The 113,262-nt window shown below is 72.4% G+C and carries 96 protein-coding genes and 1 riboswitch (1 of these 97 cut by a window edge); of the genes, 46 read left to right on the top strand and 50 right to left on the bottom strand.

The features are described from left to right. Positions 1-125: 125 nt before the first annotated feature. The 5 genes from gcvP (at position 126) to JOD49_RS11005 (ending at position 5,975) form a co-directional block, all read left to right on the top strand. Complete coding sequence (gcvP, locus tag JOD49_RS11025; protein ID WP_372441281.1) at positions 126-3,026, top strand: aminomethyl-transferring glycine dehydrogenase; 2,901 nt, start codon at positions 126-128, stop codon at positions 3,024-3,026. A 125-nt stretch (positions 3,027-3,151) separates the two neighbouring features. Then, complete coding sequence (gcvT, locus tag JOD49_RS11020) at positions 3,152-4,327, top strand: glycine cleavage system aminomethyltransferase GcvT (protein WP_205307230.1); 1,176 nt, start codon at positions 3,152-3,154, stop codon at positions 4,325-4,327. A gap of 61 nt (positions 4,328-4,388) precedes the next feature. After that, positions 4,389-4,760: a glycine cleavage system protein GcvH gene (gcvH, locus tag JOD49_RS11015; RefSeq protein ID WP_205307229.1), complete on the top strand. Its 372-nt coding sequence runs from the start codon at positions 4,389-4,391 to the stop codon at positions 4,758-4,760. A gap of 380 nt (positions 4,761-5,140) precedes the next feature. Next, positions 5,141-5,383, top strand: a complete 243-nt coding sequence (locus tag JOD49_RS11010; protein WP_138826958.1) for a LuxR C-terminal-related transcriptional regulator — start codon at positions 5,141-5,143, stop codon at positions 5,381-5,383. A gap of 163 nt (positions 5,384-5,546) precedes the next feature. Further along, complete coding sequence (locus JOD49_RS11005; RefSeq protein ID WP_205307228.1) at positions 5,547-5,975, top strand: (deoxy)nucleoside triphosphate pyrophosphohydrolase; 429 nt, start codon at positions 5,547-5,549, stop codon at positions 5,973-5,975. Here JOD49_RS11005 and JOD49_RS11000 read toward each other — a convergent pair. Further along, complete coding sequence (locus JOD49_RS11000) at positions 5,944-6,528, bottom strand: P-loop NTPase family protein (protein WP_307822498.1); 585 nt, start codon at positions 6,526-6,528, stop codon at positions 5,944-5,946. The genes JOD49_RS11005 and JOD49_RS11000 overlap by 32 nt on opposite strands. A gap of 186 nt (positions 6,529-6,714) precedes the next feature. On the opposite strand from JOD49_RS11000, the gene JOD49_RS10995 reads away from it, so the two are divergent. Continuing rightward, on the top strand, positions 6,715-7,137 hold the full coding sequence (locus JOD49_RS10995) for a hypothetical protein (RefSeq protein WP_205307227.1): 423 nt from the start codon (positions 6,715-6,717) through the stop codon (positions 7,135-7,137). A 79-nt stretch (positions 7,138-7,216) separates the two neighbouring features. Here the strand turns inward: JOD49_RS10995 and JOD49_RS10990 are convergent, their stop codons facing one another. After that, positions 7,217-8,356, bottom strand: a complete 1,140-nt coding sequence (locus JOD49_RS10990) for a PrsW family glutamic-type intramembrane protease (protein ID WP_205307226.1) — start codon at positions 8,354-8,356, stop codon at positions 7,217-7,219. A gap of 292 nt (positions 8,357-8,648) precedes the next feature. Here JOD49_RS10990 and JOD49_RS10985 point away from each other — a divergent pair, with 292 nt between their 5' ends. From JOD49_RS10985 to JOD49_RS10960, 6 genes are all read left to right on the top strand, one after another. After that, the gene (locus JOD49_RS10985) at positions 8,649-9,968 is read left to right on the top strand and encodes a sensor histidine kinase (protein WP_205307225.1); all 1,320 of its coding nucleotides are present in this window, start codon (positions 8,649-8,651) and stop codon (positions 9,966-9,968) included. Next, the gene (locus JOD49_RS10980) at positions 9,965-10,630 is read left to right on the top strand and encodes a response regulator transcription factor (RefSeq protein ID WP_205307224.1); all 666 of its coding nucleotides are present in this window, start codon (positions 9,965-9,967) and stop codon (positions 10,628-10,630) included. The genes JOD49_RS10985 and JOD49_RS10980 overlap by 4 nt, the downstream gene beginning before the upstream one ends. 557 nt (positions 10,631-11,187) lie before the next feature. After that, on the top strand, positions 11,188-14,604 hold the full coding sequence (locus tag JOD49_RS10975; protein ID WP_307822497.1) for a PQQ-dependent sugar dehydrogenase: 3,417 nt from the start codon (positions 11,188-11,190) through the stop codon (positions 14,602-14,604). 59 nt (positions 14,605-14,663) lie between these two features. Then, on the top strand, positions 14,664-15,668 hold the full coding sequence (locus JOD49_RS10970) for a TIM barrel protein (RefSeq protein ID WP_239525194.1): 1,005 nt from the start codon (positions 14,664-14,666) through the stop codon (positions 15,666-15,668). Positions 15,669-15,694: 26 nt separating this feature from the next. After that, on the top strand, positions 15,695-16,963 hold the full coding sequence (locus JOD49_RS10965) for a hypothetical protein (protein ID WP_205307222.1): 1,269 nt from the start codon (positions 15,695-15,697) through the stop codon (positions 16,961-16,963). Between the two features lie 149 nt (positions 16,964-17,112). Continuing rightward, on the top strand, positions 17,113-18,372 hold the full coding sequence (locus JOD49_RS10960) for a DUF916 domain-containing protein (protein ID WP_205307221.1): 1,260 nt from the start codon (positions 17,113-17,115) through the stop codon (positions 18,370-18,372). A 78-nt stretch (positions 18,373-18,450) separates the two neighbouring features. On the opposite strand, the gene glf is transcribed toward JOD49_RS10960, so the two are convergent. Next, the gene (gene glf, locus JOD49_RS10955) at positions 18,451-19,602 is read right to left on the bottom strand and encodes a UDP-galactopyranose mutase (protein ID WP_205307220.1); all 1,152 of its coding nucleotides are present in this window, start codon (positions 19,600-19,602) and stop codon (positions 18,451-18,453) included. A gap of 557 nt (positions 19,603-20,159) precedes the next feature. Here glf and JOD49_RS10950 point away from each other — a divergent pair. Together JOD49_RS10950 and JOD49_RS10945 are read left to right on the top strand one after the other, a co-directional pair. Beyond that, complete coding sequence (locus JOD49_RS10950) at positions 20,160-20,858, top strand: GtrA domain-containing protein (RefSeq protein ID WP_239526305.1); 699 nt, start codon at positions 20,160-20,162, stop codon at positions 20,856-20,858. Positions 20,859-20,869: 11 nt separating this feature from the next. After that, positions 20,870-21,898 carry a glycosyltransferase family 2 protein gene (locus tag JOD49_RS10945; RefSeq protein ID WP_205307219.1) on the top strand — a complete coding sequence of 343 codons (1,029 nt, stop codon included), beginning with the start codon at positions 20,870-20,872 and terminating at the stop codon, positions 21,896-21,898. 81 nt (positions 21,899-21,979) lie between these two features. Here JOD49_RS10945 and JOD49_RS20755 read toward each other — a convergent pair whose 3' ends face one another. The 8 genes from JOD49_RS20755 to JOD49_RS10905 all read right to left on the bottom strand — a co-directional run bounded on the left by JOD49_RS20755 (position 21,980) and on the right by JOD49_RS10905 (position 29,367). Next, entirely contained in the window at positions 21,980-23,380 is a 1,401-nt protein-coding gene (locus JOD49_RS20755) for a sensor histidine kinase (RefSeq protein ID WP_205307218.1), read from the bottom strand. Beyond that, the gene (locus tag JOD49_RS10935; RefSeq protein ID WP_205307217.1) at positions 23,377-24,090 is read right to left on the bottom strand and encodes a LytR/AlgR family response regulator transcription factor; all 714 of its coding nucleotides are present in this window, start codon (positions 24,088-24,090) and stop codon (positions 23,377-23,379) included. Before JOD49_RS10935 ends, JOD49_RS20755 begins: the two co-directional genes overlap by 4 nt. A gap of 124 nt (positions 24,091-24,214) precedes the next feature. Further along, positions 24,215-25,585 carry an MFS transporter gene (locus JOD49_RS10930; RefSeq protein ID WP_205307216.1) on the bottom strand — a complete coding sequence of 457 codons (1,371 nt, stop codon included), beginning with the start codon at positions 25,583-25,585 and terminating at the stop codon, positions 24,215-24,217. A 105-nt stretch (positions 25,586-25,690) separates the two neighbouring features. Then, complete coding sequence (locus JOD49_RS10925; protein ID WP_205307215.1) at positions 25,691-26,647, bottom strand: PhzF family phenazine biosynthesis protein; 957 nt, start codon at positions 26,645-26,647, stop codon at positions 25,691-25,693. 57 nt (positions 26,648-26,704) lie between these two features. Further along, positions 26,705-27,103 carry a VOC family protein gene (locus tag JOD49_RS10920; protein WP_205307214.1) on the bottom strand — a complete coding sequence of 133 codons (399 nt, stop codon included), beginning with the start codon at positions 27,101-27,103 and terminating at the stop codon, positions 26,705-26,707. A 91-nt stretch (positions 27,104-27,194) separates the two neighbouring features. After that, on the bottom strand, positions 27,195-27,689 hold the full coding sequence (locus JOD49_RS10915; RefSeq protein ID WP_205307213.1) for an FBP domain-containing protein: 495 nt from the start codon (positions 27,687-27,689) through the stop codon (positions 27,195-27,197). 430 nt (positions 27,690-28,119) lie between these two features. Beyond that, positions 28,120-28,380: a hypothetical protein gene (locus JOD49_RS10910; protein ID WP_205307212.1), complete on the bottom strand. Its 261-nt coding sequence runs from the start codon at positions 28,378-28,380 to the stop codon at positions 28,120-28,122. Between the two features lie 21 nt (positions 28,381-28,401). Continuing rightward, a complete protein-coding gene (locus tag JOD49_RS10905; RefSeq protein ID WP_205307211.1) occupies positions 28,402-29,367 on the bottom strand; it encodes an aldo/keto reductase in 966 nt (321 codons plus the stop codon). 177 nt (positions 29,368-29,544) lie between these two features. Here JOD49_RS10905 and JOD49_RS10900 point away from each other — a divergent pair, with 177 nt between their 5' ends. Then, positions 29,545-30,261, top strand: a complete 717-nt coding sequence (locus tag JOD49_RS10900; RefSeq protein WP_205307210.1) for a rhomboid-like protein — start codon at positions 29,545-29,547, stop codon at positions 30,259-30,261. Between the two features lie 46 nt (positions 30,262-30,307). Here the strand turns inward: JOD49_RS10900 and JOD49_RS10895 are convergent, their stop codons facing one another. The 3 genes from JOD49_RS10895 to JOD49_RS10885 form a co-directional block, all read right to left on the bottom strand. Continuing rightward, on the bottom strand, positions 30,308-30,847 hold the full coding sequence (locus JOD49_RS10895) for a carboxymuconolactone decarboxylase family protein (protein ID WP_307822496.1): 540 nt from the start codon (positions 30,845-30,847) through the stop codon (positions 30,308-30,310). Between the two features lie 103 nt (positions 30,848-30,950). Then, entirely contained in the window at positions 30,951-31,448 is a 498-nt protein-coding gene (locus tag JOD49_RS10890; protein WP_205307209.1) for a universal stress protein, read from the bottom strand. Positions 31,449-31,503: 55 nt separating this feature from the next. Continuing rightward, a complete protein-coding gene (locus JOD49_RS10885) occupies positions 31,504-32,934 on the bottom strand; it encodes an MFS transporter (protein ID WP_205307208.1) in 1,431 nt (476 codons plus the stop codon). 289 nt (positions 32,935-33,223) lie between these two features. Here JOD49_RS10885 and JOD49_RS10880 point away from each other — a divergent pair, with 289 nt between their 5' ends. The 6 genes from JOD49_RS10880 to JOD49_RS10855 all read left to right on the top strand — a co-directional run bounded on the left by JOD49_RS10880 (position 33,224) and on the right by JOD49_RS10855 (position 39,108). After that, entirely contained in the window at positions 33,224-33,430 is a 207-nt protein-coding gene (locus JOD49_RS10880) for a heavy-metal-associated domain-containing protein (RefSeq protein ID WP_030153329.1), read from the top strand. Further along, the gene (locus tag JOD49_RS10875; protein ID WP_205307207.1) at positions 33,427-34,383 is read left to right on the top strand and encodes a DUF8832 domain-containing protein; all 957 of its coding nucleotides are present in this window, start codon (positions 33,427-33,429) and stop codon (positions 34,381-34,383) included. Before JOD49_RS10880 ends, JOD49_RS10875 begins: the two co-directional genes overlap by 4 nt. A gap of 46 nt (positions 34,384-34,429) precedes the next feature. Beyond that, positions 34,430-36,700, top strand: coding sequence for a heavy metal translocating P-type ATPase (locus tag JOD49_RS10870; RefSeq protein ID WP_205307206.1), 2,271 nt, complete (start codon positions 34,430-34,432; stop codon positions 36,698-36,700). A gap of 53 nt (positions 36,701-36,753) precedes the next feature. Further along, entirely contained in the window at positions 36,754-37,023 is a 270-nt protein-coding gene (locus JOD49_RS10865) for a YHS domain-containing protein (protein WP_205307205.1), read from the top strand. Between the two features lie 134 nt (positions 37,024-37,157). Next, positions 37,158-38,324 carry an FAD-dependent oxidoreductase gene (locus tag JOD49_RS10860; protein WP_205307204.1) on the top strand — a complete coding sequence of 389 codons (1,167 nt, stop codon included), beginning with the start codon at positions 37,158-37,160 and terminating at the stop codon, positions 38,322-38,324. A gap of 274 nt (positions 38,325-38,598) precedes the next feature. Then, on the top strand, positions 38,599-39,108 hold the full coding sequence (locus JOD49_RS10855; protein ID WP_205307203.1) for an LppA family lipoprotein: 510 nt from the start codon (positions 38,599-38,601) through the stop codon (positions 39,106-39,108). Between the two features lie 225 nt (positions 39,109-39,333). On the opposite strand, the gene JOD49_RS10850 is transcribed toward JOD49_RS10855, so the two are convergent. After that, positions 39,334-39,603 (bottom strand): GlsB/YeaQ/YmgE family stress response membrane protein, encoded by a 270-nt coding sequence (locus JOD49_RS10850; protein WP_138826936.1) that lies wholly within the window; start codon positions 39,601-39,603, stop codon positions 39,334-39,336. A gap of 185 nt (positions 39,604-39,788) precedes the next feature. Between JOD49_RS10850 and JOD49_RS10845 the strand changes: the two genes are divergently transcribed. Next, a complete protein-coding gene (locus JOD49_RS10845; RefSeq protein ID WP_191797052.1) occupies positions 39,789-40,037 on the top strand; it encodes a DUF2630 family protein in 249 nt (82 codons plus the stop codon). 108 nt (positions 40,038-40,145) lie between these two features. Then, positions 40,146-40,355: a hypothetical protein gene (locus tag JOD49_RS10840; protein ID WP_205307202.1), complete on the top strand. Its 210-nt coding sequence runs from the start codon at positions 40,146-40,148 to the stop codon at positions 40,353-40,355. A 93-nt stretch (positions 40,356-40,448) separates the two neighbouring features. On the opposite strand, the gene JOD49_RS10835 is transcribed toward JOD49_RS10840, so the two are convergent. From JOD49_RS10835 to JOD49_RS10825, 3 genes are all read right to left on the bottom strand, one after another. Further along, the gene (locus JOD49_RS10835) at positions 40,449-41,027 is read right to left on the bottom strand and encodes a hypothetical protein (RefSeq protein WP_205307201.1); all 579 of its coding nucleotides are present in this window, start codon (positions 41,025-41,027) and stop codon (positions 40,449-40,451) included. Positions 41,028-41,178: 151 nt separating this feature from the next. Continuing rightward, positions 41,179-43,533, bottom strand: coding sequence for a 5-methyltetrahydropteroyltriglutamate--homocysteine S-methyltransferase (gene metE / locus JOD49_RS10830; RefSeq protein WP_205307200.1), 2,355 nt, complete (start codon positions 43,531-43,533; stop codon positions 41,179-41,181). 20 nt (positions 43,534-43,553) lie between these two features. Continuing rightward, on the bottom strand, positions 43,554-44,603 hold the full coding sequence (locus tag JOD49_RS10825) for a methylenetetrahydrofolate reductase (protein WP_205307199.1): 1,050 nt from the start codon (positions 44,601-44,603) through the stop codon (positions 43,554-43,556). A 112-nt stretch (positions 44,604-44,715) separates the two neighbouring features. Further along, positions 44,716-44,818, bottom strand: a riboswitch (SAM riboswitch). Between the two features lie 239 nt (positions 44,819-45,057). Between JOD49_RS10825 and JOD49_RS10820 the strand changes: the two genes are divergently transcribed. The 5 genes from JOD49_RS10820 to fdxA all read left to right on the top strand — a co-directional run bounded on the left by JOD49_RS10820 (position 45,058) and on the right by fdxA (position 50,123). After that, entirely contained in the window at positions 45,058-46,278 is a 1,221-nt protein-coding gene (locus JOD49_RS10820) for an NYN domain-containing protein (RefSeq protein WP_205307198.1), read from the top strand. Positions 46,279-46,321: 43 nt separating this feature from the next. Then, complete coding sequence (locus JOD49_RS20750; RefSeq protein ID WP_205307197.1) at positions 46,322-47,923, top strand: outer membrane protein assembly factor BamB family protein; 1,602 nt, start codon at positions 46,322-46,324, stop codon at positions 47,921-47,923. Between the two features lie 192 nt (positions 47,924-48,115). Continuing rightward, positions 48,116-48,757, top strand: a complete 642-nt coding sequence (locus JOD49_RS10810; RefSeq protein WP_205307196.1) for a lysophospholipid acyltransferase family protein — start codon at positions 48,116-48,118, stop codon at positions 48,755-48,757. A 274-nt stretch (positions 48,758-49,031) separates the two neighbouring features. Beyond that, positions 49,032-49,658 (top strand): superoxide dismutase, encoded by a 627-nt coding sequence (locus JOD49_RS10805; protein WP_205305465.1) that lies wholly within the window; start codon positions 49,032-49,034, stop codon positions 49,656-49,658. Positions 49,659-49,805: 147 nt separating this feature from the next. Continuing rightward, positions 49,806-50,123 carry a ferredoxin gene (fdxA, locus tag JOD49_RS10800; RefSeq protein WP_205307195.1) on the top strand — a complete coding sequence of 106 codons (318 nt, stop codon included), beginning with the start codon at positions 49,806-49,808 and terminating at the stop codon, positions 50,121-50,123. A gap of 132 nt (positions 50,124-50,255) precedes the next feature. On the opposite strand, the gene JOD49_RS10795 is transcribed toward fdxA, so the two are convergent. From JOD49_RS10795 to JOD49_RS10740, 12 genes are all read right to left on the bottom strand, one after another. Continuing rightward, positions 50,256-51,293, bottom strand: coding sequence for a hypothetical protein (locus JOD49_RS10795; RefSeq protein ID WP_205307194.1), 1,038 nt, complete (start codon positions 51,291-51,293; stop codon positions 50,256-50,258). Between the two features lie 67 nt (positions 51,294-51,360). After that, a complete protein-coding gene (locus tag JOD49_RS10790; protein WP_205307193.1) occupies positions 51,361-52,479 on the bottom strand; it encodes an App1 family protein phosphatidate phosphatase in 1,119 nt (372 codons plus the stop codon). A gap of 83 nt (positions 52,480-52,562) precedes the next feature. Further along, on the bottom strand, positions 52,563-53,771 hold the full coding sequence (locus JOD49_RS10785) for a hypothetical protein (protein ID WP_205307192.1): 1,209 nt from the start codon (positions 53,769-53,771) through the stop codon (positions 52,563-52,565). Between the two features lie 126 nt (positions 53,772-53,897). Further along, positions 53,898-54,578, bottom strand: coding sequence for a response regulator (locus tag JOD49_RS10780; protein WP_307822495.1), 681 nt, complete (start codon positions 54,576-54,578; stop codon positions 53,898-53,900). After that, positions 54,575-55,882, bottom strand: coding sequence for a sensor histidine kinase (locus tag JOD49_RS10775; protein WP_205307191.1), 1,308 nt, complete (start codon positions 55,880-55,882; stop codon positions 54,575-54,577). The genes JOD49_RS10780 and JOD49_RS10775 overlap by 4 nt, the downstream gene beginning before the upstream one ends. A 142-nt stretch (positions 55,883-56,024) precedes the next feature. Then, positions 56,025-57,470 carry an L-serine ammonia-lyase gene (locus JOD49_RS10770; protein WP_205307190.1) on the bottom strand — a complete coding sequence of 482 codons (1,446 nt, stop codon included), beginning with the start codon at positions 57,468-57,470 and terminating at the stop codon, positions 56,025-56,027. A 44-nt stretch (positions 57,471-57,514) separates the two neighbouring features. Further along, on the bottom strand, positions 57,515-58,195 hold the full coding sequence (locus JOD49_RS10765; RefSeq protein WP_205307189.1) for a DNA-3-methyladenine glycosylase I: 681 nt from the start codon (positions 58,193-58,195) through the stop codon (positions 57,515-57,517). 129 nt (positions 58,196-58,324) lie between these two features. Then, the gene (locus JOD49_RS10760) at positions 58,325-58,648 is read right to left on the bottom strand and encodes a winged helix-turn-helix domain-containing protein (protein WP_205307188.1); all 324 of its coding nucleotides are present in this window, start codon (positions 58,646-58,648) and stop codon (positions 58,325-58,327) included. After that, the gene (locus JOD49_RS10755; RefSeq protein ID WP_205307187.1) at positions 58,645-59,097 is read right to left on the bottom strand and encodes a hypothetical protein; all 453 of its coding nucleotides are present in this window, start codon (positions 59,095-59,097) and stop codon (positions 58,645-58,647) included. The genes JOD49_RS10760 and JOD49_RS10755 overlap by 4 nt, the downstream gene beginning before the upstream one ends. Before the next feature lie 195 nt (positions 59,098-59,292). Further along, complete coding sequence (locus tag JOD49_RS10750) at positions 59,293-61,401, bottom strand: YhgE/Pip domain-containing protein (protein WP_205307186.1); 2,109 nt, start codon at positions 61,399-61,401, stop codon at positions 59,293-59,295. A 486-nt stretch (positions 61,402-61,887) separates the two neighbouring features. Next, positions 61,888-62,412, bottom strand: a complete 525-nt coding sequence (locus JOD49_RS10745; protein WP_205307185.1) for an O-acetyl-ADP-ribose deacetylase — start codon at positions 62,410-62,412, stop codon at positions 61,888-61,890. A 111-nt stretch (positions 62,413-62,523) separates the two neighbouring features. Next, positions 62,524-63,297 carry an SDR family oxidoreductase gene (locus JOD49_RS10740; RefSeq protein WP_205307184.1) on the bottom strand — a complete coding sequence of 258 codons (774 nt, stop codon included), beginning with the start codon at positions 63,295-63,297 and terminating at the stop codon, positions 62,524-62,526. A gap of 363 nt (positions 63,298-63,660) precedes the next feature. Here JOD49_RS10740 and JOD49_RS20745 point away from each other — a divergent pair, with 363 nt between their 5' ends. Continuing rightward, positions 63,661-65,751 carry a hypothetical protein gene (locus tag JOD49_RS20745; protein ID WP_205307183.1) on the top strand — a complete coding sequence of 697 codons (2,091 nt, stop codon included), beginning with the start codon at positions 63,661-63,663 and terminating at the stop codon, positions 65,749-65,751. Between the two features lie 196 nt (positions 65,752-65,947). Further along, a complete protein-coding gene (locus JOD49_RS10730; RefSeq protein WP_205307182.1) occupies positions 65,948-68,401 on the top strand; it encodes a hypothetical protein in 2,454 nt (817 codons plus the stop codon). A gap of 64 nt (positions 68,402-68,465) precedes the next feature. On the opposite strand, the gene JOD49_RS10725 is transcribed toward JOD49_RS10730, so the two are convergent. Continuing rightward, a complete protein-coding gene (locus JOD49_RS10725; RefSeq protein WP_372441273.1) occupies positions 68,466-73,445 on the bottom strand; it encodes a DUF3418 domain-containing protein in 4,980 nt (1,659 codons plus the stop codon). 93 nt (positions 73,446-73,538) lie between these two features. Between JOD49_RS10725 and JOD49_RS10720 the strand changes: the two genes are divergently transcribed. Then, positions 73,539-74,375 carry a DUF427 domain-containing protein gene (locus JOD49_RS10720; RefSeq protein WP_205307181.1) on the top strand — a complete coding sequence of 279 codons (837 nt, stop codon included), beginning with the start codon at positions 73,539-73,541 and terminating at the stop codon, positions 74,373-74,375. A gap of 33 nt (positions 74,376-74,408) precedes the next feature. On the opposite strand, the gene JOD49_RS10715 is transcribed toward JOD49_RS10720, so the two are convergent. The 3 genes from JOD49_RS10715 to JOD49_RS10705 form a co-directional block, all read right to left on the bottom strand. After that, positions 74,409-75,284, bottom strand: coding sequence for a hypothetical protein (locus JOD49_RS10715; protein WP_205307180.1), 876 nt, complete (start codon positions 75,282-75,284; stop codon positions 74,409-74,411). A gap of 94 nt (positions 75,285-75,378) precedes the next feature. Next, on the bottom strand, positions 75,379-76,362 hold the full coding sequence (locus tag JOD49_RS10710; RefSeq protein ID WP_205307179.1) for a cyclase family protein: 984 nt from the start codon (positions 76,360-76,362) through the stop codon (positions 75,379-75,381). A 41-nt stretch (positions 76,363-76,403) separates the two neighbouring features. After that, a complete protein-coding gene (locus JOD49_RS10705) occupies positions 76,404-76,880 on the bottom strand; it encodes a hypothetical protein (RefSeq protein ID WP_205307178.1) in 477 nt (158 codons plus the stop codon). A gap of 189 nt (positions 76,881-77,069) precedes the next feature. Here JOD49_RS10705 and JOD49_RS10700 point away from each other — a divergent pair, with 189 nt between their 5' ends. Then, entirely contained in the window at positions 77,070-77,684 is a 615-nt protein-coding gene (locus JOD49_RS10700) for a 1-acyl-sn-glycerol-3-phosphate acyltransferase (protein WP_205307177.1), read from the top strand. 88 nt (positions 77,685-77,772) lie between these two features. Here the strand turns inward: JOD49_RS10700 and JOD49_RS10695 are convergent, their stop codons facing one another. Beyond that, entirely contained in the window at positions 77,773-79,428 is a 1,656-nt protein-coding gene (locus JOD49_RS10695) for a bifunctional phosphatase PAP2/diacylglycerol kinase family protein (RefSeq protein WP_205307176.1), read from the bottom strand. 143 nt (positions 79,429-79,571) lie between these two features. On the opposite strand from JOD49_RS10695, the gene JOD49_RS10690 reads away from it, so the two are divergent. Together JOD49_RS10690 and JOD49_RS10685 are read left to right on the top strand one after the other, a co-directional pair. Further along, positions 79,572-80,240 (top strand): response regulator, encoded by a 669-nt coding sequence (locus JOD49_RS10690; protein ID WP_191790006.1) that lies wholly within the window; start codon positions 79,572-79,574, stop codon positions 80,238-80,240. Positions 80,241-80,282: 42 nt separating this feature from the next. Beyond that, positions 80,283-80,573 (top strand): type II toxin-antitoxin system PemK/MazF family toxin, encoded by a 291-nt coding sequence (locus tag JOD49_RS10685; protein WP_205307175.1) that lies wholly within the window; start codon positions 80,283-80,285, stop codon positions 80,571-80,573. A gap of 38 nt (positions 80,574-80,611) precedes the next feature. Here JOD49_RS10685 and JOD49_RS10680 read toward each other — a convergent pair whose 3' ends face one another. The 4 genes from JOD49_RS10680 to JOD49_RS10665 all read right to left on the bottom strand — a co-directional run bounded on the left by JOD49_RS10680 (position 80,612) and on the right by JOD49_RS10665 (position 84,701). Beyond that, positions 80,612-81,814 carry a GAF domain-containing sensor histidine kinase gene (locus JOD49_RS10680; protein WP_307822494.1) on the bottom strand — a complete coding sequence of 401 codons (1,203 nt, stop codon included), beginning with the start codon at positions 81,812-81,814 and terminating at the stop codon, positions 80,612-80,614. A gap of 294 nt (positions 81,815-82,108) precedes the next feature. Further along, complete coding sequence (locus tag JOD49_RS10675; protein ID WP_205307173.1) at positions 82,109-82,705, bottom strand: hypothetical protein; 597 nt, start codon at positions 82,703-82,705, stop codon at positions 82,109-82,111. 176 nt (positions 82,706-82,881) lie between these two features. Further along, positions 82,882-84,093 carry an aminoglycoside phosphotransferase family protein gene (locus JOD49_RS10670; protein ID WP_205307172.1) on the bottom strand — a complete coding sequence of 404 codons (1,212 nt, stop codon included), beginning with the start codon at positions 84,091-84,093 and terminating at the stop codon, positions 82,882-82,884. 77 nt (positions 84,094-84,170) lie between these two features. Beyond that, positions 84,171-84,701: a hypothetical protein gene (locus JOD49_RS10665; protein WP_205307171.1), complete on the bottom strand. Its 531-nt coding sequence runs from the start codon at positions 84,699-84,701 to the stop codon at positions 84,171-84,173. A 209-nt stretch (positions 84,702-84,910) separates the two neighbouring features. On the opposite strand from JOD49_RS10665, the gene JOD49_RS10660 reads away from it, so the two are divergent. Continuing rightward, complete coding sequence (locus JOD49_RS10660; RefSeq protein WP_205307170.1) at positions 84,911-86,818, top strand: M15 family metallopeptidase; 1,908 nt, start codon at positions 84,911-84,913, stop codon at positions 86,816-86,818. 90 nt (positions 86,819-86,908) lie between these two features. Here JOD49_RS10660 and JOD49_RS10655 read toward each other — a convergent pair whose 3' ends face one another. After that, a complete protein-coding gene (locus JOD49_RS10655; protein ID WP_205307169.1) occupies positions 86,909-87,868 on the bottom strand; it encodes a hypothetical protein in 960 nt (319 codons plus the stop codon). Continuing rightward, the gene (locus JOD49_RS10650; protein ID WP_307822493.1) at positions 87,865-88,548 is read right to left on the bottom strand and encodes a SigE family RNA polymerase sigma factor; all 684 of its coding nucleotides are present in this window, start codon (positions 88,546-88,548) and stop codon (positions 87,865-87,867) included. The genes JOD49_RS10655 and JOD49_RS10650 overlap by 4 nt, the downstream gene beginning before the upstream one ends. Before the next feature lie 228 nt (positions 88,549-88,776). On the opposite strand from JOD49_RS10650, the gene JOD49_RS10645 reads away from it, so the two are divergent. Then, positions 88,777-90,570 (top strand): ABC-F family ATP-binding cassette domain-containing protein, encoded by a 1,794-nt coding sequence (locus JOD49_RS10645; RefSeq protein WP_205307168.1) that lies wholly within the window; start codon positions 88,777-88,779, stop codon positions 90,568-90,570. A 37-nt stretch (positions 90,571-90,607) separates the two neighbouring features. On the opposite strand, the gene JOD49_RS10640 is transcribed toward JOD49_RS10645, so the two are convergent. Next, complete coding sequence (locus tag JOD49_RS10640) at positions 90,608-91,771, bottom strand: PrsW family intramembrane metalloprotease (RefSeq protein WP_205307167.1); 1,164 nt, start codon at positions 91,769-91,771, stop codon at positions 90,608-90,610. Further along, positions 91,768-92,394: a hypothetical protein gene (locus tag JOD49_RS10635; RefSeq protein WP_205307166.1), complete on the bottom strand. Its 627-nt coding sequence runs from the start codon at positions 92,392-92,394 to the stop codon at positions 91,768-91,770. The genes JOD49_RS10640 and JOD49_RS10635 overlap by 4 nt, the downstream gene beginning before the upstream one ends. A gap of 238 nt (positions 92,395-92,632) precedes the next feature. On the opposite strand from JOD49_RS10635, the gene JOD49_RS10630 reads away from it, so the two are divergent. From JOD49_RS10630 to JOD49_RS10615, 4 genes are all read left to right on the top strand, one after another. Next, entirely contained in the window at positions 92,633-93,187 is a 555-nt protein-coding gene (locus JOD49_RS10630; RefSeq protein ID WP_205307165.1) for an aminoacyl-tRNA deacylase, read from the top strand. A 119-nt stretch (positions 93,188-93,306) separates the two neighbouring features. After that, positions 93,307-93,651 carry an STAS domain-containing protein gene (locus tag JOD49_RS10625; RefSeq protein ID WP_205307164.1) on the top strand — a complete coding sequence of 115 codons (345 nt, stop codon included), beginning with the start codon at positions 93,307-93,309 and terminating at the stop codon, positions 93,649-93,651. A gap of 82 nt (positions 93,652-93,733) precedes the next feature. After that, on the top strand, positions 93,734-95,020 hold the full coding sequence (locus tag JOD49_RS10620) for an exonuclease SbcCD subunit D (protein WP_205307163.1): 1,287 nt from the start codon (positions 93,734-93,736) through the stop codon (positions 95,018-95,020). After that, positions 95,020-98,268: an AAA family ATPase gene (locus tag JOD49_RS10615; RefSeq protein ID WP_205307162.1), complete on the top strand. Its 3,249-nt coding sequence runs from the start codon at positions 95,020-95,022 to the stop codon at positions 98,266-98,268. The genes JOD49_RS10620 and JOD49_RS10615 overlap by 1 nt, the downstream gene beginning before the upstream one ends. Before the next feature lie 6 nt (positions 98,269-98,274). On the opposite strand, the gene JOD49_RS10610 is transcribed toward JOD49_RS10615, so the two are convergent. From JOD49_RS10610 to JOD49_RS10595, 4 genes are all read right to left on the bottom strand, one after another. Next, positions 98,275-99,030, bottom strand: coding sequence for a uracil-DNA glycosylase (locus tag JOD49_RS10610; protein WP_307822492.1), 756 nt, complete (start codon positions 99,028-99,030; stop codon positions 98,275-98,277). 34 nt (positions 99,031-99,064) lie between these two features. Beyond that, on the bottom strand, positions 99,065-99,436 hold the full coding sequence (locus tag JOD49_RS10605) for a VOC family protein (RefSeq protein WP_205307160.1): 372 nt from the start codon (positions 99,434-99,436) through the stop codon (positions 99,065-99,067). A gap of 271 nt (positions 99,437-99,707) precedes the next feature. Beyond that, positions 99,708-101,066 carry a multidrug effflux MFS transporter gene (locus JOD49_RS10600; RefSeq protein ID WP_307822491.1) on the bottom strand — a complete coding sequence of 453 codons (1,359 nt, stop codon included), beginning with the start codon at positions 101,064-101,066 and terminating at the stop codon, positions 99,708-99,710. Positions 101,067-101,258: 192 nt separating this feature from the next. Then, on the bottom strand, positions 101,259-102,041 hold the full coding sequence (locus JOD49_RS10595) for an LLM class F420-dependent oxidoreductase (RefSeq protein ID WP_205307158.1): 783 nt from the start codon (positions 102,039-102,041) through the stop codon (positions 101,259-101,261). Positions 102,042-102,166: 125 nt separating this feature from the next. Between JOD49_RS10595 and JOD49_RS10590 the strand changes: the two genes are divergently transcribed. Continuing rightward, positions 102,167-102,853, top strand: coding sequence for an LmeA family phospholipid-binding protein (locus JOD49_RS10590; RefSeq protein WP_205307157.1), 687 nt, complete (start codon positions 102,167-102,169; stop codon positions 102,851-102,853). Positions 102,854-102,874: 21 nt separating this feature from the next. Then, positions 102,875-104,026: a winged helix DNA-binding domain-containing protein gene (locus tag JOD49_RS10585; RefSeq protein WP_205307156.1), complete on the top strand. Its 1,152-nt coding sequence runs from the start codon at positions 102,875-102,877 to the stop codon at positions 104,024-104,026. A gap of 96 nt (positions 104,027-104,122) precedes the next feature. On the opposite strand, the gene JOD49_RS10580 is transcribed toward JOD49_RS10585, so the two are convergent. Both JOD49_RS10580 and JOD49_RS10575 read right to left on the bottom strand, forming a co-directional pair. Next, positions 104,123-106,033: an ATP-binding cassette domain-containing protein gene (locus JOD49_RS10580; RefSeq protein ID WP_239526289.1), complete on the bottom strand. Its 1,911-nt coding sequence runs from the start codon at positions 106,031-106,033 to the stop codon at positions 104,123-104,125. A 5-nt stretch (positions 106,034-106,038) separates the two neighbouring features. After that, positions 106,039-108,030: an ABC transporter ATP-binding protein gene (locus tag JOD49_RS10575; protein WP_205307154.1), complete on the bottom strand. Its 1,992-nt coding sequence runs from the start codon at positions 108,028-108,030 to the stop codon at positions 106,039-106,041. Positions 108,031-108,589: 559 nt separating this feature from the next. Between JOD49_RS10575 and JOD49_RS10570 the strand changes: the two genes are divergently transcribed. The 4 genes from JOD49_RS10570 (at position 108,590) to JOD49_RS10555 (ending at position 112,621) form a co-directional block, all read left to right on the top strand. Beyond that, a complete protein-coding gene (locus JOD49_RS10570) occupies positions 108,590-109,519 on the top strand; it encodes an ABC transporter substrate-binding protein (RefSeq protein WP_205307153.1) in 930 nt (309 codons plus the stop codon). 233 nt (positions 109,520-109,752) lie between these two features. After that, complete coding sequence (locus tag JOD49_RS10565) at positions 109,753-110,694, top strand: ABC transporter substrate-binding protein (protein ID WP_239525193.1); 942 nt, start codon at positions 109,753-109,755, stop codon at positions 110,692-110,694. Positions 110,695-110,723: 29 nt separating this feature from the next. Beyond that, the gene (locus JOD49_RS10560; RefSeq protein ID WP_205307152.1) at positions 110,724-111,767 is read left to right on the top strand and encodes an amino acid ABC transporter permease; all 1,044 of its coding nucleotides are present in this window, start codon (positions 110,724-110,726) and stop codon (positions 111,765-111,767) included. Between the two features lie 89 nt (positions 111,768-111,856). After that, positions 111,857-112,621 (top strand): amino acid ABC transporter ATP-binding protein, encoded by a 765-nt coding sequence (locus JOD49_RS10555; protein WP_205308922.1) that lies wholly within the window; start codon positions 111,857-111,859, stop codon positions 112,619-112,621. 129 nt (positions 112,622-112,750) lie between these two features. On the opposite strand, the gene JOD49_RS20120 is transcribed toward JOD49_RS10555, so the two are convergent. Then, positions 112,751-113,262, bottom strand: the 3' portion of a protein-coding gene (locus tag JOD49_RS20120) for an excalibur calcium-binding domain-containing protein (protein WP_239525192.1). The gene runs 511 nt beyond the window's last position; only the last 512 of its 1,023 coding nucleotides appear in the window; the start codon falls outside the window, past its right edge; it ends in the stop codon at positions 112,751-112,753.

Genomic DNA, 113,262 nt, shown 5'->3' with positions numbered 1-113,262 from the left:
CCGTGAGGACCATGGCGGACCGGCAAAACTCTCAGGTCGACGCTGCGCGTCCGATGACAGAGCGGGGAGGAACGGGCAGGCCCAGGGTCTGCCGTCGTCTTCCTCGCCGACCCCCGGAGACCTCCGTGACACAGCAGCCCAGCGACGCGTTCGACCGCGCGCACTTCCCGTTCCGCCACCTGGGGCCACGCCCGGTCTCCGAGGACGCGGCCGGCGCGCCCTCGGGCGAGGTCGCGACCATGCTCGCCGAGCTCGGGTACGACTCGCTCGACGCGCTGATCGACGCCGCGGTCCCGGACTCGATCCGCACCGACCGACCCCTCGACCTGCCCGCGGCCCGCACCGAGTCCGAGGTCCTCGCGGACCTGCGTGCCATCGCGGCCAAGAACGTCGTCAAGACCCAGATGATCGGCCTGGGGTACTACGGGACCATCACTCCCCCGGTCATCCGCCGGAACGTGCTCGAGTCCCCCGCCTGGTACACGGCCTACACGCCCTACCAGCCCGAGATCTCGCAGGGCCGCCTCGAGGCCCTGCTCAACTTCCAGACCGTGGTCCTGGACCTGACCGGGCTCGAGGTCGCCAACGCGTCGCTGCTCGACGAGGCGACCGCCGTCGCGGAGGCCGTCGCTCTCATGTGGCGCGCGGCCAAGGGCGGGGCGGGCGTCGTCGCCCTGGACTCGGAGCTGTTCCCGCAGACGATCGCGGTGACCCGGGCACGGGCCGAGTCGGTGGGCCTGCCGGTGGTCGTCGTCGACCTGTCCGAGGGCGTGACGGCGGGCCTCGTGGCCGCCGGCGTGGCGGACCAGAAGCTCATCGGCATGGTGCTGCAGCAGAGCGGCACCTCGGGCGTGGTCCGGGACCTGCGCCCCCTCGTCGCCGAGACCAAGGAGCAGGGCGCCCTGGTGACGATCGCGGCCGACCTCCTGGCCCTCACGCTGCTCGTCTCCCCCGGCGAGCTCGGCGCGGACGTCGCGGTGGGCTCCGCCCAGCGCTTCGGGGTCCCGCTGTTCTACGGCGGCCCGCACGCCGCGTTCATGGCGGTCCGCAAGGGCCTGGAGCGCTCTCTCCCGGGCCGCCTGGTCGGGGTGTCGGTCGACGCCGACGGCGACCAGGCCTATCGCCTGGCCCTGCAGACGCGCGAGCAGCACATCCGGCGCGAGAAGGCGACGAGCAACATCTGCACGGCGCAGGCGCTGCTCGCGATCGTCGCGTCGATGTACGCGGTCCACCACGGGCCCGCGGGGCTCAAGGAGATCGCGGAGCGCGTGCACTCGCGGGCCGTGGCGCTCGCCAACGGACTGCGGGCTGCGGGCTTCGAGCTCCAGCACGACGTCTTCTTCGACACCGTGGCGGTGGTCGTGCCGGGCCGTGCGGCGGCGCTCGTCGCGGCGGCCGCGGCGGCCGGGATCAATGTGTACAACCCGGATTCGGATCATGTACAGATTGCGTGCGACGAGGCCACGACGCCCGACGACGTGCTCACGCTCGTCGAGGTCTTCGCGGGCGGACAGGACCTCGGGTTCGTCGGCGGCGGCAGCGTGCTGACCCCGGACCTGCTGCGCACGACCGGGTACCTGACCCACCCGGTGTTCCACCGGCACCGCTCCGAGACCGCGATGCTGCGCTACCTGCGCTCGCTCTCCGACAAGGACCTGGCGCTCGACCGGACCATGATCCCGCTGGGCTCGTGCACCATGAAGCTCAACGCGACCGCCGAGATGGAAGCCATCTCCTGGCCCGGTTTCGCGGACCTGCACCCGTTCGTGCCCGCTGACCAGGCCCTGGGCTACGCCGAGCTGATCGACGGTCTGCAGAGCCAGCTCACCGAGATCACGGGCTACGCGGGTGTCTCGGTGCAGCCCAACGCGGGCTCGCAGGGAGAGTTCGCGGGCCTGCTCGCGATCCGCGACTACCACCGCTCGCGCGGCGAGGAGGGGCGCGACGTGTGCCTCATCCCCGCGTCGGCGCACGGCACCAACGCGGCCTCGGCCGCGCTCGCCGGCATGCGCGTCGTCGTCGTGGCGACGTCCGAGAGGGGCGAGGTCGAGCTCGACGACCTGCGCGCCAAGCTCGATCAGCACGGCCCCCAGGTCGCGGCGATCATGATCACCTACCCCTCGACGCACGGCGTCTACGAGGAGCACGTGCGCGAGGTCTGCGATCTTGTACATGCTGTGGGTGGTCAGGTGTACATCGACGGAGCGAACCTCAACGCGCTCGTCGGCCTGGCCCGCCCGGGCGAGTTCGGGGGCGACGTCTCGCACCTGAACCTGCACAAGACCTTCTGCATCCCGCACGGCGGCGGCGGCCCCGGCGTCGGACCCGTCGCGGTGGCCGAGCACCTGGTGCCGTTCCTTCCCGGCAACCCGCTCACGGGGGAGGGGGCCGCGCCCGTCTCGGCCGCCCCCTTCGGCTCGGCCGGCATCCTGCCGATCTCCTACGCGTACGTCGCCCTCATGGGGCCCGACGGCCTGGAGGCCGCGACCAAGACCGCCGTGCTCGCCGCGAACTACCTGGCCAGCCGCCTGACCGAGCACTTCCCCGTGCTCTACACGGGCGAGGCGGGCCTGGTCGCGCACGAGTGCATCCTCGACCTGCGCCCGATCACCGCGCGGACCGGCGTCACGGCCGAGGACGTGGCCAAGCGACTCATGGACTACGGGTTCCACGCGCCCACGCTGTCCTTCCCGGTCGCGGGCACGCTCATGGTCGAGCCGACCGAGAGCGAGGACCTCGCCGAGCTCGACCGGTTCGTCGCGGCGATGGTCGCGATCAAGGCCGAGATCGACGAGGTCGCGGCCGGCACCTGGGGCATCGAGGAGTCGCCGCTGCGCGGGGCCCCGCACACGGCCGCCGCTGTCGTCTCGGACGCCTGGGACAAGCCGTACTCGCGCGAGGTCGCGGTCTACCCGCTCGCTACGCTGCGGTCGGGCAAGTACTGGCCGCCCGTGCGTCGTATCGACGGGGCCCGTGGCGACCGGAACCTCGTGTGCTCCTGCCCGCCGATCGAGTCGTACTCCTGAGGTTGTCAGAACCAGCGTGACCTCGAGGCCACGCTGGTTCTGACAACCTCGGACCCACCCCAGGACTGTCAGAGCGAGCGTGACGTGGAGGTCACCCTCGTTCTGACACCGCAGAGAGGATCACCATGACGGAGTCCGCGCAGGACACCACCCCGGTCGCTGACCGCCTCAGCCCGCTCCACGACGAGCACGTCGCCCTGGGAGCCTCGCTCACGAGCTTCGGCGGCTGGCAGATGCCGTTGCGCTACACGAGCGACCTGGCCGAGCACCGCGCGGTGCGTGAGGCCGCCGGCCTGTTCGACCTCTCGCACATGGGCGAGATCGAGGTCGCCGGTCCGCAGGCTGCCGCCGCCCTGGACCACGCGCTCGTCGGCAACCTCACCGCGGTGGCCGTGGGACGTGCGCGCTACACCATGATCTGCGCCGAGGACGGCTCGGTCCTCGACGACCTGGTCGTCTACCGCCTGGGCGAGGAGCGGTTCCTCGTCGTCGCGAACGCAGGGAACGCGCCGCTCGTGACCGACGAGCTCGTCCGCCGGTGCGAGGGCTTCGACGCGACCGTCACGGACCAGGCCGCGAACACCGCGCTGGTCGCGGTCCAGGGCCCGCGCGCCGAGGAGATCGTCGGCTCGCTCGTCGCTCCCGAAGATGTACAAGTTGTCGAGTCTCTGAAGTACTACGCGTCCGTCGAGCTCCGGGTCGCCGGGATCGACGCCCTCGTCGCGCGCACGGGATACACCGGGGAGGACGGGTTCGAGCTGTTCGTCCCCGCCGGGCAGGCTCGTGAGCTGTGGCAGAAGGTGCTGGCCGCGGGGGAGCCCCTCGGCCTGGTCCCCGCAGGGCTCTCGGCCCGCGACTCGTTGCGCCTCGAGGCGGGCATGCCGCTCTACGGCCACGAGCTCGACACGACCACCACCCCCTTCGAGGCGGGCCTGGGCCGGGTCGTGAAGCTCGACAAGGTCGACGGCGAGGGCAACCCGCTCGACTTCGTGGGCCGTGCGGCCCTGGCGTCCCGCAAGGGGGCTCAGCCCGCGCGCGTCCTCGTGGGCCTGCGCGGCCTGGGCAAGCGGCCGGCGCGCGCGGGCTACCCCGTCGTGATCCCGGGCAAGGACCCCGACGTGCGGATCGGCTTCGTGACCTCGGGCGCCCCCTCGCCGACCCTCGGCTACCCCGTCGCGATGGCCTACGTGACCCCCGAGTTCAGCGCCGAGGGCACCGAGCTCGCGGTCGACGTCCGGGGCCGTGAGGAGCCGGTGGTGATCGTGCCCATGCCGTTCTACCGTCGTCCTCAGACGTCCTGACCCGGGCCCCGGCCCGACCTCCCGACCCCCAGATCTTCCACCAGCAGACCAGGAGCACCTCATGGCAGACTTCCCCGCCGACCTGCAGTACACCGCCGAGCACGAGTGGCTCGACACCTCGACGCCCGCCGTCGTCGGCATCACGAGCACGGCCGCCGAGGCGCTCGGTGACATCGTCTACCTCGAGCTGCCCGAGGTCGGCGCCACCGTCACGGCCGGCGCGGTGATCGGCGAGGTCGAGTCGACCAAGTCGGTCTCCGAGCTGTACTCGCCCGTCAGCGGGACGGTGGCCGAGGTCAACCAGGCCGCGATCGACGACCCGTCGCTCGTCAACGCCGAGCCCTTCGCGGGGGGATGGCTCATCAAGGTCGACGTGACCGAGACGGGTCCCGTCCTCACGGCGGACGAGTACAGCGCGCTCGTGGGCGGCTGACCACCCGCTTCCTCCCGAGGTTCCCCCGAGGGCCGTTCCGCGACGCTGTCGCAGGGCGGCCCTCGGGCGTCTCCGGTTGTCACTCAGCACGCTGGGGCGCGAGACTGTGAGGCGGGTCACATTTCTTGTCGCAACGAACAGGGCGTGATCCGTGACACATCGGAGAAATCGTCCGTTGTCGCCGGAGCCGGCGTTTTCGGTATCTGACCTGCGTGGATACTGTGCATCACGCCGCGGGGGACCCCGTCGGGAAAGATCGCTGAGATTGAGGGTGAAGAACCGCGTCATGAATCGCGAGCTCACCCATCTCTCCCAGTAGCAGCACCTCACCGGATCGACCCATGACGCGATGGGAAGACCGGTCAGCACATGGAGGAAGCATGAGCATCATCGAACTGGCCCGGACAGAGTCGCCGGCCGTCCAGCTCGCAGCACCACTCACCCGCCGTGAGCAGGTCGTGCTGTCGAACCTCTCCGAGGACATCACCCTGGAGCAGATCGCTACCAAGCTGTTCGTCACCCGCAACACCGTGAAGTCGCAGGTACGCAGCCTCTACCGCAAGCTCGGTGTCTCGACGCGCGCCGAGGCCGTCCAGTGGGCCAAGGACGCAGGCATCCGCTGACGTCGGTTCTCGGCAAGGGGTCCGCCCGCTCGACGGGTGGGAGACACGGGGACGGTCCGTCCGTGCTCGGGGGCTGGGGGTACGTGGTGCACGCGGCCACGCGTGACGAGTCGGGCATCAGCCCGGCCAGGTCTCGTCGTGGTCGGCGTGAAACACTGCGCACATGACCTCCCGCCGTCTCGTGGTGGCCGCCGCCGTCGTCGACGACCTCACGACCCCTCGCCTGCTGCTCGCCGCCCGTCGTTCTCGGCCGGTCGAGCTCGCTGGGCGCTGGGAGTTCCCGGGGGGCAAGGTCGATCCGGGGGAGACACCCGTCGACGGGCTGCACCGCGAGCTCCGCGAGGAGCTGGGGGTGCAGGTCGTGCTCGGTGACGAGCTCGCCGGGCCCGACGAAGGTGGCTGGAACATCACGGACCGGCACGTCATGCGTCTGTGGCTCGCCCGCATCGTGGCGGGGGAGCCCGAGCCGCTCGTCGAGCACGACAGGCTGTCCTGGCTGCCGACGGGCGAGTGGGGGAGCGTCGACTGGTTGGACGGCGACGTCCGGATCGTCGACGCGCTCAGCGGCTGGGTGGCGCGGGAAGCCGTCTGACCCAGGTCTCGACCTGACGTCTGCTGCGCAGGCGCACGAGAGCCGGAGGCGTGTCCTGACGTGCGACCGTGGCCGGGAGGTCGCGCAACGAGTTCCGCGTGGACCAGGCCCAGCGGATGACGTGGCCCCGGTCCCGGAGCACCGTCCGGAGCGGCGGTTCGACGTTGCCGTTCCACAGCACCTCGCGTCGCCGCGCGCGCCGCACCGTCCGCATCACGACCTGCCGCATCGTCGTCGCCACGGGCAGGTCGAGCCACACGACGAGGTCGGCCTCGTCCAGGAGGAGCTGTCGCGCCGCGCGGTACTGCCACTCGACGACGAAGCGCTCCTGCCCGACGACGCCGCGCACGTCGTCGAGGAACGTCGCCCGAGGCGTCCAGCCGGGGCCGTGGAAGAGCGCGTCGATCTCGGTGTGCGGCAGGTCCAGGCGCGTGGCGAGGCGCTGCGCGAGGGTCGTCTTCCCCGACCCCGAGACCCCGGCCACGACGACGCGGCGAGGACTGTGCCCGAGGTGAGCGACGACGTCGTCCAGGGGGCCGAGGGTGATGTGCACCCGGGGACCCTACCTGGCGGGCCGTCGCTCCCCGCCCGGTTTCACCGCGCGCTCCCGGACCCGCGCTGGTATCACGGAGGGACGTGAGGCGAGCCGGGAAGTCGGACCGGGGCGCCGGTGCTCACCTCCGACCGGTCGACCGGGCCTCGTGCACGCACGGTGTCCCCCTGCAGAGAGGTGACCCGCATGAGCGACCTCACCGGACTGGGCCCCCCGGCCCGACCCACGAGCGTCACGGTCGCGGTCGTGCTCACCTGGATCGCCGCGGTCACGGACGTGGTGGGCAGCGTCGCGCTGTTCCTGCTCGCGGGCGACGCCGCAGTGACCGGGGCGATCGCCGCGTCCCGTGCCGAGATCCAGTTCTTCGCGCTCCTGAGCCTCGTCGTCGGGGTCCTCGTCGTGCTCGTCGCGCTCGGCCTCCAGACCCGGGGGCGATGGGCGCTCATGGCGATCACGGTCGTCATGCTGATCCGGGTCTGCGTCGGTGTCTACTCGCTGCTGCGGTTCGGCCCGCACCACCTGACGGGCGCGGTGCTGACGATCGTCGTCGCGCTCCTGGTGCTCGCACTGCTCTGGAACCGGGCGTCCCGTCGGTACTTCCGCGCCTGACCGACGCCCCCGCAGGGGACGACCGACGCCCCCGCACCCCGACGAGGGGAGCGGGGGCGTCGGCCGTCGCTCGGAGGGCTCAGCCGTCGACGGGCTCGCGGGCGGGGGCGCCCTGAGCGGGAGCCTCGCCGCCCGAGACCTTCTGCTCGCCGAGGTGCTTCGGGGTCCAGCCCGTGCTGACCGAGCCGATCATCTGCGGCGGTGTGTGCTTGCGCGTCCACGCCTTGAAGACCAGGTACATGACGATCACCAGGACGTACCGGACCATGGCCAGGAGCGACTGGACCGTGGGCTCGCCGCATCCCAGGGTCGCGCTGGTGTCGTTGAGCGAGTGGACGACCATGACGAGCAGGATCCCGCCGACAGCGGCCGGCATCCCCTTGCGGCCGTACAGGTGCCAGGCGCGCCACGCGATCGCGACCGCGATGCCGGTGAAGAGCCAGTGGAACGGCGAGACGCCGAAGATGCGGGCGACCTGGGCGGCGATCACCGACCCGGTGGTGACGGCGGGGGTCTCGCCGCCGCAGAACGCCGGGCCCGATGCGGCCGCCATCTGATAGGCGTACAACGTGGTCTCCGCGATCGCGAAGCCGAACCCGGCCGCGAGCCCGATCGCGACACCCGCGCGGGGGTTGCGGTAGGTGCCGAGCAGGAACAGCGCGATCGGGACGAGCAGCTTGGCGGTCTCCTCGGTGAACCCGACGAGGGCCGTCGCGAGCGAGATGCCGCCGATCGAACCGGTGAGGTCGTTGAGGTTCAGGGCGACGAGGAACGTGGCGCCGGCCGAGGCGACCGCGACGGCCGCGACCTGGCGGAGCCCGATCACGTCGCGCAGCGCGAGCTGACGATCGACGAACCCGTAGAACGCCCAGCACACGAGGGCCATCGCCAGGAAGCTCGTCACTGCCATGACGTGCACGTTCTCGGTCGCCTGGTAGGTGGCGACCCCGATCCCGAGCACGACCAGCGCGGCGGCGAGGATCCAGACCCACCGGCCCCAGAACCGGCCCCGGAAGTGGTGGCCGCGGTTCGCCTGCTCGGCGCCGTCCGCGACCCGTGCCGTCCAGGCCTGGCCGTCCCAGAGGCGGCTGCGCGGGGACTTGGAGGCGGGGTCGGGGAACCAGCCCGCGGCGGGGGCGTCGGAGCGCTGCGGGGCGAGGCGCCATGCGGCGTAGAAGCCGACGATCAGCAGGACCGCTCCGAGGATGTTGAGCATCATGACTTCAGCCAATCACTAGGTTCCGTCGTCGAGCCTCCGAGCGGCGCGACACGCCGACGCCCGTCGGTGTGACCCGTGGCGAGACCGGGACGTGGACGGGGGCCGCCGGGGGCGGGTGCTCTGGAGCTCATGACTCGAGCCTCGCGCGGCGAGGGCTCCACCGCGTCCGTCCCGCTGTCGATCTCTCGGGGTCGGTGTACCGCAGCCGCGGTACGGGAGGAAGGGGGCCGTGCGCGCCACCCGGCGCTGAGGGGCGCCCGGCTCCCCGTGCGTCCGCCGGTATCGTCGAGGAGTGACGACGGACCGCCCCGCCCCCGAGCCCCCCGGTTCGTCCCTCCGCACCGGGCGACGGACGGGTGCGTGGGGGCGTTGGCGCGCTCTTCCGGTCCTGGTCCGCGACGCCGTCGGGGCCGTCGTCGTCCTCCTGGCCTTCGCGACGCCCCTGGTCGTGGCGCCCGAGACGAACCCGAGCACGGTCGCATCGGTCGTCGCGCTGGTCGTCGCGTGCACGGGGCTCGTGTGGCGCCGGACGAGACCCCTGCTCGCCGCCGGTCTCGTGCTGACGGCTACGGTCGTCTCCGCGGCGTTCGACGCCGAGTCCGCGCTCGCGCTCGGTCCGGGCCTCGTCGCGATCTACTCGGTCGCGGCGTACGCCCGGCACGTCGAGGCCGCGACGGCGACGGCGGTCACGGTCGTCGCGTACCCGGCGGTGCTGGTCCTCGTCGACGGGATGGACCTGACGAGCACGTACGTCGTGCTCGTCGTCGTCCTGCTCCTCCTGGCCGCGACGCTGGGCCTGGCGATCAGTTCCCAGCGCGCGGTCGTGGCGGCGGCCCGGGACCGCGCTGCCCGCGCCGAGGAGTCGCGCGAGGCAGAGGCAGCCCGGCGGGTCACCCAGGAGAGGTTGCGGATCGCCCGCGAGCTGCACGACGTCGTCGCGCACCACGCGGCCGTCATCAGCGTCCAGGCGGGGGCCGCCGAGGCCCTGTTCGACAAGCGTCCGGACGCTGCCCGAGAGGCGATCGGGCACGTGCGCGACGCGGGGGAGCGGGTCCTGACCGAGATGTCGACGCTGCTGCACCTCCTGCGCGAGCCGGACGAGGCCGCCGCGGGAGGCGCGAGCCCCGCACCCGGGATCGGGCGGCTCCCCGAGCTTCTCGGCGAGGTGCGGGCGACCGGGCTCGAGGTCGTCGAGCGCACCTCCGGCACCCCGCGTCGCCTGTCCCCGGTCGTCGACCTCACGGTCTACCGCGTCGTCCAGGAGGCGCTGACCAACGCGCACCGGTACGGGAGCGGCCAGGCCGACCTGCGCATGGTCCACGGCCCGGGATCGATCGAGGTCGAGGTGGTCAACCCGCTCCCGGCCCGTGACGCGCGGGGTGCGTCCGGCGCCCGGGGCAGCGGCCTGGGGCTCGTCGGTCTCCGCGAGCGGGTGGCAGCGGCGGGCGGCACGGCCGAGGTGGGCTCGCGAGACCGCACCTGGTTCGTCCGGGTCTCCCTTCCCGTGCCCGACGACGGCGCGCCTCGCGCCGGCTCGGCAGGGGCTGGTCGGCCACGAGGCGGCGAGCCCACGGACGGCCCTGCCGACCCCGTCGCCCTGGAGGCACCGTGACCGTCCGCGTCCTCGTCGTCGACGACCAGGAGCTGATCCGCGCGGGCCTCGCCGCGTTGCTCGACGTGAACGACGACCTCGAGGTCGTCGGCGAGGCGGCCGACGGTGCGCGAGCCGTCGACCTGGCCAGGGAGCTGCGGCCCGACGTCGTCGTCATGGACCTGCGGATGCCCGGCACCGACGGGATCTCCGCGACCGCGCAGATCGCGGGCGACCCGGCGCTCGCGGACGTGCACGTCCTCGTGCTGACGACCTTCGAGGACGACGAGCACGTGATGGGCGCGTTGCGTGCCGGGGCTGCCGGCTTCCTCGGCAAGGGGGTCCGGCCCCAGGTGCTCGTCGACGCGGTGCGGACCGTCGCGGCGGGGGAGTCGCTGCTCTCGCCGACCGCGATGCGCAGCCTGGTCGCCCGGGCGGTGTCGACCGAGCCGCGGCCGAGCGTCGACGGCGACGCGTTCAGCTCGCTGACCGAACGGGAGCGCGAGGTGGTCCTGCTGGTCGCCCAGGGGCTGAGCAACGACGACATCTCCGCACGCCTGCACGTCACGTCGCTCACGGCCAAGACGCACGTGAACCGTGCGATGGCCAAGCTCGGGGCGCGGGACCGGGCTCAGCTCGTGGTGCTCGCGTATCGGTCGGGGCTGGCCACGGCCGAGGGCTGAGGAGCGTCGCGCCGACGCCGGGAGCGCACCCCGGGTGGTGCTGCGGGGGTGCGGGGTGACCCGAGCTGCGCACCCGAGGAGGCCCTTGGCCGGACCGTCCCGCGCTCCGGCCGGGGGCGAGCCGCGCTGTCCCCCCCGCGCGCGTGATCGGCATCTGTGCCCTACTAGTGAGCGCCAGGTTTCAACTTTTGATTGACAGGCGATAGAAGTCGCCCTAGATTCCTACCAGGTGGTCGAGGAAGACCGCCGTTCTCGCAGGCAGATCCACCCTGAACCATGACATACCGAGTGTCTTGCCTCCGGTGGGAGACGCTCGTCCCGCCGGGGGAGACCCCGGTGCTCAGCCGGTGCAGCCCGCTCGACGGGGCACCACCACTCGACGGCGAGGGGAGGACGACAGCAGCGGCGAGGGCAGAGGAGCCCAGGGCGCCGCCCCACGAGACAAAGACCGAGCCACCCGCGATCTCGCTGTTGCAGCAGCGAGCGGTGGCCCGGTCCGGCGATGAACCCCGATGAGGAGCTGCATCACTGTGAAGTCTATTCCTGAACGAAGGACCGTGAGATCAAGGGTGGTGGCCGCCTCCCTCGCGGGCGTCCTGGCCCTGACCGGCCTCGCGGCCGCGACGGCCCCGGCCATCGCGCACGACGGCGTCGACCACGGCAGCGAGCCCGGTGCAGAGGCCGCGCTCGACTGGTCCAACTACGAGAAGATCCTGCTGACCAAGGACGTCGGCGAGCCGATCGACCTCGCGATCCTGCCCGACGGCAAGATCCTGCACACCGCACGCAACGGCGACGTCCGGCTCACGGACCCCCAGACCGGCGTCACCGCGATCACCAACAAGATCCCCGTGTACGCGAACTCCGAGGACGGCCTGCAGGGCATCGCGGTCGACCCGAACTTCGCCGAGAACAACTGGGTCTACCTCGTCTACGCCCCGATCAGCGGGACCCCGACGGGCTCGGCGCCCAACACGCTGCCCGCCGGCGCCGACGCGACCTACTGGGACCAGTGGAAGGGCGTCAACCGCCTCTCCCGTTTCCAGTGGACCGGCACCGGGCTCGACCTGGCCTCCGAGCAGAAGATCCTCGACGTCGAGGTCCAGCGTGGTCAGTGCTGCCACGTCGGCGCCGACATCGACTGGGACGGCGACGGCAACCTCTACCTGTCGACCGGTGACAACACCCCGGCCAGCGCGCCCGGAGCCAACGGCTTCGCCCCCAACAACGACGCTCCCGGGATGAACCCCGGTCTGGACTCGCGTCGCGGCGCCGGCAACACCAACGACCTGCGCGGCAAGATCCTGCGCATCACGGTCCAGGCGGACGGCACCTACACGATCCCCGAGGGGAACCTCTTCCCGGTCGGTACCGAGAAGACGCGGCCGGAGATCTTCGTCATGGGTGTCCGCAACCCGTTCCGCATCGACGTCGACCCCGAGACGAACAGCCTCTCGTGGGGGGACTACGGACCGGACGCGGCCAACGCCGACCCGAACCGTGGCCCCATGGGCTACGTCGAGTGGAACACCGTGAGCCTCGACGACCCGCACAACGCGGGCTGGCCCTACGTGCACGGGCCCAACGCGGCCTACAACGAGTGGAACTTCGCGACGAGCACGCCCGGGGCGTTCTTCGACCCGGCCGCGCTCAAGAACAACTCGCGCTGGAACACGGGCCTGGTCGACCTGCCACCGGCCCGTGCGGCGACGCTCTACTACGGCGACCGCCCCGGCGACCAGCCGTGGGACGAGCTCGTGAACTTCGGGGCAGGCAGCGGCCAGGCGCCCATGGGAGCCCCCGTCTACCACTACGACGCCGAGAACCCCTCGACGTCCAAGCTCCCGGAGTACTGGGACAACAAGGCGTTCTTCGGTGAGTTCTCGCAGGACTACCTGGCGGCCTTCACGGTCGACTGGGACTCCTACGAGGTCACGCACATCGAGGACTTCACGCCCAACGCGCAGCTCGCGAAGAACGCGCAGCCGCTCAACGACAACATGATCGACATGGAGTTCGGGCCCGACGGCTCGCTCTACGTGCTCGACTACGGCGACGGCTTCTTCCGCGCCAACCCGGACGCCGGCCTCTACAAGGTGTCCTACGCCGAGGGGAACAAGGCCCCGCAGGCCCGGTTCACCGCCAACCCGACCTCCTCCTCGGAGGCCCCGCTCGCGGTGGCCTTCGACGCGGGCACCTCGAGCGACCCCGACGGCGACGCCCTCACCTACCAGTGGGACTTCGACGGCAACGGCTCGTTCGACGCCACGGGCGTCACGGCGAACCACACCTACACGGCCCTCGGCCAGTACAACGCCCGCCTGCGCGTGACCGACGCCAAGGGCAAGTTCACGCTGACCTCCAAGGTCATCTCGGTCGGCAACCAGGCTCCGACGGTCACGGTCGACTACCCCGGGAACGGCTCGTTCTTCAGCTGGGGTCAGGCCGTGCCGTTCAAGGTCTCGACGAACGACGCCGAGGACGGCACCGCGACCGTGTGCAGCCGCGTGGCGTGGACCTACGGTCTGGGCCACGACGAGCACGCCCACCCCGAGGTCTCGGGCACGGGCTGCACGGGGGCGTGGAAGACGTCGCCCGACTCGCCGCAGCACGGTGAGGGCGCGCACATCTACGGCGCCGTCGTCGTGTCCTACACCGACAACGGGCACAACGGCCTGCCTGCCGCTCCTGGCGAGGCGACCGTCCAGCTCAACCCGTTCGTCCAGCAGGCCGAGCACGCCAAGAGCACGGGCGTCGTGGCCTACGAGGACGAGACCGCAGGGGCCGGTCAGGCGATCCGTGGCCTCGGCACCGGTGACCACCTGTCCTACAGCCCGGTGAACTTCGCCGGGATCACGGGCGTCAAGGTCGTCGCCAACGGCGGCGGGCAGCTCCAGCTCCGCTGGGGTGCGGCCGACGCCGCACCGTTCGCCACGGCACAGATCCCCGCCGGCGCGGGCTGGAAGGAGGTCACGGTGCCGTTCACGAACGCCCCGCAGGGTTCGGGAACGCTCTTCGTGACCTCGACCAACGAGCTGGCCGTCGACTCGTTCGACTTCCAGGGCGTGGGCGTGGGCGACGTCAAGGCACCGACGATCACGCACTCGCTCGACCCGGCAGCGCCCACCGGCGTGGGCGGCGTCTACAACAAGGCCGTGCGCATGAACCTCGACGTCAAGGACGACGGCGCGCTCGCGAGCGTGCAGTACTCGACCAACAACGGTCAGTCCTGGACGAACGTGGCCGCCGCGAACGGCGCCTACGGGGTCAGCTTCACGACCAACGGCGCGCGCACCCTCCAGTACCGCGCGACCGACACGGGCGGCAACGTCTCGACGGTCGGGTCGGTCTCCTTCACGATCGACCTCGCGGCACCGAACGAGCCCACGGTCTCGTCGGTCACCAAGGTCGCCGTGTCCTCGGCCCGCGTCTCGTACGGGGCTCCGGGCGAGGCCACGGTCACCGTCACGGGCGAGGGCGGGACGCCCACGGGCGACGTCGTCCTCACCTCGGGCGACACCGAGGTCGGTCGCGGGACCCTCGTCGAGGGCGTCGCGACGATCGCGCTCGACCCGTCGCTCGCCGTCGGGACGCACACCCTCAAGGCGAGCTACCAGGCCGACCAGGTCTTCAAGAAGTCCTTGTCGACCGTGCGCCTCACGGTGGCCGCGGCCTCGTCGACCGTCACGGGCTCGATCTCGCCCAACCCGGTCAAGCCCTCGATCGCCGCCAAGGCGAACATCTCGGTCGAGAGCTCGACGGGTGTCGTCGCCACGGGCGACGTCACGGTCACGGTCAAGCGCAACAACGCCACGGTCGCGACCCGCACCGGGACGCTCGACGCCGAGGGCCACGTCGTCGTGACGCTCCCGAAGCTCCCCGAGGTGGGCACCTACAAGGTCGAGATCGCCTACCAGGGCTCGACCGGCGTCACCAAGAGCGCGACGTCGCTCAACCTCACCGTCCGCAACTAGGCACGTGGTGGCCCGGGGCTCGCGCCCCGGGCCACCGAACCTCACCTCGAAGGAGAGACATGAGTTCACACGAGCACTACCACGAGTCCATCCCGGCTCGGCCGATGAGCCGGCGGAACCTGCTCAAGGCTCTCGCGGCCTCGACGGTCGCCGTGGGTGTCGGCGCGGCCCTGGGCCCGACGGCGGCGTCCGCCCTCGGCGGCGTGGCCGCGGCCCCCAGCAGCGGACGCAACCGCCTGGTGCCGGTCAACCGCATCGGCATCCAGCTCTTCACGATCCGCGACAAGGTCAGCTCGCTCGGTTTCCGGGCCGTGTTCGAGGAGCTCGCCGACATCGGCTACTCCGAGGTCGAGTTCGCCGGCTACACGCAGGGCCAGATCGGCGCGATCACCCCCGCGCAGATCCGCCAGCTCCTCGACGACAACGGCCTGCGGGCCGTGGGGTCGCACGTCAACCTCAACCCGAACAACATCGACGCCGAGATCGAGAAGGCGCTGATCCTCGGCATGCCGCACCTCGGCCAGGGCGGCCCGATCAACGGCACCAACACGGTCGCGGCGTGGACGACCGCGGCGCAGACGTGGAACGCCATGGGGGAGAAGGCCAAGGCGGCGGGCCTCAAGCTCTACGCGCACAACCACGACGGCGAGTTCCGCTTCACGTCCGACGACCCGAACCGTCGCGTGTACGACCTGCTGTGGGACGAGTTCGACCCGTCGCTCGTCTACTTCGAGATGGACGTCTACTGGGCGCACGTCGGGCAGTTCAAGTACCCCGGGTTCGAGCCCATCGAGTACATCAAGCGCGACCCGCGGCGCTTCCCGATGCTGCACCTCAAGGACGGCAAGGCCAACCCGAGCAGCGCCAACGGCTACGACATCATCGAGTTCGGCGCCGGCAACATCGACTACCAGTCCTTCCTCTCGCAGCTCCGCACGCGCGGCCAGCACTACGGCCTGTACGAGCAGGACAACGCGAGCTCGGTCGCCGAGCCGCCGAACCCCTTGAACTCGCTGGGCAACGCACGACGCAGCTACACCTCCATCTACGGCCTTCGCGGCTGACCCACCGAGATCACAGGAGAATCGACATGAAGTGGAAGGTTTCAGCAGCCGCTGCCGCAGCGTTCGCGCTGCTCGCGGTCGCCGCGCCGTCGGCGCACGCCGCGGTCACGAACTGCACGACCGAGCTCGACGACACGGTCGTCGCGGGCGACCTGGTGGTCCCCGCGGGGGCGACCTGCGTCCTGGGCGGCACGACGGTCCAGGGCTCGATCACGGTCGGTGACGACGCGTGGCTCGACGCGACCGAGGCCGTCATCGAGGGCGACGTCGTGGCGACCGACGCGTACGGCGTCCTGATCGACGGCGCGAGCGTGGGCGGCGACATCAGCTCGTACACCGCTGGCTCGCGCGCCGGGTTCCTCTACCTGTACGACCTGCGCGTGGGTGGCAGCGTCGCGACCGGCGGGGTGGACGTCGAGATCTCGGACACGAAGATCACCGGCAACCTCACGACGCAGGCCGCGACCTACGTCGACCTGCTGCGCACGAGCGTGGGCGGCGACGCGACGCTCGGCGACAGCGACTTCGGCGTGAGCGTCGGGGGTGCGGTCGTCGGGGGCAGCCTGTCCGTGACGGGCACCTCGCGCGACGCGCTGGTCGGTGCGAAGGCCGACGGCACCGCCGACCAGTGGGGCAACACGGTGGGTGGCGACCTGGTCCTGACGGGCAACACCGCGAACCTCCAGGTCGCGGGCACCACGGTCCACGGGGCCGTGCGCCTCGCGGACAACACCCCGGCGGCGAACTTCGGTCCGGGCAACACCGCGGGCTCGGTCGAGGGCGACCTCACCGGCACGGCCCCCGGGGCTCTCGCCGCGGGCGACCAGTCGGTCGCGGTCGTGATCCCCGAGCCCCGTCCGGGCGAGCTCACGTGGAGCCTCGAGGGCTCGACGGGCCTCGTCGACCTGGGCGTGGCCGAGGAGCAGGGCGACCACTTCGCGGCCTCGGGCGACCTCGTCCCGGTCCGGGTCACGGACACCCGCATCAACGCCCCGGCGTGGTCGGTCTCCGCACAGGTGAGCGACTTCGTCGCGGGCGGCGAGACGGTGTCCGGCAAGTACCTCGGGTGGACGCCCGAGCTCCTGGAGAACGACGGCGGAGCGGTCGCGGGTGCGCCCGTCGCGTCGGGCTTCGTCGAGGGTGACGGCCTGTCCGTCGCCCGCACCCTGGGCAGCGCGGAGGCCGGGCACGCCCGCGGCTCCGCGGTCATCGGGGCGGAGCTCGACCTCAAGCTCCCGCTCTCGGTGAACGAGGGGACCTACAACGCGACGATGACGCTGACCGCGCTCAGCTAGTCACGCCGTGACCGTGGTGCCGGCCGGCCCGTTCCTCCACAGGCCGGCCGGCACCACCGCTCGACAGCCCGTCCGAACGGCCCGGACAGCCGCCGGACGGGGCGAACGACCCGGCCACCTCGGCCGGAACCACGAAAGCAGGCACGACCATGGCGATCCAGCCCCTCTCCTTCGGAGCCTCTCGCGACTCCGCGCCCGCCGTCGGACGCACCACGCACGACCGGCGGTCGGCCGACCGTGCACGGGCCAACGCCCGGGCGCACCAGCGGGAGAACGGGCACAGCCATGCGCTGTGGCTCCTCGCGGTCCTTGCGGTGACGCTGGTCGTGGGCCTGCTCGCCTCGCTCGTCGCCCCTGGCGCGTCGGCACTCCAGACCGGCAGCGCGCAGACCGGAGCACAGCCGCAGGGGGTGAGCGCCGCCGTCGGGCCGGAGGATCCTGCCCCGCCCGCCGCGTCCCCGGTCACGTGGGGCGTGCGACCCGCCGACACCGTGCACGGCACGGAGCGTCCCAACTACGCCTACGCCCTCGAGCCCGGCGCGAGCCTGGACGACGGGATCATCGTCTCCAACTACACGCAGGGCCCCCTGACGTTCCGCGTCTACGCGGCCGACGGGTTCATGACCGAGGCGGGCGAGCTCGACCTGCTGCCCGCGGGCGAGGAGTCCTCCGCGCTCGGCGCGTGGGTGTCGTTCGCGGGCGAGGAGGTCACGGTCGACGGTGGCGACAGCGTGGTCGTGCCGTTCACCCTGACCGTCCCGGCCGACGCGACGCCGGGAGACTACGCGGCGGGCGTCGTGTCCTCGCTGCTGGTCGAGAACGCCGAGGGCGTGAGCGTCGACCGTCGCCTGGGCTCGCGCATGCACCTGCGCGTCGCGGGCGACCTGGTCCCGGCCGTCGTGGTCGACGACGTGTCGGTCACCTACGACGGCACGCTCAACCCCTTCGCGGCGGGCGACGCGACCGTGACGTTCACCGTCACGAACGACGGCAACACGCGCCTCGCCCCCGGCCAGAGCGTGCGGGTCGCGGGCCCGTGGGGCGTCGGGGCGCAGAGCGCACCCCGGGTCGCGCTCCCCGAGCTGCTCCCCGGGACGTCCGTCACGCGGACCGTGACGGTCGACGGCGTGTGGCCGCTCGGCCGCCTCTCCGCGTCCGTGGCGGTGTCCGCCGAGGTCGTCACGGCGATCGGCGCGGCCGACGCGAAGGCCCCGGTCGTCGCCCCCGCGACCGCGACGGCCTCGACGCTCGCGGTGCCGTGGGCGGCTCTCGCCCTGGTCGTCCTCCTGGTCGCGGCGGTCGTGCTGTGGCGTCGCGCTGCCCGACGGCGGCGCGCGAGCGACGAGCGCAAGGTCGCCGAGGCCGTGGCCCAGGCCCTCAAGGAGCGCGACGAGCAGCCCGTCGCCTGACGTGCCCCGGCGGCCTGGCGTGCTCCGGCCGCCTGACGTGCTCCGGCCGCCTGACGTGCCCCGGACGCCTGGCCGGGGTCAGGAGAACAGCGGGTCGAGGCGGTTGTCGACCATCGAGAGCGCCGACCCGATCGCCATGTGCATGTCGAGGTACTGGTAGGTGCCCAGGCGGCCGCCGAAGAAGACCTCGGGTTCGCCCTCCGCGAGGCGGCGGTAGGCCGTGAGCCGCTCGCGGTCGACGGCGGTGCTGACCGGGTAGTAGGGCTCGTCGGTGCGCTCGGCGAAGCGGGAGAACTCGCGCATGATGACGGTCTTGTCGCTCGGGTAGTCGCGCTCCGGGTGGAAGTGCCGGAACTCGTGGATCCGGGTGTAGGGCACGTCGGCGTCCGGGTAGTTCATGACCGAGGTGCCCTGGAAGTCGCCCACGGGCAGGACCTCCTGCTCGAAGTCGAGCGTCCGCCACGAGAGCGCGCCCTCGGCGTGGTCGAAGTAGCGGTCCACCGGCCCGGTGTACACGACCGGGACGTGGCCGACGACCGCGTTCTTGTGCACGGGCTGCGCGGCGTCGAAGAAGTCGGTGTCGAGCTGCACGGTGATGTTCGGGTGGTCGGCCATGCGCTCGAGCCACGCCGTGTACCCGTCGACGGGAAGGCCCTCGTGGGTGTCGGCGAAGTAGCGGTTGTCGTACGTGTACCGGACCGGCAGGCGGGAGATGATCGACGCGGGCAGGTCCCGAGGGTCCGTCTGCCACTGCTTGGCCGTGTAGTCGCGGACGAACGCCTCGTAGAGCGGGCGGCCGATGAGGCTCACGCCCTGCTCGTCCAGGTTCTGCGGGGTCCTCCCGCCGAGCTCGGCCGCCTGCTCGCGGATCAGGGCGCGCGCCGCGTCAGGACCCAGGGCGCTGCGGAAGAACTGGTTGATGGTGCCGAGGTTGATCGGCAGGGGATAGACCTCGCCGCGGTGCGTGCTGTAGACGCGGTGCACGTACGACGTGAACCGCGTGAACCGGTTGACGTACTCCCACACCCGCTCGTTCGAGGTGTGGAAGAGGTGTGCCCCGTACTGGTGCACCTCGATGCCGGTTTCGGGCTCGGTCGCGCTGTACGCGTTCCCCCCGATGTGCGACCTGCGGTCGATCACGAGGACCTTGAGCCCGCGCTGCGTCGCGAGGCGCTCCGCCACCGTCAGGCCGAAGAAGCCTGCTCCCACCACCACGAGATCCGTCATCATGCTCCCAGCTTGACCGGCCGTCGCGTCGCTCGGCGCACCTGCGCCGAGGGGCACCCGTGCGTCCCGGGAATCTCACCGGGAGTCTCGGGATCGAGGTCACGGGCGCCGACGAGCTCGAAAGGACTGCAGCATATAGCGCCCTGCTGAGCGCCCTGCTGCGCGGGTGGTCCGCGGGCCCCGCGGGGTCCTCGTGCCTGCCGCGGCCCCTGCCCGTGGGTGCGGTGGGGCGACAGATCATGCGTCCTGATCGACAGGTTGTGCACGCCACGCGGGGGGCGGCCCCCGGGGGTGCTTGACTGCCGACGACGCCACTCCCGGACGGGGAGGCGGCGCCGCAGTACCCACGACCCCCACCACGAGGACGACCGCCGCACCTGCGGCCGGGTGTCCGGATCGGGTGCACGGACGACGCCTCGTCCGTGCACCCTGTCACCGAGGAGCACGACGGAGCACCCGAACGGCAAGGAGGCCGATGACGATCGAGACGTTCTCCTCCCCACGGTCCCGGCTTTCCTCCACGCTGCGCGGTACCCCTTCTTCCTGAGAGTGAGTGTGTGATGTTCGGTCGGATTGGTCAGGCGTGGTCGGGGTTTGCTGAGCGGCGTCCGGGGACGGCGCAGTTCTTGTTGTTCTTCTTGTTGAGCAATGGTGTGACGGTGCTGCAGCTGGCGTTGATGCCGGCGTTCAAGGCGGCGTTCGGGTTGACGGGGTTGGTGGACACGAGCTTTCAGGTGTTGCCGGTGGGGTCGAATCCGGATGGGTCGTCGTTCTTCGTGTTCGACTACGCGGCGGGGGCGTTGCCTGAGGGTGGGGGTGGGTTGGCGTACTTCTTGGCGGTGCAGATCACGTTGTTGATCGCGCAGGTGATCAACTTCTTCGCTCAGCGCAACGTGACGTTCAAGTCGAACACCTCGATCTGGCGGGCGGCGTTCTGGTACGTGGTGGCCTATGTGGTGATCACGTTCGCGGCGGCGGCGTTGCAGGGCGTGTACAAGGCGCCGATCTACGAGCTGTTGATCGACACGTGGGGGTGGGGCAAGACGGGTGAGACCGCGGCCGACATGGTCACGATGATCATCAACAGTGCTCTATCGTTCTGGGTGTTCTTCCCGATCTTCAAGATCATCTTCAAGCGTGACCCCGAGGTCCAGGCCGAGCAGGCCGAGGCGCCCGGCCCTGCTCAGGTGGCGGGTGTGCCGGCGGCCGGGGGTGCGGGGGAGTCCTCGTCGTCGGCCCGTGCGGGCCAGGAAGTCTGAAGAGTGCGCTGATGTCCAAGCTGTTGACGATCGTGGTGCCGTGCTACAACTCCGCGGCGTACATGCACCGCAGCATCGACTCGTTGCTGCCCGGTGGTGCGCGGGTGGAGATCTTGATCGTGGACGACGGGTCCTGGGACGACACGGCCCAGATCGCTGACCGGTACGCCGCCGCCCACCCGGGGGTGGTGCGCGCGATCCATCAGCCCAACGGGGGCCACGGGGCCGCGATCAACACGGGCCTGGCCCACGCGCGCGGGCGGTTCATCAAGATCGTGGACTCCGACGACTGGCTCGAGGCCGGCGCCTACGCCAAGGTCCTGGACCTGCTGGAGTCCTTCGTCACCCACGAGACCGGCATCGACGTGCTGATCAGCAACTTCGTCTACGAGAAGGTCGACAAGCGCAACAAGAGGGCCGTGCGCTACACCAACGCCCTGCCCCAGGACCGGGTCCTGGGCTGGGACCAGGTCGGGCGCCTGCGCAAGAACCAGTACATCCTCATGCACTCCCTGATCTACCGCACCGACCTGCTGCGCGAGGTCGACCTGGTCCTGCCCGAGCACACCTTCTACGTCGACAACCTCTACGCCTACGCACCCCTGCCCGCGGTCCGACGCCTGTACTACCTGAACGTCGACCTCTACCGGTACTACATCGGCCGCGCCGACCAGTCCGTCAACGAGACCGTGATGATCTCGCGCGTGGACCAACAGCTACGCATCAACCGCACCATGATGGAACACCTGTCCGCGGCCCGCGCGAACCCCGCCACCCCCCGCGCCCTCAAGCGCTACATGCTGCACTACCTCGACATCGTGTCCCTGGTCTCCTCGATGCTCCTGGTCCGCGCCGGCACCCACGACGCCCTGCGCAAGAGAGACGAGTTCTGGGCCGACGTCGCCGCCCACGACCCCGCCCTGTACCGGCGACTACGCCGCACCACCCTGCACCAGATCTCCCACCTCCCCGGCAAACCAGGACGCCACCTGTCCGTCCTGGCCTACAAGACCGCCCAACGCGTCATCGGCTTCAACTAGAGCCGACCCGGGCGCGCGTCCCCCGGCGGTGCGCGGCCCCGACGGTGCGCCGTCCCCGGTGGTGCGACCCGGGCGCGCGCGTCAGTACCCCGACGAGTCGGGCGGGCCCAGGGCTTCCAGCTCGTGGTCCTGGGGTCGCGACCTGCGCCCCTCGGGCACCGGGATCAGGGCTCGCACCACGAACCAGTCGGACTCGGTGCGCACCGTGAGGGACCCGCCGTACCCCTCGACGACCTGACGCATGTTCCGCAGTCCGTATCCGTGGTTGAGCGCGTCACGCTTGGTGGTCCGGGGGATGCCGTCGTCGAAGTCGAGGTCGCCCAGGTGGTAGTTCTCGAAACGCACCAGGACGAGCGCGCCCTGGGTGTAGACCGCGACGCGCACGAGCCGGTTCTCGGAGTCCGCGAGCTTCGCCGTGCTCTCGATCGCGTTGTCGAGCGCGTTGCCGAAGAGCGCGCTCAGGCCCATGGGGTCCATGAAGGACAGGGCTGCGCCGTCGACCACGCACGTCAGGGTGATCCCGAGCTCCGCGCACTGCGCGGTCTTCGACGTGAGGATCGTGTCGAGCACGGGGTTGCCCGTCTCCACCTGTGCGCCGTACCCCCGGATGCTCTCCTCGAGCTGGTCGAGGTAGGACGCCTTGGCCGCCGGGTCGTTCTCGGTCCGGATCGCGGTGACGAAGTGCTTGAGGTCGTGGTACTTGCGATGGACGATGTCGATGTTCCGCTTGGACTGCAGGTACTGCTCGTGCTGAGAGCGCAACATCCGGTTCATGGCCTCGACCTCGACCGCGCGCTGGAGCTCGAGCCGTTGGCCCTGCTGGGCGTAGAGAGCGACGTACCCGGCGAGGTCGACGAGGGTGCGGATGTAGAAGATCTCGGGACCGAACTGCGCGCTGAACGGTGTGTTCGAGCTCACGAAGCTCACGTTGCTCATGAGGAACGTGACGGCGGCGATCGCTGCCGCGCTCAGCAGCCCGCGCCGGTCGACCTCGAGCTGCTGGTCGGGCGGGAAGTGGCGCCTCTCGATGACGTAGGCCGTCGTGAAGGCCGTGCCGTACACCAGGACCACCAGCCCCGCCTGGACCCCGAGGCCCGTGAACCCCTGGTCGACCGCGTAGCTGTAGAGCTGCCAGTGGAGGGACGCGACGAGCTCGGCGAGCACGAAGGCCCGGGCGGTGAAGTACCCGGCCTCCCGTGCCGACACGTCGGCACACAGCACGACCACGCTGTAGACCGCGGCCACCGCGAGGGCCATGCCGAACGTCCACAGCGAGATCGGCAGCTCACCGGCGAAGGACTGGACGGCCCACAGGAGTCCGAGCCCCAGGCCGAGCAGCAGGGCCAGGATGGGCGGGGTGAACCGCTTGCGCAGGAGCAGGATGTACACGAGGCACGCGGACCACTCGGCGAAGGCCGTGAAGCCGCGGGGGATGTCGGGCAGGACCTCGCGGGCGGTCTCTGCCAGGACCTCCTGGATCACGCGACGCGTCCGCCGACGTGGTCGGCGAGGGCGTCGAGGAAGGCGCGCTTGCGCGGCCGGCTGACCTGCAGCTCGTCGCCGCCGCGCATGACGCAGGTGTTCTGGTCGACTGCCGTGACGTGGCGCATGTTCACCAGGTAGCAGCTGTTGCTGCGGAAGAAGCCCTTGTCGGCGAGGTCCGCCTCGAACGTCTTGAGGGCACCCGTGAACGCGTACGTCCGGTCGACGGCGTGCACGATGACCCGGTGCTTGATGCTCTCGATGTAGACGACGTCGAGGAGGTCGACACGGGCGAGCGCACCGTTCACGGTGAGCATGAGGGTGTCCGCACCGCTGCGCCGGACGCGGTCGATGCTACGACGCAGCTCCTGGGAGAACGCGAACCAGGGGACGGGCTTGAGGAGGTAGCTCAGCGCGTCGACCTCGTAGCCCTGGATCGCGTACTGCGCCATGTTCGTGACGAAGACGATGACGACCTGGGAGTCGAGCGTGCGGATGTGCCGGGCGGTGTCCAGCCCGTCGAGGTCGTTCATCTGGACGTCGAGGAACAGGATGTCGAAGTCGGGCCGATAGCCCGTGACGAGCTCTCGGCCGTCGGAGAACGTGCGGACGTCGAACGTCACGTCGTTCTCGACCTGGAACCGGTCGAGGTGACCGAGCACGATGTCTCTGCTCGCGGGCTCGTCGTCGACGACGCCGATGCGGATCATGCTGCGAAACCTCTTTCACGACCCCCGATGACTCCCCCAAGATACCAAGCAATGCAGGCAGGGGATCGGCGCGAAACGGCGGTTTCGGGCACCCTGTCGACCGGGTTCGCGCCGGGGGCGTTCGTCACGCCCGGTCGGCCACCAAGATCCTGCTCGGCTGCGGCAGCGGCTTGACCCAGCCGGCGAGCACGATGCTCAGGACGGTGGCCACCGTGATCGTGAGCAGGGCGTGGCGCCCGCCGATCGCGTCGGCGAGCAGCCCCAGGACGGGCGGCGCGGTGAGCTGGCCGAACGAGATGAACGAGGTCACGACCGACACGCGTCCCGGAGCCCGCAGCGGGTCGTCCGAGGCCGCGGCGATCGCGATCGGGTTGGCGAGCGCGGCTCCGCAGCCCCACAGCACGATGCCGAACCAGGCGAGCGGGAGCCCGGGGGCCAGGCCGAACAGGAGCAGCCCGACCAGCGCCGAGACGCCCGAGGCCCGCAGGATCGTGACGCGGCCGAACCGGTCGATGAGCCCGGTCCCGGCGAACCGGAAGACCGTCATCGCGGCGACGAACGTGCCGTAGGCCATGGCCCCGACCGCCTCGCGCACCGCGAAGCCGTCGACCATCGAGATCGAGAGCCAGTTGCCGGCGGACCCCTCGGACAAGGACGCGGCGAGGAGGACCAGGCCGATGAGGAGGGTTCGTGGCTCGCGCCACGCGGACAGGGCGTTGCGGAGCCCCGCCCCGCGGCGCCCGGCCGGGCGCGGGGTCGCCTCGTCCGTGACGCCGTGCGCCGCAGCGGGTTCCGCCGCGGAGCCGGCCGGAGCGTCGGCCACCTCGGCGGCCACCTCGTCGGTCGCGTCGCTCCTCCCGCGGGCCGACGGCGCCGCGACGGCCAGGCGGTCGTCCGCACCGGTCGCGGCCTGGCGCTCGGGGGCGAACACGGTCGCGGGTGCGATGAGGAACACGCGCGCGATCGCGACGAGGGTCGTGATGACCACGAGCTGGACCGCGATGTGGATCTGCGCCCAGGAGAACGCGGCCCCGACGAGCGCGCCCGCGCCCGCGCCGATCGAGAAGGCCGCGTGGAAGTGGGGGAGGATCGCGCGGCCGACGCGCTGCTCGACCATGGCCCCGTTGAGGTTGATCGGGACGTTCATCAGGGCGCCGCTGATGCCGTTGGTGAACGCGCCGACCGCGAAGACGCCGACGCTCCCGGTCGCCGTGCCCCACGCGACGAGCAGCAGCGCGACGAGGTTGACGACCGTGGCCGCGGCGAGGGTCCGGCGGCTCCCGAACCGGGCGACGACCGCGCCCGTGGACATGACGGCGAACAGCGCACCGACCGCGCCCACGATGAGGATCAGACCCAACTGTGCCGAGGAGACCCCGAGCGCCTCGCGGATCGAGGGCAGTCGCGTCATCCAGCTCGTGCCCACGATGCCGAAGAGGGCGAAGAGCGCCATCAACGACCAGCGGGCGCGACCGACTGCAAGGTTTCCTGACATTCAGCGAACTCTATGCCGCGGTCGGCCGCCTTCTCATCGTGTTTCTGTGGGCGGGACGAGCCGGTCCGGCGCCGCGGCCCGGCCCGACCCCTGCGCCCGGGCCGGTCAGAGCAGCACGGTCCCGTCGATGCAGGTCACGGCGTCGCCACCGACCCAGACGGTGTCGCCGCCCTCGCCCTCGTCGGCGGTCCCGGTGGCACGTGTCACGTGCACGCGCCCGGCCCGCCCGAGCGCCGTGCCCTGGCTCGCGACGTACTCGGCGGGCAGCAGGCCGTCCGGCTGGAGCCACTGCGCGACGACCGCGTTGAGGCTGCCCGTCACGGGGTCCTCGGGGATGCCCATGTCGAGCGCGTAGCCGCGCACCTCGACCGCGGCGCCGTCGGGGCCGTCGTAGCGCCCGTCCCCGAGCGCGGTGTACGGCCCGACGACGCCGATCGCCAGGTCGCCCAGCCCCGTGAAGTCGGGGTCGAGGGCCAGGACCTTCTCGGCCGAGCCGAGCAGCAGGACGCGCCAGCCCGGCCCGTTGTCGAGGAACCGGTGGTCGACGACGTCGCGGGCCTCGAGCCCGAGCGCGCGCGTGATCGCGGCGAGGGTCGAGAGGTCGACGGGCTCGTCCACCAGGAGGTCGGGAGCCGCGAAGGCGAGCCGGCCGCCCGGGGAGGCTCCGCCGTCGGGCCGGTCGGTCAGGTCCGACGCGGGGGAGCGGCGCAGCGGGACCAGCCCGATCCCGCACTCCTGGACGACGACCCCCGGCTCGCGCGGCGTGCCGCCCGCGGCGAGCCACGCGTGGCACGAGCCGAGCGTCGGGTGCCCGGCGAACGGCAGCTCGCCCGCTGGCGTGAAGATGCGCAGTCGGTAGTCGGCGCCCGCGGCCGCGCCCTCGGGGGAGGGCGGGAGGAGGAACGTCGTCTCGGACAGGTTGGTCCAGCGGGCGAAGGCGGCCATCTGCGCGTCCTCCAGCCCGACGGCGTCGCGCACGACCGCGACCGGGTTGCCCCGGTAGGGGGTCGTCGTGAAGACGTCGACCTGCGAGAACGGGCGAGGACGGGGCTGTGGGGTCACACGTCCGACGCTACCGCCGTGCCCACCTCCTGGCGCGGGGCGGCGGCGGGCGGTGGGTCAGGCGCTCGGCGGCTGGATCAGGTCCCACGGCGTGCCGTACAGGTCCTGGAACACCGCGACCGTCCCGTACGCCTCGTGCCGAGGCTCCTCGAGGAACCGCACGCCGTGCGCGAGCATGCGGGCGTGCTGGGCCGCGAAGTCGTCGGTCCGCAGGAAGAACGCGACCTCGTCGCCCACCGGCCTGCCCACGCGGGCGCGGGCGTCGTCGGACGCCGCGAGGGCCAGGACGAGCCCGGTGCCCGGGACGGCGTCGTCCCCCGGGCTCACGACGACGCGCCGCCACCCGCTCTCGAACGTCTCGTCCTGGCGCAGCGTGAATCCGAGCGCGCCGGTGAAGAAGGCGATGGCGTCGTCCAGGTCGTGCACCAGGTACGTGGCGTTCTCGAGGCTCAGCATGACGAGGAGCGTAGCGGCGCCGGACGAACCGGCGCCGCTGCGCGGCTCCCGCGGACCGGCGGACCCGGCGGCCCCCGCGGGACCCGGTGGCTCAGACCTCGCGCAGGACCTCGCGCGCGAACTTCACGGACCGCTCGCGCAGTCCCTCGATGCGCCGCTCGACCAGCCCCGCGGGGTCCTGGCCGGCCTCGACGATCGTCGGCTTGCGACGGACGTTCTTCGAGCACCCGAACTCGGTGCAGATCAGGGTGCCGATCGTGTCGCCGTTGCGACCGGCTGCACCGGCCCGGCGCACGACGTACAGGGAAACGTCGTCGGTCGCGATGACGTCCTCGCACCACGCGCACACCGCGCGGCGGCGTGACGCCGTGCCCTCGGGGGCACGCAGCGCGAGGCCCACCAGGGTGTCGTCGACGGGCAGGACGACGTAGGCGCGCAGCGGCGCCTTGCGGTCGACCCAGCCCAGGTAGTCGAGGCGGTCCCAGCGGAGGTCCGCGAGGTCGGACGGGAGGGTGAGCTGCGAGGACTCGCGCCGTGAGGCGTTCACGAAGGACGCGCGGATCTGCTTCTCGGACAAGGGGTTCATGGTTCTACGGCTCTCGTGCAGGAGGGGCCCGTCTCGCCCGCGGTGCCCGGGACCGACTGGTCGGGCGGGAGCGGTGGACGGCAGGGTCGGGGTCCGCCGACGGTCTCGAGGACTCGCCGGCGAGAGGGCCCGCCGAGGTACGCCGATCGTCCCGGGGAACCGCGAGGGTTCGCCGGCGGGTGTCGCCGTAGGGCGTCAGGCGTGCTGGGCGGGCGTCCGGCCCGCGCCCGAGCAGGCCAGGACGGCCGCCCCGCTTCCTCGCTGCATGAAAGATGCGCTCCAAGATCGGTGGCCGGGGCTCGTCCCGCGGCTCGGCTCTTCGTCGATGGTACGCCCGGGCACCTGTTCCGCTCACGAGAATTCTGGGGAGGTGCTGCGGAGGCGGGTCGCCGCCCATGCACGTGACGACGACCCGCCCGCCTCGCACGGTCTATCGCTTGCGGACCTTCGCGGTGGTCTCGGCTGCCTTCTCGCGCTTCTGTGCGCGCTTGTCCTTCAGGGAAAGCGACGGCTGCTTCTTGTCGTTCTTGGCCATGTGGCTCACCTCCTTCCAGCCTGCAGGTGAACCGGCCACCATAGCCAAGACCCACAGGAAGTCCAGTCCGGCGTCGGGACGCGCCGAGGAACCGCGACCGGAGGTGAGGAGAAGGGGGGTGGACGCCGGTGGCCGCGCCCTGTCGAGCGTCGTCACCGGCTGTCCACGGCCGCCCGGCTAGGCGTCCGCGAGGACCACGCCTGCACGGTCGAGCATGGTCAGCTGCTCCGCGTCCAGCCGGAGCGCCGCCGCGGCCAGGCACTCCTCGAGCTGCTCGACCCTGCTGACCCCCAGCACGGGGACCACCGGCTGGTCCCGCCCGACCATCCAGGCCAGCACCACCTGCACCGCCGACACCCCGAGCTCGGCCGCCACCTGGTCCACCGCGCGCAGCCGCGCCTCGGAGTCGGCACTCCGATAGGCGGCCGGCACGCGTTCCCGTCGGGCATAGGCTCCGGACAGCAGGGGCGAGTACCCCAGTGCGGTGCAGCCCGACCGGTCGGCGAGATAGCCCAACATCTCGGGGCCGGCGACCTGCTGCACCCCGAAGTCCGTGCCTGCCACCGGCCGCAGGTAGGTGAAGCGCTGCTGCACCGCCGAGTAGCCCGGCACCTCGAGGTCGTCGGCGATCCGGTGCGCCGCGCTCAGCGTCTCCAGGTCGTGGTTGCTGCAGCCCAGTGCACCGACCAGGCCGTCGTCCACCAGCTCGGCCAGGGCGGCGACGGTCTCGTCGAGAGGGGTCTCGGGATCCATCACGTGCGCGTACAGGAGGTCGACCCGCTCCGCGCCGAGCCTGCGCAGGCTGCCCTCGATCGCAGCCCTGATCGCCGGGCGCGACAGCCCTTCCATGTCAGCGGGGAACCCGCCGCGTCGTGCAGGATCGCTGCGGGCACCGAGCTTGGTGGCGACCACCATCTCGTCGCGAGCCCCGGGCCGGTCACGGAACCACTCGGCCAGGAACGCCTCGCTCTCGTCGCCCGTGGCCCCCTGCTCCCACTGGACGTAGTTGTTCGCCGTGTCCAGGTGCCGACCGCCGGCCTCCCTGAACCGGTCCAGCACCGCGTACGAGGACGCGCGGTCCACCAGGGAGCCGAAAGGCAGTGCTCCGAGCACGAACGGGACAGGGGTGTGCGGGTCGAGCATCGCGTCACTTCCTCAGGAAAGGAGACATGTCGGTGGGGGCCGCGCCGCACACCCTACGACCCGGCCGATCCGTGCGCTCATGCGCCCACCGCAGGGGGACGGTCGCGCGGTCGACGCCCCGGGGATCCGGGCGTGCCTCCGGGCGCTCGCCGACGCGTCCCGGCGTAGCGTGACGGCATGACGGACGGCCCGCCGGGAGCCACGACCCCCACCCACCTCGTGCGCCACGCGCTGGCCGACCTGTGGGCCACGGTCCGCCGGGCGGACCTCGCGATCGTCTATTGCTCCGTGGTGCTGCTCGTCGCCGTCGTCCTGTGGTTCCTGCCCGAGGGCACGCGGGACCAGGTCTACGAGGACACGAGCACCAACCTCGCGAACCTGCGCGACCGCCCGATCTCGGTGCTGCTCGCGAGCGCGTTCGTCATCTCCTCGCCGAGCGAGGTGCTCCTGGTGCTCCAGCTCCTCGTGGTCCTGGCCTACGCCCAGCGGTTCGTCGGGCGGCTCGCGTCGCTCGCCGTGGGGTTCATGGGGCACGTCGGCGCGACCGTCTTCACGGCCGTGGTCCTGACGACCGGGATCTTCCACGGATTCGTCAACCCGAGCGTCGCCACGGTCGACGACGTCGGCGTCAGCTACGTCATGGCGACCGTCATGGGCTTCCTGAGCGTCTTCGTCCCCCGCCGCTGGCGCTGGTGGTGGGTCGCGTTCGTCGTCGTGTACTGGGTGGGGCCGGGGCTCGTCGCGCGGAACTTCACCGCGGTCGGGCACACGACCGCGCTCGTCATCGGGCTCACGGTGGCGTTCGTCGCGGGCCGGACCCGGCAGGCGGGCGGGTGGTCGGGGGACGTCCCGGGGCGGTCGAGGAAGGCTCGACGGGTCGGCGGACCGGACTGACGTCCAGGGCTCGGACCCGGTCCTCGGGACGTCCCGCGCGGAGGACTCAGGACGTGGGCGTCGCCGACGGGGTCCCGGGCGTGAGCCCCGCGACGAGGTTGAACGCACCGGTGAGGACGTTGAGCGCGACGACGCCGACGACGTCGGCGATCTCGCGGTCGCTGTAGCCGTGGCCCCGGAGGGCCTCGACCTGCTCGTCCGTGATCGACGTCGGTTCCCGGTACACCTGGACGCCGAACTCGACGATCGCGGCCAGGGCGGGCTCGGCGGACCACCCGTCGTGGGCCAGCGCGATCTCGTCCTCACCGGCTCCGAGGGCGCGAGCCGCCCCGACGTGCGACGCGAGGCACAGGCCGCAGCCCTGCTGGGCCTGGACGGCGATCGAGACGAGCTCGCTGGTCCGGCGGTCGAGCTTGGCACGCCTCATGGCACGGCTGAGCTGCAGGTATCCGCCGAGCACCGCCGGGGAGACGGCCATGGTCGAGACCATGTCGCCCACGGTGCCGTGGCGGTCCACGAGCTCGGCGAGCAGGTCCTTCGAGGCGCCCACGGCAGTCTCCGGGGTCAGGCGGGAAAGTCGAGGCACAGCAGTCTCCTTCAGGTCGGGAGGAACGGGGCAGAGGTGGGCCGACGGCCGGGGGCGACCGGGGGGGGACGTCGTCCGTCCCCCCCGGTCGCACCGGGAGCGGCTAGCCGACGTCGGTCGAGACGCGGCTGTTGCGGCGGGCCAGCGCGACCGCGTCCGAGGGGATCACGAGGGTCGGGCGCGTGGCGTGGTGCAGGACGCTGGCCGAGGTGCTGCCGAGCAGGGTCGCCCTGAGGCCGCGCCGACCCCGGGAGCCGAGCACGATCAGGTCGACGTCGAGCTCCTCGGCGGCCTCGACGATGGCCTCGGCGGCCGTGGCCATCGTCGAGGAGACGTGGGGCTCGGCGACCAGCCCGAGGTCGCGGGCCAGCTGTGCACCGTCGGAGGCGATCCGTTCCGACACGTCGAGGGCTGCGGCGTCGAGACCCTGCAGCTCCTGCAGCGCGGGGTGGCCCTCGAGGTGTGCGGCGAAGCCCTCCATGGGCTGGCGGGCGTAGAGCAGGACCGCGGTGGCGCCGGGGAAGAGGCCGGCGACGGTCTGCATCGCGCTCTGCGCGTTGGGCGATCCGTCGTAGGCGAGGAGCAGGCGGGGTGTGGACATGGGAGTTCCCTTCGAGGTGGTGGTGGGCGGACCGGTGGGGACCGGCTCGGCGCGGTCAGCGCCCGATCGAGGCGTCCGACGCAGCGGCGGGCACGCGCGGCCTCGACATCGCGACCGCGGTGACGATCGCTCCGACCAGGGCGAGGATCCCTGCCCCGACGAACGCGGCCGAGTACGCCTGGGTGAGCTCGACCTTCGAGGGCTCGACCCCGGAGACGACGTAGACGATGGCCGTGAGGGCCGCGAGCCCGAGAGCGGACCCGATCTGGTAGCTGGTGCTCACGAGCCCCGACGCGACGCCCGTCTCGGCTGCGGGCGCGGCGTTGATGGCCGTGCCGAGCGAGGGGACGAACGCGAGGGACATCCCCAGGGCGGCCAGGAGCGAGGCGGGCAGGACGTCGACGGCGTAGCTGCCGTCGGGGCGGACGAACGAGAGCCACACGAGCCCGGCGGCGAGCAGGAGCAGACCGGTCACGATGAGCGACTTCGCACCGAACCTCTCCTGGAGCCGGGGTGCCAGCGCGAGCATGACGAGCACGACGAGCCCGGTCATCGGCAGGAGCGCGGCGCCCGCGGCGAAGGCGCTGGCGCCGAGGACCTGCTGCAGGTACAGGTTCAGGAAGAACCACATCGAGACCCAGGCGGCACCGAGCATGAGCTGGGCGCCGTTCGCTGCGCCGAGCTGGGGGGCGCGGAGCAGCCCGAGGCGGAGCAGAGGGTTGCGGCTGCGCGCCTGGATGACGAAGAAGATCACGAGCAGGACGATGCCTGCGGCGAGGGCGCCGAGGGTGGGAAGCGTGAGCCATCCGATCTCCGGGGCGTTGACGACCGCGTAGACGACGGCGGCGAGCCCTGCCGTCACGGTGAGCGCTCCGGTGATGTCGATCGATCCCGAGGCCTTGCGCTCGGTGCGCGGGAGCGTCGACGCGGTGAAGGCGAGCACGAAGAGCGCGATGGGGACGGTCACGTAGAAGACCCAGGGCCAGCTCGCGTACTCGGTGAGGACCCCGCCGAGGAAGACTCCCGCGCTGCCGCCGACCGGCGCGGCCGCACCGTAGACGGCGAACGCCTTCGGCAGGTCACGCGTACCGCCGAAGAGCATCATGAGCAGGGTCAGTGCGGCCGGTGCGATCATCGCGGAACCGGCACCCTGGATCGCGCGGCCCGCGATCTCGAGCCCGATGGTCCCGGCCGCGCCCGCCAGGATCGACCCGGCGATCAGGACGAGCCAGCCGAGCACGAAGATCTTCCGGGCGCCGAAGGCGTCGGCGAGCCGTCCACCCAGCAGGAGCAGGCCGCCGAAGGCGACCACGTAGGCGTTGAACACCCAGGACAACGACTCGGGCGTGAAGCCGAGATCTCTCTGGATGTCCGGGAGGGCGACGCCGATGATCGACGTGTCCATGATGACGACGAACTGCGCCGTGGCGATGAGCGCCAGGCCGAGCCACCGCTTCGCCGGCGACAGTGGTGGATGGGTAGACATGAAGGTCTCCTTCTGAGGGATGGCCGGTAGGCCCGGCGTCGGCAAAAGGTATACCCATGGGGGGTATGTGTGTCAATGGCGCACGAACCTGCTGGTGCGCCCCTCGCGACGCCTGGCGCAAGTACCCCGTAGGGGTATTCGTCGCACGCCCCGGCCCTGACCTCCTCCACGTTCACCCGCCCCTCGCCCCGGGCTGGGCGGCGATGCTTGCGCCATACCCCAGTGGGGTATATGTTCGGGCAGAGGTACCCGGTAGGGGTATCGAATCCCACGAGAGGAAGGCTCCGCCATGGCCACGAACGAGTACCAGGTGACGGGCATGACGTGCGGGCACTGCGAGCTGTCGATCCGCGAGGAGGTCGGACAGGTCGCCGGGGTCGAGGACATCCAGGTCAGCGCGCAGACGGGACGGCTCGTCGTGACGGGACCCGTCGACGACGCGCAGGTCCTGGCAGCGGTCGAGGAGGCCGGCTACTCGGCGGTGCGTTCGGCATGAGGACAGGTGCACGACTGACCCTCTACGGCCTCGGGCTCGTGGTGGCCTTCGGGGGCGCGTACGGCGTCGCCGGGGCCGTCGTCCCCGAGAGCACCGTGGCCGGCTGGACCGAAGGGAGCACGATGAACGGGCACGGAGAAGCGGACGGTGGGGCGGGCGCCGGAGCGGCGGGGGATGCCGCGAGCGGGGTGAAGGGTCTCGCGCTCGACGTCGACGGATACGCGTTGTCGTCCGTCGACGCGCCCGCCGGGGTCGGCGATCCCGGGGAGCTGAGCTTCCAGGTCCAGGACCACGCGGGCACCCCCGTGACGGAGTACACGACCGCGCACGAGAAGGACCTGCACCTGATCGTCGTCCGGACGGACGGCAGCCAGTTCCGGCACGTCCACCCCGTGCTGGACGAGACCTCGGGGACCTGGTCGATCCCGTGGGAGTGGGCCGCGGCGGGCAGCTACCGCGTCTTCGCGGACTTCACCCCGGCCGGCACGGACGAGTCCGCCCGCACGGTGACCCGCACGGTCCAGGTGGCCGGGGACCTCGTGCCCGTCGAGCAGCAGCCGACCCGGACCGCTCAGGTCGACGGCTACACCGTGACCGTCGACGGCGAGCTGGCGGCGGGCGCCTCGAGCGGCCTCACGTTCACGGTCACCCGCGAGGGCGAGCCAGTCACGGCCCTGGAGCCGTACCTGGGAGCGTTCGGACACCTCGTCGCCCTGCGCGACGGCGACCTCGCCTACCTGCACGTCCACGCCGAGGGTGCGGACCCGGAGGCCGGGCAGACGGCCGGGCCGGACATCGCCTTCGCCGCCGAGGCCCCGACCGCGGGCCGCTACCTGCTGTACCTGGACTTCCAGGTCGACGGCCAGGTCCACACCGCCGAGCTCGTGCTCGACGCCGCTCCCGGCGCCGACCCCACGGACCCCGAGGGCGGATCGCACCCGGAGGGGCACTGACCGAGAGGTCGGGCCCTTTCCCACCAGCCGAGAGAAGGAACTGCACATGAGCACATCAGCGCCTCCGGGCGTGATCACAGGCGTCGAGCTGGAGATCGGCGGCATGACCTGCGCCTCCTGCGCCATGCGGATCGAGAAGAAGCTGAACAAGCTCGACGGCGTGGTCGCGACCGTGAACTACGCGACCGAGAAGGCCAAGGTGACGGTCCCGGACGGGTACGACCCGGCGCTGCTGATCGCCGAGGTCGAGAAGACCGGGTACACCGCTGCGCTACCAGCACCCAAGGGAGCGAAGAAGGACGGTGCCTCGGCCGGCGGGGGAGAGGGGCAGGACCCCGAGCTGACGTCGCTGCGCAACCGGCTCGTCGGCGCGATCGTGCTGACCGTGCCGGTCATCGCGATGGCCATGGTCCCGGCGTGGCAGTTCACCTACTGGCAGTGGGCCTCGCTCGCGCTGGCCGCTCCCGTGATCGTGTGGGCGGCGTGGCCGTTCCACAAGGCGGCGTGGGCGAACCTCAAGCACGGCACCGCGACCATGGACACGCTCATCTCGATGGGCACGTCCGCGGCGTTCCTGTGGTCGCTGTACGCGCTGTTCCTCGGTACGGCGGGCACCCCGGGCATGACGCACCCGTTCGAGTTCGCGCTCGCGCCCTCCGACGGCGCGGCGAACATCTACCTCGAGGTGGGTGCCGGCGTCACGATGTTCATCCTTGCCGGCCGGTACTTCGAGAAGCGCTCCAAGAAGCAGGCCGGTGCGGCGCTGCGCGCGCTGCTCGAGCTCGGCGCCAAGGAGGTCTCGGTCCTGCGCGGAGAGGTCGAGACGAAGATCCCCGTCGAGGACCTGCAGGTCGGTGACGAGTTCATCGTCCGCCCGGGCGAGAAGATCGCCACGGACGGCGTGGTCGTGACGGGTACGTCCGCGGTGGACGAGTCGATGCTCACGGGTGAGTCCGTGCCGGTCGAGGTCTCCGCAGGAGACACCGTCACCGGCGCCACGACGAACGCGGGCGGCCGGCTCGTGATCCGTGCGACCCGCATCGGGTCGGACACGCAGCTCGCGCAGATGGCCAAGCTCGTCGAGGACGCCCAGACCGGCAAGGCCGAGGTGCAGCGCCTGGCCGACAGGATCTCGGGCGTGTTCGTGCCGATCGTGATCGTCATCGCGGCCGCCGCGCTCGGCGGCTGGCTGGGCGCAGGTTTCCCGGTGAGCGCGGCCTTCACCGCAGCGGTCGCCGTCCTCGTGATCGCCTGCCCCTGCGCACTGGGGCTGGCGACGCCCACCGCGCTCCTGGTCGGCACCGGCCGCGGCGCGCAGATGGGCGTGCTCATCAAGGGCCCGGAGGTGCTCGAGTCCACCCGCAAGATCGACACCGTCGTGCTGGACAAGACCGGCACCGTCACGACCGGCAAGATGACGCTCGTCGACGTGGTCGTGGAACCGGGCACGGACCGCACCGAGCTGCTCCGACTCGCCGGCGCGCTCGAGGACGCCTCGGAGCACCCGATCGCGCAGGCGATCGCCAAGGGGGCGACGCAGGAGGTCGGCGCACTGCTCACGCCCGAGGACTTCGCGAACATCGAGGGCAAGGGCGTGCAGGGCGTCGTCGACGGGCACGCCGTCCTGGTGGGCCGCGAGTCGCTGCTCGCCGAGTGGTCCCAGGAGCTGAGCCCCGCGCTGGCCGCCACGAAGGCGCGCGCCGAGGGCGAGGGCAAGACCGTCGTCGCGGTGGGCTGGGACGGCCGGGCGCGAGGCATCCTCGTCGTGGCCGACACGGTCAAGCCGACGAGCGCCGAGGCGATCGCGCAGCTCAAGGCGATCGGCCTGACCCCTGTGCTCCTCACCGGTGACAACGAGGCCGTCGCCCGGCAGATCGCCGCGGAGGTGGGCATCGACGAGGTCATCGCCGAGGTGCTCCCCAAGGACAAGGTCGACGTCGTCACCCGGCTCCAGGCCGAGGGGAAGGTCGTCGCGATGATCGGCGACGGCGTCAACGACGCCCCGGCCCTCGCCCAGGCCGACCTCGGCCTCGCCATGGGCACCGGTGCGGACGTCGCGATCGAGGCGTCCGACATCACCCTGGTGCGCGGCGACCTGCGCAGCGCGGTCGACGCGATCCGCCTGTCCCGCAAGACGCTCGGAACGATCAAGACCAACCTGTTCTGGGCCTTCGCCTACAACGTCGCGGCCATCCCCGTCGCGGCGCTCGGCATGCTCAACCCCATGCTCGCAGGGGCTGCGATGGCGCTGTCGAGCGTCTTCGTCGTGGGCAACAGCCTGCGCCTGCGCGGGTTCCGGAGCGTCGCCAGGTCATGACGCCCCCGGAACTCACACCACCACCCACAGAAGCACGAAGGGAACCACCCACGATGGCGAACGAACCTCAGGCGACCAGCTGTTGCAGCACCGGTGCGTCCAACCCCGCCGCGGCGGGCAACGGCACCGAGAACCTGCTCGGCGCTGCGAGCGACGACATGACCACCTGCCCGGTCATGGTCGGCAGCCCCGTCAGCAAGAAGGCAGCCGAGGCGGTCGGCCTGTACCGGGACCACGAGGGTGAGCGGTACTACTTCTGCTGCGGCGGATGCGGGCCGGCCTTCGACTCGGACCCGGCGAAGTACGCCGCCAACATGGCGTAACGACGTGGACGCGGGGTCCGCGGCCCGCCCTCACGCGCCGCGGACCCTGCTCGTCCCCGATGCCCGACCCCCGCAGCTTCGCCGCACGCCCTTGCAGGCGCGGCGCCCACCACCGAACCTGGAGAACGCACCCCATGACCGCACGCCACGTCGTGATCCTCGGGGCAGGATCGGCCGGCACGGCCGCCGCCCGAGCCCTCGCCGGTCGGGGCGACGTCCGGACGACCGTCGTCGGGCGGACCGACGAGATCCCGTACTCGCGGATGCTCGTCAAGAACGTCGCCTACGGCCAGGCCGCCCCCGAGATGATCCGACTGCCCCGACCGGACGGGGAGCTCGTCGCCGACACCGTCGAGCGGGTCGACCCCGCGACGCGGGAGGTCGACCTGGCCTCGGGGGCCTCGATCACCTACGACGCGCTCGTCGTCGCGACCGGGAGCCGACCGCGGGGTCTCGACCTCGACGTCCCGGGAGCGGAGCAGGCCGCGCGCGCCGGCCGCCTGCTCACCCTGCACTCGCTCGACGACGCCGTGCGCATCCGAGGGGCGCTCGCGGCGCGCGGGGAGTCGGCACACGTCGCGATCTACGGCGGGGGGCTGATCGCCTCCGAGACCGCCTCGACGTTGCAGGCGCAGGGGCACCGGGTCAGCCTCGTCGCCCGCAGCCGGGTCCCCGGGGTGGCCGGCTTCGGTCGGCCGGTGGCCGAACGCGTGGCCGCCGACCACGAGGCCCTGCTGACAACGTTCTTCGGCCGCACCGTCCACCGCGTCCTCGCGACGCCGGACGCGACGGTCGTGACCCTCGACGACGGGAGCGTGCTCGAGGTCGACCTCGTCGTCGTCGCGCTCGGCACCACCCCCGCCGCGCCCGCTCCCTGGCGCGACGGGGTCGCCGTCGACGACCGGCTCCGCGCCACCGGTCACGGGGCCGTCTACGCGGCGGGTGGTGTCACCGTGCACCATGACGACCACCTCGGGACGTGGCGCATCGACCACTGGGAGGACAGCGCCGCACAGGGGGTGCATGCCGCGCAGACGGTGCTGCACGACCTCGACCTCGGCGAGGACCCGGGTCCCTACCGGCCCCGCAGCGCGCACCTGGCGGTGATCCACGGACGGATGATCACCGGGGTCGGGTACACGGGACACCCCGGCACGCGGGTGGTGCCGACCGACGGGCTCGTGGTCCTGCACGAGCAGGAAGGCACGGTCGTCGGCGTCAGCGGTATCGACGCGGTGGGCGAGGTCTACGGGTGGGGCAGCCGCCTCCACGAGGCGCGCGCCCAGGTGGACCGCGGCTGAGTCGCGGGGGCAGATCGGGAAGGCCCCGGCCCCGGCCAGCCGTGGGTCGGCTCGGGCGGGTGAGCTCGACGGCCGGACGGTCCTGTAGCTTGTGCCCGCTGGATGGTGCCAGGCGGTGCGGGAGCCTTGGGGGAAGCGTGTGTCGTCGATGGTGAGAGCCGATGTCGGAGCTCTTCGTGAGCAGGGGCGTTCCTTCTCCGGTCGCGCGGATCGTCGCGGCGTTGTTCAACCAGGCCGCGATCACGGTCGGACGAGAGGACCTGGTGGCAACCCGATGAACACGGTGTTCCGCCGTTCAGTGGCCCTGGTGACCGGATTGCTGGTGGCGGGACTGGCGACAGGATGCACGACGGAGAGGTCGGTGGACTCGATGCAGGACGTGAAGGTAGTAGCCGAGCAAGGCGAAGAGCTGCTTGCCGAGGTGCGTACCGCGATCGACCAGGCCGTCGGCCCGGTCACGTGGGACGAGATGGACGCGTCGCACTTCACCGAGACCGGGGAGAAGGTCGACGGCTTCCGGCTCGCGCGGTACACGTCGGCGAACTGGGTGGTTCAGGAACCGCTGATCGCGGACCCCGACCGGTGGACCGCAGCCCTGCAGGCCACGGAGGCGACCCTGCAGGACCACGGCTACTCCACCGACACCCAGATCCTGGGTACTGACAAGCACGCGGTCGTCGTCTGGCACGACGACACCGGTCGAAGCATCGAGCTCGGCAGCAGCAAGGCCACAGTCCTGTACTTCGAGTCAGGCCCCCAGCTCGGCGACCCCGTCGATCAGTAGTCCCCGGTCAGCATCGCCTGGGACGATCTGGCTGGACGAGACCGCACCACGTCCCTCGCACATCAGGCCCTGATCCGACCGTGCGGTGCGACGAGCTGCCCGGCACAGCCGCCCGGCACGACGAGAGGCCCGCCTCCTCGTGACGAGGAGGCGGGCCTCTCGGTGGTCACCGCGGCCGGACGGGGCGCGACGGACGCGCGGTGACGGCCTGGGTGAGCTGTGCGCTCAGGCGGTGCGACCGTTGCGGCCACGGATCGCACCGTAGATGCCCAGCACGATGACGGAGCCCACGATCGCGAGGAGCCACGTCTGGATCGAGAAGAACTCCTCGAGCGGAGCCGAGAACAGGACGCTCCCGAGCCAGCCGCCGAGCAGTGCGCCGAGGATCCCGAGGAGGATCGTCATCAGGATCGACCCGGTCTGCTTGCCCGGGAGGATGGCGCGAGCGATGAGTCCGGCGAGCAGTCCCAGAACGATGAATGCGAGGAAACCCATGTCATTCTCCTTTTGTCCCGTATGTGCCTTATTGGCCGGTGAGTCACTACCTTGACACCGGCTCCGGCGGCTCGCACGCCGAAAGGTGCCGAACGTCGGACACGTCACTTTTCGTCGTTCTCCGCTTGCGAGGGGGCCCTGCCGGTGGCATCGCGCGCCCACCTGCCCGGCCGTACCGTGGAGGAATGGCAGAGGACCGAGGCATCCGGCAGTACATCGGCGACCTGGTGGCGGAGGAGCGCAGGCTGCGCGACGAGCTCGCCGACGGGGAGATCACGGCGTCGGAGGAGCACACGCGCCTGCGCGCGATCGAGACCGAGCTCGACCAGTGCTGGGACCTGTTGCGCCAGCGGGACGCCGCCCGCGAGTTCGGCAGCGACCCGGATGCCGCGTCGATCCGGGATGCCGGTACGGTGGAGCACTACCTGGACTGACGGCCTGACGCCTCGCGTGCGTGCCGTCGTCGGGCGGACGACCCTCGCTCGCGCGGGGGAACCCCGTGAGACCCCACCGAACGACACGACCAGTACGGAGCGAAGAGCATGAGCAGCCAGACGACGCAGCGCAACGAGGCCACCGAGCGAGCCGGGGCCGTCGCCCGCTTCCTCGTGGCGTTCATCCTGTTCGTGGGTGGGATGGTCGCCTTCGGGTGGGCCTTCACGGTCGAGTCGAACCACGCGCTGATCTTCTCCGCGGGCCTCCTGATGGTCACCCTTGGCTGCTTCGTGCCGATGGCCGGCCGGGACCGCTGACGCCCACCGGCCGCACCGTGGTCCGACGTCGAGAGGGGCCCCGCACCGTTGGTGCGGGGCCCCTCTCGCGCTCGCGGACGACCGGCGCAGGTCTCAGGCGATGCGGGGGAGCTGTGCGAGCGTGGCGACGACCTCGATCGCGTCGGCCTTCCCCAGGTGGATCTTCTGGGCCATGAAGCCCTTGGTGGCCACGCTCTCCTCGGGCAGGTTCGAGTCGGCGAAGACTTCCATGAGGGCGCGCGCGTCGGCCTCGGGCAGGCGGAAGCTCACGACCTGGGTGAGGTCGCGCAGGATCGCGGTGCGCTCGGTCTCGGAGAACCCGAAGCGCAGCGTGAGGGTACCCTGCTCGATCCGCGTGTACGCGTAGGTGACGTCGGAGAACGGGCGGGCGGGCCCGTCGCCGATGCGCACGGTGCGGGCCGCGAGGTCGACCGTGACGGGCTTCGCCTCGCGCACCCAGTAGACGAGGAACGGGGCGATGATCGCGAGCACCGCGACCAGCGCGATGACCAGGTACAGCACGAAGTTCTCCTCGTCGCCGAAGCGTGCGAAGGCGATGATCGTGAGCAGCACGGCGGCCAGGAAGGGGGAGGCGATGGCGGTCAGCCGCATCTTCTTGCGCCCCTCCACCCAGAGCGGCAGGTCGGTCGTGGTCGGCGTGGTGGCGTGCATGGTTCCCCCATCGGGACAGAGTTCTCGCCCCACGGTGGAGCGATGGCGTGCGCGCCGATGCTACTGGTAAAGGCGACAGGGGTGGAACGGGGAGAACTGCCCCTCGGGGGGCGGCGGGACCGAGCCCACCGCCCCCGGGGCGTCTCGCGAATCAGCCGAGCTGGGCGCGCACCGTGTTCGTCGCGGCGACGAGGTTCTCGAGCGACGCCACGGTCTCCTCGTAGCGGCGCGTCTTGAGGCCGCAGTCGGGGTTGACCCACACGAGGCGCGAGTCGATCGACTTCACCGCGAGCTCGAGCAGGTCGGTGACCTCCTCGGTCGAGGGGACGCGCGGCGAGTGGATGTCGTACACGCCGGGGCCGATGCCGCGCGCGTAGCCGGCCTCGGCCAGCTCGGGCACGATCTCCATGCGCGAGCGCGCGGCCTCGACCGACGTCACGTCGGCGTCGAGCCCGTCGATCGCACCGATGACCTCGCCGAACTCCGAGTAGCACAGGTGCGTGTGGATCTGCGTCTCGGCCACGACGCCCGCGGTCGCGAGGCGGAACGAGCTCACCGACCAGTCGAGGTACGCGGCCTGGTCGGCCTTGCGCAGCGGCAGGAGCTCGCGCAGCGCGGGCTCGTCGACCTGGATGATGCCGATGCCGGCCGCCTCGAGGTCCGCGATCTCGTCGCGCAGCGCCAGACCCACCTGGTTGGCCGTGTCGCCGAGCGGCTGGTCGTCGCGCACGAACGACCACGCGAGGATCGTGACCGGACCTGTCAGCATGCCCTTGACCGGCTTCTCGGTGAGCGAGGCCGTGAACGTCGACCAGTCGACCGTGATGGGTGCCGGGCGCGTGACGTCGCCCCACAGGATCGGCGGGCGCACGCAGCGCGAGCCGTAGGACTGGACCCAGCCGTTCGCGGTGACGGCGAACCCGTCGAGGTTCTCCGCGAAGTACTGGACCATGTCGTTGCGCTCGGGCTCGCCGTGCACCAGGACGTCCAGGCCGATCTGCTCCTGGAGCTCGACGACGCGGCGGATCTCGTCCTGCATCGCGGTCGTGTAGTCCGCGTCGGACAGCTCGCCCTTGACGTTGAGCGCGCGGGCGCGGCGGATCTCCGGGGTCTGCGGGAACGACCCGATGGTCGTGGTCGGCAGCAGCGGGAGGTTCAGCTTGGCCTGCTGGGCGGCCGCGCGCTCGGCGTAGTCGCCGCGCGAGAAGTCGCCCTCGGTCAGGGCTGCGGCACGCTCGCGCACCGCAGGCACGACGACGCCGCTCGCCACCGCGCGCGAGGCGACCGCGGCGCGGGACGCCTCGATCTGGTCGGCGACCGCGTCACGACCCTCGGTCAGCGCCCGGGCGAGGATCGCGACCTCGCCGACCTTCTGGTCCGCGAACGCGAGCCAGTCACGCAGGCGGGGGTCGATCGAGCCGTTCGTCCAGTCCTCGTCCTCGACGTCGTGCGGGACGTGCAGGAGCGAGGTCGAGGTGCCGACGACGACGGCGCCCGCACCCAGCCCGGACAGCCCCTCGACCAGGTCGAGCTTCGCCGCGAGGTCGGCACGCCAGACGTTGTGGCCGTCGATCACACCCGCGACGACGGTCTTGGTCTCCAAGCCTGCGACAGGGCCCGCCGGAACGGCTCCCTTGACGAGATCGAGCGAGATCGCCTCGACGTCGGTGGCGGCCAGGAGCGTGAGGCCGTCGTGCTCTCCCTGGAGCCCGCCGAACGGCGCGCCGACGAGGAGGGCGGGGCGTTCGGTGCCCACCGCGAGGTCGGTCGCGAGGACCCGGTACGCCTCGGTGATCGCGGCGTGGACCTCGGCGGCCGGGAGGTCGATCGAGTCGGACACGAGCGCGGGCTCGTCGAGCTGCACCCACGGTGCACCGGCTGCGGCCAGGGCGCGCAGCAGCTCGACGTACACGGGCAGGACGTCCGCGAGGCGCGAGAGCGGGCTGAAGCCGGACGCGCTGTCGTCGGCGGCCTTGGACAGCGCGAGGAACGTGACGGGCCCGACGACGACGGGCCGGGTCACGACGCCCGCGTCCTTGGCTTCGACGAACTGGCGCACGATGCGGTCGTCCGCGAAGCGGAACGGTGTGGACTCGCTGATCTCGGGGACCAGGTAGTGGTAGTTCGTGTCGAACCACTTGGTCATCTCGAGCGGGGCGTCCTCACCGGCGCCGCGCGCGACCGTGAAGTAGCCCGCGAGGTCCAGCGCGCCCTTCTCGTCGGTGAGCGACGCGAAGCGCGACGGGACCGCCCCGAGGAGAGCGACGACGTCGAGCACCTGGTCGTAGTACGAGAACGAGCCGGGCACGGCGCCCGACGAGGCGTCGAGGCCCAGGTCGACGAGACGCTGGGCGGCCGCGACGCGCAGCGCCGAGGCCGTGGCCTCGAGCTCGTCGGCCGTGGAGCGCCCGGCCCAGAAGGACTCGACGGCCTTCTTGAGCTCGCGGCGCGGGCCGATGCGGGGGTAGCCGAGGACGGAACCGGAGGGGAACGTGGGTGCACTCATGGTGATTACCTCTGAACTGGTCAGACCGAGGGCCCGCCCAGGGCGGGCTCGGCGGAGGGAAGGGGAGTGCCGGAGACCCACGGCCCGCTGGCCAGGTCGGGGGTGCGGGACGAGACGCTGCTCGCGTCCCCCGCTACCCCACCGCCGAGGTTGACTCCCTCGAGCAGGTCTAGAGCGGCTTGGTGCTTGTTGAACGTGTAGATGTGGAGGCCGGGCGCGCCGGCCGCGAGGACCTGGCGCGCGAGCTCGACCGAGTGCCGGATACCCAGCCTGTGGCGTGCGTCCGGGTCCTGCTCGGCCTCGAGGGCCTCGACGACGCGGCGCGGTGCCGGGACGCCAGTGAGCTCCTCGACGCGTGCGAGGCGGGCCGGGTCCGTCATGGGCAGCAGGCCCGCGAGGATCGGGATGGTCACCCCGGCGGCGCGCGCCTCGGCGACGAAGTCGATGTAGGACGACGCCTCGTAGAAGAGCTGCGTGATCGCGAAGTCCGCTCCGGCCTGCTGCTTCTGCCAGAGGCGGCGCACCTCCTGGGTGCGGCTCGTGCCCGCGGCGAGGTTCCCGTCGGGGAACGTCGCGACCGCGATGGTCAGGGGGCGGGCCGCGCCGCGCAGCGCGACGCTCGGGCTCGCGGCGCAGCGCGCGGCCTCGACCTCGCGCAGCAGGGCCACGAGCTCGGTGCTGGACCGCACGCCGTCCTCGGCGGGGCGCCAGTCGGGCTGGTCGCGCGGAGGGTCCCCGCGCAGGGCGAGGAAGCTGCGCACACCGGCGTCGAGGAAGTCCGTGATGACGTCCTCGACGTCCTCGCGCGAGGCGCCCACGCAGGTCAGGTGCGCGATGGGCAGCACGGGCGTGCCGTGCAGGAGCTGGCTGATGACGCGGCGCGAGGTCTCGCGGTCCGTGCCGGCCGCGCCGTACGTGACCGACACGAAGTCCGGGGACGTCGCGACGAGCCGCCGCGCCGTCTCCCAGAACTTGGGGGCGGCGTCGGGGCGGCGCGGGGGCATGAGCTCGAACGACACCGTGGGTCGCGGTGCCTCGTGCCCGAAGTGCCCCAGGTCGACGATGCTCATCGTGCGACCGCCGGGAGGGGCGTGCCGACGGTGGCCACGAAGGCCGAACGGGTGGTGCGCGGGACCCCGGTACGGTGCGGGGTTGCGCAGAAGGATGCCTCGGTCATGAATCGCTCCATCGAACCTGGCTGTAGCACCCGTACCCGCGGGAGGCTTCCGTTGGGGGGTTGCTGCGGTGTCAACGAGCCAGGACTCTCGACCGCTCTGGATGGTGGTGACGATCGTAGGGGGAATCCATGATGCGAGCCAGTATCTGCTCGAAGCGTGAGACGGAAGGGTCTGGCGTCGGGGAGTCGACTCGTCTCGCGGTGTGCGCGCGCCCCGGCGGACCCTTCGTCGGGCCGACCGGTGTCCTTACAACCTACGCCCGTCTCCCGCCCAGCGGCCTGTGACATACGGGCTGGTCGCCGCGGCGGATGGGCGTTCGGACGACGCGGGCAATACCCTGGCGGATATGGACACCGAAGAACGTCTGGCCGTCTTCCTCGACTACGACAACCTCGCGCTGGGCGCGCGCGACCACCTGGGCGGGATGACCTTCGACTTCAAGCCGATCGCCGACGCGTTGGCCGCGCGCGGCCGTGTCGTCGTCCGCCGTGCCTACGCCGACTGGTCGTACTTCGACGAGGACCGCCGCTCCCTGACCCGTCACCAGGTCGAGCTCATCGAGATGCCCCAGCGCATGGGGGCCTCGCGCAAGAACGCGGCCGACATCAAGATGGTCGTCGACGCGATCGAGATGGCCTTCGAGCGTGAGTACATCTCTACCTTCGTCATGTGTACGGGCGACAGCGACTTCTCCCCCCTCGTGCACAAGCTGCGTGAGCTCAACAAGCGCGTCATCGGGATCGGCGTCGAGAACTCGACGTCCAAGCTGCTGCCGGCGGCGTGCGACGAGTTCCTCTTCTACGACCGCCTCGAGGGCGTCGAGATCCCGGACGAGCCCGTCGAGCGCAAGCGCTCCTCGAACAGCTCGAACCGGAGCGGGACCCGCAAGTCGTACGGCCGCTCCACGGGCTCCTCGGGCTCCTCGGGCAAGGCCGCAGCCGTTCCTGCGCCCGAGGCCGTGACCCCGCCCCCGGCCGCCGACGCCACGGCACCGACCGCCGAGAGCGCGCCCGAGCCGACCTCCGTCCCGCTGGACGTCGAGGCCGAGCTCGAGTCCGCCGTCGGGCACGGGGCCTCCTCGGCCTCCGAGGACGAGGACCTCGCGGTCCTCGTCGCGCAGACCCTCGCGGACCTGTCGAGCTCGTCGAGCGGGGCCGTCGTCGCCTCGACGCTCAAGCGCACGCTGCTCCGCAAGGACCCCACCTTCAGCGAGGCCGACTACGGCTTCCGCAACTTCGGCGAGTTCCTGCGCTACCTCGAGGAGCGCGGCGTCGTACAGCTCAGCGCGGGCCCCGCGACGGGCGACCCCGAGGTCTCGCTGCCCGAGCGCGGGCACGCCGGGGACGACTTCGCGCTGCTGCGCACGGTCGTGGGCGAGCAGGGCGACTCGGTGCCCCTGTCCGGCCTCAAGAACCAGCTCCGCAAGAAGCGCCCCGACTTCAGCGAGAAGGCGCTCGGCTACCGCAGCTTCCTCCAGTTCTGCAAGGCCGCGCAGACCGCGGGCGCGATCGACCTGCGCTGGGACGACGACGCCGACGACTACCTCGTGTCGGTCGCGACGCGCTGAACCTCCGTCCCGTGAGGGCACGCCCGGCCGCTAGGCTCCGGGCGTGCCCTTTCGCCGACGAGAGCAACCCCGCCAGATCGCCTTCGATGCGGTCGACGACCTGGACGACGTCGACGACCAGCGGGGACCGAGGCAGGGGACACCGGGCCTGCCCGGCGACCGCCTGGGAGACCACGGCACATCCCTGCCCGACGACGTGGCGCGACCGGCAGCGGACGCCGCCCCCGGCGCCCCGGACGAGCAGGTGGCGGCGGATCCGGTTCGCGACGGTTCGGACCCTGGGGGCGGGCTCATCGCGCCCGGGGTCCGGAAGCGGCGGCGCCTGCTCGTCGGGGGCGTCGCGGCCGGGCTGGTGCTCGTGCTCGGCGGCCTGACCCTCGTCGACGTCGTCCGCACTCGACAGGCAGAGGCGTTGTTGCGGGCCGCTCCTGGCGGGGTCGTCGGGCTGACGCAGCCGCCCGACGAGGTCTGGAGCATCGACACCGGCGAGGCCTGGACGAGGCTGGCCGGCGACCGCCTCCTGGTGGCGGGCGACGGAGAGCTGGTCGCCCACGACCTGACGTCGGGAGAGGAGGTCTGGCGGCGGGCGGACCTCGGACGGAGCCGTTGCGGCGCCTTCGTCGCGCGCTCCGGCGAGGCCGCAGCCCTGTCGACCATCACGTGCCTCAGCGGCGGGAGCCTGGAAGAGCTCGTGCCGTCGCACCCCACCAGGCCGCCGACGACGGTCTCCGTGCTCGGGCTGGACGGCAGGACGCTCTCCGAGCGGGCGCTCGACGTCTCCCGCGGCCACGCGGAGGTGCTCACGGACGGCGACGTCGTGAGGGCGATCCGGGAGGACCGGGGGCTCGTCGTCACCGTCGAGGACGCGCGCACCGGAGACGTGCGCTGGACGCACCTCGTCCCGGTCGAGGACACCGGGGGCGACGGGACCTGCGAGACCTCCTGGAACGGCGCGATGGTCGACGACCGGGAGTCCGTGTACTTCTACGACCTGGCGGGCGCGATCTCGGTCGGGGGATGCCGGGTGGGTGCCACGTTCTCTCCGGGGGGAGACGTGCTGTCGTCCGGGGACGACGCGTACGTCGAGGGCCTGGCCGACGGCCGGTTCACCAGGACGGCGAGCGACGGGGTGGGGGCGGACGTCCTGGACGCGGAGGGCGAGGTGCTCCTGCGCGGCGTGAGCGAGGTCCTCGAGCCGCTCGCCACGGACGGCACCGCGCCACCTCTGCTGTTCGTCCGGCCGGGCTCCGGGCTCGCCGCCCTCGCCGAGGACGGGCACGAGGTCTGGGCCTTCCCGCGGTACACCGCGCAGGTCCTGCTCACGACACGGGACATGACCGTCGTCGCCACCTTCCCCGGGGCCGTGGCGATCGACAACGTCACGGGTGAGGAGCTGTGGACGTGGCGGGCCTCGGAGCGCGGCGGGTCGTCGAGCAGCGACGTGTCCGCGGTCTTCGCGGGACACGGGTCGCTGACCGTCGTGCTGGGGACGCAGCCGGGTTCCGGGGCGCGATGGTCCTCGATCGACCTGGCCGACGGCAGCACGCGATGGGAGGAGCCGCTCACCGTCGACCCCTACGGCTTCGTCGCGGTCGGCGGGAGGCTCCTCGCGGTCGACGGGCCGCGGATCCTGCGCTTCGGGTGAGCCGGTCTCGTGACAGGCGGGCCGGGCGACGGCCCGCACGGTCGCAGAGGCCGTGCGCAACGAACCACCGTGCGTGAACATCCGTGCACGGGCCTGGGTTCTCCCCGGCGAACTGGGCTCTTCCGCAGGGTCGTGCGCGTAGACCGGGGCCCCGCCGTCGGGCCCGGCTGCACGTCGGTGCACAATGTACGGATGACGTACCGGGTGCTGAAGCTGATCCTGTCGCTCCTGGCCTTCACGCTGCTGAGGCCACGGGTGACCGGACTCAACAACATCCCTCGCCGCGGGCCCGTCATCCTGGCGAGCAACCACCTGTCGTTCGTGGACTCGCTCCTGATCCCCATCGTCGCTCCGCGCCACGTCACGTTCCTCGCCAAGGCCGAGTACTTCACGGGCACGGGGCTCAAGGGCCGCATCTCCCGCTGGTTCTTCACGACTCTCGGCCACATCCCCGTGCAGCGCGACGACCCGCGCGCCGGGCAGCGCTCGCTCGAGGACGCGCTCGAGGTGCTCAACCGTGGTGGAGCGTTCGGGATCTACCCCGAGGGGACGCGGTCGCGCGACGGCAAGCTCCACAAGGGACACACGGGCGTCGCGTGGCTCGCGCTCGCCGGCCACGCCCCGATCGTGCCCGTCGCGATCAAGGGCACCGACAAGGTCCAACCCGTGGGGTCGCGGATCCCGCGCATCCACCGTGTGACGGTCGAGTTCGGGGCTCCCATCGAGCCTGCACGCCAGATCACGTCGGGCAAGCCCGCGCAGGCGCGCCGTGAGCTCACCGAGCAGGTCATGGACTCGATCCACGCGATGAGCGGGCAGCAGCGCGCGAGCTGACCACCGGTCGGCCTGCCGGCCGGCGAACCCGAGGTTCGCCAGGCAGCAGGACGGGCCGGCTCGACCGGCCTCGGGTTCGGCGCCTCGAGCCTCCCGCTCGTGAGAAGGACGTGCAGGACCTGCGCGGTCGTGATGTGCTCGGGGGAGGGTCACGTGGCCCAGGGATCGCGCCACGACGGGTCCGCCCGTCACCGCCGCGCCCCGAGGGCGTCCGACTTGACCTCAACCACGGTTGAGGTCCTAGCGTGACCGACACCGATCGAGAGGACTCACCATGGCTGTCTACACCCTTCCCGAGCTGTCGTACGACTACGGCGCACTCGAGCCCCACATCTCCGGCCGCATCATGGAGCTGCACCACTCCAAGCACCACCAGGCCTACGTGACCGGCGCCAACACCGCGCTCGACAAGCTCGCCGAGGCCCGCGACTCGGGCGACCTCGCCGCGGTCAACCTCCACGAGAAGAACCTCGCGTTCAACCTCGGCGGCCACGTCAACCACTCCGCGTTCTGGACCAACCTCTCCCCCGAGGGCGGCGGCGAGCCCACCGGCGACATCGCCGCAGCCATCGCCGAGGACTTCGGCTCGTTCGAGAAGTTCAAGAAGCACTTCGCCGCCGTCGCCGCAGGCGTCCAGGGCTCGGGCTGGGCCATCCTCGCCTGGGACACCCTCGGCAAGAAGCTCATCATCGTCCAGCTCTACGACCAGCAGGGCAACATCGCCCTGGGCCTGGTCCCGATCGTCCTGCTCGACGTCTGGGAGCACGCCTACTACCTCGACTACCAGAACGTGCGCGCCGACTACGTCACCGCCTGGTGGAACCTCGTCAACTGGGCCGACGCCGACGCACGCCTCGCACGCGCCCGCACCCAGGGCGAAGGCCTCATCATCCCCGCCTGACCCTCGTGACCGGTGCCGGGCGCCGCGCGCCCGGTACGACGAGACCCGCGTGAACGGGAAAGGCCCCGGCACTGCGGCGCGCACCTTGCGCGACGCTGCCGGGGCCTTCCTGCGGGCAGCCAGAACCCTCCAGAAAGGTGGTCCGCCGTGACCTATGTGATCGCTCAGCCTTGTGTGGACGTGAAGGACAAGGCGTGCATCGAGGAGTGTCCGGTGGACTGCATCTACGAGGGCAAGCGGTCGTTGTACATCCATCCGGACGAGTGCGTGGACTGTGGTGCGTGCGAGCCTGTGTGTCCGGTGGAGGCGATCTACTACGAGGACGACGTGCCCTCGGAGTGGAGCGACTACTACCGGGCGAACGTGGAGTTCTTCGATGATCTGGGGTCGCCGGGTGGTGCGGCGAAGATGGGCATGATCGAGAAGGACGACCCGATGATCGCGGCCCTGTCCCCGCAGGCCTGAGCGGCGCGCGCCACTCGCCACGCGCCACGCGCCACGCGCTGCGCGGCGCAGGCCGGCTGTCGAGAACGTGCTGGGGGCCGTCATCCACCGGATGACGGCCCCCAGCACGTTCTCGGCCGTTCTCGGCCGTTCTCAGCCCTGCGGCTCGACCGGGCCGCCCGGGTCCGAGCCGCCCGCGACGAGGTCGCCGCAGCTCGTCTCCTGCGCGGTGACGACGACGGGGTCGGTCGCCGCAGCGCTCTCGGCGACGGTCTCCGCCTGACCGTTCGTGGCGTTCCGCGCGTCCGCGTCGAGGTCGACGAACGTCCGCTCGACGGTGTAGGTCGAGCCGTCGGCCGAGGTCGCGTTCAGTCCGGCCAGGCGCAGCACGCCGTCCACGGCAGTGCAGCCGACCCCCGTCCCGAAGCCGCTGAACCCCTTGTCGAACGTGTACGGCTGGCCCTGGGCGTTCTGCGTCACGGTCACGGCGCAGTCCGCGACGGAGAACAGCAGGACCTCGCGTCCCAGGTCGACGAGCGCGATCGGCGCCTCGCCGTCGCCCGCCGCGACGAGGTTGACGATCGCGCTCGCCGGGACGGGGCTCGCCGAGGTCACGGGAGCGGAGAACGTCGCCCCGGACGCCGTGGTGATGCCGAACGTCCGGTCGGCGCCCCCGGTCAGCCAGGCGGTGTCGGGGCGTCCGTCACCGTCGACGTCGAGGATCTGGTGCGTGCCCGCGCCCGCGGGGGTACCCGCCTCGGTCGCGGGACAGCCCGCGGAGGGCGGGGCCGTGGTGGTCGTCGGCTCGGGGGTCGGCTCGGAGGGGCTCGGCGAGGTCACGGTGGCCGACGGCGTCGGGGCGGGCGAGGCGGCGGCGTCGCCGTCCGCGTCGCCACGGGTCGCGAGCCAGATGCCGACCGCCACGATCGCGAGGAGCACCAGCCCGCCCAGCGCCCACCACCAGGCGCGGTTGCCCGGGGGCTCGGTCGGGCCTCCGGGCGGCGGCTCGCCGGGTCCGCCGGGCGGCGTCGAGGCTCCCGTGGCGGAGAACGGGTCCGCTGCGTTCGGGATGGGTTCGGCGGGTGGGACGCTCCCCCCGGTGATGCCGCCCGGCGCCGGGAAGGTGGGCCTGATCGGTTCCGTGGGGTCCCGGTCGCCTGCTGGGCCTGGTCGCTCCTTGTCGTCGGTCATGCCTCCAGCGAAACATCTCGTGACGGACGGGGCATCCCGGACGTCCCGAGCCCCGTCCCGGCCGGGCTCAGCGCAGGGCGCGCCCGAGCGCGCGAGCGAGCGCTCCGCCGTCGGGCCCGCCTGCCGTGGGGACGCCGTGCGCCGGGCGCCGGGTGCGGCGCGTGCCCGGCGCGGCCACCGTGCCGAGGAAGGTCCCGCCGTTCCTGCCCGACGACGGCGCGGGAGGTTCGTGGGCGAGGATCTTCTGCGCGGGGCTGAGCTGGCGGATGCCGATCGCGGCGACGTGCGTCGGATGGCGTGTCGCGGCCGCGTCGTAGATCTCGGGGTCGTGCTGGCCGTCGTCGCCGAGCAGCAGCCAGCCGACGTCGGGCAGCTCGCGCACGAGCCGGTCGATCGCGTTGCCCTTGTGCTCCTGCCCGCTGCGGAACCAGCCCGTCGCGGTGGGACCCCAGTCGGTCAGGAGGAGAGCCCCGGGCGGGAAGCCGTTGCGGTCGAGGAAGCGCTCCAGGTTCCCCGCGGAGTTCCACGCCCCGTTGGACAGGTACACGAAGGGTGCGTCCGGATGTACAGAGGCGATGCCCTGGTACAGGTCGGCCATGCCGGGCACCGGGCGCCGCTCGCTCGCGTGCAGCCCGAACGTGTTCCACACCGCGCGCAGCAGGCTGGGGACCATGGTGATCATGACCGTGTCGTCGATGTCGCTGATGACGCCCAGGCGCCGCCCCGGCCCGACCACGAAGACCCGCGCCGTCGCGACCGCTCCGCTCGCCGTGGCGAGCTGGACGTCGTGCCACCCCGGGGAGAGCGCGACGTCCAGCATCCCGTCCACGTACCCGTCGCGGTCGGCGGGCAGGTCCGTCACCAGTCGTTCCTCCTTGCCCGCGTCGTCGGTCCGCGTGACCGACGCGCGGACCACCTCGCCCGGCGCCGAGACCGTGAGGTAGTTGCGCCAGCCGCGCCGGTTCCACACCAGGTCCGTCCGGCGGTGCGGGCGGCTCAGCAGGACCCGCGCCAGCACGCGCACCGACCCCTCGTTGCCGTAGCCGACGTACGCCTCGATGCGCGGGGTCCAGCCCCGGGCCCGTAGGAACCGCACCGCCGCTGCGCGGATGCGGTCCTCGAGCCGTGCCGAGAGGTGCAGCCGCTGGGCCGGAGGAATCGGGGACGGGAGGTGCGTCTGGTGCATGGGATCCGCTCGTCGAAGGTGCTGGTCTCCCACCTTGGCACAAGGACGCGAGGTTCATCGGCTGAACGGGAAGAAACCGCTGGTCAGGACGTGCGGCCGCAGACGCGGCACGTGCCGCGGCGCCGGGTCGCGTACGCGGCCGTCGCGACCCCGAGTGCCACGCTCCACAGGGGCCAGAGCACACCAGGACCGAACGCAGCCCAGTTGCCGACGACCTCTGACGGGGACATCTCCAGCAGACCCTTGATCATCGAGAGGCCGGCCGGAAGGATCGCGACCGTGACGACCGAGGCGGGAACGACCGCGAGCGCGACCGGGACCCGTCGTCCGGCAAGGCCTGGGATCCAGCGAGGGAAGACCTCACCCCACCGTTGCACGAGGCCGAGAGTCAGCACGGCACCGACCAGGGCGAAGAGCGAGAGCCCCACGGCGGGGGCGACCAGCTCGCCCGCGTCCTGCGCGTACATCTCGGGATCGAGCCCGAGCGGATACCCCAGGACCCAGATCAACCGGGTGACGGCATACAGGGACGGGATGATCGCTGCGACGACCACGGCAGGCCGACCCCAGGCCACGAGGCCCGACGGCGCCGCCCGGGTCTCCCCGGCCGGTGCCGGTGCGTGGTGGTCGGCCGGAGGGTCCAGGCGTCCGCAGACCTCGCACGCCCCGCTGCTGCGCCGGACGAAGAGCGCGGTCGTGACCGCGAGGAGGACCAGGGCGCCGAGCACGCCGAGCTGGAGCAGGAACGCCGGCGCGACGTACTGGTCCGCGGCCCCTGCGAGCGCTGGATCGAACGGGGCCCGGACGAGGACCACCGGGAGGTACCCCATCCGGGCGAGAAGGCTGGTGTCGGTGAACACGATGCCGGCGGCCGCGGCGAGCCCGGAGACCATGACTGCTGCAGCGCGTACCCGGCGCGTCGTCGGCCGGTCGGCGCGAGTCGTCATCCAGGTCGCGTGCGCTGCCCCGACCAGTCCGAGAGTCGCGAGGACCGCGGTCAGGCTGCTGCTCGGGACGGAGTCGACGATCGTCCCCGCAGCGTCCGGTGTCGACGCCCCGACGGGCAGGTTCCGCCCCGTGAGGACGGCGACGAGGGCCGTGAGTGCCCCGGCGGTCCACCACGCGATCGTCACCCGAGGGACCCAGCGCGGCCACCGCGGTGGCACCGCCCGGCGCCCGTCGTGCGGGGTGCGCGACGCCCCGGTGCCCTCGGAGGGACGGTCCACCTGGGGGGCCCGGGTACCCGGTCGAGCGGTGGTCGCCGTGCCGCCCGTCATGTCGATGTCTTCCACGGTCTCTCCTCGGGGAGGGTCGCCGGCTGTCTCCGGCGAGCTGTCCCCCCAGGCTTGCCGTCCGTGGCCGGGCACGGATCACCCGCGACGGTGAGCGGGGTCCCCCGTGCGGGGGAGCGCCACCGGCTAGAGGGCGGGGCGGACGAACCCCGACTCGTAGGCCGCGACCACGGCCTGCGTCCGGTCGCGGACCCCGAGCTTGCCCAGCAGGTTTCCCACGTGGGTGCGGACGGTCTCCACCCCGAGGAACAGCTCGTTCGCGATCTCCTGGTTGGACCTCCCGGTGGCCATGAGCCGCAGGACCTCGCCCTCGCGCTCGGAGAGCCGGGCCGAGCGCAGGGCGTCCCCGCGAGCGGGGTGCGCAGTCGCGAGCCGGCGGACCGCGTCGGGGAAGAGCAGCGACTCCCCGAGCGCCACGACGCGCACCGCCTGGGCCAGGTCCTGCGGGCGCGCCCGTTTGAGGAGGAAGCCGTGAGCGCCGGCACGTAGCGCGTCGAGGACGTGGTCGTCGTGCTCGAAGGTCGTCATGACCAGGACCCGGGGAGCGGGGTCGCGGGCGACGATCGCCCGGGTCGCAGCGATCCCGTCGACCCGCGGCATGCGGACGTCGAGGAGCACGACGTCGGGTCGGGTCGCCGCGACGGCCCCCGGCACCTCGGTACCGTCCGCGGCTTCCCCGACCACCTCGATGTCGGGCTCGGCGCCGAGGATCACGCGCAGCCCGGCCCGCACGAGCGGCTCGTCGTCGACGACCAGGACGCGCACCACGTCGGGTCCCTCGGCCGCGGGCAGCCCGCCCGGGCTCACGAGCTCGTCCCCCGCGTCCCCGGCTCGTCCGCCACGACGGGCCACGACGCGCGCACGACCCACGCTCCGCCGTCGGGCCCCGCGACGAGCGTGCCGCCGAGAGCCGTCACGCGCTCACGCATGCCGGCCAGGCCGTGACCACGCCGCTCCTCCGCCACCCGCGGCCCGGGCGGCAACGGGTTCCGGACCTCGATGCCGAAGTCGGTGGAGCGCACGACCCGGACCGCGACCGGAGCCCCCGGAGCGTGCCGCAGCGCGTTGGTGAGGGACTCCTGGGCCACCCGGTAGACCTCGCGGACCACCTCGTCCGGCGCCCGCCCCACGTCCCCCACGAGGTCCAGCGTGACGTCCGCCCCCGCCTGTCGGGCGCGTTCGACGAGGGTCGTGAGGTCGTCGTCCTCGAGTGACGTCTCGCGCTCCGGCAGAGGGACCGACCCGGGGCTGCGAAGACGCCGCAGCAGGTCGTCCAGCTCGGCCATGGCGTGTCGACCCGTCTCCTCGATGGCTGCGAGCGAACGGCGGGTGGCCACAGGGTCGGACTCCACGGTCCGCGCCGCGGCCGCAGCCTGCAGCACGGTGATCGTCAGGGCGTGGCCCACCCCGTCGTGCACGTCCTGCGCGAGGCGGTTGCGTGCGACCAGACGTGCAGTCTGTGCCTCGAGCTCGGCGATCCGCTCGCTCTGGTCGGGGCCCAGCAGCACCGGCGCCGCCGAGCGCAGCACCGCCCGTGCCCCGACCACGACGTAGGGCAGGGCGACGACGACGAGGACCGCGAGCAGGAGACGCACGGGCGGGTGCGCGAGCCACGCGGGCAGCCAACCGGGTTCGACGGCGGACCGCGTGCCGACCACCGAGAGCAGGAGGTCGAGCACGAGCGGGACGACGACCAGCAGCGAGACGACCACGACCAGACCGAGCACGAGATGGAGAGCGAACCACGCCGCACCCCGCCACCGAGCCGCGGGGCGGGGTCGGTCCGACGGGGTCTGGACGTCGACGTCGAGCAGCGTGCGCGCCGCGAGCACCTCGACGGTCCGGACCGGGGCGAGGAAGGGCGGCGCCACGGCGAGCGTCGTCGCCACGACGGCGAGGGCCGCGGTCGTGGGGGTCGCGGTCCGCGGGTCCGCGAACATCTGCGCGAACCCCTCGATCAGCAGCCCGTACGCTCCGGCGACGAGCCCTCCGACGACCAGGAACACTCCCGCCCTGACCGTGGCCCCGGACGTCAGGGGCGCGACGACGGCGCGCAGCGCGACGCGTGGTCTCGATGCGGCACGAGCTGCCTCGGGGGACGAGCCGGACATCTCGCCATCATGTCAGCCGTCGGACCGCGCCGCTCCTGGGGACCAGGGCACGGTCGGCTGTGTCAGGTCGCGGTGGGACGGACCGCTCGTCAGCACTCGATGACCCGGACCGCTCGTCGGCACTCGACGACGTCGACCGCTTTCAGCACTCGATGACGTTGACCGCGAGGCCGCCCGTCGACGTCTCCTTGTACTTGGTCGACATGTCGAGGCCCGTCTGGCGCATGGTCTCGATCACGGTGTCGAGCGAGACGACGTGCGCGCCGTCGCCCTGGAGGGCGAGCTTGGCGGCCGAGACCGCGGTACAGGCCGCGATCGCGTTCCGCTCGATGCACGGGACCTGGACGAGCCCGCCCACCGGGTCGCACGTGAGGCCGAGGTTGTGCTCCATCGCGATCTCCGCGGCGTTCTCGACCTGGGCCGGGGTGCCGCCGAGCATCGCGCAGATGGCGCCCGCGGCCATGGAGCACGCCGAGCCGACCTCCCCCTGGCACCCGGCCTCCGCGCCGGAGATCGAGGCGTTGCGCTTGTACAGCGCGCCGATCGCGCCTGCGGTGAGCAGGTAGGTGCGCATGGCCTGGCGCGTGGCCTCCTCGTCGGCCGAGAGGTCCGGGTGGATGCGCAGGAAGTGCCGACCGACGGCCGGGATGATCCCGGCCGCACCGTTGGTGGGGGCAGTGACGACGCGGCGTGCGTCGGCGTTCTCCTCGTTGACCGCCATGGCGTACGCCTGGAGCCACTCGATCGACAGGTCGGAGGCGCCGTCGGCCTCCGCGGCCTCGAGCTTCTCGCGCTGGGCCCGCGCCCGACGGCGGACCTTGAGCCTCCCCGGGAGCATGCCGCGGCGGTCGAGGCCCGCGTCCACGCACTCGCTCATGGTGCGCCAGATCCGGTCGAGCCCCGCCCCGACCTCCGCGGCCGGGCGCAGCGACACCTCGTTCTCCCACGCGGTCTCGGCGATGCTGCGCCCTTCGAGCGTGCAGGACGCGAGGAGCTCGGCCGCGTTGGCGAACGGGTGTGGGACGTCCGAGGGCTCGGTCGCGGGGTCGATCGGTGCGCCCGCGAGCTCGGCCGCGTGCTGAGCCTCCTCGTTCGCGGCGGCGGCCTCGAGCTCCTGCTCCGTGAGGACGAATCCGCCGCCGACCGAGTAGTACACCTGCTCCGCGACGACGCCACCGTCGACGTCGAAGGCCGTGAACCGCATGCCGTTGGGGTGGCCGGGCAACCGGGTGAGCGGTGCGAGGCGGACGTCGGCGGTCGCCATGGTCACGACCCGGCGGCCGAGCAGCCGGACCTCGTGGCCGTCGCCCAGGCGCTCCCAGCTCCCCGGGACGTCGTCGGGGTCGCACGTCTCCGGGTCGAGCCCGCGCAGGCCCGCGACGACCGCGTCCGGCGTCCCGTGGCCGATCCCCGTCGCACCGAGCGAGCCGCACAGCACGACCTTGACCGCGGTGACCTGGTCGAGCGTCCCTTGCTCGTCGAGCAGGCGCGCGAAGGTCGTCGCTGCGCGCATGGGGCCGACGGTGTGGGAGCTCGAGGGTCCGATGCCGACCGAGAAGAGGTCGAGGACGCTGACGTACGAGGACATGGTCCTCATGATCGCATCCCGTCTCAGAAGATGGAACCGTTCTGCTATAGCAAAGGCTCGCCGGTCACGACCGGGCACGTCGCCAGGTGGTCGTCCACGAGCCCGCACGCCTGCATCGCCGCGTAGGCCGTCGTCGGGCCGATGAAGCGGAAACCCTCCTTCTTGAGGGCCTTGGCCAGGGCGACCGACTCGGGGGTGCTGGCCGCGAGGTCCGCGAAGGTCGCGGGACGTGGGCGATCGAGGGGAGTGCCGCCGTCGGGCGCGCGTGAACCCCCCGGGGCGAACGACCAGACGAGCTCGTCGAGCGTCCTGCCCTGCTCGTGCAGCGCGAGCAGGGCACGCGCGTTGGAGATCGTGGCCTCGATCTTCATCCGGTTGCGGATGATCGAGGCGTCCTGGAGCAGGCGCTCGACGTCCTCCTCGGAGAACTGCGCGACGACCTCCGGGTCGAAGCCGGCGAACGCCTCACGGAACGCGGGGCGCTTGCGCAGCACGGTGATCCACGCGAGGCCCGACTGGAAGGCCTCGAGCGCCAGCCGCTCGAACAGCGCCTCGTCCCCGTGGACGGGGACCCCCCACTCGGTGTCGTGGTACGCCTCGTAGAGCGGGTCGCCGTCGCCGAAGCAGCGGGCGCCCGCGGGGGGAGAGACGGGCGAGTCGGCCGGCGCGGCGAGCGGTGCCGTGGGGTCGGGGACGTGCTGGCCGGTGGCCTCGGTCGTGGTCATGGCGCCCACTCTTCCGCACGGCACCCACGCGTGGTGTGCGGCGCGGTCGCCCTGTGTGTTCGCGGCCCGCCGGAGTGCCTGTGCACGGCTCGCATCCCCGGGTCCTGGGGATGTCCACAGCCCTGTGGATCAGGCGTCGGTGACCGTCGGGAGCTGCTGCTCGGCGATCGCACGCAACGCCTGGAGGTGTGCGGTGAGCGCGGCGCGCCCGGCAGGCGTGAGCGCTGCCCACGTCCGCGGGCGTCGGCCCACGCGGTCCTTGGTGATCTCGACGTAGCCTGCGTCCTCGAGCACCGTGAGCTGCTTGGAGAGCGTCGAGTCGGACACCTCGATCGCGTCGCGCAACGACCTGAAGTCGGCCTTCTCGACCCCGGCGAGCGCCGCGACGACCGAGAGCCGGACGGGGGAGTGGATGACGTCGTCGAGCCGGTGGCGGGGGTGCGTCTCGGTCATCGCACCTGCTCCTCGCGACGAGGCCACAGGGCGGCGACGAGCATCGGGAGTGCGGTAGCCAGTGCGGCGGGGAGCCAGTAGCCCAGGTTGCCTGCCTGCCCGGGCAGGCCGAGGGTGAGCGCCGCGCCGTAGAGGACGGCCCAGAGGAGGACGGCGAGCAGGTAGCGGCCGTTCAGGCTGCGCGCCCGGATGCCCTGGCGGGCGGCCCAGATCGCGACCGTGCCGGCGAAGAGCGGGCCGATCAGGGAGCCGACGACGATCCCCGGAACGCCCCCGAGGCCGACGAGCAGTACGACGGTGATCGTCATGGCGGCCCAGGCGAGGAGCAGGCTCTGGACCCAGCGGTGCCCGATGCCCGCTGTCGCCGCGGTGCTCCGGGTTGCGAGGTCGAGTGCGGCAGTGGCCTCCCGGGGGGTGGGGGCGGCGAGGGAGGGTGCGTCGTTGCTCATGGTGTCCATCGAAGCACCTACTTTCCTGGTTGGCAAGTAGGTGTCAGGTGGGCAACTTTGCGGGCTCCCGGGGTGGACACAGAGCGAGGGCGGCGGGAGCCGCGTCCAGGTCATGGACGCGGCCCCGCCACCCTCGAAGAGCGCGGCGTCACCGTCGACTGTGAGGCGCCGCGCGGGATCGCGCAGGTCAGCCGGTCAGATGGTGAGCCGGCGGCGCAACCCCAGTCCGACCCCGACGACTCCGGCGAGCAGGCTCCCGCCCGCGATCGCCGACATGCCGAGCGAGAGCTTGCCGGCCGGGCTGTTCTCGACGTCCGACTTCATCTTGGTCGTACCGTCCGAGATCTCGACCGTGCCGTCGGCGAGCGTGCCCGCCCCGTCGGCCAGCGTGGAGCTGCCCTTCGCGAGCTCGCCCGCACCGTCCGCGAGGGTCGTCGTGCCCGCGTGCAGGGTGCCCGCCCCCTCGGCGAGCGCGGCGTTGCCGGCTGCGAGCGTCGTCGCACCGCTCGACAGGGCGTTGATGCCCGTGTGGAGGCTGAGCGACCCGGTCTCGAGCTTCGTGGTGCCCGCGAACAGATCGCGCGCGCCCGTGGCGAGCTTGGCGTTGCCTGCGGCGAGGTCCTTGGCGCCCGTCGAGAGGGTTCCCGAACCGTCTGCCGCCGCCAGCGCGCCGGCCGACACCTTCGCTGCGCCGGGGGCGAGCACGCCGAGACCGGTGTTGAGGTCGGTGGCACCGGTCGCGGCCGTCTGGAGGCCGGGGGTGAGGCGGCCGAGGCCGTTGTTGAGGTCGGTGGCGCCGGTGGCTGCGTCCTTCGTGCCGGTGGCGACCTCGGCGGCGCCGGGGGCGAGCTCGCCGAGCTTGGTGTTCAGGGTGGTCGCGCCGGTGGCGGCTGCCTCAGCGCCCGTGGCGACGCGCTGCGACCCGGCCTTGACCTGTGCAGCACCGCGCGAGAGATCGCCCAGCCCGAAGGAGAGCTGCGCAGCGCCGTCGGAGACCTGCTTCGCTCCCGTCTGCAGGGACTGGGTCCCCTTGTCGAGGTCCGCACTCCCGGTCGTGAGCGCGGCGGAACCCGCAGCCAGCGACCGGGCGCCGTTCACGAGCCCCTTCTCCCCGGTGAGTCCCGTGTGGAGCTGGGCGTTTCCATCGGCGACCTTCTTTGCCCCGGACTCGAGAGACGATGCGCCCGCGGAGAGCTCACCGGCGGCACCTGCGAGCCGATCGAGCTGGGCCTTCAAGGGGGAGTCGGTCGGCACCGTGGCCGCCACAGCGGCAAGACTGGTGGCAAGGTCCGCGGCACCGGACTCCACGCCCGCGGCACCTGCCGCGACATCCGCCGATCCGTCCTTCAACGACTTCGCCGATGCCGCCGCCTGATCCAGCCCGGCGGACAACGTGCTCGCTCCGTCGTGGAGCTGGGAGGCGCCGGCTGACACAGCGGCGGAGCCAGTGGCAAGTGCGGTTGCGCCGTCGGAGACCCCGCGGGCGCCGGTGGCCAGGGAGGCGCTGCTCGCGGCGGCTCCGGCCGCGCCGGTCGAGACGGTCGACGCCCCCACCGCGAGGTCCGCCGCGCCCGGGGCCAGCTCGCTCGTGAGCTTCCCACTGAGGTCGCCGGATCCGGCGTGGATCTGGGCGGCGCCGTCGGCCACCCTGGCGGCACCCGGAGCGAGCTTGTCGTTGAGGCCCGTGGTGAGCTTCTGTGACCCGGCGAGGGCCCTGACGGCGCCGGGAGCGAGCTCGTCGTTGAGGCCTGCGGTGAGCTTCTGTGATCCAGCGAGAGCCCGGGCTGCGCCGTCGGAGAGCATCGTGGCGCCCGGTGCCAGCTCGGCGGAGAGCCTGCCGGTGAGGGTCTGTGCCCCCGCGGCCAGCTTGTTCGCCCCGGTCGAGGCCTCAGCGGCCCCCGGCGCGAGCTTGGCCGCTCCGGCGTTGAGCTCGTCGGCCCCTGCGGCAAGCTGTGCCGCGCCGTCGAGGGCGGTCACGCTGCCGTCCGCGAGCTGGGTCGCGCCGGTCGAGGCCTGCGTCGCGCCGGTCGAGAGCTTCTTGGCGCCGTCCTCGAGGTCCTTCGAGCCGTCGGCGAGCTTGCCTGCGCCCTCTTCGGCGCGGGTCGCGCCGTCGGCGAGCTCGGCCGCGCCCGCTTCGAGACGGGTGGCTCCGTCGTCGAGGCGCGTGGCGCCGTCGGCGACCTTGCCGTTGAAGATCAGGAGGTAGGCGACGAGCGCGACGACGGCGAGCGCCAGCACGGCCAGGGCGCCGATGGTCAGGGCTGAGTGCGCGCGCGAAGGGCGCGGGAAGGCGTGGTTCGTCATGTGCGAGGGTCCTCTCGTGGCCGGCGTCGTTGCCGGTCTGACTCCGGAGTGCCCATCACCTTGATGCAACTCCGAGTATCAGATAAATCACCGTCGACGCTAGCAACGGCCACAAGAGGAAAGAAAGCAAGTATCTGATACTTCGAAAATCACAAGTTGGTAAAGGCCCGCCGCGAGAGTCGCGACGGGCCTTTCCCCAGCGGCAGCAGCCGCACCAGCGGCACCTGCGGCAGAGCGCGCGCCGGCTCAGATCTCCAGGTTCGCGAACAGGACGCTCGCGAGCGCGAGCCCCACGACGAGGTTGAACACCGCAGCCGACCCGAACACCACGACCGGCGCAGGGCTGCGCGGCGTCGTCGCCCTACGGACACACCTGCGACGTACGGAAGATCTGCATGGCCGTCAGGGTGGCGGTCACCGGCGGCCCGGGCAAGGGGGTGTCCACGCTCTGGGAGAACGTGACGCCGTGTGAACGGGACGGGCACGTCAGTCCTGGGCGAGAGCCCTCTCGAACGCGTCCAGCAACCGTTCGCCGAACAGCACGAAGCGCACGTCCGCCACGCCCCGGTCCCCGCGGTCGCCCCACGCGCGGACCGCCGCCACCGCGACGCGCGCGACCTCGTCTCCGTCCCAGCCGTAGACGCCCGCGCTCACTGCGGGGAACGCGACAGACGTCGCACCGAGGTCCGCGGCGACGTCGAGCGAGCGCGTGAAGCACGAGGCGAGCAGCGCGGGGTCCGTCTGTCCCCGGTGCCGGTCCGGCCCGACCGTGTGGACGACCCACCGCGCCGGCAGGTCGAAGCCCGGCGTGGCGACCGCCTCGCCGACGGGGAGCCCGTCCGGCAACGTCGTCCGCCGCAGCTCGCGGCACGCGTCGAGCAGCCGGGGCCCGGCCGCGGCGTGGATCGCACCGTCCACCCCGCCGCCTCCGAGCAGCGAGGAGTTCGCGGCGTTGACGATCACGTCGACGTCGACGGTCGTGAGGTCTCCGAGCTCTGCGGACAGGTGCATCCGTCCATCCTCGCGCGCGGCGTGCTGCCCCGCTCGGACACGCAGAAGGCGGCCCGACGGCGTCACGCGCGTGACGCCGTCGGGCCGCCTTCTCGAGGTGAGCCGGTCAGGTCACCAGACCTTGTCGCCCCGGATGACCACGTCGGAACCGCCGTCGACGAAGACGACCTGCCCGCACATGTGGCTGTTCTCCGGGGAGACGAGGAAACGCAGGAGGTTCGCGGGGACCTCGGGGCCCATGATCCCGCCGAGCGGCATGGGGACGTGGGACTCGACGGCCTTGGTCGACTCCTCGGTCGCGAGCATCTCGGCGGTCATGCCGGTCTGGACGATGCCCGGGCCGATCGCGTTGAGGGGGATGCCGGCCCCGGCCCAGTCGGCGGTGGGGGCGACGCGGCGCAGCCAGTGCGCGACGGCGGCCTTGCTGCTGCCGTAGATGATGTCTCCCGTCCCGGCCGCGGCGAGCTCGGCGGCGCGGGCCAGCGCGGCGGCCTCGTCGCCCGCGAGGGTCAGCTCGACGAGCTGGTCGTCGACGGGCAGGAGGCTCGCCATGGAACAGGTCACGGCCGCGCGCGGGGCGTCCGAGCCGGCGAGCAGCGGGCGCAGGCCCTCGAGGGTCGCGAGGGCGCCGAAGTAGTTGACCGCGAGGGTCGCCGGGCTGCCGTTCGACAGGCCCGCGTTGGCGACGATCGCGTCGATCGTGCCGCCGCTGAGCGCAGTGACCTGCTCGACGAGCCCGGCGCGGCCGGCGTCGGTCGTGAGGTCGACCGTGACGTCGGCGTCGCGCAGGTCGACACCGATGACGCGGTGGCCGTCGGCCTCCAGCATGCCCTTGAGGGCCTTGCCGATGCCCGAGGCGGTTCCGGTGACGACGACGGTACGCATGATGCCCTCCAGAGCAACGGGTGCGGCCAGCTCTTCCTGGCCGTCTCCCTCAGGTTAGGCCCCGAAACCGCGGAAAACGGGCGTCCGGGACCTCCGACGCGGGGATCGTGACGAAGGTCCCCTCCTCGTGCCAGCCCGTGCTGGCGCCCCCTCGCATGCCTCACGGTGGCGCGAGCGGGCGAAATATGTACGGGTGCCCCAGAACGACTGTTCGCGGACCGTGCGGATCAGTATGCTTCGCTCCGATTCGCCGATTAGCGGCGCGGCTCAACTGGAGAGTGCATGAAGAGGACCGTTGTTCCGATGAGGGGGGCGGCGACATCTCGTCGCAGGTCAGGGGGGCTGAGCGGAGCCGTCGCCGCGGTGGTGACCATCGCGCTCCTGGCGAGCGGACCGGTGGCCGTGGCCGCGGTGAAGAGCGATCCGGGCGCGAGCGGGGTGGAGGCGCCGGCGCCGATCGAGACCCCGGCACCGATCGAGACTCCGGCGCCGATCGAGACGCCGGCGCCGACGCCGGCTGCGGACCCGACGCCGGACCCGACGCTGCCGGCGCCCGAGAGCAGCCCGGCTCAGGCTCCGGCGGCTCCGGCGGCTCCGCCGGCGCCAGCTCCGGCTCCGGCATCGGCCCCGGTCGAGAACGTCGCGCCGACGTCCAGTCCGGTACTGAGCCCGGTGCTGGGGTACGACGCCGTCTACGTCCAGCACGAGGAACGAGGCGGCCCTGGTGTGCAGGGGATGTTCCGGCTCGCTCCGCCGACCGAGACGGACGTCGTCGCGTACGAGATCCGGCTCGGGGAGAGCGGTCCTTGGACGTCGCATCCTGTCACCGAGGGCGAGATGCTCGTGCCCTTCGTCCCGGAAGTTCCCGGACGACAGCTGCTGTACACACGATGGGTCGACGCCACCGGGCAGACGGGGACTCATGGTCAGTACAGGATCGAGGTCGCCGGAGGCGAGCCGAGGCCGGTACTGCCTGCTCTCAGCTGGTGGTTGCCCACCGCGAGTCCCGGGGAGTCGGGGGTCGGCCTCGAGATCGGGACGTTCCGCCTTCCGACCAAGATCGGACAGGTTCGGGTGCTCCTCGGATCGGCCGAGCTCGCACGCTTCGCCGTCGCCGACACGATCCACACGGTCGTTCTCGACCGCGCGGTCCTGGGGTCGGGGAACGTGCCGGTCACGCTCGAGTACGTCGCAGTCCCGGGTGACACGCCGTGGACGACCGAGGCGGTCGTGTGCGGAAACGACTGCGTGTTCACGCCGATCTCCGTCGAGATCAGGGGGACGAAGGCCGGTCAGCAACTTCAGGCGGCCGTCGTCTCTGACGCGACTCCGCTGCCAGAGAAGCACTCCTACCAGTGGTTCGTCGACGGTGTTCCGATCGCGGGCGAGACCTACCTGGGGTACACCCCTCCGCCGTGGTTCGAGGGGCGGACGGTCACTGTCGAGGTGACTGCCAGCCGTCAGGGGTACGCCGACAGCACGGCAACTGCGCCGCAACTGGTGCTCGGCCTCGCCGAGGACCTGAAGATCACTCTTCAAGCCCAGGGGCCGGACGGACTGGCCCCGGTGGCAGGTGCGGACGCGTCGGGCACAACCATGGCAGGGACCACGGGGCAGGGGCGCGAACTGCGGGGACTGCGCGTCTGGCCGGGGGTTAACCCAGCAGGGGCTCATGACGTGTGGGTGTCCGGGTACGTGCGTAAGGGCCCAGCGGTAGGCCAGTACCACGGTCCGGCGCACCTGAATCCAGCAGGCGAGCAGCCGTTGACTGCGATCATGTTCGGGGTCAAGGGGCAGACCGCCGAGTTCTACGACGTGTACTACCGGGCTCATGTGGCCAGGATCGGCTGGTTGGGTTGGGCGAAGAACGGAGAGATTGCCGGCGCTCCTTCGTATGAGGCTGCGATCGAAGCGGTCGAGGTGAAGTTCGTGCGCAAGGTGGGGCAAGAGCCGCCGGCGGGCAACGGGATGCCCGCGTCGTTCGACGATCCGAACAAGAAGGTGCGTTTTCAGGCCCATGTGGAGAACCTCGGGTGGCAGCGCGAGGTCGAGGGTTGGCAGGCAGCCGGGACGACGGGCCAGGCTCTGCGGGTGGAGGCGTTGAAGTTCCGTCTGGCGGATCCGGCCGCTCTCGGTGGGATTCGGGCGTCTGCTCACGTGCAGGACATCGGGTGGCAGCCGTTCGTCGAAGCGGGCGAGATCGTCGGCACGACGGGTCGGGCGTTGCAGGTCGAGGCGTTCAAGATCGAGCTGACGGGGCAGATGGCGCAGCGGTACGACATCTACTACCGCACGCACGCCCAGGAGCTGGGGTGGCTCGGGTGGGCCAAGAACGGTGCGCCGTCGGGGTCGGCGGGCTACGCCTACCGGCTCGAGGCGGTAGAGGTACGGCTTGTGCCCAAGGGGTGGTGGGGACCGGACGAACCCGGCGTCGTGGCGTTCAAGCAACGCTGACCTGACCTCCGCGACCTAGCCCGGGGCGGGACCGCGTGAGTCGGCCCGCCCCGGGCCAGGTCGCTGCTACCGATGGGTTGCAGTGGTCAGGATTCCCCGTCGATTCCGCCGATTCGTGGCGCCGCTCAACAGGAGAATGATGAAGAGGACTCTCGTTTCGACGAATCGGTCGGCGGCATCTCGTCGCAGGTCAGGGGTGTTGAGCGTGGCCGTCGCGGCGACCGTGGCTTTCGCGCTCGTGGCGAGCGGGTCGGTGGCCGTGGCGGCCGTGGAGAGCGACCCCGGCGCGACAGGGACGTCGGTCGAACCGGCCGCCGAGGCGCCCGAACCAGGCGCGGTTCCGACGCCGGTTCCGACGCAGGTTCCGACGCCGTCCGCGGAGAGCGCCACGCCGTCCGGTGATCCTCTCCAGCCCACGGAGTCCCCGGCGGCTCCTCCATCGGACGTCGCGCCTCAGAGCGCCTCCGTCGACGCGAAGGTCACGCCCACCGACCTCATGGTCGGCAGCAAGACCTGTGGGGCTGAGGGCGTCACGGTGGATGTCGCGCAGTGGATGAGCATCGGAGCCCGTGTCGTCCAGCCAGGCAGGCCGGTGACCATGGGACACATCGAGCTACGTGACCGCGATGACACCGTCGCGTTCGCCCACAGGTCGATGGTCGTGGACTACCTGCGGCTGGGCGTAGACGTGCCGAGAAAGGCGCTGTCGGACGGCGCGACCTACACCCTGCGAACGTGGATGACGGACGTCGACGACGCGAGCGCCGTCGGGGAGCCCCTCGAGTGCACGCTCACCGTACGGCTCGTACCGCAGGACGGGCCTGCGTTCGTCCCGGCGCTGGGCAGGGAAGCGGTCTACGTCTACGGCCAAGAGCGTGGTGGAGTGGGCGTCCCGGGAGCCTTCCTCGTGCGCGCACCCACGGAGGAGGACATCGTCGCCCTCGAGATGGGGATCGGCTCGCGCACGGACGTGACGACGATCCCCGTGACCGGAGGCCCACAAGTAATCCCGTTCGTGCCACGAGCCGCCGGGCCAACCACGATCTATGTCCGATGGGTCGACCGGACAGGGCTGTTCGGTCCGTACCGGGAATATCCCGTCCACGTGGCGGGAGCGTCGGGTGGGGCGCCCACTCCGCCGGCTCTGACGTGGAGCCTGCCTGTCGTCGGGGCCTCGTCGGCCACGGTGCCGGTCACCCTCACCCTGAGCGACGACCTGCGGGGTGCGCCGATGGGTGAGATCTCGGTCCGGCGCGGGGAGCGCACGCTCGCACGTGTCGCCGTCACAGAGGCCTCCCATCAGGTCGAGCTGGACCGTGCGGTGCTGGGCTCGGGGAACGTGCCTGTCACGATCGAGTACGTCACGATCCCTGGTGACACGCCGTGGACGACCGAGGCGGTCGTGTGCGGGGCGGACTGCACGCTGTCGCCCGGGGAGGTGGGGATCACGGGCGGCACGACGCCCCGTGAAGCACTCTGGGCGACGTTGTTGACCCCCACCGCCCCTCTTCCTACGCATCACACGTACCAGTGGCTCGTCGACGGTCAGGCGATCGAGGGAGAGGTGGAGCAGACCTTCGTCGCTCCGCCGTGGTTCGAAGGGCGGGCGGTCACGGTTGAGGCGACCGCACACCGGCCCGGGTACGACGACGTCACGATCACCTCGGAGGAGGTCGTGCTCGAGCCGGTCGAGGATCCGAGCATCCGCCTGCAGGCCAAGGTGCAGGGTGGTTGGGCCGCGGAGACGGGGGTTGACGGGCGGGGCATCACCTCGGTCGGCACGACGGGGAAGGGGCGTGAGCTTCGAGGTCTGCGCGCCTGGAAGGTGGATCCCACGGGGTATGGGTGGACGAACACCCTGTCTTTCAGTGCTCATGTCCGGGAGCAGGGGTGGCTGGCACCGGTCCCTGGTGGGTGGTCCGATATCGGGGATCCGGCGGGTGTGCAGCCGTTGGAGGCGTTCCGGGTGGAGTTCTCCGGTATGAATGCGGAGTTCTACGACGTGTACTACCGGGCTCATGTGGGTGGGGTCGGTTGGTTGGGCTGGGCGAAGAACGGTGAGGTCGCGGGCACGGTCGGGTACGGGGCGGCGATCGAGGCTGTCGAGGTGACGTTCGTGCGCAAGGTGGGGCAGGAGCCTCCGGCGGGCAACGGGATGCCGGCGTCGTACGAGCGTGGCCAGGATCCGAATGCGCAGCTGCGTCTTCAGGCTCATGTGGAGAACATCGGGTGGCAGGGTGAGGTCTCCGGTGGTCAGCAGGCCGGGACGACAGCGCAGCGTCTGCGGGTGGAGGCGTTGAAGTTCCGTCTGGAGGGTCCGGTGGTTCCGGGTGGGGTGCGTGCGTCTGCGCATGTTCAGGACATCGGGTGGCAGCCGTTCGCCACGGAAGGTGAGGTCGTCGGCACGACGGGTCGGGCGTTGCAGGTCGAGGCGTTCAAGATCGAGCTGACGGGGCAGATGGCGCAGCGGTACGACATCTACTACCGCACGCATGCGCAGGATCTGGGTTGGCTCGGTTGGGCCAAGAATGGCGCGCCGTCGGGGTCGGCCGGGTACTTCTACCGGCTCGAGGCCGTCGAGGTGCGCTTGGTGCCCAAGGGCCTCCCAGGGCCGGACACCCCCGGCGTCCCGGCATTCAAGCAGCGCTGACCTGAGGTCGTCGCGATGAGTGTTCGGGGCGGGACCGCAGCACGCGGTCCCGCCCCGACCACGTTCACCACCCGCCGGGCGCGAGCACCTTCCGGATGCGCTTCTCGCTCACGGGCCCGTCGGTCCCGAGCTGCTGCGCGAACAGCGAGACCCGGAACTCCTCGATGAGCCAGCGCGCCTCGTCGAGCTCGGCGAGGCGGGCAGCGTCGGCGAGGCCGGACGCGTAGGCGGCACGCGCCTTGGCGTACGCCTCCTCGACGTCGTGCACCCGCCACGCGAGCTCGGCGTCGCGGTGCGGGTTGGTCGCGGCCTTCTCGATCCGGTACGACGCGGCCCGCAGGTAGCGGGTCAGGTGCGGCAGGCGGTGGGGCGGGGTGCGGGACACGAAGCCCACGCCCACGAGCCCGGCGACCTGGTCGCGGACGTCCTGGAGCGTGTTGAGCAGCGCGAGGCTGTTGGCCGAGCGGATCTCGCCGTCCAGGTTCCGTGCGGCCGTGAGGGCCGCGACGACGTGCCCGACGATCTGGTGCACCTCGTTCTCCAGGTGCCGCTTCACGAGGTCGCGCGTGGCGGCGTACGACTCGGCGCTGCGAATCTGTACAGCATCCGGCAGCGGCCCGTACTGCGAGGCCTTGGCCCCCGACGTGAGCGTGATGACGGCCGCGAGCTGGAGGTCGGCGACGAGCGCCTCGGTGTTCCGGTACGGGCTCGCGGCCATGGTCAGGGACTGTGTCCCGGTCCAGCGGCTCGTGATCCGGGGAGTCTGCAGCGCGGTCTCCCCGAGCAGCAGGCGCCGGACGCCGCGCGTGTGCTCACGGTCCTGCGCCGAGCGGTCGGCGAGCACCCGCAACGCGACCGACGGCTTGCCCTTGGCGTCGACCTCCTCGACGAGCGCGGGGTACCCGCGCACGATCATGCCGCCCCCGGCGGGCGTCGACACGACCTCGGGCAGCACCCCGTCGGGAAGTCCCGTGGGCCACGTGGTGAGCCCGGTCGCCTCGGCGACGACCACGGAGGCCACGCCGCCGTCGGGCGCCCCGTTCTCACCAGCACCACCTGAGCCCCCACCAGGACGGCCCGCGGAAGGCCGCCCGGAAGCGGAGGAGGGTGAGGCGGGATCGGTGGCGAAGGTCGTGGTGGGCCTGGCAGGGGTCTGCGAGGAACGAGCAGACCCGGGAAGACCGAGCGCCGATCCCGCCTCACCCTCCGCCCCGGCAGCAGCCTCACGCAACGCCGCTCCGACCGCCCCCTTGACGGCCGCCCGCACCGCCGCCTGCGCCTGGGGCGCGAGGCGTCGCTGGAGCGAGACGAGGTCCTTGGACTCGTCGAGCACGACCTCGCCGCCGCGGCGTTCCTCGATGACGCGGAACGTCATGCGCAGGTGCGCGGGCAGGCGTTCGACGCGGGTGTCGTCCCAGGCGTCGTCGGGGATGACGACGTCGCGCAGGGCGCGCACGGCTCGGGTGAACGCGACGTGGAAGGGCTCTGCCATGTCTCCCGCACGGGTGACGTCCTCCCAGGCGGGGGTGTTCTCGCGGAGCCAGGCGACGACGTCGCGTGCGACGTCGGGCGCGGGGACGAGCTGGACGCGCACGGGCTTGGGCAGCGAGCGGATGGTCGCGGTCGCGAGCTCGTCGAGGAGGCCGGGGACCATCCAGTCGAAGCCGTCGGGGACGACGCGGTTCAGCACGCTGATGGGGATGTGCACGGTCACGCCGTCGGCGTCCGTACCGGGCTGGAACTGGTAGGTGAGCGGCAGCGTGAGGTCGCCCTGGACCCAGGTCGCGGGGAAGAGCGAGGTGTCGACCGACTCGGCGTCGGGCACGAGCTGCTCGAGCGTGAAGGTCAGCAGGTCGGGGTCGCGGCGCTTCGCGGACCTCCACCAGGTGTCGAAGTGGCGTGCGGACACGACGTCGTCGGGGATGCGCTCGTCGTAGAACGCGAAGAGGACGTCGTCGTCGACGACGAGGCCGCGCTGACGCGAGCGCGCCTCGAGCTCTTCGGCCTCCTCGAGCAGGCGGCGGTTCTCGTGGAAGAACTGGTGGTGCGTGGTCCACTCGCCCTGGACGAGGGCGTGGCGGATGAACATCTCGCGCGCGGCCTCGGGGTCGACCTTGCCGTAGAGCACGGTGCGGTCGGCGACGATGGGCACGCCGTAGAGCAGGACCTTCTCCTTGGCCTGCGCGGCGCCCTGCTTGGTGGACCAGTGCGGCTCGGAGTAGGTGCGCTTGACCAGGTGTGTCGCGAGCTCCTCGGCCCACTCGGGCTGGATCTTCGCGACGTCGCGACCCCACAGGCGGCTGGTCTCGACGAGCTCGCCCGCCATGACCCACACGGGGGGCTTCTTGGACAGGGGCGAGCCGGGGAAGATCGCGAAGCGTGCACCGCGGGCCCCGAGGTACTCGTTGCGGGCCTGCTTCTTGGCCCGCTTCATGGCGAGCTCCTTCTGCGGGCCGCGCAGGTGCGCGACCGACGACGCCTTGACCTCGGTCGCCTCCTGCATGCCGATCTGCGACAGCAGCCCGGCGAGGAGGGCCTGGTGGATGGTGTCGTCGTCCCAGGTGAGGCGGCGTTCGACGGGTTGGTCGGTCGCCTCGGCGATCGTGGTGCCCGACGACGGCGCTCCCTTTCCGGAGCCCGCGTCGCCCCGGGTGCGGGGCGTGTAGGACATGTCGATGCCGAGGGGCTTGCTCATCTCGCGGAGCTGCGCGACGACGTCCTGCCACTCGCGCACGCGCAGGAAGTTGATGTACTCGGCCTTGCACAGTCGCCGGAACGCCGAGGACGACAGCTCGTGCTGCTGCTCGCGCACGTACTCCCACAGGTTGAGGTACGTGAGGAAGTCGGAGCGGGGGTCGGCGAAGCGGGCGTGCAGCTGGTCGGCCTGCGCGCGGTACTCGGCGGGACGTTCGCGGGGGTCCTGGATGGACATGACGGCCGCGATGATCGCGACCTCGCGCGCGACGCCGCGGCGCGAGCCCTCCCAGATCATGCGGGCCAGGCGTGGGTCCATGGGGAGCTGGGCAAGCACCCGTCCGATCTCGGTGAGACGCGTCGTCGACTTGTCAGAACCAGCGTGGTCTCCAGACCTCGCTCGATCTGACACGTCGCCGGTCACGGTCTCGAGGGCGCCGAGCTCGGTCAGGAGCTGCACGCCGTCGCGGATCGAGCGCGTGTCCGGGGGCTCGACGAACGGGAAGCGCGCGACGTCGTCGGGCGAGGAGACGACGCCCACCGAGATCATCTGCAGCAGGACCGACGCGAGCGACGTGCGCAGGATCTCCGGCTCGGTGAACTCGGGTCGGGAACCGAAGTCCTCCTCGGAGTACAGGCGGATCGCGATGCCGTCCGCGACACGGCCCGAGCGTCCCGAGCGCTGGTTGGCGCTGGCCTGCGCGATGGGCTCGATCGGCAGGCGCTGCACTTTGGTCGCCTTGGAGTAGCGCGAGATGCGGGCCGTGCCGGGGTCGACGACGTAGTGGATGCCGGGGACCGTCAGCGACGTCTCGGCGACGTTGGTCGCGAGCACGACGCGGCGCGAGGAGTGCGCCTGGAACACACGGTGCTGCTCGGCCGAGGACAGGCGCGCGTAGAGCGGCAGGATCTCGACGAAGTCGGGGCGCTTGGCATCGCGCGTGCGCTCGCCCAGGCGGGACTCGAGGGCGTCGGCCGTGTCGTGGATCTCGCGCTCGCCCGACAGGAACACCAGGACGTCGCCCGGGCCCTCGGCCATGAGCTCCTCGACGGCGTCGACGATGCCCGTGACGAGGTCCTTCTCCTGCTTGGCAGGGGCCTTGGCAGGGCTCTTGGACTGACCGCTGCCCCGCTGGCCCTTGCCCGTCTCGGGGTCGACGTCGGGGGCGAGCGGCCGGTACCGGATCTCGACGGGGTACGTGCGACCCGTGACCTCGATGACGGGAGCCGTCGGCGGACGGTGAGCGCCGCCGTCGGACTCCCCGCCTCCCACGTTGTCAGAACCAGCGTGACCTGGAGTGCTCGCTGAGTCTGACGACTCGGCGTCTGACGACTCGGCGTCGAGCAGCTCGTCCGCCGTGAGCGGCGGCAGCGGGCCGCCCGGCGCGAAGTGCCGCGCGAACCGCTGCGAGTCGATCGTCGCCGACGTGATGATGACCTTGAGGTCGGGCCGCTGCGGCAGGAGCCGCGTGAGGTACCCGAGCAGGAAGTCGATGTTGAGCGAGCGCTCGTGCGCCTCGTCGATGATGAGCGTGTCGTACGCGAGGAGCTGCGGGTCGCGCTGGATCTGCGCGAGCAGGATCCCGTCGGTCATGACCTTGACGAGCGTCTGCTCGCTCGACTGGTCGGTGAACCGGACCTGGTAGCCGACGATCTCACCCAGCGGCGTGCCGATCTCTTCGGCGATGCGCTCCGCGACCGTGCGCGCCGCGATGCGTCGCGGCTGCGTGTGCCCGATCTGGCCCCGCCGGCCCCGCCCGAGCTCGAGCGCGATCTTGGGCAGCTGGGTCGTCTTGCCCGAGCCCGTCTCGCCCGCGACGATCACGACCTGGTTCTCCGCGATGGCCCTCGCGATGTCCTCGCGCCGCGCCGAGACGGGCAGCTGCTCGGGATAGGTGATGGGCGGCACGACGACCTGAGCGCGCCGCTCGGCGGCCTTGGCGAGCCGGGCCGGGCTCACCTGCTGCGGGCGTCCGCCGCGACGGTCGCCACGCTTCGAGGAGCGCTGCTCCCTGCCCGACGGCGGACGCTCGCCCCTCGACGTCTGCTCGCCCTCGAGAGCCCTCCCGCTCCGCGGCTGGTCGGGGTTCTTGCGCGGAGCGGAGCCCTTGCTGCCGGGGGTCTCGTCTGCCTGCTCGGGGACCGGGGTCTGCATGCTGGCCTGCGCCTTCGCCCGCCCGCGACCCCCGCGACCACGACGCAGGCCCGTGCCCTCGCGCTGCTGTCCACCGGTCTCAGAACCGGAGGCGTCGGCGCCGGCGCTTGCAGGGCCGTCCGTGGTCCTGACCGGAGTCCTGTCCAGAGGACGGTCCAGGTCGGGCCGGGCGGGGCCGTGCGGTTCGGTGCTCACGACCAACCATTCTCTCAAGGGGCCGCAACTTCAATTGCCTCCGTGCACAGCCGGTGCCTTGCGGCCACCCCGCACCGGGCGCACCCTGAGGGCATGGCCACGTCCTGGATCGACAGGTGGCAGCTCGATCTCGATCGGCTGCGGTGGTTCCCCGCAGCCCAGGAGATCCGGGCCGTGCGGCGCGAGGACCCGCAGGACGTCGCGCTCCGCTCGACGTCGGCCCGGCTCGTCTGGGAGCCGTGGCGGCTGCTGCCCGTGTACGCGGTCCCCGCGACGGACGTGAGCGCGCCCCTCGTCGAGGGCGAGCATCGCGACGGGCAGGTGCGGCACGGCCTGATCCCGCACCCGCTGCACTTCGAACGGCACACGTGCGCGGGGACCGAGCTGTGGTTCGAGGGGGCGGTCGGTGCCGAGGACGGCCCGAGCGCCCCGTTCTTCCGTCCCGACGACGAGGACCTCGCGGGCCACGTCCTGGTCGACTTCCAGGCGTTCGACTGGTTCGCCGAGGAGCAGCCCCTCTCGGCCCACCCGCGCGACCCCTTCAAGCGGGTCGACGTCGTGCCCAGCTCGCGCCACGTCGTCGTGTCGCTCGGCGGCGCGGTGCTTGCGGACACCACGCGGGCCATGGCGCTGACCGAGACCTACCTGCCGTTGCGCTGGTACGTCCCGCGCGAGGACGTGCGGTGGGAGGCCCTGACGCCGAGCACGACGACGAGCGACTGCGCCTACAAGGGGCATGCCCGCTACTGGTCGCTCGCGTCGGGCGACCCCGACGGCGCCGACATCGGCTGGAGCTACGAGGACCCGCTGTCCGACGGCGAGAGGGTGCGCGGGTACGTCGCCTTCTGGTGCGAGCGCACCGACCTCACGCTCGACGGCGCCCAGATGCCGCGCCCCGAGAGCCTGTTCTTCCCCCGTGGGAGACGCTGACCGGAGCCACCCGACGGGTCCTCTGCCCTGGCCTCAGCCCACCCGGACGCTCAGGACGAGCTGCTCGCCGACGTCGAGCCGCACGTCCGAGAGCGTGACGCCGGGCGGCAGCGAGGACGCGAGGTCGATGCGCCTGCCGTCGACCTGCTCGAGCTTCCCGCGCACCGCCAGCAGGAGCGCCGCGACGACCGGGTTGCGGCTCGATGCCCCCACGTCGCTCAGCGTGAGGACCATGGCCTGGTCGATCTCGGCGGTCGCGGTGATCTGGGCGCTCGCGGACAGGAAGCCCTTGCGGATCTTCGCGGACGCCACGATCGACGCCGCGCGCGGGCCACGGGACGCGAGGTCCACGTCGAGGGCCGTGAGCGTGAAGCCCTGGTCCGCGAGGGCCTTGGTCGCGAGCTCGCGGATCGTGGCGACGAGCGCTTCGCGGCTCGCCGCGGCGCGCAGGTGACCGCTCACGGGGTGCTCGGTGCTCTGCCCGGACTCCTCGATCGAGAGCGACCCGTCGGCTCCCTCGACCCAGGTGAAGCGCAGGTCGCGGATCTCGGCATCGAGGTCGACCGCGACGCCGGCGACCGTGACGGGATGCCCCTGGGCGCGGATCGTCCGCGCGACGGCCTGCTGGCGCGCGGCCACGTGCTCGACGTTCTCGGCCGGGTCGGGGGCGTCGGCGGCACCCATCGCGCGGACGACGAGGCCGGTGACGTCGACGTCGAGGCTCTGGACGTCGGGACTTCCGGGAACGGTGGCGGCGTCGATACGGACCCGGTCGAGGCCCGTGGCGTGCGGCCCCAGGTTCGCGGTCATGACCTCGCGCAGCCGGTCGGCGAGCGCGGGGCCGGTGTCCGGGCGCGGGGCACGGCCGAACGGAAGGACGTCGTGGGCGGGGCTCAGGTCGTCGGACATGCGCCGAGCCTACGACGAGGGGGCCACCGCCGGACGTCCGGCACACGGGCCGTCCGGTCACGGCACCGAGACCCGCGTGCGGACCTGCCGTCCGCTACGGGGTCTGTTCGGCGACCTCCGCGAACGCTCGCACCGGGAACGTCCCGAACCCCTCGACCTTGGGCGGCACGGCCGTGAACCGTGCCCCGCGCGGCGGCACGTCGCCCAGGTTCGTCAGGTGCTCGACGACGTGGATCCCCGCCGCGAGGAGCAGCGAGTGGGCGGGACGCGCCCCGCCGGACGTCACGGGGTCGGTGTCGTCGATGTTCAACGAGTCGATACCGACCAGCGCGACCCCCGCGTCGACGAGGTGCTGTGCGCCGGCCTCGGTGAGGAAGGGCGCGGGCGCCCCGTAGGCCGGGGTGCCGAAGTGCCGGTCCCACCCGGTCTGGAGCAGCACCGCGGTCCGCGCCAGGTCGCGGTCGAAGAAGACCTCGGCGTCGATCCCGCGGCGGCCACCCCGCGCGGGGTCGACGACCTCGCTCAGCCGGAACACCTCCGCAGGCAGCCCGACGAGCGACTCCAGCTCGAGCCCGGAGAGGTCGGTCCCGTCCTCGTATCGGTGGAAGGGGCTGTCGAGGTAGGTGCCCGTGTTGCCGATCATGGTCAGGACGTCCATCGCGAACTGCGTGCCGGGCGCGTACTTCGCGACGGAGTCGGCGCGCGTCAGGAAGGGGGTGATGGTCGGCGCAGGCAGGCCCGGGTAGGTCACGAGCCCCTCGCGCACGGTGTGGCTCAGGTCGACGAGCCGCGTCGCGCGGCCCGCTCCTTCGCGGGGTCCAGCCCCTTCGCCGACCCCAGCGTCACCGACAGCGTGACCCACGCCCCGGCTCCCCACGTGCGGTTCCTCGACGATCGTCAGCCCCGTGATCTCGACCGACCCGACCAGCGCGAGGCCCAGGTGTCGGACGAGGAGGCGAGCGACGTCGTCGGGCTGGAGGGCGCCCGTGGGCACGTCGAGGCGGAACCCTTCCGCGCGGAGGCTGCCACCGTTGGCGAAGGTCACGTGGGCGTCGAAGTGCGCGCGGTGCTCGGTCATCACCGGAGTGTCGCACCGGCGACGCCCCGGCGGAAGACGTGTCAGGAGGCTGCGCGGCTCGTCTCGCCACGAAGGTGGTCGATGGTGTTCTGGACGTCGCGCAGCGTGGACCCCACGTCGGCGCCCTGGGCCACGGTCTTGTCGGCGACGTAGCGGAGCTGGGCCGAGGCGGCGTCGAGCGCGACCTGGGCGTCGGTGAGGGCGAGGGCGGCGCGGCCGTCGCCGTACTCGTCGGAGGCCGCCTGGGCGAGCGCGGCGTTGGCCTCGTCGGTCGCGGCCTGGGCGTTCCCGACGGCGTCCTCGACCTCGCTGCGCAGGCCGGCGGGGAGGGACGAGAGCTGGGTCGCGGCCTTCTCGAGGTCCTCACCGATCGAGTCGACCTGACACTGGGTGTCCTCGAGGAACTGGGTGACCTCTGCGGCCGATGCGGTCGCGCTCAGCGGCAGCATCATCGCGAGGGCGAGGAAGCTGGCGGCGGCGAGCCGGGCGGCTGGTCCTGATGTCTTCGGCGACGTCATGTCGAGAAGTCTGCACGGCGAACCTGGGAAAAGACAGGGAGGACATGGACAGTTGGTGGAGATTTCGCCCACAGTCGCGGGGGAGGGGCGCGCGTGGCCGCCGGGGCCACCCCGGCCACGACGGCCCGGTCGCACGGGTAGCGTTGCTGCCGTGCCCCACCCCGCAACCCCCGCCCCTGAGGCGCCCCGATGATCCGCCGCGCCCTGGCGCGCGCCTACTGGGCCGTGAGCAGGTGGACGCTGCGCACCGAGCAGCCCCCGACCGACCGGCCCGGCATCCTCATCGGCGCCCCGCACACGTCCAACTGGGACTTCGTGCTCATGCTCGCGATCTCGACGAGCGTGGGAGTCCGGGTCCGCTGGCTCGGCAAGCACACCCTGTTCAAGGGCGTCATGGGCCCGTTCGCGCGGGCGCTCGGCGGGATCCCCGTGGACCGGACCGACCCGAGCCGCGTCGTCGACGACATCGTGGCGCGGGTCCGCAGGGGTGAGGTGTTCTCGCTCGTCATCACGCCCGAGGGCACGCGCAGCAAGGGCGAGTACTGGAAGTCGGGCTTCTACCGGATCGCGCGCGAGACGGGCATGCCCGTGACGCTCGGGTACGTGGACCGCACGACCATGACCGCGGGCCTCGGCCCCACGCTCGAGCTCACGGGTGACGTGCGCGCCGACATGGACCTGGTCCGCGCGTTCTACGCGGACAAGGCCGGGTTCGACCCGTCGCGCCGCACTGAGCCGCGCCTGCGCGAGGAGGACCGTCCCGCGCCGGACGTGCCCGCCGCGGAGGTCGACCCGTCGGTCTGACGGACGCGGCGCCGTCGGGCCTGCTGGTCGCTACCGCGGCCCGACGGCGCCGCGCACGCCGCGCGCACCGGCGCGCCTCACGGGTGGCTCAGCCCGCAGCCGGGTCCGTCGGCGCGTAGACCCGCAGGCCACCGGGCACCATGGTGAGGGTCGCGTCCGTGACCCGGTCGCCGTCGAGCTCGAGCGTCTCGCCGTCGTGCGCGAGGATCACGGGGTCGTGCGGGGCGCCGTCGCCGAACCGGAGCGACAGGTCGGGCGTGGTCCAGGCGTCGAGCGCGAGGTGGCGTTCGAGTCGCCGGACCCGTCCGGCGAGCGAGGACGCGGCACCGCCCGCGACCGTCTCCAGGAACAGGCGTGCTCGGCTGTAGCGCTGCTCGGCGCGCCCCGTGCGGACGTCGAGCACGCCGTCGTCGAGCCGGATGCGCTCGACGGGCGCGAGGTTCTGCGGGACGTACGTGTTGACCCCCGCGAAGAACGACCAGTAGCTCCCGACGACCCCGTCGACCGACACCCGCAGCGGGGTCGCGGAACGCAGCACGCGCGACGTCGCCCAGACCGTCGCGGGCCACTTCCCGAGGCGCTTCTCGGCGCGTTCGCGCTGCGACACGAGCTCGGGGTAGATGCCGAGCGAGAACGTGTTGAGGACCGTCATCGGGTCCTGCCCGTCGACGCGGAGCTCGGCGACGTCGACGCTCACGCCGGACCCGGTCCGGACGGCGTCGACCGTCGCGGACATCGACGTGAGGTCGGCGGCCTTGGCGAAGTGGTTGAGCGTGCCGCCGGGGAGGACGACGAGCGGGAGGTCGTGCTCGCGCGCTGCGGCGGCCGCGGTCGCGACGGTCCCGTCGCCGCCGCTGATCCCGAGGGCTCGGGCGGGGCGGGCCCCGCTGTCGCCGTCGGACCCGCCGGCGTCCTCGCCCCGCGCCGCACGGTCGTAGATCTCGCGCAGGTCGTCGCCCTCGGCGAGCACGTGCACCCGGGCCTTCGGGAGGTCGCGGCGCAGGACCTCGAGCGGGTCCTCCTTGAGGATCCGCCCGGACCCGGCGGCCGTGTTGACGACGACGAACAGGCCCTCGCCGTCGGGGAGCGCGGGCACGTCGGTCGGCGGCCCGGCGGGCACGTCGGGCTCCGGCCCCGGCGGGGAGGGCACGAGCCACCGGCCGAGCACCGCGAGCCCGACCCCGAGCGCGGCCCCACCGACGACGTCCGAGAACCAGTGCGCGCCCACGTGCAGGCGCGAGTACATGACGGCCCCCGCGACGGGCGCGACGACCAGCCCCGCGGCGGGCCACTCCAGGGCCACGCCCGCGGCGAACGCCCCCGCGGTGGCCGAGTGGCCCGACGGGAACGACGGCGTCGTGGGGTAGCGGCGCAGGCGCCGCACGAGGGGCAGCGGGTCGGCCGAGGGGCGGTCCCCGCCGAACAGCCCCTTGCCGAGCAGGTTCGCGGTCGCGCTCGCGGCGGCGACGCTCACCAACCCCCGCACCGCCGCCCGGCGGCCGCGCGCGCCGGTCGCCGCCAGTCCCGCGCCGAGACCCATCCACAGGACGCTGTGGTTCGCGGCGGTCGTCAGGCGCACGAGGGCGGCGTCCGCGCGCGGCCCGAGCTGTCGCCGGTACGTCCGGTCGTTCATGCGGCGGTCGAGGCGGGCGACGGCCGGGAACGCCTCGTGGGGCTTGACGAGGCCCGTGAAGCGCGGCTTCCGTCGCGGGGTCTGGGGTGGTGGGACGGGAGCGGACGGCATCCAGCCACGGTAGGACGGTCACGCCCCGTCCGCCCACCCACGCCGCCCCCGAGGGCTCCCGCGCACCCGGGGGAGCGGCGCCGTCGGGCCTCGTCGCGCGGCCCGGCACCCTCGTTCTGACACAACTCCGATAAGTTCTCCCTATGGGCACCACCCCCGACCCGATCCGGGTCTTCCTGCTCGACGACCACGAGGTCGTCCGCCGCGGCGTCGCCGCCCTCCTCGAGGCCGAGGACGACATCACGGTCGTCGGCGAGGCAGGCACCGCCGCCTCCGCGCTGACGCGCATCCGCGCCGTCCGGCCCGACGTGGCCGTGCTCGACGTGCGCCTGCCCGACGGCTCGGGCGTCGAGGTCTGCCGCGACGTGCGTTCCGAGATGCCGGAGATCGGCTGCCTCATGCTCACGTCCTTCGCGGACGACGAGGCGCTGTTCCAGGCGGTCCTCGCGGGCGCCTCGGGCTACGTCCTCAAGCAGATCCACGGCTCCGACCTCGTGGGGGCCGTGCGGACCATCGCGGGCGGCGGCTCGCTGCTCGACCCGGTCAGCACGGCGCGCATCCTCGACCGGCTGCGCACGCCGCAGGCCCAGGAGGTCGACCGCCTCGAAGGGCTGTCGCCGCAGGAGCGTCAGATCGTCGACCTCATCGGCGAGGGCATGACGAACCGGCAGATCGGCGAGCGCCTGTTCCTCGCGGAGAAGACGGTCAAGAACTACGTGTCGCACATCCTCTCGACGCTCGGGCTGCAACGCCGCACGCAGGTCGCGGTCCTCGCGACCGAGATGCGCACGGAGGATCGCCCGCGCGGCTGAGCGGTGTGCCGCGGCGGTGCCGCGGCGTCGAGCAGCACGGCGATGCCCGACGACGGAGCGCACGTGGGTGCGCGGGTCGCGCTGGGGCGCGGCGTCCTCTCGCCCTCGGAGATGAACTGGTCGGTGGCGACCATCGTGCCCACCTCGACCAGCGCCCGACCGGCGACGTTCCGGCCCGAGCTGGTCATCGACGGGCAGCAGACCCTGCTCCTGGTCGACCAGATCCGGACCGTGGACACCGCCTATCTCGTGGGAGACCCCGTCGATCACCTCAACCACGACGAGCTCACCGCGGTGGAGCAGGCCGTCATCCACTACCTCGGGCTGGTGTGATCGAGCTCCGCAGCCGTGCGGGTGCTCCTGGCTGAGCGTCAGGCGTTCGGGATCCGCCACACGAGCGCGGTACCGCGACCAGCAGGCACCGTGTCGTCAGCGGCGGCAGATGCGTCGTCGCCCGTGCCGGACGCCTTCGCGGTCTCGCGAGCCGCGACCTCCGCCGGCCCCACCGCGAGCGTCCCGCGCAGCGCCTCGGCGCGCGTCGCGAGGTTGTGCAGGCCGCCGCGGTGGTCGCCCGCGTCGATGCCCGCGCAGCCGATGCCGTCGTCGACCACGGACAGGGTGATGGCGTCGTCGGTCACGCGCAGCCGCACGTCGACGCGCGAGGCGCGCGCGTGGCGGGCCACGTTGGTCAGGGCCTCGCCGACGACGACCACGAGCTGGTCCGCGACCTCGGCGGGTACGAGGGACGAGTCGTCGCTCTCGATGATGATCGAGGGCGAGAACCCGAGCGCGGACGTCACGGCCCCGGCCGCCGCGGTCAGGCGCTCCTGGAGGCTCGCCTCGGGGGGAGTGGTGGCCTGGAGCGCGAAGATCGTGGACCGGATCTCGCGGATCGTGTCGTCGAGGTCGTTGACGGCCTCCTCGACGCGCGAGCGCACGAGCTCGTTCTCGATGTGCTTGGTCGTGCTCATGAGCGTCATCGCGGACGCGAAGATGCGCTGGATGACGACGTCGTGCAGGTCGCGCGCGATGCGCTCGCGGTCCTCGAGCACGGCGACGCGGCGCCCGTCCTCGTAGAGTCGCGCGTTGTCGACGGCCACCCCCGCGGCGGCGGCCAGGGCACGGACCGCGGCCTCGTCGTCGCGCGTGAAGGGTGACCCGTCGCGCTTGTCGGTCAGGTACAGGTTGCCGTAGACGGAGTCCCGGACCTGGATGGGGACGCCGAGGAACGTGTGCATGGGCGGGTGCCCCGCGGGATAGCCGGACGCGGCGGGGTAGCCCTCGATCTTGTCGACGCGCAGCGGGTGCGGGTTGCGGATGACCTCGCCCAGCAGGCCGTGCCCCTGGGGCCAGTGGCTGATCGCCTCGACCTCGGAGTCCTCCATGCCGACCGGCACGAACCGTCCCAGACGCTCCCCGTCACGCACGCCGAGGGCCCCGTACCGGGCACCGGTGAGGTCCATCGCCGCCTCGACGATGCGGCGCAGCACGGTGTCGAGGTCGAGGTTGCTCGTGATGGCGACGACGGCGTCGAGCACGCGGTGCGCGACGGCAGAAGGAAGAGACTCGGTCACCCACGTGAGTCTGTCAGACGTTCGGACCGGAACGGGTCTCGGCAGGACCGGGACGACGCCCTGGTGCGCGTCGTAGGTCTTCAGGTAGTCCATGGCAACCCCCTCGATCTCCGTGAGCTCCGGGTGTGTCCCCGGCCGGGCGGCGGGTGGCCGACCGGCCGGGGAAAGAGCGACGGCCCTCCGGGAGGTGACCGGGAGGGCCGTCGGGCGGGGCAGGGTCTCGCGTTCCCTGGGGTTCCCCGCGTCTTCCTGGGTGTATCGCCGTGGCGAGCGGATCGCGTCGCCGAACCGGGATCAGACCAACCAGGAGTTCTTGCGGACGAGCGGCACGCTCTTCCACTGTCGGCCGAGGCCGAGGGTGTCACCGGCGCCGATCATGGCCAGCGAGATGATCGCGAGGGCCTCGACGACGTGGCTGTCGATGATCGGGTTGGTGGTCAGGGGCAGGGAGGCCAGGTACATGAAGCCGAGGAGGACGGTGCCGGCGATCGCCGCGATCCGCATCCCGATCCCGAGCACCAGGGCGAGCCCGATGCCGAGGAGGCCGGCCATGAAGAGCCAGTCGGCCCAGGCGGCACCGGCCATCCCGTTGAAGAAGCTCGCGAACGGTCCCTGGACGCCGCCGAGGAAGCCGGCCGTGGGGCTGCCTCCGTTGATCCAGGCACGCTCCGAGGGGGTCGAGAACCCGAGCCCGAAGGTCTTGTCGAGGAAGGCCCACACGAAGTAGAAGCCCATGACGATCCGGAAGATCCCGAGCACGATCTGCGTCGGGAGGGTTCCGCGGACCGCGAGGCTCGCGGTCGTGGTCGCCCCGGAGACCTCGTGGGGGACGGCACGTACTGCTCGGGCCGAGCGGGCCGCGCCGGCCGGACGTTCGATCGTTGCACTCATGTCGTCTGTCTTCCTCTCCAGGACCGGATCCCCATCCGGTGCGTTGACTCCATTCCACCGGAGCGGGAGGGCTCGGACCTGGGGCGAAGGTCGAGGAACGCGGGGGACCTAGGTCCTCTCCCGCCGGGACCTCTCGTCGCCCGGACGCGCGGGGGCCGGGCCCGCCGTCGCGGCGGTCAGGCGAACGCGGGATACCCGCCCGACGGCGTCGGTCCCCACTCGCGCCCGGCCCACGCGACGGCGTCGGACAGGAGGGACGCGATGCCCGGGGCGACGTCGCGCAGGTGCTCGGCCCCCCAGCGCCAACGGGACGTCACGAGCTGCCGGTAGGTGGGCGAGCGTCCCTCGGGCCCGACGCACGGCCGGTCCGCGATCGCGCCGTCGAGCAACCAGCCCGTCATGGCGAGGATCCAGCCCGCGCACGCGAGCAGGACGTCGCGGGTCCAGGCGGGCTCGACGACGGCGTCGGGCAGGTGCTTGCCGAGCCCCGCCGTGAACGCGGCGAGGAGGTCCTCGGTCAGCCCGGGCGGCGGGTCGAACACGCACCAGCACGTCGAGAACGGCATGAGCGTGTAGGCGGCGTCGAGCGCGGGGTGGTGGACGTTCGTGTCCTCGAGGTCGAGGAAGACCCAGCCGGTGGGGGTGAGGACGGCGTTGTCGGGGCACGTGTCCCCGGGGGAGACGACGACGGAGCCGTCCTGGGCGCGCAGGCCCGCGAGAGCTTCGAGGTCGTCGTGCACGAACGCGAGCATCGCGTCGAGCGGGTCGCGCGCGAGGTCGGTGGGCGTCGGCAGAGCCTCGACGAGCCGGTGGATGCCCGCGCGCGCGTAGGCGTCGAGGTCCCAGCCCTTGACGACGCCGCGGGCCGCGAGCTCTCCCGAGAAGCGTTCGACGTGCCGCGCCGACGCGCCCGCGAGCTCGCCGAGCGCGGTCGCCCAGCCGCGCGCGGCCCGCCAGGCCGTGTCGCGGTCGGTGCCGAGGAGGAGGTCTGCGAGCGTGGGGCCGTCGCCGACGTCGCTCATGACGAGCAGACGGTGCGCCTCGTCGACGGCCAGGAGCACGGGCGTGCGGTCGAGGGTCAGGAGACCCGCGGCCTCGTGCTCGAACGGGAGCCCGTGCACACCGTGGCCGTCCAGGAAGCGCTTGACGACGACCGTGCTGCCGGGGGAGTGCGCGGCGGCGCGCGTGGTGTCGAGCCGGTCGGTCGCGAGGCCCGCGACGACCCGCGCGCGCAGGACGAGCGACCTCGTCGACCCGCCGAGGGGTTCGGGTTCGGCCAGGGCGGCGCCCAGGGCGATGCCGGCGAGCGCGAGGGTCTCGTCGTGGTCGGGCGTGGGGGCCTGCGCGGGCGTCGGTGCGGGCGCGGGCGCCGGGGCGGCGGAAGGCATGTCTCAGTCTGCCCGCCGGTCGTCGCGCGGTCCATGGCGCGACGACCCGGGCACCCGCACCGGGGAGGTCCCCGCCGTCAGGACGTGGCGCCCTCGACGTCCTGCGAGAACTTGTCGACCTCGGTGCGCAGGGCGTCGAGCGAGCTGCTCACGGCCTCGTCGGCGGACTTCACGGCCTCGGACGCCGACTGGAGCCGGGTCGATGCCTCGTCGAGCCGCGCCCGGGCGTCGTCGACGCGCTGCTCGGCCTCCGCCTTGGTCTCCTCGGTCGCGTTCGCGGCCTCGTCGAGCGCGGCCTGGAGGTCCTGCGACGCGGTCTCGGCCGCGGTCACGGCCTCCTCGACCTGGGCGCGCTGGTCCGCGGGGAGCGAGCCCAGCGAGTCGACGAGGGACTGGACGTCCCCACCGATGGCCTCGGCCTGAGCCTTCGCGTCGTCCAGGAGGTCGTCGAGCTGGCCGCTCGAGATGGTCATCTCGGGGATCGTGATGCTCCCGTCCTCGCCGCACGCGCCGAGCACGGACGTGGACAGGACGAGCGCGAGCCCGACGGCGGCGCTCCGGCGGGTGCGTCGGACGCGGGCGGTGTGCTGCGTTGCGTAGGTGTCCATCCGTCCATTGTGCCGACGGAACATGAGAGAAGTCACCCGCTCGGCGGTCGGGCGAGGGGTGGCGTGCACGCAGAATCTCCCGCAGGCTGGAGTCTGACCGTGTTCGCAGATAGCCTCGCACGGTCGAACGTCGCAGAACGGACAACGGGAGTCTCGTGGTGACCTTACCGACGCACCGAGTGCGTGCCGGTCGGCCTGAAGGCAGGCACATGGCCCCCGACGTCGAGCCCGGCTCCGGGGACACCCCCAGCGATCCCGCGGACCTCCCCGTCCAGCCCGATGCGACTCCCGCCGACGCGACTCCCGCCCACGCGACGCACCTGCGGGTCGATGCCCACCCGGTTCCCGTTCGCCGGCCGGCCCGGGCCGTACCCATGATCCTCTCGACGACCCTCGTGCTGGGGTCCGCCATGACGGTCGGCTTCGTCGGGTCCTCGATCACGCACCGCGAAGGGTGGTCCGTGCAGTACGCGGCACCGGAGCCCGTCGCGGGCGCGGCGTTCGGGGTGCAGCCCGCGGCCTACGAGCCGCCCAGCGAGGACGTCCAGCTCGATCGCGTGGTCAAGATGCTCGACCAGTCCGACGAGGCCCTCGGTGGCGACGCGGCGGCGGTCTCGGCGACCGTGCTGCAGGCGCGGTCGGAGCTCGGGATGCTGCTCGCGACCTATCAGGCCCAGCAGGCCGCGGCCAAGGTCGCACCCGCTGCGGGAGGAGCTGCCGACGAGCCCGCTGCCGAAGCCCCGGACGGCCTCTCCACGGACCCCCTGCCGGCGACTCCTCCGGCACCTGCCCCGCTGGCGCCGGTGGCGCCGGTGGCGCCCCAGGTCCCCGGCGCCTCCGGTGCCGTCGACGGGCAGGGCCTCACGCCGTCGACCGGCACGACGCCCGCGGTCCCCGGGGCTACGGACCCCGCCCTGGCCTCGGCCGCCGCGAACCCGGTGGTTCCCGCGCCGACGAACCCCACCGGGTCGCAGGACCCGCTCGCGACCGGCCCCGACCAGGCAGCACCCGCGGGCCCCGGTGGGGACACGCCGTCGGGCACGGGGGAGGGCGCCCCCGCAGACGGCGCGGCCGACGGCTTCGACCCCGAGACGGGGCTGCCGGCAGGCGCCGACCCGACCGACGCCCCCGACCCGACCGACGACGAGGCGCCCACCCACGAGGGGCTGGTGACGATCGACGACGTCGTCGCCGCCGCCACCCAGCTCGCCGAGCTCATGGGGCCCGCGTACGCGCTCGCGGCCGTGGGGGTCGTCCCGGCGGACGGCCAGGTCCCTGCCGACATGACCCTGGCCGACCAGCTCGCCGCCGCGGTCGCGAAGTACGCGGACAGCACGGCGCAGTACGCCAACGGCCAGCTCCCCGACTCGGCGCTGTGCCCGCTCGCCTTCGCCCCCGGGCAGAGCCTGCGGTGCGACGCCGCCGAGCAGCTCGAGGCGCTCGCGGCCGAGTACCAGAAGGCGTTCGGCAAGCCGCTGCGCATCACCGACTCGTACCGCAGCTACGACGACCAGGTCGCCGTCAAGGCCGCCAAGCCCTTCCTGGCCGCGGTCCCCGGCACGTCGCAGCACGGGTGGGGCCTCGCGATCGACGTCGGCTCGCCGGTCTCGACCGGGACGAGCGCCGAGTACCAGTGGATGCGCCTGCACGCCCCGGACTACGGCTGGGACAACCCCACCTGGGCGCGTCCCGGTGGTCGCAAGCTCGAGCCGTGGCACTTCGAGTTCTACGCGGCCGGGGCCATGCCGGACCGGTACACGCCCGGGGCCGAGGGGACGCCGACGGCACCTGCCGTGCCGACCGTGCCCGCGAAGCCGACCTCCCCGCCGGCGACGCCCGCGCCGTCACCGACCACCCCCGCCCCGGCGCCGACGACCCCGGTCCCGACGGACCCGCCGACGACGCCCACCCCGACCCCGACCCCGACGGAGCCGACCCCGACGCCGACTCCCACGACGCCGGAGCCGACCCCGACGGAGCCGACCCCGACGACGCCGGCCCCCACGGACCCACCGACGACCCCGGCCCCGTCACCGACGTCACCGTCGCCGACCGAGTCCTCCGTGGCTCCCTCGACGTCACCGACGAACATCCCGTCGCCGACCTCCGTGTCCTGAGCCCCGCGCCCGGCCCGGGCGCCGGGCCGTGCGCGGCGAACGGCGCCCGCCCCCGGGAGGGACGGGCGCCGTTCGACACGGTGAGGTGGGTCAGCAGGTCTCCCAGGTCATGCACCCGCTGTTCTCGAGGGTCGGCTCGACCGGGGTGTCGTCGGCCGGTCCTTCCTCGAGGTAGGTCGAGCGCCACGAGGTCGAGAAGGACACTCCCGGCTGGGCAGGGGGTGGGTTCTCCGACGTCGACGACTCCTCCAGCAGGCGCCCGGTCGTCGGCTCGATGACGAGGCGGTAGACCGTCGAGGTCTCGTCGCGTCGTTCGACGAGCGTGCCGCTCCGGCCCGTGGCGTCGGTGCTACCCGGTGTGACGGTCACGTTCGGCAGCCCGGACACGACGTCCACCAGAGCGGAGCGCAGGGCGGGCGGTGCCGGGCTGGGAGCCAGCAGTCCGCGCACGGCGTCGAAGATCTTGTCGTCGTCGGTGCCGCTGCCTCTCTCGGGGTCGACGCTGTCGCGGAGGAGCTGCTCGAGCACCTGGGGTTCGGTGGGCAGGTCGTACAGGGTGTCCCAGTCGACCAGGACCCGCTCTCCGTCGATCACGACCTCCCCCCAGCTCGCCGGTCCCACGCCTGCCGCGGTCGACGGGTCGCCGTTCGTCAGCAGGAGTCCGGGGTGGTCGTGCCCCCTCCAGGTCTCCATGCGCTCGACGTGCGTGCCGCCCTCGTCGCCCACCCTCACGGTCTCCGTCTCGCTGAGCGAGTACCAGAAGGCGGCGTCTGGCCAGCCGGGATCGACCGTCGGTGTGGGCATCGGTGCGTCGAGCGGGACGAACGGGGCGCCCGCGGAGGGGGCCTCGGCGGTGGCCCAGGGCTGCGCCTGGACCATCCATCCGGTCGCGACGAGCACGGCGGCGACGGCGGCGGTACCACCGGTTCGCACGACGGCCCGGCGGCGCTGCACCCGGGGGACGATCTTCGTGGTGTCGACCGCGAACGTCGGCACGAGCGTGTCCACGTGCTCGCGCAGCCGGGTGCCGTAGTCCTCGTTCTCGGTCATGATCCGCTCCTCGTGGGTGTCGTGGGTGTCGTGGGTGTCGTGGGTGTCGTGGGTGTCGTGGTGTCGTGGTCGGCGCTGGTGAAGTCGGGTCGTCCGAGCTCTGCGCGCAGCTGGGCGAGCCCTCGGGAAGCCGTCGACTTGACGGTCCCGAGGGAGACGCCGAGGTCCTCGGCGACCTCGCGTTCCGAGAGCCCCTCGAGGTGCCGCAGGACGACGATGCGTCGCTGCCGGGGGCTCAGCGTCGCGAGTGCCCGGACGAGCTGGTCCCGGTCGGCGTGCTGGTCGGTCACGGGAGCCGAGCCTCCCTCCGGGAGGTCGGCGGGCGCGACGAGGACCTCTCGGCGGCGCCTGCGCCAGGTGTCGATCCGCTGGTTCGCGAGGCTCTTGCGCGCATAGCCGAGCGGGTCGCGTCGCCTCGCGACGGACCAGGACTGGTAGGTGCGCATCAGCGCCTGCTGCACGAGCTCCTCGGCCTGGTGCTGGTTCCCGCACAGGAGCCAGGCGGTGCGGGACAGGGCGGGCAGCGCGTCCGTCATGAAGGCCGTGAACTCGGCCTCGCGATCGGTGCTGGTGCCGGCGACCGGGACGAGCCGCAGCAAGGTCCCGTCCGGATCCGTGGGTTCGTCGTCGGGGGCGGTCTGCGCCGCGGTCATCGCCATCGTCATGATGAGAACACGCACCGGGTGCACGAAAGGTTGAGATCGATGGCGACGGGTCGATTTTCGGTCGCGGCCCGCCCGTCGGACCCCGTAGGGTTGCCCTCATGTGGATCTGAGCCTGCTCGCGAGACCCCTTCCCTCGCGCCCCGACGTCGCCCCGCGACACGGCCCTCGTCGTGTCCTGGCTGCGCTCGACGTCGGTCGGCAGCCTCCCGTGCCGCCGTGGCGCCCTCTTCGTCAGGTGATTCCATGCCCCAGTCCTCTTCCGCCCTCCTCACGGCCCTCGACCTCGCCAAGTCCTACGGCGACCGCACCGTCCTGGCGGGGGTGAGCCTCGCCGTCGACCCCGGCCACCGGACCGGGTTGGTGGGCGAGAACGGCGTCGGCAAGTCGACGCTCCTGCGCCTGCTCGCGGGGGTCGAGGACCCGGACTCCGGGGTGGTCACGCGCCCGCCGGACCTCGGCTACCTGCACCAGGAGTTCCCGTACGGCCCGACGACGACCGTCGGCCAGGTCGTCGAGGACGCCCTCGCGGGGGTCCGGGAGATCGAGCGCGAGCTCGAGGCGGCCGGGGCTGCCCTCGCGCACCTGTCCGACGCCGGGTTGTCAGAGTCAGCGAGCGGTATGGGCCACGCTGGTTCTGACAACCCGCTCACCGCGGCCTACGACCTGGCGCTCGCGCGCGCCGAGCAGTCGGACGTCTGGGGAGCCGACGCCCGTGCGGCCCGCGCCCTCGCGGGCCTGGGCCTCGACGTGATCCACCGCGACCGCCTGGTCTCGCGGCTCTCGGGCGGGCAGCGCACACGCCTGGGCCTCGCGGCGCTCCTCGTCCGCCAACCCGGTGCGCTCCTGCTCGACGAGCCGACCAACCACCTGGACGACGAGGCCGCCGAGTTCCTCGCGTCGGCCCTGCGCGCCCTGCCCGGAGCCGTGCTGCTCGCGAGCCACGACCGCGTGTTCCTCGACGAGGTCTGCACCGAGATCCTCGACCTCGATCCCTCGCAGGAGGCCAGCTCCGCGGGTCGCACGGGCGGCACCCTGTACGCGGGCAGCTACCGCGACTACCTGCGGGCCAAGCGCGTCGAGCGTGCCCGCTGGGAGCAGCAGTTCGCGGCCGAGCAGGACGAGCTCAAGGCGCTGCGCCGGTCGGTCGCGACGACGGCCCGCAACGTCTCGCACAACCGTGAGCGCGGCAACCAGTCGAAGCTGCTCTACGACGCCAAGGGTGAGCGCGTGCAGTCGCAGGTCTCTCGGCGCGTGCGCAACGCGCAGCAGCGCCTCGACACGCTCCAGGCCGAGCAGGTGCGCAAGCCCCCGGAGCCGTTGCGGTTCGCGGCGCCGCACCTGGTGCGCGCGCGGGCCGCGAGCTCGTCGCCCGGGCGGTCGGGCGGTCGACGCGGCTCCCAGGGGGCGTCGAACGGGACCGACGGCCTGGCGCTGTGGGCGCGCGACGTCGTCGTGCAGGGTGGGGCGACCGCGCCGGACGACGCCTCGCCCGCCCGCCCCCGCCTGGACCTGCGGGCCGCCGGCGTGCCGTCGATCGACCTGGCCCCGGGGGCCAAGCTGCTCGTGACCGGGGCCAACGGGTCCGGCAAGTCCACGCTGCTGCACGTGCTGGCGGGCGACCTCGCGCCGTCGTCGGGCACCGTGGGGCGCGCACGGGGCGTCGAGGTCGCCCTGCTCGAGCAGGACGTCCGCCTGCACGACGACGCGCGCACGCCGCGCGACCTGCTCGCCCTCGTGACGGGGCAGGACCCCGCGGACCGACCGCACGTCGACGCCCACGGGCTCGTCGCGCCCCGCGACCTTGACCGGCCGCTCGGGCTCCTGAGCGTGGGCCAGCGGCGGCGTGTGGTCCTCGCGATGCTCGTGACGCAGGCCCCCGACGTGCTGCTGCTCGACGAACCGACCAACCACGTGTCGCTCGCGCTCGCGGAGGAGCTCATGGCCGCGGTCGAGACGTGGCCCGGGGCCGTGGTCGTCGCCTCGCACGACCGGTGGCTGCGCCGTGGCTGGAAGGGCGACGTCGTGCACCTCGGCTGAGGCGACGAGCGGTTGTCGGCGGAGCCGTCGGCGCCCCTCAGACGGGCACGGTGAGCTGCGCGCGGATCTCGCGCACGACCTCCTTCTGGACCTCGACGGGCGGCGACCCGTCGGGGTGCAGGCCCAGCAGGGTCGCGAGCCGGAGCTGCGCCTCCTGGAGGTCGGCGAGGCGTCGGCTCTCGGAGCGCCCGCCCGCCCGCCGCGCAGCCTTGCGGGCCGCGCGGCGGGCGTGGACCGAGCGCAGGGCGGCCATCTCGCCCGAGGTCACGACGTCCTCGGGCTGGTCCGCGAGGACCGTCTCGAACCAGCGGTGGTCGATGTGCCGCGCGTACCGGAAGACGAGCACGAACGCGAGGATCAGGACGACGTACTTGACGACGACCGACGCGAACGCACCGGCCTCCGACGACGGGAAGAAGATCTCGGGGGCGTTCCACGCGAAGTGCAGCACCCAGGCGAGCGCGTAGGCCGCGACCGCGACCGTGACGCGCCGCGCCGTGGAGACCCGGAACGCCACCAGGGCGTAGGCAATGCCGAAGCCCGCGATCGCGGTGAACATCGCGTGCCCGCCCAGGCCGACGAGCACGCGGCTCAGGCCGACCTGGAGAGCGCCTACGGCGTCGGCGTTCGGGTCCATGATCGCGCCCTGCACGATGTAGCTGATGTTCTCGCTGACCTCGAACCCCAGCCCCACCATGGCGCCGTAGACCAGTCCGTTGAGCGGCCGGGTCACGTGCGCCCGGCCCGCGTACAGGACCAGGACCACGCCGAGGAGCTTGACGAGCTCCTCGTCGGTCGGTCCGACGAGGGCTGCCGACCAGGAGGCCAGCCCGACGCGCTCGAGCGCGGAGATCAGGTGGTCGTTCGCGACCACGACGATCGTCGGGGCGGCCACGAATCCCCACGCGTAGGCCGCGAGGAGCATGCCGGCGGGCTCGTCCTCGAACAGGTCGAGCCGCCGGACGACCGCCGTGAGGAGCAGCGTGACGAGGGCTGCGAGCAATACCCCGATCGCAAGCCCCTCGGGTGTGAGGAACGCGTCCTGGCGGGCGACCCGGAGCATCCCGATGCCGGTCACGACCAGGCAGACCCAGTAGAGCCAGGTCGCCCACTGGTAGTGGGGGAAGAGGGCGCGCCGTCGTCGCCCGGGCGCGCTCGTCGGAAGGACGACCGGGACGTTGCGCGGGGCGTGGTCGGTCATGAGATCGTCACGGCCTTCACCAGGTCCGCCACGGCCTCGGCCTGCGCCTGCAGGTCCGACGCCGTCCCGTACGCGAGGATCGACACCCCGCCCTGTGCGTGCTGCGCCGTGGCCTTGACCGTGAGCGAGGCCGCCTCGGGACCGCTCGACCGGAAGACCCCTGAGACCTCGGCGGGGTCCCCGTCGGACACGATCTGCGCGTCGTACAGGGTCGTGCCCGTCGAGAGCTCGGCGAGCCGGGCCCTCCGCGTGAAGAAGACGTTCGGGTTCTCGACGCCCGAGACGACCTCGATCTGGACCTCGACGCCTCGGCGGTCGACCGTGAGGCTGGCACCCTCGAACGTCGACTCGCTCGCGTCCCCCGACGCGCTGATGTCGGCCGTCGTGGACCATCCCGCGGGAAACCGGATCGTGGCGGTCGAGGCGCCGTCCGAGACGGTCACGACCCGTCCGGCCGCGATCTCGGTCTCGGTGGGCGGGGTGCCCTCGTCGACGGCGGTCGGGACGAGCCACAGGGCGACCAGGGCGAGGAGGACGAGCGCCGTGGCGACCGACCCCACCCGGTCCATCCCGAAGCGCCCGCGACGCTCGGGCCGCAGCAGCGGAGGCGGTTCGGGGCGCATCGTCCTCCTCGTGGTGGGTCCCGCCGGTCGGCTCGGACGTCCCTCGATGCAAGCACCGGGACGTGCTCTCCGCGACCGGGGGGCCGGGTGAGGTCGGGGTGCGGCAGGTCGTCCCGCCGGTGCCGGCAGGTCCGCGGCGCGGGCTCTTCGGGGACGGCGCGAGGAGGTGACGTGGACGACACGTGGTGAACGGCTCCCCGCGCGGTGAGTGTCGGCGGTGAGCCCTAGGGTCGGTGGCATGAGCGAAGAGCGGGCACGCGCCGCACTGGAAGCGTCCGGGATCGACTTCACGATCACCCGGCACGGGCCGGTGGGCTCCCTCGAGGAGGCTGCGGCAGCGCGCGGCATCGACCCGGCGAACATCGTCAAGACGCTCGTGGTGCGCCGCGGCGACGACGACTACCTGTTCGTCCTCGTGCCGGGCGACCGGACCATCTCGTGGCCCAAGCTGAGGTCTCTCCTGGGGGTCTCGCGCCTGTCCATGCCGGACAAGGAGGTGGCCCGGGAGGTCACGGGCTACGAGCGGGGCACCATCACCCCGTTCGGGTCCACGACCGAGTGGCCGGTCGTCGCGGACTCCCGTGTCGTGTTCCGCGAGGCGGGCGACGCGCCCGAGGCGGGCGACGTCGTCGGGCAGGACGAGAGGGGCGAGGATCTCCTCGGAGAGCCCGACGGCGCCTCCCCGCTCGTGTCGATCGGCGCGGGCGCGTTCGGGGTCGCGGCGACCGTGGACGGTGCACGTCTTGCGAAGGTGTTGGGCGCGCAGGTCGCGGACGTGACCGAGCCGGTCTAACCTCTCAGAGTTTGACCTTCAAGGATCCCGACCCCGGGAACACCTTTCATTGCCCGATCGTTGACCAGGAGGACGGTCCGCGAGGCCATCCTCACCGACTGACGGAGCACGAGAAGAGCATGACCATCCCCAGTACGTACGACTCAGGAATCAGCTTCGAGGCGACCCCCGAGGGGTCGCTCATCACCCTGTGGGGAGAGATCGACGCCGCGCTGCGGGACCGCGCGAGCGACGCCATGGCGCAGGTTCTCACGCACCCGGGACCGGTGACGATCGACGTCGGGCGCGTGACGTTCATCGACTCGTCCGGCATCGCCTTCATCCTCCAGGTCTACATGCTCGGCTCCGAGGACGGGCGTGCCGTCGTCCTGCAGGACCCGACCACCTCGCTCGAGGACCTGCTCGAGATGATCGGCATGGCCGGGACCATCCCCGTGGTGCGGACGGCGACCGCAGGGTCGTAGTCGGCCGTGCCGTGGCGCGGGCGGGGAGACGACGAGGTCGCCCCGCGCCGGGCTGTGGGTGGTGCCCGCTAGCGTTCGGTCCATGCGCATCCTGCACACCTCGGACTGGCACCTCGGTCGCACGCTGCACGGCGTCGACCTGCTGGACCATCAGGCTGCGTACCTGGATCACCTCGTGGACGTCGTCCGCGCGGAGGGCGTCGGCGCGGTCGTCGTCGCGGGGGACGTGTACGACCGCGCGATCCCTCCCGTGGACGCCGTGAACCTCCTCTCGGACACGGTCGCGCGGCTCGCGGAGCACGCGGACGTCGTGCTCACGCCGGGCAACCACGACTCGGCGATCCGCCTGGGTTTCGGGGCGTCGCTCATGCGGGCGGGCGTCCACTTCCGCACGCGCGTGCCCGACGTCGGCACGCCCGTCGTCCTGGACCCCGCCTCGCGCGGTGGCTCGGGTGGGCGGGTCGCGGTCTACGCGTTGCCCTACCTCGACCCGGACGCCGTGCGGTGGGAGCTCGCGGACGACTGCCGTCCCGAGGTGGTGCGGGCATCCCCCGTCGAGGACGGGACTCTGCGGCAGGACCGTGGTCCGTTGCCGCGCTCGCACGAGGCCGTGACGGCCGCGGCCGTGCGGAGGGTCGCCGGGGACGTCGCGCGCCGCCGTGCGACCGGCGGCGACCGGCTGCGGAACGTGGTCGTGGCGCACGCGTTCGTCGTGGGCGGGCAGGCCTCGGAGTCGGAGCGCGACATCCGGGTGGGCGGCGTGGACTCGGTGCCCGCCGGGGTGTTCGGGGGAGTGGGTGTGGACTACGTCGCCCTGGGGCATCTGCACGGCCCGCAGACGGTCACGGTGCCCCGTGTTCCACGTGAAACCACAGGTCAGGATCAGGACACGGCGACGATCGCCCGCTACTCGGGGTCGCCCCTCGCGTACTCGTTCTCGGAGATGCACCAGAAGAAGTCCACCGTCCTGCTGGACCTCGACCCGACCGGAGACGCCAGGACGCAGCTGCTCCCGGCGCCGGTCCCGCGGCGTCTCGCGGAGGTCACCGGGACGCTCGACGACCTGCTCGGCGCGGCCGGTGACGCGTACACCGACGACTGGCTCCGCGTGTTCGTCACCGACTCCGCACGACCCGCCGAGATGTACGCGCGCGTCCGCGCCCGCTTCCCGCACGCGCTCCAGGTCCAGCACCGCCCGCCGGTGACGGCCGAGCGCGAGGTGATCTCCGTCGTCGGGCAGGGGCGTGACCCGCTCGAGGTCGCCCACGAGTTCGTCGAGCACGTGACCGGGGCCGGGCCCGACACCGCCGAGAGCGCCGCGCTGGGCAGCGCGCTCGATCGTGCCCTCGCGAGCGAGCGGAGCGCCTGATGCACCTGCACACCCTGACCCTCCAGGCGATCGGGCCGTTCGCCGGGCGGCACGTCATCGACTTCACCGAGCTCGCGACCTCGGGCATCTTCCTGCTCGAAGGTCCCACGGGCGCCGGGAAGTCGACCATCATCGACGCGGTCGTGTTCGCGCTGTACGGCAAGGTCGCGTCCGAGGCCGCGAGCGAGGACCGGCTCCGCTCGGCGTACGCCGCCCCGGACGTCGAGTCGTTCGTGGACCTCGTCTTCGAGACCGGGTCGGGGGTCTACCGCGTGCGACGGACCCCGGAGTTCCAGCGCGCCAAGAAGCGCGGCACGGGCACCACGACCCAGCAGGCTGGCGTCACGCTCTGGCGGCTCGCCGGGGCGGACCAGGCCGTGGCGGCGCCGGGAGGCGACGCCGACGACGTGCCCGGCGACCTGCTCTCGACGCGGCTCGACGAGGCCGGGCTGGAGATCCAGCGGGCCGTCGGGCTCGACCGCCGACAGTTCGTCCAGACCATCGTGCTCCCGCAGGGCGAGTTCGCGAGCTTCCTCCGGGCGGACCCCGAGCATCGCCGCAGCCTGCTCCAGAAGGTCTTCGGCACCGAGGTCTACGACCGCGTGCAGACCGAGCTCGCGGCCCTGAACCGCGAGGCCCAAGGGTCCGTGTCCGCCGCGAAGGGGCTTGCGACCGGGGCGATCGAGAACTTCGTCGGTGCTGCAGGTCTCACGAGCGAGGCGGCAGCGATCCTGCGCGAGGCCGCGCGCGACGACGTCCGGCTCGCGGGGCCGCTCGACACGACCGAGGAGCCGGTGGGCGAGAGCGACCTCGACGTCGGCGACGGTGATGCGGACGGCGACAGCGGGGCCGGCGCCGACGCTGCCGAGGTCGCGGCCGTCGCCGACCAGGACGTGTCCGTCGCTGCTGTCGCCCTGCCGTCGGTCCGGACCCTCGTCCACCGGCACGTCGCGGCGATGCAGCGGACGGCCGACGAGCTCGGCGCACGCGAGATCTCGGCCAACGGGGTGCTCCTCGCGGCCCGGGACGCCTTCGAGGCGGCGCGCACGCTCAGCGGTGCGGTGGTCCGTCGCGACGCGCTGCTCGCCGAGCGGGCGGTGCTCGACGCGTCGGCCGACCAGGTGGCAGCGGACCGCGAGATCCTCGCGGCGGCGCAGCGGGCCGCCGTGGTGGAGCCTGTGCTCGCGGGCGCCCGCCGAGCCGCGACGGAGCACGCCGCCGCGCACGAGCGGCTCCTGCTCGCCCGCACGGGGGTGCCGGAGTCGCTGGCCGCGGCCGACGTCACGGCCCTCGACGTCCTGCGCTCGAGTCTCGCGGCTGCGAGCACGCGCCTCGCGCGGCTCCTGCCCGTCGGCGAGTCGTTGCCGATCCGGGAACGCGACCTCGTCGACGGACGCAAGGAGGTCGAGCGAGACCGCGAGGAACGCGCACGGGTCCTCGCGGACCTCGAGGCACGACCCGCGGAACGGGCCGAGCAGGAGTCGCGCCGAGACGAGCTCGCCGACGTCGCCGGACGTCTCGGCGAACGGCAGGAGAAGGTGCTCGCGGCCGAGTCCGTGCTGCGTGCGGCCCGCCAGGCCGTCGAGACCGGCACTGCTCTCGACACCTCCCGGGCCGGTCAGGAGCGGGCGGTCGCCGACGCCCGGTCCGCGTCCGAGGTCGAGCACACGCTGCGCACGGCCTGGCTCGGCGGGATCGCGGGGGAGCTCGCGGCCGTCCTGGAGCCCGGGGACGCATGCCCGGTGTGCGGTGCGCACGAGCACCCCGCCCCCGCCCGGACGAGTGACGAGCACGTCGGACGGGAAGCGGTCCAGGCTGCCGAGGCCGCTCGGCGGGCCGCCGAGGAAGCCGTCGCGGCGGCCACCGCCGAGGTCGCGATGCTCACCGAACGCCTCGACGGGCTGTCGCGGTCTGCCGGAGGCGTGGGCGTCGACCAGGCGCAGGTGGCGCTCGCCGAGGCCAAGGAGCTCGTGTCGGCGTCCTCTGCGGCCGGCACCGAACGGGCCGAGGCATCCGCGGCTCTCGCGGGCTTCGACGCCGAGACCGCGAACCTGACGACCCTGGCCTCGACCCTTGCCGAGCAGGTCGCGGGCGACAGCGCGCGCCTCGACGCCCTCGCCGCGGGGATCGAGCAGGACCGCCGGGACATCGCCGCCGAGCTCGACGCGACCGGGCCGCTCCTCGCGGACGCCGACCTCCCGGACCCGTTGGCGGACGAGGGGGCGCCCTCGAACCCCGTCGCGGTGCTCGCGGCAGCGATGCGCGACCGCGACCTCGCCGTGAGCACCCTGCTCGACGCCGAGTCCGCGGTCGCCCGGACGTCGGCCGCTGTCGAGGCCCGGGCGACCGAGGTCGCTGCGATCCTGGCCCAGGCCGGGTTCGAGGACGAGCAGCAGGCGGTCGACGCCCTCGTGCCGGCGGAGCGCCGCTCGGCGCTCGAACGTGGCCTCCGCACGGTCGACGCGGACACCGAGCGCATCAGGCGGGGGCTCGCCGAGGAGGCGATCGTCTCCCTGCCCGCGGACGTGGACGTCGACCTCGACGGGGCGCGTGACGCCGTCGGGCAGGCGGAGGACGCCGAACGGATGGCCGCGCTCCGGGCGAACGGCGCGTCCCGGCGCGCGACCGCAGCCGCGACCGCCGCGACCGAGATCGAGTCGACCCTGACCGTCTGGGTGCGCGCCCGGCAGGACGCCGCGCCCGTCGCCCGCATGGCCGCGCTCGCCGCCGGGTCCGGCAGCGACAACGCCAAGGCCCTGTCGCTCGCGACGTACGTGCTGGTCAGACGGTTCGAGGACGTCGTCGCGGCGGCCAACGAGCGGCTCCGTGAGATGTCGGACGGGCGCTACGAGCTCGAACGCTCCGACGAGAAGGAAGACGTCCGCACGCGCCGGACCGGCCTCGCGATGAAGGTCCTCGACCACCGCACCGAGCAGGCACGCGATCCCCGCACGCTCTCGGGCGGCGAGACCTTCTACGTGTCGCTGTGCCTCGCGCTCGGCATGGCCGACGTCGTGACGGCCGAGGCCGGGGGCGTGGACCTCGGGACGCTGTTCGTCGACGAGGGCTTCGGGACGCTCGACCCCGAGACCCTCGAGGCGGTGCTCGGTGAGCTGGGCAAGCTCCGCGCAGGTGGTCGGGTCGTCGGCGTCGTCTCGCACGTCGACGCGCTCAAGCAGTCGATCGCCGAACGCATCGAGGTGCGGCGCCTCACGAACGGGTCGAGCACGCTCACGGTGCGGGCGTAGCGCCGGTCAGTCGGCGAGCTCCCGCGCCCGCAGCAGCACCGCGTCGAGCATGGGCGGGGTCAGTCGCCCCGTGAACGTGTTCTGCTGGCTCACGTGGAAGCAGCCCACCAGCGTCAGGCTGCGCCCGTCGGGGTGCGCGACCCTCACCTCGGCCCCGTGCCCGAACACCGGCCGAGGTCGCGGCACCGCCCACCCCTGGTCGGTCAGCGTCGCGAGCAGCGCCTGCCACCCGAACGCCCCGAGCACCACGGCGACCCGCGGGCCGACGAGCTCGAGCTCGCGCCCCAGGTACGGCGCGCACGTGCGGCGCTCGGTCGGGGTCGGCTTGTTCGCGGGCGGGGCGCAGCGCACGGGAGCCGTGACGCGGATGCCGGTCAGCACCAGGTCGTCGTCGGCGCTCACCGACGTCGGCTGGTTCGCGAACCCCGTGCGGAACATCGACGCGAACAGGAAGTCGCCCGAACGGTCGCCCGTGAACATGCGTCCCGTGCGGTTCGCGCCGTGCGCGGCGGGCGCCAGCCCGACCACGAGGACAGCGGCGCGTTCGTCGCCGAACCCGGGCACGGGCCGCCCCCAGTACGTCTCGTCACGGAACGAGGCCCGCTTCTCCGTCGCGACCCGTTCGCGCCACGCGACCAGGCGCGGGCAGGCCCTGCACCCGACGAGCACCTCGTCGAGCGCCGCGACGCTCCCCGCGGAACGGACCTGGAGGGGGTACGCGCCGTCGTCGGGCCCGACGACGGCGCTCACCTCGCGCGGCACGTCACCTCCCGCGAACCTCGCCCCACCGCTGCTGTCACCCCTGCGGGACGAGCTGCTGCAACGCCCAGGTGTTGCCGTCGGGGTCCGCGAAGTACGTGAACCGGCCCCACGGCAGGTCCTCGACAGGAGGGGCATCGACGCCGTGGTCGAGGAGGTGCTGACGGGCCTCGTCGGCGTCGGGCACGACGATCTGGAGCCCGCGCTGCGCTCCTGACGGCATGTCGGTCATGGTGACGTCGAGCACGATCGAGCACGCGGAACCCGGTGGCGTGAGCTGCACGAACCGCAGGTCGTCGTTCACGGGGATGTCGTGGTCGGCGTGGAACCCGACCTGGTCGACGTAGAACGCCTTGGCCCGGTCGATGTCCGACACGGGCACGGGGATGAGCTCGAGCTTCCAGTCCATGGTTCTCGCTCCTGCTGATCGGCTGGTGATCTGCACGGCCCGCCGGGGGGCGGACACGTCTCCACCGTACGAAGAGAAGCGGCCACCCGCTGACCGGGACTTCCCCCTCCGGCCCCCGTTCGGTGCCGTGCCGGTGCCGAGCATGCGGTGGGCGTCGCGATCCAGGGGGATTCGGACGCCGACCGCATGCTCGGCGGACGCCCACCGCATGTTCGACCGGCGTCGACCGGGCGCGGGGCGGCAGGCGCGGTCCAAGAAGACGCGGCAGAGGTCAGGCGCGGCGGGTCACCGGGGCCACATTCGCCGTCGCCTCGGCGGCCTCGACCACGGCCTCGGCCGCGGCGACGACCCCGAGCTCGGACGCGTCCGAGACCAGCACCGGATCGTCGGCCGCGCCGGCGTCGCCTGCTGCGGCGCCGTCGGTCGCCGCGACGCGGTCACCCGCGGAACCGTCGGCCGTCCCGGCGGCCGGCGCCGCCCGCAGCGACCGCGTCAGGCTCAGCAGCAGCAGCCCAGCGACCGAGATGACGGCGAACATGACCGCGGCCATGGTGATCGTGACGTCGCCGCCGATCAGGCCCGTGAGGGGCGCGATGCCCGCGCCGACGCCGAACTGCATGGCGCCGAGAAGGGCTGCGGCGCTGCCCGCGCGGTGCGCGTTGCGCTCGAGGGCGACCGCGGGGACCGACGGCATCACGAACCCGGCGGTGCCGAGCGTCAGGACGATGAGGGCGACGATCACGGGGAGCCCCGCGCCGCTCAGGGTCGCGGCGAGCAGCCCCGCGGAGAGGACCATCCCGACGGGCACGATCACGCGCAGGATCTGCTCGGGCGTCACGCGCCCGACGAGCGCGCCGTTGACCTGGCTGCCGATCGTCACCGACACCGCGCCCGCGCCGAAGATGATCGCGTACTGCTGGGCGCTCAGGCCGAACTGCTCCTGGAAGACGAAGGTCGAGGCAGAGATGTAGGTGAACATCGCGGCCATGTAGAAGCCACCGAGCAGCGCGAGGCCGAAGAACGACCAGTCGCGCACGAGCGACCCGTACGAGCGCAGCGCCGCCGACGTGCCGCCCGTCCGCCGCATCGACGGGGGCAGCGACTCCTTGAGCCGCAGCGCCGCGAGGACGAGCAGCAGCACGCCGAAGACCGCGAGGGCCACGAACATCAGGCGCCACGAGCCCATCCGCAGGAACTGGGCGCCGATCGTCGGGGCCAGGATCGGCGCGACACCCACGACGAGCATGAGGCGGGCGATGACCTTGCCGACCAGGAAGCCCTCGAAGTTGTCGCGCACGATCGCCATCGACAGGACCATGCCGGCTGCGGCCGTGAGGCCCTGGACGAACCGCAGCACGGTCAGCATCTCGATCGACTGGACGAACACGATCCCGACCGAGGCCAGCACGTAGATCGAGAGCGCGGACAGCAGCGGCAGGCGCCGCCCGACCGCGTCGGAGAGCGAGCCGATGAGGAGCTGGCCGAGCGCGAGACCCGCGAGGGTCGCGGTGAGCGTGAGCTGGATGCGGGACTCGGTCGTGCCGAGCTCGGTGACGATCTGCGGGAAGGCCGAGAGGTACAGGTCGATCGTGAGCGGGCCGATCGCCGTGAGGGCCGACAGGAGCAGCACGAAGCCGACGGTGATCCGGGTGGCGCGCGTGGGCGACGACGCTGACGGGGCTGACGACGCTGACGGGGCTGACTGGCGGGAGACCGCGTCAGAGGTGGACGACGCTGGTGGTGGGGTGGCCATGACTGCGCCAACCCCGACCACCAGACCCTTGTTCCCGGACGCCGTACGGCATCCGAGGGGTGAGACGGGTCAGCCCTGGGCGCGCGCGTCGCGCCAGGCGACCCACTGCTCCACGAGCGACAGGTCGTAGTCGGGTCCGCTGACCCCGACGGTCAGGAGCGTCGCGCCGAGGCCCACGAGCTCCTCGCCCACCTCCGCGGGCGGGCGGTTGACCGCGACCGACCGCTCGACGAGCGAGGCGGTGTCCCGCCCGACGGCGGCGCCGTGCTCGTCGAGGATCGCGCTCTTGCGGGCGAGCGTCGCGGCGTCGCCGAACGAGTGCCAGGCCGTCGCGTGCTCGGCCACGATGCGCAGCGTCTTGCGCTCCCCACCGCCGCCGACGAGGATCGGGATCTCGCGCGTGGGCGCCGGGTTGGACGCGGCCCAGCGGGCCTTGATGCGGGGGAGGGCGTCCGCGAGGTCGGCGATGCGCGAGCCCGCGGTGCCGAACTCGTAGCCGAACTCGTCGTAGTCCTTCTCGAACCAGCCCGCGCCGATCCCGAGGATCAGGCGGCCGCCCGAGATGTGGTCGACCGTGCGGGCCATGTCGGCGAGCAGCTCGGGGTTCCGGTAGCTGTTGCACGTGACGAGCGCCCCGATCTCGACGCGGCTCGTCTGCTCGGCCCACGCGCCGAGCATGGTCCAGCACTCGAAGTGCTTGCCGTCGGGGTCGCCCGTGAGCGGGAAGAAGTGGTCCCAGTTGAAGATCACGTCGACCCCGGCGTCCTCGGCGCGGGCGACCGCGTCACGGATCTGGGGGTAGTCGGCATGCTGGGGCTGGAGCTGGACACCGATGCGTACGGGACGAGTCATGGTGAACACCCTAGGCAGACGTCGTGCCGTGGTGGCGAGCCCTTTGCCGAGGGCGTACCCAACTCCGCAGGTCACAGATGTGCAACGGCCAGGCGATGTCCAGATTCGGCACCTACTGTGGGCGGATGAAGCGATGGTGGTGGGTGGTCGGCGGGCTGGTCGTCCTGGTGCTCGTGCTCGTGGTGGTCGACCGGGTCACGGTGCGCATCGCCGAGGGGACCGCGGTGCGGTCCATGGAGCAGGGGGACGTCGAGCTCACGGACGCGAACCTCGACATCCTGGGCTTCCCGTTCCTGACGCAGGTCGCGGGCGGCGAGCTCGACCACGTCACGGGCTCGGCGGCCACGGCGACGTTCGGCGGGTACACCGTGTCCGACCTGCACCTCGACGCCCGCGGCGTCTCGACGAGCGACCCCTACGTCGTGCGGTCGGGGACCGCGACGGGGCTCCTCGAACCGTCCTCGCTCGATGCGGTCGTGTCCAAGGCCGCGGGGAACCCGGTCACGTTCAGCACGGACGGCGACCTGCTCGTCGCGAGCATGGACGTCCTGGGGGTGCCGCTGTCGGCGAGGCTCACGCCGCGCGTCGACGGCAACACGATCGCGGTCGACGTCTCCGCGCTCACCCTCGGCCCGGCGACGATCACGATCTCGGACCTCCCGGCGCCGATCGCGAAGCTCGTGACGAACCTGACGGTCCCGCTCGACCTCCCGACGGGCGTGAGCCTCACGTCGGTCGGGGTCACCGACGGGGCGATCCGGGTCGAGCTGTCCGGGAAGGACGTCGCGCTCGCGGCCCTCGCGGCGTCGTGAGCCGGGCGTGAGGTGAGGGACATGGGTGGTGCCGGGTCGCTCGACGCGGCGACGGTCGTCGGGACCCGCCTCGCCGCGCACCACCTGCGGGGCGCCGGTCTCGCGAGCGTGCGTGACGTCGTCGGGCACCTGGGAGCCGTCCAGTCGCAGGAGTTCCACCCGTCCCTGTGGGGGATCGCGCAGCGCGCCGCGGGCACGCCGTCCGCCGCGTCCGTCCGCGACGACTTCTCCGCGGGAGCGTTCCTGCGCACGCACGTCCTGCGCCCCACGTGGCACCACGTCCTGCCCGACGACGTCCGCTGGCTCCTGCGGCTCACCGCACCCCGGGTGCATCGCCTCAACCGGCCGTACTACCCGGACCTGGGTGGTCCGGCGCAGGACGCGGCCGCGACCGACCTGCTCGCCGCCGCCGTCGCGGGAGGGGAGCACCGCACGCGGGCCGAGCTCGCGGCATCGCTCGCGGAGCACGGCCTGCCGTCGAGCGGGCTCGCGTTCACGTACATCGTGATGCGCGCAGAGCTCGACGAGGTCCTCGTCAGCGGTGCGCTTCGTGGCAAGCAGCAGACGTACGCGGCGTTCGACGAGCGCGTACCCGCGGGGTACGGCCCCCTCGGTGCGACGTACGACGACGACGCCGCGCTCGTCGAGCTGCTGCGCCGCTACCTGCGCGGTCGAGGGCTCGCGACGGTCAAGGACTTCGCGGGCTGGTCGGGTCTCACGCTCACGCGGACGCGCGAGGGGCTGGCGCTGCTGGACGCGGACGTCGAGCAGGTCGAGGGCACGGGCGACGCCGAGGGGCTGACGTTCTGGCGGCTCGTCGACGGTCCGCCGCCCGCCGGGCAGGAGACCGCTGTACACGTGGATCTGCTCCAGGGGTACGACGAGTACTTCGTGTCGTACAAGGACAGCCGGGACCTGGCCCGAGACCCGCTCTCGGCCGATGCCCCCGCGGTGCTCCCGCTGCGCCTGCCCGGCACGGAGGTCTCGCCGTTCCTGCACGTGATCGCCGTGGACGGCCGCGTCGTCGGGCGGTGGCGGCACGCCCTGACCGCGAGGACCCTGCGCCTCGACACCCAGCTCTTCCGGTCGCTGACCCGGGAGGAGCAGCGGGAGTTCGACGCGCAGGCCAAGCGGCTCGCGGCCCACTGGGGCGTGGCGTACGAGGCGTCATGACACGGTGCCGAACCCGAGGCTCGTCAGGCGACGTCGTCAGGCGACCACGACGAGGAGCCTGACGAACCTCGGGTTCAGCCCTTGGGGGCCCTGGGGCTACGCGTAGGCCCCCGCCTGGAGGCCGAACAGCTCCGCGTACAGGTCGCCCCGCGCCATGAGGGCCGCGTGGTCGCCGTGCTCGCGGACCTTGCCGGCGTCGAGCACCACGATCTGGTCCGCGTCGCGCACGGTCGAGAACCGGTGCGAGACGAAGCACGTGATCGCGCCGCCGGCCCGTCCGGCCTCGTCGGCCGTCGCGACGAACCGCTCGAAGAGCGCGTGCTCGGCCGCGGCGTCGAGCGCCGCGGCGGGCTCGTCGAGGACGAGCAGCAGCGGCTCGCGGCGCAGGAGCGTGCGCCCGAGCCCGAGCGTCTGCCACTGGCCGCCCGAGAGCCCGACGCCGTTCCCGTACCCGTGCCCCAGGAGCTGGTCGAGCCCGGCCGCCTGCTTCTCGACGATGCTGCGACCACGCGCCCGGTCGAGCGCGGCCCACAGGTCCTCGTCGACGTCGAGCGACGCGAGCCTGCCCACGCCCACGTTCTCGCGGATCGTGAGCTCGAACCGCGCGAAGTCCTGGAACAGCGTCGCGGTACGCGCCTGCCACTCGGCGTCGTCGAGGTCGCGCAGGTCGACGCCGTCGACCAGGATCCGCCCCGACGTCGGCCGGTACAGACCGCACAGCAGCTTGACGAGCGTGCTCTTGCCCGCGCCGTTGTCGCCCACGACCGCGAGCGTCGACCCCGCAGGCACGTCGAGGCTCACACCGTCGAGGATGACGCGGTCCGTGTCGGGGTAGGTGAACGTCACGTCCTCGAAGCGCACGCCGCGCGTGAGCCGCGCGGGCACGCCCCGCGAGTCCGCGGGCTCACCCGTGGTCGCAGCCCCCACGGGCGCGGTCACGGTGCCCGACGACGCGGTCGCCGGGTCCTCGCCGACCAGGGCGCCGGACGCACCCGGGTGCGCCGCGCCGTCGGGCACGGGCCGTCCGGTCCCTGCCGCCGAGGCAGGTCGGGCGACCGACGCGCGCAGCTCCTCGATGTGCGACACCGTGCGCCCGACGCCCTGCAACGTGCCGAGCAGCGCGAGCGCGCCCGAGACCTGGACGCTCACCTGGACCGCGAGCGTGATGACCAGGACGACCTGGCCCACGTTCGCCGACCCCGTGACGGCCTGGCGCACGACCAGGAACACCGCGACGCCGTACGCGCACGCGAACCACGCCTGCCCGGCCGCGCGCAGCAGGGCGCTGCGGCGGTGGGCGGACCAGAGCCGGGCCGTCGTCGCGGACCACGCCGCACGCTGGCGCGCGACGATCGGGGCCTGCGCGCCGAACAGCCGCACCTCCTTGGCCGAGCTGCCCGTGGTCGCGAGCGAGACCAGGTGCGTCGAGAGCTGGACCTCGTGCGCGGACGCGTCGCGTGCGGAGTCGAGCACCTTCTGCGCCGTGTTGTTGAGGAGCACGGGCGGCAGCGCGGCGAGCGGCAGCAGCAGCAGCCACGGCTCGACCATCGCCAGGATGACGGTCGTGATCGTGACCTGGAGCAGCAGCCCGCTGAGCTGGAGCGTCGCCTCGAGCGCGGACCGCACCCGCTGCAGCCCCTCCGTGACGAGGGTCAGGAGCTCGGCGAACCGCGGGCGGTCGAACTGGTCGATCTGCGGGTTGCCGTGCGCGAGCCTCGCGACCTCGTCGGTCAGCTCGAGCTGCTGCAGGTCCGCGAGCTCGAAGTAGTACAGGTGCGCGAAGTGGCCCATCATGAGCTCGAAGATCAGCAGGACCGCGACACCCACGCCCAGGCCGATCGCGAGGCTCGTCTGCTGGTCGAGGGCGGCGTTCGTCAGGGCACCGAGCGCGACGCCGACGAGCGGCCCGGCGAGGTAGCCGATCGTCATGAGGACCGCCGCCGTGAGCAGTCGGCGCCGGTCCGTGCGGTAGCCCAGGACGAGGAAGAAGCGCGCGGCTCTCAGCATGGTCCTCACGATGCGGTCTCCTTCTCTGCGATGGGGCTGGTGGGGTGGTCGCCGTCGGCCGACGTGGTCGCGCCCACGGCCGCGGTGTCGCGGAACCGCTGCGCCTGGAGCTCGAACAGGTCGGCGTAGCGGCCTCCGAGGGCGACGAGCTCGACGTGGTCGCCGCACTCGACGACCCGGCCGTGCTCGATCACCGCGATCCGGTCCGCGTGGCGGACCGTCGAGAAGCGGTGCGAGATGACGACGCTCGTGATGTCCTCCGTGGTCGCGAGGAAGCGGTCGAAGAACTCGGCCTCGGCACGCACGTCGAGCTGCGCCGTCGGCTCGTCGAGGACCAGGACGGACGAGCCGCCCTGGATCGCGAGGAGCGCCCGGGCGAGCGCTACCCGCTGCCACTGCCCGCCCGACAGGTCGCGCCCGCCGGGGTAGCGGCGCGACAGCGTGGTGTCGAGCCCCTCGGGCAGTCCGCTCAGGGCGTCGAGCGCCCCGGCCCGGCGGGCCGCGGCCGTGACGGCGTCACGGTCGTCGAGCAGCGCGGGCGCGCCCAGGCCGATGTTCTCCGCGGCCGTGAGCTCGTAGCGCACGTAGTCCTGGAAGATCAGCGCGAGCTGCCGCTGCCAGTCCTGCGTGTCGAGGTCGCGCAGGTCGACGCCGTCGACCAGGATCCGGCCCTCGACCGGCTCGTAGAGCCCGGCGAGGAGCTTGACGAGGGTCGTCTTGCCCGCGCCGTTGAGCCCCACGATCGCGGTGGACCGCCCGGCGCCGAGCTCGAGGTCGAGGCCGTCGAGCACCCACGGGGTGTCGTCGGTGTACCGGAAGCGCACGCCCTCGAAGCGGATGCCCTGCTCGGGGCGCCGCACGGCGACGGGGGCCGCCGGACGGGCCGTACGCGCCGAGGCGATCTGCTGCTCGAACGTCCGCAGCGCGTGGAACGAGTGCAGGCCGAACTGGGTCTGCACGTCGGCCTCGGGGAAGTACACCCCGAACCGCATGGGGATCAGCACGGCCTGGAGCGCGACGCCGAGCTGGAACAGGTTCAGCGTGCCGGACGCTGCGGCGTCGGCCAGGAGCGCGAGGACGACCGCGCCACCCACGAGGCCCACGCACGAGAGCCCGATGATCGGCCAGAACTGGAGCTTGCGGCTCCCCGCCCAGGCGGGCTCGTACGCGGCCAGGGTGTCCGCGCGCAGGCGGGCCCGCAGCCAGGGGAGCAGACCCAGCAGACGGATCTCCTTGGCCGCACGGGCGCCCGTCGCGAGGTCGCGCAGGTAGAAGACCTTGCGGCGCGAGCCCGACAGCGCGTCCCACATGTCGGCGAACTTCCCGAGGGTCCCGCGCACCCCGAACCGCATCGAGAGACCGGTCGCCAGGATCACGATCCCCGCGAGGGGGGAGATGACGACGCCCACCAGCACGATCGCGCCGAGCAGCTGGACGTAGCGCGACAGGAGCGACAGCAGCGCGGCGGCCGCGTCCCCCGGCGGGCGCGCCTCGCGGGCGAAGGCCGCGCGGGCGTCGGCCAGCAGGTCGAGGGCCTCGGGGCTCTCGAGCGCGTTCAGCGGCGCGTCGTGCAGCGCGGCGCTCATGAGCCGGTCGATGCAGTGCTCGTCGACGCGGCGCGCGATGACCTCGGTGACGCCCGCCTGGAACGGCGCGAGGACCTGCTGGACCACGAACACGCCGACCGCGAGGGCGAGGGTCGTGAGCAGGTCGGACCAGCCCGGGGACGCTCCTGCAGTGGCCCCGCCGGCGGCGGCCGCGACCTGCGGGACGAGGTACAGGACGTAGCCGATGAGCACGATGAACGCGAGCGGCAGCAGCCCCAGCAGGACGTTGAGCAGCGCGGCCGCGGCGACGAGCGGCCTGCCCGCCTGCGGCAGGAGATGCGCGAGGTCGATCCAGCGCGAGGCGCGGGCCGCGAGCGCGGCCCGGAGAGCGGTCGTGCGGGGCGGTCGTGCCGCGCCGTCGGGTGTGCGCGCGGGGGGATCGTCGGTCATCGGTACCTCCGGTGGGTGGGACGGGACGGTCTGTGGGTGGGCCTGCCTGCGAGGGCGCGGCCCGACGGCGTCGCTCACGTCCGGGGACGGGTACGCCGACGAGTGGGTCAGGTGCTGGTGCGGGTGGGGCGCCGCGGACGGCCGGGTCGCGCGGCTGCGCGGGGCCCAGGAGCTCCGCACGGCGGTGGGCGTGCGGAGGTTGCGGGGGCGGACGGTGCGGGCCCGGAACGGCGCTGGTCGGCTCCGAGGAGCCTGCCGAGCGAACGTCCCGCGCCGCGTCATCCGGTGGTGACCTGGCGGGGTGTGCAGGGGGAAGGGCGCCAGCGCGGGCACGTCGGTGTGCGTGTCATGGGTGGCTCCCCTCCGGTCGCGTGCGGCTGCCGTCGGTGGCGGCCGTCTGTCGATGCGCGCCGACAGTAGCGCAGTCGGTTGGTGAGGGTCGCTTCCTTTTCGCAGGCCGGTCACCCCTGGTGCCCGACCGAAACCCGTCCGTGACGCGAGCGAGACGTACGACCCCTAGAGTGGCGCGCCACGACGTACCCACTCGATCGGAGCTCTCATGCGCAAGATGCCACTCCTCGTCGCGGTCACGGCGGCGGCGACCCTGGCCCTCACGGCCTGCACGGACGCCTCGCAGTCCTCCGGCTCGCCGTCGACCGGTTCCTCGGGGGAGACCGTCACGGAGGCCCCCTTCGACCTCACCTCGGTCCAGAAGGACGATGCCGCGGCGGCGTTGCTGCCGGCCGAGATCGCGAGCGCGGGCAAGCTCGTCGTCGCGTCCAACACCGAGTACGCACCGGCCGAGTTCATCGCGGCGGACGGGTCGACGCCGGTCGGGTACGACATCGACATCATCACGGCCGTGGGCGCGGTCCTGGGGCTCGAGGTCGTGGTCGAGTCGGCGGACTTCCCCGGCATCATCCCCGCGCTGGGCACCAAGTACGACGTCGGGATCTCGTCGTTCACGATCACGGCCGAGCGCATGGCCGAGGCCAACATGATCAGCTACTTCAACGCGGGCGAGGCGTTCTCGGTCCAGAAGGGCAACCCGAAGAAGGTCGACCCCTCGAACATCTGCGGGCTGACGGTCGCCGTCCAGACCGGCACGGTCGAGGACGAGGGGGCCGACGAGATCAGCGCGACGTGCGAGGAGGACGGCGAGCAGCCGCTCCAGATCCTGCGCTACGACAACCAGGCGGACGCCACGGTGAACCTCGTGGGTGGCAAGGCCGACATCATGTACGCCGACTCGCCCATCGTGTCCTACGCGGTCGAGCAGACCAAGGGGGAGATCGAGCAGATCGGGGAGGTGTTCGACTCGGCACCGCAGGGCATCGTGACCGCGAAGGCCGACACCGAGCTCGCGGCGGCGATCCAGGCAGCGCTCACGGTCCTCATGGAGGACGGCACGTTCACCGACATCCTGGCCTCGTGGGGCAACGCGGACGGCGCCCTCGACGAGTCGGTGGTCAACCCGCCGGTCTCCTGACGCTGCTGACCTCGGGCCGGCCAGGCCGAGGGGAGCCGAGCCCGAGGTCGGTCGGGCAACCCCCGGGAGCTGCCTGACCGACCTCGGGCCCGGCACCGCCGCGGCGCCCCGTTTTGCCAGTCCGGGCGCTTGCGCGGGAAACTGGGAGGGCAACGGTGCGGCGCCGCTCCGTGCTGCCCGCGTTGCGCGGTGCACGACCCACCCCCCTGAGGCCGGCGCCGGAGATCACCACCATGAAACGAGAGACCCCCATGCGCAGGCTGCCCGTCCTCACCGCCCTCACCGCCATCGCCGCGACGCTCGCGCTCACCGCGTGCACCGACGCCTCCTCGGGCTCCGGCTCGTCGCCCTCCGACGGGGGGTCGTCCGCCGCGGCGTTCGACCCGTCGACCATCGCCAAGGACGACGCGATCGCGGCGATGCTGCCGGCCGACGTCGTCGAGGCGGGCACCCTGACGGTCGGCACCAACGCGACCTACGCACCGGCCGAGTTCATCGGTGACGACGGCAAGAGCATCGTCGGGTACGACGTCGACCTCGCCAAGGCGATCGGGGCGGTGCTGGGCCTCGACGTCGAGGTCACCAACGCCGACTTCGCGTCGATCATCCCGGCGATCGGCAGCAAGTACGACATCGGTGTCTCGGGCTTCACGATCACCCCGGAGCGCGTGGCCGAGGTCAACATGGTCAGCTACTTCCGCGCGGGCGAGGCGTTCGCGGTGGCCAAGGGCAACCCCAAGGACGTCGACCCGTCCGACGTGTGCGGCCTGAGCATCGCGGTCCAGACCGGCACGGTCGAGGACGACGCGCTCGACGGGCTGATGGCGGACTGCGAGGCCGCGGGCAAGGCGGACATCACGCCGCTGCGCTACGCGAGCCAGGCCGACGTCACGACGAACCTGGTCGGTGGCAAGGCCGACGTGATGTACGCGGACTCGCAGGTCGTCGCGTACGCCGTGACGCAGACCGGTGGCCAGATCGAGCAGCTCGGCGACATCTTCGCCGACTCGCTGCACGGCATCGCGATCGCCAAGGACGACACCGCGCTCGCACAGGCCGTCCAGGCCGCGGTGCAGAAGCTCATGGACGACAGCGACTACACGACCATCCTCGACACCTGGGGCAACACCTCCGGTGCGGTGACCACGGCCGAGCTCAACCCCGTGGTCTCCTGAGCCGATCCCCTGACAGAACAGAGGTAGCCATGGCCCAGCCGCCCAGCACCCCGACTCCCGACGGTCCCCCGAGCGGCGGTTCCGCGAGCCGCGGGACGGCGACCGCACCTGCCGACCGGATTCCGGACCGCATCCGCGCGGTCCCGGTGCCCCGGCCGGGGCGCTGGGCGGCGGCCGTGGTCCTCCTGGTCCTCGCGGCCATGGCCGTGCACGGCCTGGTCACGAACGAGAAGTTCCGGTGGGACGTCGTCTGGCTCTACCTGCGGGACGTGCAGATCATGCGCGGCGTGGGGTGGACCCTGATCCTGACGTTCTCCTCGATGGCCATCGCGGTCGTCCTCGCGGTGATCCTCGCGGTCATGCGGCGTTCGGACAACCCGGTCATGCGGGCGACGAGCTGGTTCTACATCTGGTTCTTCCGGGGCACCCCGATCTACACGCAGCTCGTGTTCTGGGGCCTCATCTCGGTGCTCTACCCCAAGCTGAGCCTGGGGATCCCGTTCGGGCCGGAGTGGTTCGTCTTCGACACCGCGGACCTCTTCACCGCGGCGCGCGCCGCGATCCTGGGACTGGCGCTCAACGAGGCCGCGTACCTCGCGGAGATCGTGCGTGCCGGCCTGGGGTCGGTGGACCCGGGGCAGGCCGAGGCCGCGAAGGCCCTGGGCATGAAGGACGGCAAGATCCTGCGGCGCATCATCCTGCCGCAGGCCATGCGCGTGATCGTGCCGCCGACGGGCAACGAGACGATCTCGATGCTCAAGACCACGTCGCTGGTCCTCGCGGTGCCGTTCAGCCTGGACCTCACGTTCGCGTCCAACGCGATCGCGAACCGTATCTTCCTCCCGATCCCGCTCCTCATGGTCGCGGCGATCTGGTACCTGCTGATCACGAGCATCCTCATGGTCGGCCAGCACTTCATCGAGCAGTACTACGGGCGCGGGTTCGGCACGTCGACGGGCACGAGCCGTCGTCGCAAGCCGGGCAAGGGCCCGAAGAAGCCGAGCAAGCAGGAGGCGATAGCGGCGTCGGGCACGACCGCGAACGCCGACCCCTTCCTGGAGGTGACCCCGTGACCGCGGACGCACTCAGCCCCGCCCCCGGCCCGGCTGCGGGCTCCGCCTCCGGCCCGACGGCGTCGCTCGCCGACGCGTCCGTCGCACCCATGGTGGAGATCGTCGGGGTGCACAAGGCCTTCGGTGACGTGCACGTCCTCAAGGGCGTGGACCTCGAGGTGCCGCGGGGCTCGGTGTGCGTCGTGCTGGGCCCGTCGGGCTCGGGCAAGTCGACGCTGCTGCGCTGCATCAACGAGCTCGAGGACCTCACCGCTGGGCGCATCTACGTCGACGGCGACCTGATCGGGTACCGCGAGGTCGAGAAGGACGGCAAGAAGCGCCTGCACCGCCTGCACCCCAAGGTCATCGCCGAGCAGCGCTCGCGCATCGGCATGGTGTTCCAACGCTTCAACCTGTTCCCGCACATGACGGCGCTGCAGAACGTCATGGAGGCACCCGTGCAGGTCCGCGGGCTGTCACGGGCGCAGGCGAGGGCGCGAGCCGTGGAGCTGCTCGAACGGGTCGGCCTCGTGGACCGCATGGACCACTACCCGGCCCAGCTCTCGGGCGGCCAGCAGCAGCGCGTCGCGATCGCGCGCGCGCTCGCGATGGACCCCGAGCTCATGCTGTTCGACGAGCCGACGTCGGCGCTCGACCCCGAGCTCGTGGGCGAGGTCCTCGCGGTCATGCGCGACCTCGCCGAGAGCGGCATGACGATGATCGTCGTGACCCACGAGATCGGCTTCGCGCGCGAGGTCGGCGACCACGTGGTGTTCATGGACGACGGCGCGATCGTCGAGCAGGGCGACCCGCGCGAGGTGCTCACGAACCCCCGCGAGGAGCGGACCCGGGAGTTCCTGGCACACGTGCTGTAGGGGTCTGCCCGGCCCGAGTCGCGGCCCCTGGATCGTGAGATCCGGGGGCCGTCGTCGTCGGGCCACGTGCTTCCTCCCCGGGGAGGGGCGGTGGAACCTCCCCGTCCGGGCGGTCGACCTCCGCGGCGGTCAGCGCTCGCAGGCGACGCCGTTGCCGTCCCAGTCGAGTCCGGGGTTGAAGCCGTCGTCGCCCTGCTTGAGCGGGGCCTTGCCGTCGCGCTTCGCGGCCTCGCACGTCAGGTAGATCCCGTTGACCTTCCCCTCCTGCCAGCCGCCGTCGTTGCCGCCGTTGTTCGCCTCCTCGTTCTCCGCGATCGCGGCCTCGCGCTCGTCGAGGGCGACCTTGCGCGCGTCGAGCTCGGCCTCGAGGGCCGAGACCGCGGCCTCCCGGGCGGCGATGTCGTCGGTCGAGGTCTTGATCCCGGCGAGCTGGGCGTCCAGGTCGGCGCGCTCGGCGTCGAGCTTGGCCCGTTCGGCCGTCATCTGCTCGGTCGTCTGCGCCGCGGCCGCGGTGGCGTCGCCGGCCTCCGACTGTGCCTTGAGCGTGACCCCCAGCCCGAGGATGAGCCCGACGGCGACACCGCCGACACCGACGCCGAGCGGCAGGAGCCAGCGCATGTACGAGCGTTCCTCGCGAGGTT

It is taken from the genome of Oerskovia jenensis, from assembly GCF_016907235.1.
In the GTDB taxonomy this organism is placed as follows: domain Bacteria; phylum Actinomycetota; class Actinomycetes; order Actinomycetales; family Cellulomonadaceae; genus Oerskovia; species Oerskovia jenensis.
This window is presented reverse-complemented; position numbering and strand designations above follow the sequence as displayed.

What these genes read in the sequence shown, in the direction of transcription:
- gcvT (WP_205307230.1), top strand. Translation starts at nt 3,152, where the DNA reads ATGACGGAGTCCGCGCAGGACACCACCCCGGTCGCTGACCGCCTCAGC.
- gcvH (WP_205307229.1), top strand. Translation starts at nt 4,389, where the DNA reads ATGGCAGACTTCCCCGCCGACCTGCAGTACACCGCCGAGCACGAGTGG.
- JOD49_RS11010 (WP_138826958.1), top strand. Translation starts at nt 5,141, where the DNA reads ATGAGCATCATCGAACTGGCCCGGACAGAGTCGCCGGCCGTCCAGCTC.
- JOD49_RS11005 (WP_205307228.1), top strand. Translation starts at nt 5,547, where the DNA reads ATGACCTCCCGCCGTCTCGTGGTGGCCGCCGCCGTCGTCGACGACCTC.
- JOD49_RS10995 (WP_205307227.1), top strand. Translation starts at nt 6,715, where the DNA reads ATGAGCGACCTCACCGGACTGGGCCCCCCGGCCCGACCCACGAGCGTC.
- JOD49_RS10990 (WP_205307226.1), bottom strand. Translation starts at nt 8,356, where the DNA reads ATGATGCTCAACATCCTCGGAGCGGTCCTGCTGATCGTCGGCTTCTAC.
- JOD49_RS10970 (WP_239525194.1), top strand. Translation starts at nt 14,664, where the DNA reads ATGAGTTCACACGAGCACTACCACGAGTCCATCCCGGCTCGGCCGATG.
- JOD49_RS10965 (WP_205307222.1), top strand. Translation starts at nt 15,695, where the DNA reads ATGAAGTGGAAGGTTTCAGCAGCCGCTGCCGCAGCGTTCGCGCTGCTC.
- JOD49_RS10960 (WP_205307221.1), top strand. Translation starts at nt 17,113, where the DNA reads ATGGCGATCCAGCCCCTCTCCTTCGGAGCCTCTCGCGACTCCGCGCCC.
- glf (WP_205307220.1), bottom strand. Translation starts at nt 19,602, where the DNA reads ATGATGACGGATCTCGTGGTGGTGGGAGCAGGCTTCTTCGGCCTGACG.
- JOD49_RS10950 (WP_239526305.1), top strand. Translation starts at nt 20,160, where the DNA reads ATGTTCGGTCGGATTGGTCAGGCGTGGTCGGGGTTTGCTGAGCGGCGT.
- JOD49_RS10945 (WP_205307219.1), top strand. Translation starts at nt 20,870, where the DNA reads ATGTCCAAGCTGTTGACGATCGTGGTGCCGTGCTACAACTCCGCGGCG.
- JOD49_RS10935 (WP_205307217.1), bottom strand. Translation starts at nt 24,090, where the DNA reads ATGATCCGCATCGGCGTCGTCGACGACGAGCCCGCGAGCAGAGACATC.
- JOD49_RS10930 (WP_205307216.1), bottom strand. Translation starts at nt 25,585, where the DNA reads ATGTCAGGAAACCTTGCAGTCGGTCGCGCCCGCTGGTCGTTGATGGCG.
- JOD49_RS10920 (WP_205307214.1), bottom strand. Translation starts at nt 27,103, where the DNA reads ATGCTGAGCCTCGAGAACGCCACGTACCTGGTGCACGACCTGGACGAC.
- JOD49_RS10915 (WP_205307213.1), bottom strand. Translation starts at nt 27,689, where the DNA reads ATGAACCCCTTGTCCGAGAAGCAGATCCGCGCGTCCTTCGTGAACGCC.
- JOD49_RS10905 (WP_205307211.1), bottom strand. Translation starts at nt 29,367, where the DNA reads ATGCTCGACCCGCACACCCCTGTCCCGTTCGTGCTCGGAGCACTGCCT.
- JOD49_RS10900 (WP_205307210.1), top strand. Translation starts at nt 29,545, where the DNA reads ATGACGGACGGCCCGCCGGGAGCCACGACCCCCACCCACCTCGTGCGC.
- JOD49_RS10890 (WP_205307209.1), bottom strand. Translation starts at nt 31,448, where the DNA reads ATGTCCACACCCCGCCTGCTCCTCGCCTACGACGGATCGCCCAACGCG.
- JOD49_RS10885 (WP_205307208.1), bottom strand. Translation starts at nt 32,934, where the DNA reads ATGTCTACCCATCCACCACTGTCGCCGGCGAAGCGGTGGCTCGGCCTG.
- JOD49_RS10880 (WP_030153329.1), top strand. Translation starts at nt 33,224, where the DNA reads ATGGCCACGAACGAGTACCAGGTGACGGGCATGACGTGCGGGCACTGC.
- JOD49_RS10875 (WP_205307207.1), top strand. Translation starts at nt 33,427, where the DNA reads ATGAGGACAGGTGCACGACTGACCCTCTACGGCCTCGGGCTCGTGGTG.
- JOD49_RS10870 (WP_205307206.1), top strand. Translation starts at nt 34,430, where the DNA reads ATGAGCACATCAGCGCCTCCGGGCGTGATCACAGGCGTCGAGCTGGAG.
- JOD49_RS10865 (WP_205307205.1), top strand. Translation starts at nt 36,754, where the DNA reads ATGGCGAACGAACCTCAGGCGACCAGCTGTTGCAGCACCGGTGCGTCC.
- JOD49_RS10860 (WP_205307204.1), top strand. Translation starts at nt 37,158, where the DNA reads ATGACCGCACGCCACGTCGTGATCCTCGGGGCAGGATCGGCCGGCACG.
- JOD49_RS10855 (WP_205307203.1), top strand. Translation starts at nt 38,599, where the DNA reads ATGAACACGGTGTTCCGCCGTTCAGTGGCCCTGGTGACCGGATTGCTG.
- JOD49_RS10850 (WP_138826936.1), bottom strand. Translation starts at nt 39,603, where the DNA reads ATGGGTTTCCTCGCATTCATCGTTCTGGGACTGCTCGCCGGACTCATC.
- JOD49_RS10845 (WP_191797052.1), top strand. Translation starts at nt 39,789, where the DNA reads ATGGCAGAGGACCGAGGCATCCGGCAGTACATCGGCGACCTGGTGGCG.
- JOD49_RS10840 (WP_205307202.1), top strand. Translation starts at nt 40,146, where the DNA reads ATGAGCAGCCAGACGACGCAGCGCAACGAGGCCACCGAGCGAGCCGGG.
- JOD49_RS10835 (WP_205307201.1), bottom strand. Translation starts at nt 41,027, where the DNA reads ATGCACGCCACCACGCCGACCACGACCGACCTGCCGCTCTGGGTGGAG.
- metE (WP_205307200.1), bottom strand. Translation starts at nt 43,533, where the DNA reads ATGAGTGCACCCACGTTCCCCTCCGGTTCCGTCCTCGGCTACCCCCGC.
- JOD49_RS10825 (WP_205307199.1), bottom strand. Translation starts at nt 44,603, where the DNA reads ATGAGCATCGTCGACCTGGGGCACTTCGGGCACGAGGCACCGCGACCC.
- JOD49_RS10820 (WP_205307198.1), top strand. Translation starts at nt 45,058, where the DNA reads ATGGACACCGAAGAACGTCTGGCCGTCTTCCTCGACTACGACAACCTC.
- JOD49_RS10810 (WP_205307196.1), top strand. Translation starts at nt 48,116, where the DNA reads ATGACGTACCGGGTGCTGAAGCTGATCCTGTCGCTCCTGGCCTTCACG.
- JOD49_RS10805 (WP_205305465.1), top strand. Translation starts at nt 49,032, where the DNA reads ATGGCTGTCTACACCCTTCCCGAGCTGTCGTACGACTACGGCGCACTC.
- JOD49_RS10795 (WP_205307194.1), bottom strand. Translation starts at nt 51,293, where the DNA reads ATGACCGACGACAAGGAGCGACCAGGCCCAGCAGGCGACCGGGACCCC.
- JOD49_RS10790 (WP_205307193.1), bottom strand. Translation starts at nt 52,479, where the DNA reads ATGCACCAGACGCACCTCCCGTCCCCGATTCCTCCGGCCCAGCGGCTG.
- JOD49_RS10775 (WP_205307191.1), bottom strand. Translation starts at nt 55,882, where the DNA reads ATGTCCGGCTCGTCCCCCGAGGCAGCTCGTGCCGCATCGAGACCACGC.
- JOD49_RS10770 (WP_205307190.1), bottom strand. Translation starts at nt 57,470, where the DNA reads ATGTCCTCGTACGTCAGCGTCCTCGACCTCTTCTCGGTCGGCATCGGA.
- JOD49_RS10765 (WP_205307189.1), bottom strand. Translation starts at nt 58,195, where the DNA reads ATGACCACGACCGAGGCCACCGGCCAGCACGTCCCCGACCCCACGGCA.
- JOD49_RS10760 (WP_205307188.1), bottom strand. Translation starts at nt 58,648, where the DNA reads ATGACCGAGACGCACCCCCGCCACCGGCTCGACGACGTCATCCACTCC.
- JOD49_RS10755 (WP_205307187.1), bottom strand. Translation starts at nt 59,097, where the DNA reads ATGAGCAACGACGCACCCTCCCTCGCCGCCCCCACCCCCCGGGAGGCC.
- JOD49_RS10750 (WP_205307186.1), bottom strand. Translation starts at nt 61,401, where the DNA reads ATGACGAACCACGCCTTCCCGCGCCCTTCGCGCGCGCACTCAGCCCTG.
- JOD49_RS10745 (WP_205307185.1), bottom strand. Translation starts at nt 62,412, where the DNA reads ATGCACCTGTCCGCAGAGCTCGGAGACCTCACGACCGTCGACGTCGAC.
- JOD49_RS10740 (WP_205307184.1), bottom strand. Translation starts at nt 63,297, where the DNA reads ATGCGTACCGTCGTCGTCACCGGAACCGCCTCGGGCATCGGCAAGGCC.
- JOD49_RS10720 (WP_205307181.1), top strand. Translation starts at nt 73,539, where the DNA reads ATGGCCACGTCCTGGATCGACAGGTGGCAGCTCGATCTCGATCGGCTG.
- JOD49_RS10715 (WP_205307180.1), bottom strand. Translation starts at nt 75,284, where the DNA reads ATGTCCGACGACCTGAGCCCCGCCCACGACGTCCTTCCGTTCGGCCGT.
- JOD49_RS10710 (WP_205307179.1), bottom strand. Translation starts at nt 76,362, where the DNA reads ATGACCGAGCACCGCGCGCACTTCGACGCCCACGTGACCTTCGCCAAC.
- JOD49_RS10705 (WP_205307178.1), bottom strand. Translation starts at nt 76,880, where the DNA reads ATGACGTCGCCGAAGACATCAGGACCAGCCGCCCGGCTCGCCGCCGCC.
- JOD49_RS10700 (WP_205307177.1), top strand. Translation starts at nt 77,070, where the DNA reads ATGATCCGCCGCGCCCTGGCGCGCGCCTACTGGGCCGTGAGCAGGTGG.
- JOD49_RS10695 (WP_205307176.1), bottom strand. Translation starts at nt 79,428, where the DNA reads ATGCCGTCCGCTCCCGTCCCACCACCCCAGACCCCGCGACGGAAGCCG.
- JOD49_RS10690 (WP_191790006.1), top strand. Translation starts at nt 79,572, where the DNA reads ATGGGCACCACCCCCGACCCGATCCGGGTCTTCCTGCTCGACGACCAC.
- JOD49_RS10685 (WP_205307175.1), top strand. Translation starts at nt 80,283, where the DNA reads ATGCCCGACGACGGAGCGCACGTGGGTGCGCGGGTCGCGCTGGGGCGC.
- JOD49_RS10675 (WP_205307173.1), bottom strand. Translation starts at nt 82,705, where the DNA reads ATGAGTGCAACGATCGAACGTCCGGCCGGCGCGGCCCGCTCGGCCCGA.
- JOD49_RS10670 (WP_205307172.1), bottom strand. Translation starts at nt 84,093, where the DNA reads ATGCCTTCCGCCGCCCCGGCGCCCGCGCCCGCACCGACGCCCGCGCAG.
- JOD49_RS10665 (WP_205307171.1), bottom strand. Translation starts at nt 84,701, where the DNA reads ATGGACACCTACGCAACGCAGCACACCGCCCGCGTCCGACGCACCCGC.
- JOD49_RS10660 (WP_205307170.1), top strand. Translation starts at nt 84,911, where the DNA reads ATGGCCCCCGACGTCGAGCCCGGCTCCGGGGACACCCCCAGCGATCCC.
- JOD49_RS10655 (WP_205307169.1), bottom strand. Translation starts at nt 87,868, where the DNA reads ATGACCGAGAACGAGGACTACGGCACCCGGCTGCGCGAGCACGTGGAC.
- JOD49_RS10645 (WP_205307168.1), top strand. Translation starts at nt 88,777, where the DNA reads ATGCCCCAGTCCTCTTCCGCCCTCCTCACGGCCCTCGACCTCGCCAAG.
- JOD49_RS10640 (WP_205307167.1), bottom strand. Translation starts at nt 91,771, where the DNA reads ATGACCGACCACGCCCCGCGCAACGTCCCGGTCGTCCTTCCGACGAGC.
- JOD49_RS10635 (WP_205307166.1), bottom strand. Translation starts at nt 92,394, where the DNA reads ATGCGCCCCGAACCGCCTCCGCTGCTGCGGCCCGAGCGTCGCGGGCGC.
- JOD49_RS10630 (WP_205307165.1), top strand. Translation starts at nt 92,633, where the DNA reads ATGAGCGAAGAGCGGGCACGCGCCGCACTGGAAGCGTCCGGGATCGAC.
- JOD49_RS10625 (WP_205307164.1), top strand. Translation starts at nt 93,307, where the DNA reads ATGACCATCCCCAGTACGTACGACTCAGGAATCAGCTTCGAGGCGACC.
- JOD49_RS10620 (WP_205307163.1), top strand. Translation starts at nt 93,734, where the DNA reads ATGCGCATCCTGCACACCTCGGACTGGCACCTCGGTCGCACGCTGCAC.
- JOD49_RS10615 (WP_205307162.1), top strand. Translation starts at nt 95,020, where the DNA reads ATGCACCTGCACACCCTGACCCTCCAGGCGATCGGGCCGTTCGCCGGG.
- JOD49_RS10605 (WP_205307160.1), bottom strand. Translation starts at nt 99,436, where the DNA reads ATGGACTGGAAGCTCGAGCTCATCCCCGTGCCCGTGTCGGACATCGAC.
- JOD49_RS10595 (WP_205307158.1), bottom strand. Translation starts at nt 102,041, where the DNA reads ATGACTCGTCCCGTACGCATCGGTGTCCAGCTCCAGCCCCAGCATGCC.
- JOD49_RS10590 (WP_205307157.1), top strand. Translation starts at nt 102,167, where the DNA reads ATGAAGCGATGGTGGTGGGTGGTCGGCGGGCTGGTCGTCCTGGTGCTC.
- JOD49_RS10585 (WP_205307156.1), top strand. Translation starts at nt 102,875, where the DNA reads ATGGGTGGTGCCGGGTCGCTCGACGCGGCGACGGTCGTCGGGACCCGC.
- JOD49_RS10580 (WP_239526289.1), bottom strand. Translation starts at nt 106,033, where the DNA reads ATGCTGAGAGCCGCGCGCTTCTTCCTCGTCCTGGGCTACCGCACGGAC.
- JOD49_RS10575 (WP_205307154.1), bottom strand. Translation starts at nt 108,030, where the DNA reads ATGACCGACGATCCCCCCGCGCGCACACCCGACGGCGCGGCACGACCG.
- JOD49_RS10570 (WP_205307153.1), top strand. Translation starts at nt 108,590, where the DNA reads ATGCGCAAGATGCCACTCCTCGTCGCGGTCACGGCGGCGGCGACCCTG.
- JOD49_RS10565 (WP_239525193.1), top strand. Translation starts at nt 109,753, where the DNA reads ATGAAACGAGAGACCCCCATGCGCAGGCTGCCCGTCCTCACCGCCCTC.
- JOD49_RS10560 (WP_205307152.1), top strand. Translation starts at nt 110,724, where the DNA reads ATGGCCCAGCCGCCCAGCACCCCGACTCCCGACGGTCCCCCGAGCGGC.
- JOD49_RS10555 (WP_205308922.1), top strand. Translation starts at nt 111,857, where the DNA reads ATGGTGGAGATCGTCGGGGTGCACAAGGCCTTCGGTGACGTGCACGTC.